This window comes from Proteus sp. CA142267, from assembly GCF_003336825.1.
GTDB lineage: Bacteria > Pseudomonadota > Gammaproteobacteria > Enterobacterales > Enterobacteriaceae > Proteus > Proteus terrae.
The window spans coordinates 57,672-173,014 of the sequence record NZ_QPMG01000006.1 but is presented as its reverse complement, the minus strand read 5'-3'; the positions used below and the strand labels follow the sequence as shown (position 1 = coordinate 173,014).

Genomic DNA, 115,343 nt, shown 5'->3' with positions numbered 1-115,343 from the left:
ATGGCGTAGCCTGTACCCGGTGTTAAATCAAGATGCTGTAAAATAGCTAACTCAAGTAAAGCAGGAAGGTTTCGAACTAATTGGGTTGTGATGATAATGACGAGGATCGCCACTAAAATAGAGCCCATCGTGATAGGTTGTACCGTGTTAACGCCGTTCACCGAAGAGGTAACATCCCAAAGTCGAATATTATCGACGAAAGAGAACGCCGTGTTTAACTCAGACCACAATAAGATCATCGAAACTAATGCAATCATCGTTAGAATAGAGCGAACTAAGCCAATAGATTGCGCACTGATAGCATCAAGGTCTATTTCTTGTGCTTCAATTTCAAGTCCTGCTGTACTTTCACCACTGCTCCCAACAATCGTATTTTCATCTTCACCTTTTGCACGCTGAGCTAGAATTTCTGCACGTTTTTGTTTAGCACGTTCAAAGGCTAATTTCCGGCGCTGAATAAGCATCCATCGCTGAATAATGTGATAAATAATCAGTAGAGCAAACCAAATGGCGACAGACATTTCTAAACGACCAAGTAATACGATCGATGTAGAAAGATAACCTAACACCGCGGCTAAGCCTGCAATAACCGGAGCAAGCAGCAAGAACCACCATAAAATGGTGTTGATCAGGTTATCGCCAGATCCATGTTTATCAAGATAAAGCGGAACGTGGGCTTTTTTAAGGCTAGACGTAATAAAGCTTAGAGCGATACAGAGTAATAAGAAGCAGAAGCGACCAACTGTCGGTGCAAATTCTCTATCGCTATAATATTCAAAGGTAATTAATGACATCATTAGTGGAACGATGACAAAGATAGAAAGCTGGTAAAAGCGCATCGCTTTTTTAACACGGCTCTCTTTCCATTTAAATTGAGCAATAAATAGACCGTTATGACGTGCAAAGGTTGCACTGATCATAAATAACCACAGCACCGGTGCCGCGGCTGTTACCCCATATCCAATCGCTCCTGCCATTGGATAACGCCATTCAACACTTTGTAAGCCATAACCTACAGCAGACCATAACAGAGGTAATGGTAACGCAATTAAAATAGACCAAAAGACAGTGCGTATCGTCAGCGAAAAGTGATCTTGTGTGACTTTACCAATACGGTTACTGACTCTTTCAAGAAATGCGTTGTAATGTTTTCGAGTACGCAGGCTAAAGCCCACAATCGATAAAGTGACAAATAAAAATAGGAACGTATCCTGATTTTTAAGCATGCTGACCGCTGCATGACCTAATTGTGAAAAGGTATCTAGCGAAAGCAGTCGAGTGATATCTTTGACTAATAAAACCGGATAATTAAATTTGATAGGGCTGATATCAGCAACCCAGAACATATAACGGTTTGTTGCATCTTTTGTTTCTTTTAAAGCATCCGCTAATTGTGTTGTTGCAACTTTTAGTTTTGTTAATTCAAGAATTTGAGAATCATAACCGGATAGCAACGAATTCAATAATTCATGACGTGCTTGGATAAGAGAATCAAAAATATATTGTTGAGCTTCAGGCAATTTAGAGCCATCGGCAGTTTCTGGTGGCTGGATCTTATTTAGGTTTTCCAGCATATCCTCATAACCTAAACGCTCAACACGTAACTGAATGATATCTCTATCAAGCTCTTGTGAACGAGGCATTTCCGGTAAGCGAGAAAGCTGTGTTCTTAATGCTTCGCCTAATGCAGTAGAACCACTTAGCCACTGAGCTTGTTCTCGTATAGTGGTAAGGGTTTGACGAACTTGTTGTGTCTGCTGTGTAGTAATGCGCTGTTTTTCTGATAGCTCGCTCATTTCTTGAGTTTGTTTATTCAGGATCTGAGAGAGTTCACGGTTAGTTTGGATTTGCTTTGTCAGAAACTCAGGAAGTTCGCCACCTTTCTCCGCTAACATTTCTGTTTTTTCTAATGCGAGATCAGCCACTTCTTGGCGCTTTATATTTAATAAGCTACGCAATTGTTGTAGTTGTACATCAAGACGCTGATAGCGTTTTTTAAACAATTCTAAGCGAAGGCGAGCGATTTCTTGGCGGTTATTAGCGGAAAGCTGTGCCATTTCAAGCTCATTAACCATCGCTTTACGTGCGGTGACTTCTGCTTGTGTGAGCTTATTTTGTGCTTCTGTTAACGGTGTTGTTGATGCACTGATAGAGGCAAGTCTTGCTGTTGCATCACTGAGTAAACGGCGTGCTTCAGAAAGCTGTTGGGGTAATAAATTTAAAGACTCGCTAATTTCACGGCTTTTATCTTGCTCTTGTTGTTGGAGCCTTGCTTGTTCCATTAATTGGCTGCTGATTTGAATAATTTTCTGTTCTAAATCAGGGATGCTAATTTTTTCAGGAATAGTAGGAACAGCGTGGCTTTCTTCAAGAAGCTTGGTTCTTAACTCTTGCGTAATTTGAGGGTAATCATCAATGGTTTTTTGATAGCTATCTGCGTTTGTTTGCGCTTTTTCACCATCATTAATCCAGTTGATAGTACCTTGTAGCGCCTGAACTGCCTCAATATCTTGAGGATTTGTGCTTCCTTCAAGTTGTTTAATGTCTTGACGTAATTTCTCCACATCCGCTGATATTGCGGATGTGCTTAACGAAAGCGTCAAAAAGAGCGAGAAGAAAAGACTGATTATCAGGCGCACAAAGTTACTCCGAATTACGTGTTATTCACTGATGGCATTATTGTCATTACCAGCGACATTGATGATGGAACCCAGTTGTTCCCCCATTAATGTAACGGAGCCATTCATAAGATCTTTATTCAATTGAACCGTATTTTCTGGGAAAAGGTTAATGACTGTTGAGCCTAACTTAAATCGGCCCATTTCTTCACCTTTTTTCAAGAATATTGCTCCTGCTTTATCCGCTTGAGGATATGTCCAACGTTTGATTATACCTTCACGAGGTGGTGTTACCATGCCACACCAAACCGTTTCAATGCTACCGACAATTGTTGCACCAACCAGAATTTGTATCATTGGGCCAAATTGAGTTTCAAAGAGGCAGATAATACGTTCATTACGTGCAAATAGATTAGGAACATTGGCTGCCGTTAATGGATTAACAGAGAAGAGATCGCCCGGAACATAAATCATCTCTTTTAATAAACCATCGCAAGGCATATGAACACGGTGGTAATCACGAGGAGAAAGATATGTCGTAATAAACTGGCCATTACGAAACTTATCTGCCAACATAAAATTACCAGCAAGTAATGCTTCAAGGGTGTAGTGATGCCCTTTGGCTTGCAAGATTTGATCATCTTGAATTAGACCAAGTTGGCTTACTGCACCATCAGCTGGTAATGCTAGTTTGTCATCACCTTCAACGATAGGGCGAACACCGTCTTTTAAAGCACGAATAAAAAAGTCATTGAATGTAGAATAAGCTTGGAATTGGCTGTCTTTCGCTTCATTCATATCGACTTTATAAGCTTTCGCAAAAGTCTTGATAACAAACTGGGTGATGGCCCCCGCTTTTTTATTTGCGAACCAACCTGCTAACTGTGTTAGCCATAATTTAGGCAATAAATACTGTAGTTTAATTTTTAGCTTGTCCAAAATGGCAACCTCTGGGATTAAACGATAAAAAATAGACAAAAGGGGTCTATTGTACCCACCCTTAATAGGGTTGTCAGTGAATCAATTATTAAGAGTCTAAATTAATGTTCTTACGAACTTTCACCTGACTCATACTTTCTAAAATTCGATGGTAATTTTCAAATCGCGTTTCTGCGATTTCGTTGTTTCTTACCGCTTCACTAATTAAGCAACCTGGATCATCTAAGTGCTTACAATCACGGAATTTACAACCACCAAGGTATGGCCTGAATTCAACAAAACCTTTTGTTACTTGCTCTGGTGTTAAGTGCCATAAACCAAACTCACGTACCCCTGGAGAGTCAATCACATCTCCGCCTTGTGGGAAATGGTAAAGCCGTGATGCGGTTGTGGTATGTTGGCCTAAACCTGAGTTGTCAGAGACTTGATTAACAACAATGCTTTCTTCCATTGGGGGTAACAATGTGTTAAGTAAGCTTGATTTACCGACACCGGATTGCCCAGCAAAAATAGAGATACGGCCGATTAGCTCTTGAGTTAGCGCTTCTAACCCTTCTTTGGTATAGCTAGAGACTTCAAGGACACGATAACCAATATCTTTATAAGTCTGCATCCATTCGCTAACTGTCTTACGGCTTTTTTCATCTAACATATCGATTTTATTGAGCACAATTAGAGGCTCAACATTTAAGGTTTCACATGCTACAAGGTAACGATCGATAATATTTAAAGAAAGTTCAGGCAAAATGGCCGAAACGATAATAATTTGATCAATATTAGCGGCAATAGGCTTAATACCATCATAATAGTCAGGACGAGTAAGCACAGAAGTTCGTTCGTGCACAGCTTCTACAATACCATTTACGCGGACATTTTCTTGTGTTTGTAGCGCAGGACGCCAAACAACTTTATCACCTGTGACCAGTGATGAAATTGTGCGTCGAATATTGCATCGCGTAATTGTGCCGTCAGCAGCTTCGATATCTGCATGTTGACCAAAACGGCTGATCACTAAACCTTCGGTCGCTTCGCCTAATTGCGTATCGTCTAATTCAACGTGGTTTTTTTTCTCTTTGCTCTGCAAACGCTTTTTATGATTTTCTTGTACTCGGCGTTGCTGGCCTTTAGATAATTTACGTTTTGTCACCGATCCTCACTTGTATTATTCGGTTAGATGTTCTTCTGTCGTGCTTATTGAGTAAACGCGCTATGATAAACGCTAAAATATCATGTCTCACACTTAGAAACAGCTAGGATATATTATGTCAAAAAGCGAGAATAATCTGATCTGGATAGATCTGGAAATGACCGGTCTTGATCCTGAATGTGACCGTATCATCGAAATTGCCACTATTGTGACAGATCCTCAACTTAATATTTTAGCCGAAGGCCCCGTAATTGCAGTACATCAATCAGATGAACAATTAAGTTTAATGGATGAATGGAATACACGGACCCACACAGGTAGCGGCTTAGTTGAGCGGGTAAAAGCCAGTTCGTATGATGATAATTCAGCACAAAAAGCGACAATTGAATTCCTAGAAAAATGGGTACCAAAAGGAGTATCACCTATCTGTGGTAATAGTGTGGGGCAAGATAGACGTTTTCTATACCGTTATATGCCAGAGCTAGAGCAATATTTTCACTACCGTTATCTTGATGTGAGCACATTAAAAGAATTAGCTCGTCGTTGGAAACCTGAAATTTTAGAAGGTTTTGAGAAAAAGAATACACATCAGGCATTGGATGATATTCGTGAATCTATTGCAGAACTTGCTTATTATCGTAAAACCTTTATTAAAGAATAAAAAGCGTGCATTGATGATTGATATTGCATCATTGTGATGATTTTATCGACATGTAATCAAAAAAACGTATTTTTTTGTTGATAAGGGCTTGCGGTTAAGCATTTTTCTCGTATAATGCGCTTCCCGTACCGATGAAGAATTTTGTTTGTACGGGTGTAAGAAAGACGCGGGAATAGCTCAGTTGGTAGAGCACAACCTTGCCAAGGTTGGGGTCGCGAGTTCGAGTCTCGTTTCCCGCTCCAATCTTTCTTAGACAATTATTAGTAGTATTATGCGACGCGGGAATAGCTCAGTTGGTAGAGCACAACCTTGCCAAGGTTGGGGTCGCGAGTTCGAGTCTCGTTTCCCGCTCCAAATCTTTCACTTATAATTGTCAAAACTTACCAAATGCGGGAATAGCTCAGTTGGTAGAGCACAACCTTGCCAAGGTTGGGGTCGCGAGTTCGAGTCTCGTTTCCCGCTCCAAGTTTTTTTTCTTCTGTTTCATCAAATCTCATTTTTTAATCCCCATAAAGAAAATTTTAAATTTTTTCTCTCGCTTTTTTAAATATCGACTACACTGTTTTAGGGTGCAGATTAAGGGATTTCACTTAATACGCGCAAAGAGAGTGTGTAGGATTTTTGCTCAAAAAAGAAAATGTCATTACTGCATGTAAGATCAAGCTATTTTTTTGTGATCTATCTTTGATCTTTGCTTGCATTTCTATTTTGACAGCACTAGAATGTGCGCCTTTCCTCATTTAGGGGGAAACGAGAGGTAAGATCATTTTTTAGGATTTAGGCCTTTATTCTGTTAAACATGCATTGAATAGTATTTTAGAAAAAGAAAAGGGTTTTTCAGGCTTTTCTTTAAAAAAACGTGATATATATTCTACTATTCTTTAAATCTTCCCAAATCGATTTATCCACAGTGAGATGCTAATAACCATCGCATCTAAGCACTATTTATTTTTTTACTACACAGAGTTATCCACAAGCACGTATCATTAAGTGATAAGGATATTATTCTCTTCAATAAATTGATTGGATTTTATATCTAATTGATAACTAACTTTATTTTAATTTTTTAAATTTTGAGTCTTAGTTCGCTTGAATTTTTTGTTCATGTTGATAGGCAAGGGATTTTTATTTTATTCACAGAGGAAATTAATGGTTACTCGTAATGCGTTTATTCTGTTAAAAATTAAGCGTCACGAGGTAAGCCTTTAGTTATCGCCCTTACTAAGCGTTTTTGTTGTGAAGTCTGTATTTTTACTTCTTTCTCATTTCTCTTCGCTGTCTGTTGTGCAATCGCCCAGTTTAAATGTTCATCTAAAACATCACTCAATCCAAAGCGTTCTTGTAAGGCAAGTATAATTTTATCTTGATAAGGCGCATTTCCTAACGCCACGCTAATATTTCTAAGCCAACGTAAATAGCCAATACGACGGATCGGTGAACCCTCTGTAATACGCAGAAATTTATCTTCATTCCATTGAAAAAGATCGAGTAACTCTGGGGTATGAAGTGCTCTTCTCGGAGAGAAATCTTCTTCGTCAGTCAGTGATGAAAAACGATTCCAAGGGCAGATAAGCTGACAATCATCACAGCCATAAATGCGATTACCCATCAGAGGACGAAATTCTTCAGGAATAGCACCATCGAGTTCGATAGTGAGATAAGAAATACAGCGACGAGCATCAATAGTGTAAGGTTCAACAATGGCACCTGTCGGGCAGGTTGTTATACAGGCGACACATTTACCGCATTGCTCTTCAACAGGGCTATCAGTAGGTAAGGGTAAATCAATCAGTAGTTCACCAAGGAAAAACCAAGAGCCAGCTTGATTGTTAATAACAAGTGAGTGTTTACCAACCCAACCAAGTCCAGCCTTAACGGCTAATGGTCTCTCCATAATAGGTGCTGAATCAACGAAAGGACGAAAGTTGACTACCCCTTGATATTCGAATTGCTGACAATATTGTGAAATTTTTTCGCCGAGTTTTTTAAGACGTTGTCTTAATACTTTGTGATAATCCCGACCAAGTGCATAACGGCTGATATAACCTTGTTCTGGATTATTTAAGGTTCGTGCAAAAGCTGCATCCGTAGGAAGATAATTCATTCTCACACTGATAACACGTAATGTACCCGGAACCAGTTCATGAGGTCTGGCTCGTGTCATTCCATACTTTTCCATCCACGTCATTTCACCGTGATATTGCTTATCTAACCACGCTTGCAAGCGAGGCTCTTCAAGTGATAAGTCAGTATCACATATCCCTGTTTGTTGAAAACCTAGCTCAGAACCCCATAATTTAATGTTTTGAGCGAGAAGATTAAGATCGAGTGATGACATGAATAAACCGAATCAATAGGTAAGAGGTGAGTCCTAAGAGCGCGCAGTGTATCATAGTGAGGCAGTAGGAAAAATCCTCGCAATAAATAGATTTATGGTATGGTTATTTGATAGTGATTTCGATAACTATTTGCCTTAAGAAAACATATAAAGCTTAGTATTTGATGTTCTCCAACGATCTCTCTTTATTAAGCCGTTATAACTTAACAATAGATTATATTAAATATGAAAGAATGGGTTGTTACATTAGAAGATGAAGCGGCGACAGTTGAACTCGGGCGTGCTGTTGCAATGGCGACTAATCATAGCGGATTGATCATTTATTTATATGGCGATCTTGGTGCTGGAAAAACAACCTTTAGCCGAGGCTTTTTGCAAGCGCTTGGTCATCAAGGGCATGTTAAAAGCCCAACATATACATTAGTTGAGCCCTATATGCTTTCGCCAAATCCTGTATATCATTTTGATCTTTATCGTTTAGCTTCTGCTGAAGAATTGGAGTTTATGGGAATACGCGACTATTTTGAGCAAGACGCGTTATGCCTTATTGAGTGGCCATCTCAAGGCGAAGGCTTTTTACCTAACGCTGATTTAGAACTTCATTTAAGTTACGAAGATGAAGGTCGAAAAGCGCGTTTTGTTGCCCTTTCACAAAGAGGGAATACTGTTTTATCCCGTATTCAGTCTGCATAAAGGAATATTGATTATGTCGAGTCTCATCACCATTGTGAGTCAAAGTCAGCGCTATGTTGTTGCCTTTCTGTTGGTTGTTTTGTCTTTATTTTTTGTGCAAATAGCACAAGCCGCTACTGTGACAGAAGTAAAAGCAGAAAACGGTATTTCAGCAACAACTCTCACATTCTCTTTTCGTGATGGGAAGCCTAGTTATCGATATTATTCATTAAAAAGTCCTGACCGTTTGGTGATGGATTTTAAACAGAACACAAAAATTACAGGATTACCTGCAACATTAGGCAATGGGCAGTTAGTTCATAAAATTCGCACAACGCAATCAAAAGATAGCCAATACCAAAGTATAGTACTGGAGCTTGCTCAGCCTGTTGTCGTAACTGAGAGTTTAATGAATGTAAGTGGTGGCTATAAGTTAGTGCTTACTATCAAAGCTATAAATAGTCGACAAAATAGCAATGCTCAATCGACAGTAAGTGTTGTTACGTTATCATCGACAGCAACCACAACTACATCAACTGCAAATACAAATAGGGAAATGGCGCCTTTAATGACCAAGCCGACAGCAGAAGTCACACCTGTTGTTCCTATTGTAAAGCCACGTAATACACCATCAAAACCACAAGCGGGCTCTCGCCAAATTATTATTGCGATAGACGCGGGTCATGGTGGGCAAGATCCGGGAGCAATTGGTCAGAAAGGTAATCGTGAAAAAGATGTAACGCTAAGTGTGGCAAGGAAGTTGGAAGCGCGCTTACGTAATGATCCTATGTTTAAACCTGTTCTAACACGTAGTGGCGATTATTTTATCTCAGTTGCTGGGCGCTCTGAAGTTGCCCGTAAGCAAAGCGCGAATATGTTAGTGTCTATTCATGCAGACTCAGCGCCAAATCGCAGCGCAAGAGGCGCTTCTGTGTGGGTGCTTTCTAATCGTCGTGCAAACAGTGAATTAGGTAAGTGGCTTGAACAAAGCGAGAAACAGTCTGAATTACTCGGTGGTGCCGGTGATGCATTGGATGGTGCTGATCCTTATTTAAGTCAAACAGTACTTGATTTGCAGTTTGGTAATTCGCAGCGAGTAGGTTATGACGTTGCTGTTGCTGTATTATCTGAACTAAGAAAAGTGGGTTCACTACATAAGAAAACACCAGAACATGCGAGCTTAGGTGTGTTACGTTCGCCTGATATCCCTTCAATTTTAGTTGAAACAGGCTTTATCAGCCACGCGTCAGAAGAGCAATTACTGATTTCTGATGCTTATCAAGAGAAACTCGCGGCATCTATTCATGCGGGTTTAAGAAATTATTTTCTGGCTCATCCTTTACAAAACGCGCCTAATTGATTGAGTAAAATGGAATAAAGGTAATGGCGATAAATTTATTACCTCCTCAGCTTGCAAACCAAATTGCTGCAGGGGAAGTTGTTGAAAGACCAGCCTCTGTCGTTAAAGAGTTGCTGGAAAATAGTTTAGACGCAGGCGCGACCTCAATTGATATTGATATCGATAAAGGTGGTGCCAAGCTTATTCGTATTCGTGATAATGGGTGTGGTATCAATCGTGATGATTTGAAGTTAGCACTTGCTCGCCATGCAACCAGCAAAATATCAAGTCTTGACGATCTCGAAGCCATAATGAGTATGGGTTTTCGTGGTGAAGCATTAGCGAGTATTAGCTCAGTTTCCCGTTTAACACTGACATCGCGTACTCAAGATCAAGAAGAAGCATGGCAAGCTTACGCTGAAGGCAGAGATATGGCGGTGACTGTTAAACCTGCCGCTCATCCTGTCGGAAGTACAGTTGAAGTGCTTGATCTCTTTTATAATACGCCAGCAAGACGTAAATTCTTACGTACTGAAAAAACAGAGTTTGCACATATTGATGAAGTGGTACGTCGCATTGCATTATCGCGTTTTGATATCTCTATAAATCTTACCCATAACGGTAAGCGTGTTCGGCAATACCGTGCAGTGAAAGATGAAAGTCAGCAAAATCGCCGTTTGAGTGCGATTTGTGGTAATAATTTTGTCAACCAATCAATGCATTTATCGTGGGAACATGGTGATTTAGCAATAAAAGGTTGGGTAGAACACCCTTTATCACCGGTGCAAAGTAGTGAAATTCAGTATTGCTATGTGAATGGACGAATGATGCGTGATAGGTTGATTAATCATGCTATTCGCCAAGCTTACGAAGGATATTTGCAAGGAGAGCAGCAACCTTCTTACATCTTGTACTTAAGTGTTGATCCTCACCAAGTCGATGTAAACGTGCATCCTGCGAAACATGAAGTTCGTTTTCATGAATCTCGTTTGGTTCATGATTTTATTTATCAAGGTGTGTTGAGTGTTTTACGGCAAGCAACTCAAGAGCCTTTATCACTGACTTCAGATGACGAAGAAGAACACGAAATAGCGTTAAATTTTCCTGAAAACCGTCAAGTTGCAGGTGAAAACGTATTTTCTCAGCCTTATCAAGCACCAGTGGCTCAAACTCCACCAAATATATCATCGCACCATTCCAGTGAACGAGAGCACAACAATCGTCCTCATCAAAAGCAAGCCTCTCAATCTGGAGGGCATCGTCAGTTTGGTGATAGCTACCAACGGACACAAGGTGCGCTTTATCAAAAAATGATGCAAGAAAGTGTATCCACATCAAAAGATAAAGAAAAAATACCACTATTTCCTGACCGTGCCCCATTGAATTTAGGTGAAATCGTTCATACAACTAATAATATTGAAGAAAATGTTATTTCGGTGATGCCTCGTTCCGTCAATGCGAAAGATGGACAAACTGATTATACTTTTGGGCGAGTGTTGGCAATTTATCAGAACAAATATGCGTTAATAGAATCTTCACAAGGTCTTGGGCTGTTATCATTGGAAGAAGCTGATTTTCTGTTAAAATGTGCGCAATTACTGCCTAAAGATGAAACATTGAAACCACAACCTTTGTTAGTGCCTTTAAAATTGGCATTGAGCAAAGAAGAAATTAGTGTATTCAATCAGTTTCAATCGCTAATTAGTCATTTCGGGATCGTTATCGAAATTTCTCACGGTAAAGCAACAATACATGCAGTGTCGTTACCTTTGCGACAGCAAAATTTACCTGTGTTGCTGACCGCATTATTAGCCTATTTGTCAGCAGAACAATCTTGTACCGAGCAACAACTTGGACAATGGTTTGCAAAACAATTAGGGGCAGAGCAGGCTCAATGGTCGCAAGCTCAAGCAGTAGGATTATTGGCTGATATTGAAAGACTCTGCCCTCAATATGTCAGACAGCCAGCAAAAAACTTATTACAATTAATTGATTTACAACCAGTGGTAGTGGCATTAAATAATGAGCGATGTGAACACGCAAATAAAACCTAAAGCAATTTTCCTAATGGGACCTACAGCGTCAGGTAAAACAGCATTAGCAATTGCACTGAGACAGAAACTGCCTGTAGATATTATTAGCGTGGATTCAGCTCTTATCTATCGTGGTATGGATATCGGTACAGCGAAGCCGGATGCGAATGAGCAATCGCTTGCTCCACATCGATTAATTGATATTCTAGATCCCGCATTTCCCTATTCCGCTGCGGATTTTCGACGTGATGCATTAAATGCAATGGAAGAAATTACTGCGGCTGGGCGAATTCCACTATTAGTGGGTGGGACTATGCTATATTTTAAAGCGTTACTTGAAGGTCTATCGCCTTTACCCAGTGCCAATTCGGATGTTCGTGCTGAAATAGAAAAAAAAGCAGCAGAGCAAGGGTGGGAGGCAATACATAAAGAGTTAGCATTGGTTGATCCCGTAGCAGCACAACGGATCCATCCTAATGATCCTCAACGACTTTCTCGTGCGCTAGAAGTTTACCTGATTTCAGGTAAGACAATGACAGAATTGACAAAAATATCAGGCGAGTCTTTGCCCTATGATGTTTATCAGTTTGCGATTGCTCCGAAAGATAGAAATGTTCTTCACCAACGCATTGAAGCCCGTTTTAAACAGATGTTAACGTGTGGATTTGAAGATGAAGTAAAATCATTATATGAACGGGGCGATCTGCATGAAGATCTACCTTCTGTACGTTGTGTCGGTTATCGCCAGATGTGGTCATATTTATCAGGCGAAATAGATTATGATGAGATGGTTTATCGAGGGATCTGCGCTACCCGGCAATTAGCGAAGCGACAAATCACCTGGTTAAGAGGTTGGAATGACATTCACTGGCTTGATAGTGAAGATCCAAAACAATCTCTTGACACTGTTTTGCAGGTAGTTAGTGCATAGATGGTAGGTTTGTGTAAAATTGATAGTTGCCAAAGCGCAATTTTTGAGTAGTTCATTTTTCGAACCAATTGGGTTCTAATATAAAACAACAAAATAAGGAAAACATAGAATGGCTAAGGGGCAATCTTTGCAAGATCCTTTCCTGAACGCATTACGTCGTGAAAGGGTTCCCGTTTCTATCTATTTGGTAAACGGCATTAAATTGCAGGGTCAGATCGAATCTTTTGACCAATTTGTTATTTTGCTGAAAAACACAGTAAGTCAGATGGTATACAAACATGCTATCTCTACCGTGGTACCTTCGCGTCCTGTTTCTCATCATAGCAACACAGGCACGAACCAAACTGGTACTGGCTACAATGGTGGCGCTGCTCAGCAGGATGATGTTGCAGAATAATAATCCAATATTATTCTTGATATAAGAAAAACATAGGTAGGGAGACTTTACCTATGTTTTTTCCTGTTTTTATAAAGTCCAAGAGGTTTCGCCTTTGTTTGATCGTTATGAAGGTGGCGAATTAGCCGTTTTAGTGCACGTCTTCTTTTCTCAAGAAAAGAACGTTGATGATTTGCAAGAATTTGAATCTTTGGTGACATCTGCGGGTGTTAAACCCGTTCAGATTATTACAGGAAATCGCAAAGCGCCTCATCCTAAATATTATGTGGGTGAAGGTAAGGCAGAAGAAATTGCCGAAGCTGTAAAAGCAAGTGGTGCAGATGTCGTTTTATTCAACCATGCACTAACACCTGCACAAGAACGAAATCTGGAAAGACTTTGTGAATGCCGTGTGGTTGATCGCACGGGAGTTATCCTTGATATTTTTGCTCAAAGAGCAAGAACCCATGAAGGAAAGCTACAGGTAGAACTCGCCCAGTTACGTCACTTATCAACTCGTTTAGTCAGAGGGTGGACTCACCTTGAAAGACAAAAAGGGGGGATTGGGTTACGAGGACCAGGTGAAACTCAGCTAGAAACAGACCGCCGCTTACTCCGAGGTAAAATTAGTCAAATTCTAATGCGATTGGGTAGGGTTGAGCGTCAGCGCGAACAAGGACGGCAAGCGCGGAGTAAAGCTGATATTCCAACATTATCCCTTGTTGGTTACACAAATGCAGGGAAATCGAGTTTGTTTAATCATATTACCTGTTCTGATGTGTATGCAGCAGATCAGCTCTTTGCAACACTAGATCCGACATTAAGACGTATTCAGGTCGATGATGTGGGAACCGTTGTATTAGCCGATACGGTTGGATTTATTCGACATTTACCTCATGATCTTGTTGCTGCTTTTAAAGCCACTTTGCAAGAAACACGAGAAGCTACCTTACTTCTTCATGTGATTGATGCAGCAGATAGCCGTTTTGAGGAAAATATTCATGCAGTTGAAAGTGTATTAGAAGAGATTGATGCTCAAGAAATACCAACACTGCATGTTATGAACAAAATTGATCTTCTTGAAGACTTCACTCCAAGAATTGATCGAAATGAAGAAAACTTACCCATTAGGGTTTGGGTTTCTGCACAAACAGGCGAAGGTATTCCTCTGTTGTATCAGGCGTTGACAGAACGTCTTTCAGGTGAGATCGCACACTTTGAATTACGTTTACCGCCAGAAAATACAGGGCGCTTACGTAGTCGTTTTTATCAATTACAGTCAATAGAACGTGAATGGATTGAAAAAGACGGTAAAGTTGGGCTAATCATACGTATGCCTATGGTAGACTGGCGCCGCCTTTGCAAGCAGGAACCAAATTTATTGGATTACGTGGTCTGATATTCGGCCATAATAATGAACATTAACTGAGAGCTGGCGACGAAATCGGCTCTTAAGCCTGATAAATCTAATCATAATAATGGAGCTAGAACATGGCGTGGAATCAGCCCGGTAACAACGGACAAGACCGCGACCCGTGGGGTAACCGAAACAGCGGCAATAATAATGGCGATGGCAACGGTAACTCCAACGGCAATCAAGGAGGTCGGAATCGTGGAGCATCAGATCTCGATGATATGTTCCGTAAACTGAGTGAAAAGCTTGGTGGTTTCGGCGGTAAAAAAGGTGGGAACTCCTCTTCTGGGCAAAATGGCGGTCCTCGTAGCAATGCTGGAAATCTTTTGATTTCTCTTGCATTAGGTGCGGTTGTCGTGGTTTGGGCTGCAAGTGGTTTTTATACCATCAAAGAGGCAGAACAAGGCGTTGTGACTCGTTTTGGTAAATTTTATCAAATCGTTGAACCTGGTCTGAACTGGAAACCGACTTTCATTGATGAAGTTCAGCCTGTTAACGTAAAAACTATCCGTGATTTAACCACGGGTGGCATGATGTTAACGTCAGATGAAAACATGGTTCAAGTTGAGATAAACGTGCAGTATGTTGTCTCTGATCCAGAAACATTCCTATTTAACCTGACAACACCAATTAACAGCTTAGGTCAGGCAACTGACAGCGCAGTACGTGGCGTTATTGGTCGTTCAGAAATGGAAAAAATTCTGACTTCTAACCGTTCAGAAATTCGTGACCAAACACGTCAAGAATTAGAAGAGACTATCCGCCCTTATAACATGGGTATCTCGATTGTGGACGTCAACTTCCAAGTGGCTCGCCCACCAGAAGCGGTAAAAGCGGCATTCGATGACGTAATTGCTGCTCGTGAAGAAGAACAAAAAACAATTCGTCAAGCTGAAGCTTATAAAAACGAAGTGTTACCGTTAGCAAAAGGTAACGCGCAACGTATGATTGAAGAAGCAACCGCTTATAAAACCAGTGTGGTGATGAAAGCAGAAGGTGAGGTAGCTAGCTTTGCTAAAATCTTACCTGAATATCGTGCTGCTCCTGAAATTACTCGCGAGCGTCTTTACATTGAAACGATGGAAAAAGTGTTATCAAAAACACGTAAAGTCATCGCTAATGATAAAGGCAATAGCATGTTAGTGCTGCCTTTAGAGCAAATGTTACGTCAGCAATCTCAATCTGCACCATCAAATACATTTGAGGCACCTGCTCGTATCAACACACCCGCTCCAACTGTAAATCCAGCACCGGCACAAAAACCAGCAACAACGACTTATGGTAATGGTGGATATGGTAGTAATAATGGCGGTTATGGTCAGCCTTATGGCAATAATCAAGGAGGACAATAATCATGCGTAAAGTTATCGCTGTTGTTGCAGTTATTATTTTAGCGTTGTTGTACTCCTCTGTATTTGTCGTTCAACAATATGAGCGTGGTATCATTTTACGCTTTGCGAAAGTTGTGCGTGATGCTGAAAATAAACCTGTTGTTTATGAACCAGGTCTTCATTTTAAAATTCCATTCATTGAGAATGTGAAAAAACTGGATGCGCGTATTCAAACTATGAATATCCAGCAAGACCGTTTCTTATCAGGTGAGAACAAAGACTTATTAGTCGATTCTTATCTAAAATGGCGTATCAGTGATTTCAGTACTTACTATCTGGCAACAGGTGGTGGTAATACAACGCAAGCTGAAACTTTACTGCGTCGTAAATTCAGTGACCGTTTACGTTCTGAGATTGGTCGTATGAGTGTAAACCAAATTATTACGGATTCTCGTGGTCGTTTAACCATTGATGTTCGTAATGCACTGAATGAAGGTACTCCTTCTCGTGATTCAAGCGCTGCTGATGATGCAATTGCGATTGCAGCTAAAAAAGTGGCTGAAGAAACTAAAGGCCAAGCTCCAGCTATCAATATGAACAGTATGGCGGCTTTAGGTATTGAAGTGATTGACGTTCGAATCAAACAAATCAACTTACCTATGGAAGTTTCTGAAGCGATTTACCAGCGTATGCGTGCAGAGCGTGAGGCCGTTGCTCGTCGTCACCGTTCACAAGGTCAAGAGCAAGCGGTGAAAATTCGTGCAGCTGCTGATAAGACTGTAACAGAGACACTGGCTGAGTCTGAGCGTGAATCATTACGTCTTCGCGGTGAAGGTGATGCACAAGCAACTAAACTATTTGCTGATGCATTCAACCAAGATCCAGACTTCTATGCCTTCATTCGTAGCTTACGTGCTTATGAGAAGAGCTTTAACCAAGACGGCAATGACGTCATGGTGTTAAGCCCTGATAGCGACTTCTTACGCTATATGAAAGCACCAACAAAAGCGCGAGCGATTGAAGAGTAATTTCTAAACGCGTTAAACCGTTTGAGTAAATAATAAAATCCTCCACCCTTAAAAAGTGGGGGATTTTTTTGATATCAATAAGATAAAGATAGCAATCAAGCTAAGAAATAAATAATTGTGCATAAAAAGATGAAAATTTACGCTTAATGGTTTCCAAAATGGTTTTAGCTGGGATAGTATAAAGTGAAAATTGCATTTCAAGATAAACCTTCGGCAATTCCGAAGCGTCTTCTTCGCCGTTTTCACTTTTATGTCACTCTGCTTCCTGTTTTTGCGATCAAAACTATTGATAAAAGTCACAACATGTTTATGATGCGGATTTTTCGGGCAAAAATATTGACAATGGCAAGATAATCTATTGCTTAAAAGCGGGGATGACATAATTAGATAAAATCTACTGTAACTCTTGAATTGAGATGGTAGAATCCTTTTTTAAGCAACCGAGTGTATTTTGAAATGAGTAATAACGTTGTCGTATTGGGCACCCAGTGGGGTGACGAAGGCAAAGGCAAGATAGTCGATTTGCTGACAGAACGCGCTAAATATGTTGTTCGCTACCAAGGTGGCCATAACGCGGGTCACACTCTAGTCATCGACGGTGAAAAAACCGTTCTTCATTTAATCCCATCAGGCATTCTCCGTGAAAATGTTGTTAGCATCATAGCAAACGGTGTCGTTTTATCACCGGAAGCACTGATGAAGGAAATGACCCAACTTGAAGATCGTGGTATTCCTGTTCGTTCTCGTTTACTTCTGTCTGAAGCTTGCCCATTAATCCTTCCTTATCACATCGCATTAGACAATGCGCGTGAGAAAGCTCGTGGCGAAAAAGCTATCGGTACAACAGGCCGTGGTATCGGTCCTGCTTACGAAGATAAAGTTGCTCGTCGCGGTTTACGTGTTGGCGATCTGTTTGATAAAAAAGCGTTTGCACAAAAACTCAAAGAAATCATCGAATACCATAACTTCCAACTGGTGAACTACTACAAAGTTGAACCTGTTGATTACCAAAAAACCTTAGACGATATCATGGCAATCGCTGATATTCTGACTGGTATGGTTGTTGATGTTTCTGACTTACTGTACAAAGCAACACAAAACGGTGAGTTAGTGATGTTTGAAGGTGCACAAGGTACTTTATTAGACATCGACCACGGTACTTATCCGTATGTAACCTCTTCAAACACAACCGCTGGTGGTGTGGCAACAGGTTCAGGTTTAGGCCCTCGCTATGTTGGTTACGTGTTAGGGATCATCAAAGCTTATTCTACTCGCGTAGGTGCAGGTCCATTCCCAACTGAATTGTTTGATGAAGTGGGTGACTTCTTACGTGAGAAAGGCCAAGAATTTGGTGCAACTACAGGCCGTAGTCGTCGTACTGGCTGGTTAGATATCATCGCTATTCGTCGCGCTGTTCAAATCAACTCACTGTCTGGTTTCTGCATGACTAAACTGGATGTGTTAGATGGTCTGAAAGAAGTGAAACTGTGTGTAGGCTATCGCTTACCAAACGGTGAAGTGATTGATACAACACCTTTAGCTGCTGATGATTGGGAAGGTATCGAGCCTATCTATGAATCAATGCCAGGCTGGAACGAAACGACGTTTGGTGTGAAAGATCACGCTCAACTGCCACAAGCAGCGCTGAACTACATCAAGCGCGTAGAAGAGTTAACAGGTGTTCCTGTTGATATCGTTTCTACAGGCCCAGACCGTTCAGAAACCATCATTCTCCGTCATCCATTTGATGCATAATCTGCATTAAATTGGTTTGATGTGAAAATCGTCCCTGAAAATGACAGGGGCGATTTTTTCGTATCTGTTTGTTGGTTAAATTGAGATAAAAATACGTGTTACACATACAAGATAAGACAGCTTTACACTCGGTTTTGCTTCTGTTTTATCGGTAACGCGTAAAAAACAATAAGACAATGTTATTGTTGTAGAGTCAGAAATAGAAAAGCGATCTGTTGAAAATCGACAGTATCGCTTTTTCTTTGCCTGCGATGTCGCTATTATTTTGCTAATAGTCAAGTGAGATATGGAAATAACCCACTTTTGAGCATATCTTTGCTAAATGTCCAAAAATTAAACATAATATTGCTTAATAAAATGATATTCTCATTAATAATTACTTATCCCTTAACGACTTTAATAGGGAAAACCACTTTTCAGAGGTCATTGTGCAATTAACCAGTTTTACAGATTATGGATTGCGGGCATTGATATATATGGCTTCATTGCCAGAAGGCAAGATGACAAGTATCACTGAAGTGACACAAGTCTATGGCGTCTCACGTAACCATATGGTGAAAATTATTAATCAACTTAGCCATTTAGGTTTTGTTGAGGCTATTCGCGGTAAAAATGGAGGGATCCGTTTAGGCAAGCCTGCAACAGATATCATTGTGGGTGAGGTTGTTCGTGCTTTAGAGCCACTTTCATTAGTAAACTGTAGTGCTGAGTTTTGCCACATTACCCCAGCTTGTCGACTAAAACTGGTGTTGAATCAGGCAATCGAGCAGTTTTTGAAAGAGTTAGACCGTCACACACTCGCAGAGCTAGTTGAGAATAATAGCTCCTTATATAAATTGTTATTAGAAGATGTTTGAGTCTACTATTTCATCAAATCTGATAGCTTGGAGGTCATAATGTCAAAAGATCCTTTTCAGGATAGAGAAGCAGAAAAATACGCCTCTCCAATTGCTAGTCGCGAATATATTTTAGAAGAAATGAAAAAACGCACGGCACCAATGAGCCGTGACGATTTAGCACAGGCGTTAAAAATTTCAGGTGAAGAAGACTTAGAAGCGTTACGTCGCCGTTTAAGGGCGATGGAGCGTGATGGTCAATTAGTTTTTACCCGTCGCCAGTGCTATGCATTACCTGAACGTCTTGATTTATGGAAAGGTAAGGTAATCGGTCACCGCGATGGTTATGGTTTTTTACGTGCAGAAGGTCAAAAAGATGACCTTTATCTTTCACAAGATGAAATGAAAAAAACCATGCATGGCGATGTTATCCTTGCCCAACCTTTAGGTATGGATAGAAAAGGTCGCCGTGAAGGTCGTGTTGTTCGTGTTATTGAACCAAGAAATAACCAAATTGTAGGTCGTTATTTTATTGAGTCAGGTATGGGATTTGTTGTACCTGATGATAGTCGTTTAAGCTTTGATATTCTTATCCCTAAAGAGGATATCATGGGCGCGCGTATGGGAAATGTGGTGGTGGTTGAGATCACGACAAGACCAACTCGACGCACGCAAGCAGTAGGTCGTATTGTTGAGATCTTAGGTGAAACCATGGGAACAGGTATTGCGGTAGAAATCGCATTACGTACTCATGAGATCCCGTATACATGGCCTGCAAAAGTGACAAAAGAAGTTGCTGATTTAAAAGAGGAAGTGCCTGAATCAGCTAAAGAAGGGCGAGTTGATTTACGTGGCTTACCTTTAATTACTATTGACGGTGAAGATGCGCGAGACTTTGATGACGCCGTTTATTGTCAACGTAAAAAAGGTGGTGGTTGGCGTTTATGGGTTGCGATTGCAGATGTTAGTTATTATGTGCGTCCACAAACCGCGTTAGATACAGAAGCACGTAGCCGAGGAAATTCTGTTTATTTCCCTTCTCAAGTAGTGCCAATGTTACCAGAAGTTCTGTCTAATGGCTTGTGCTCATTAAACCCACAAGTTGACCGTTTATGTATGGTCTGTGAGATGACCGTTTCTGAGCAAGGGCGTCTTTCCTCTTACAAATTCTATGAAGCGGTGATGAGTTCTCATGCTCGAATGACCTACACCAAAGTGTGGAAAATCATTCAAGGTGATGAAGAACTGCGTGAGCACTATAAGCCCATCGTTAAAGATATTGAGCATCTGTATGAGCTATACCAAGTATTAGATAAAGCGCGCGAACAGCGCGGTGCAATTGGTTTTGAATCAGAAGAAGCGAAATTTATCTTTAATGCCGAGCGTCGCATTGAGCGTATCGAGCCCGTTGTTCGTAATGATGCACACAAATTGATTGAAGAGTGCATGATCCTTGCTAATATCGCAGCCGCTCGTTTTGTTGAGAAAAACGAAGAACCTGCACTTTACCGTATTCATGATAAACCAAAAGAAGATAGCGTCTTGAATCTACGCTCTGTCTTTAATGAATTAGGTTTAACGCTGCCTGGCGGATTAACACCAGAGCCAGCAGATTATGCACGTGTCATGAAAGAGGTTGAAGACAGACCTGATCGTGAAATGTTACAAACCATGATTTTGCGCTCAATGAAACAGGCAATTTATGATCCTGAAAATCGTGGGCACTTTGGTTTAGCATTAAAATCTTATGCGCACTTTACCTCGCCAATTCGTCGTTACCCTGATTTAGCCTTGCACCGAGCAATTAAATATCAAATTGCCAAACAAGAGGGTCATGGCTCACAACGTTGGACCCCAACGGGTGGCTACCATAGTGATATGGACACCATGTTGCAATTAGGCGAGCACTGTTCTTTAACTGAGCGCCGTGCTGATGAAGCAACACGAGATGTTGCTGATTGGCTAAAATGTGACTTTATGCTGGATCAAATTGGTCAACAATTTACCGGTATTATCACCAGCGTAACGGGCTTTGGTTTCTTTGTTCGTTTAAATGATCTGTTTATTGATGGTCTGGTGCATGTTTCTACATTAAATAATGATTATTATCAGTATGATAATGTAGGGCAACGCTTAATTGGTGAGTCTTCAGGACAAGTCTATCGCCTTGGTGACGAAGTAGAAGTGAAAGTTGAAGCAGTGAGTATGGATGAACGTACTATCGACTTCTCTTTAATTTCAACAACACGCACCGCGCGTAATCCGGGTAAAACAGCCCGTGTTCGTGGTTTAAAAGGTGAAAAAGACAAGAAAAACGCAAGTTCTAGTAAGTCTCGCCGTCGTGATGCAAGCAAAGATAAAAACTTTGAGCCAGATAGTGCCTTTAAAAAAGATAAATCATCAGGTCGAGGTAGTGCGAGCAAAGACAAAGCTGTAAAAGACCAAGTTGCGAAAGATAAAGCAAGTAGCAAACGTAAGAAAGCATCATCACAAACCAAAAAGATAGAGGCAAAACTTAAAGCTAAACGCGCAGCCAAACGCGATAACGCATAACGTTTTATTCTTCTTATTTTTTTAAAAGGCGGAGACTCCGCCTTTTATCTGTTTTGTGCCTTTTATTTTTTAATGAGTAAGCACCGCTATGAGCGAAGAAATTATTTATGGTATTCACGCAGTAACCGCATTACTTGAGCGTGATCCTGCACGTTTTAAAGAAGTTTATGTATTAAAAGGGCGTGAAGATCGCCGTTTAACACCGGTTATTCATGAATTAGAAGCACAAGGCATTCTGGTTCAAGTCGCTAATCGTCAATGGTTAGATAGCCAAACTGAAGGTGCTGTTCACCAAGGTATTATTGCTAAAGTAAAACCAGGTCGTCAGTATCAAGAACAAGATTTACCAGACTTATTAGCTAAAGTCGGTACACCTTTCTTATTAGTACTCGATGGCGTGACTGATCCTCATAATTTAGGGGCTTGTTTACGTAGCGCAGATGCAGCCGGTGTGCATGCTGTTATCGTTCCGAAAGATCGCTCTGCACAATTAAATGCAACAGCCAAAAAAGTGGCTTGTGGTGCAGCAGAGAGTGTTCCTTTAATTAAAGTGACTAATCTTGCTCGTACACTACGTTTCCTGCAAGAAGAGAACATTTGGATTGTTGGCACAGCAGGCGAAGCAGACCACACTTTATATCAAAGCAAACTCACAGGCCCAATGGCATTAGTGATGGGCGCTGAAGGTGAAGGCATGCGTCGCTTAACGCGAGAGCATTGTGATGAGCTGATTAGTATCCCGATGGCGGGTACCGTCTCATCACTTAATGTTTCTGTAGCAACTGGCGTTTGCTTATTTGAAGCGATGCGCCAGCGTATTATTGTGAAATAATCGCTTAGTTTATTTTATTATCTATACTCCCTTGAGTTTTATTGGCCGCGGGGGTATAGTTACGCGTCAATTTTTTCAGTCACAACTTAAACAAGTTCCTTGCCTCCATGGGTGGTGACTGACCCTGACAGGAGGCTGATAAATCCGTAAGGAGCAATATCAAATGCGTCATTACGAAATCGTTTTTATGGTTCATCCTGACCAGAGCGAACAAGTTCCGGGCATGATCGAGCGTTATAAAACCGCTATCACTAATGCAAATGGTCAGATCCACCGTCTAGAAGACTGGGGTCGTCGTCAATTAGCTTATCCAATCAACAAACTGCACAAAGCACACTACGTTCTGATGAACGTTGAAGCTCCGCAAGAAGTGATTGATGAACTGGAAACTACTTTCCGTTTCAACGATGCCGTTCTCCGCAACATGATTATGCGTACTAAACACGCAGTAACTGAAGCTTCTCCAATGGTTAAAGCAAAAGACGAACGCCGTCGTGATATCGCTGATGACCTAGATGATGAAGATGAAGTTGATGATGTAGCAGAGGATTCTGAAGAGTAATTAGTGCTGTGACGGCTAATAATCATTTGGTGCTAACTGGCACGGTGTGCAAAGCATTAATTCGAAAAGTTAGCCCCGCTGGTATCCCGCACTGTCAATTTGTTATTGAACATCGTTCAATACAAGAAGAGGCGGGATTAAAAAGACAATCATGGTGCCGAATGCCCATTATTGCTAGCGGGAAAGCGTTACAAGCAGTTACTCACAGTATAACGGTCGGCAACCAAATCACCGTTTCTGGATTCATTAGTAGCCACCAGGCGCGAAATGGGTTGTTTAAATTGGTGCTTCATGCCGAGCAGATTGAATTGATAGATTCTGGAGACTAGCCATATGGCACGTTATTTCCGTCGTCGTAAGTTCTGCCGTTTCACAGCAGAAGGCGTACAAGAGATCGATTATAAAGATATCGCTACGCTGAAAAACTATATCACTGAAAGTGGTAAAATTGTACCAAGTCGTATCACCGGTACTCGTGCAAAATACCAGCGTCAGCTGGCTCGTGCTATCAAGCGCGCACGCTACCTGTCTTTATTACCTTATACTGATCGTCATCAGTAATAGGTATATAGTCCATTAATGACTTGTAGAGGATAAGGTAATGCAAATTATTCTGCTTGATAAAGTAGCGAATCTGGGTAGCCTGGGTGATCAGGTTAACGTAAAATCGGGCTATGCTCGTAACTATTTAATCCCACAGGGTAAAGCTGTTTCTGCGACTAAGAAAAACATCGAGTTTTTCGAAGCGCGTCGTGCTGAGTTAGAAGCTAAATTAGCTGAAACTTTAGCAGCAGCTGAAGCTCGTGCAGCGAAGATCAATGCACTGGGTTCTGTCACTATCAGCTCTAAAGCGGGTGACGAAGGTAAACTGTTTGGTTCAATCGGTACTCGTGACATCGCTGATGCAGTAACTGCTGCTGGCGTTGAAATGTGTAAGAGCGAAGTTCGCCTGCCAAATGGTGTTCTGCGTACTACTGGTGACCACGAAGTTCACTTCCAAGTTCACAGTGACGTATTCGCTGAACTGAATGTTATCATCGTTGCTGAATAATCTCTGATTAAACAGTTAATGTTGATAAAGAAAAACGCCAGCTAAGCTGGCGTTTTTTTTGGGATAAATTAAATCTCTTCTTACTATGGTGTACGGTAATAACTTCCATCACTCAAACGAGTGTAAGTGATAACAGTACCGGCGCTATTTGTCACTTCTAGCATACTGACATCACCTTGTGGGTTACGCTGTAAACGAATAGCTTGCCCTGTGCGTAATTGGCTTAATGATTTCTGTTGATCTTCTGATTTCGCCATAGAGAATGCATCATTGACAGGAAGTTGATTGTCTCTAAACAGTTGGGCTAAGGTTTGCCCCTCTTTAATGGTATAAGTTTGCCATGTTTGCGCTGGTGTTGTTTGAGCAACATTTCCCTCTGGATCATTTGCCGTTGGATCCTCTATTGATGGAGAAGTTGCGGGATCGGCATTTAAGCTATCTTGCGCTTGAGGGATCGAGGTTTGATAAATTGGATCACTTGTTGATACTGATGGTGAAATAGGCACAGGAAGATCATGCGTCGATGATGACGGTTGAGGTGGTTCACCATTATTTTCACTTGTTGGCCAAAAAAATATGACCAATAAAACAATAGCAATAACCAGTATTGCCCGACGATGTAAGCCAGGGAATTTGCCCATATTCACCTCATTATTGATCTGTGAATCAGTATTATGAATTGCTGTAACATCTTTTTTATTCCTTGTAGCCATACTAGCACGAACCATGATCCTAACCTGCTCCCTGAATTCTTTTCAGAATTATCTATTCGCTCTAACCGTTAATGTTCTTTATTTCCTTGATGGTTAACTAAAAATAGTTTCATGCGTTGATACACATTTTTATCAGTTTCTATGGTTAAAGCCTGCGCTAATTCACCATAAAGATCATGAGGCAATAATGTGTCAGACCATGTTGAAAGAACATTCAGCGCCATATTTCTATCACGCAATGTCGGACTACGTAATTGCCTTTTGATAAGTGACCAGCCGATACCGGGAAAACCACCAAGATCTTGCATAATATATTCAACGGCATGATGGGACTGATATTCAGAGTGAGTAGTTATTAATGGATCATCTGTGCTATCTAATGCTGTTAATTCAATTTGTTGTTCTGCAAGTTTAACTACTCTTTCTATTTTGTGAGAGGCATCCGTTTGCATTAATTGGTGCCACCAATCTGCATTGGGATTATCTTTTTGTAGTGAGAAGAGCAACTCCCAGATATCAAGGCGAAGAGATTTAGCAACAAGACTTGCTTGGTAATTTTTTGAGCGAGAAGGGTTTTGTAATGCTTCAATAATAAGTGTCGACCATTCTGGTTTTTGAATAATATTTTGCGAAGCAGAAATAATTTGTTGTTGGCAATGATCGTTCCAGCCGAGAGACTCAAGCAATAACCAATCTTCACCATTATTTTGCACAAAGTCAGTAATTTCACAGACACAATAAAGGAGCCTTAATTCTTTTGGAGGCAAAGTATCAACTTGTGAAATAAAAGCGTTGCATGCTTGGGCGCCCTCTACATAATCATAAATATCTTTTGCGGGACCGCCATTAAGCAGTGCACGTAAAAGATCGCTACAACCAAGCAATAGCTCATTATCTAAAGGGTACGTATTCAGCATTTCTAATAGTGTCCCTTTTGTAACACAGTCATAGGCGACATACTCTGTCATTACATTATTTTTATACCCTTCAGTCAGTAGCCAATAGCGATTATTAACAGACAGTGTTGAAGGCAAATGCTCGATAAACTGGATGCGTCCCCAGCCTTTAGTTCGTTGACCTAGGTGGTGTAAAAAAGGCTCAAACTCTTCACAAGAAAGGCGCTGTTTTAGCGAACGAATAGCATAAAGGGTAAATTCAGGATGCAGGGCAAACAATAAGAGTAAACGCTGAGAGGCACTATCATTAAACGATCCTAATAGCCCTAAAGCTATTTTGATAGGATTCTTATCAGGACTTAACTTTAAGATCCACAAGATCAATTGAAAATAGGTCTCATGATTAATCAGTGCGTCATCTTGTTCTATTTTATCTATCAAATGCGAAAGATAGGTAATAGGAGCGAACTTATCTTGGCAGGCGAGTGAATAAAAAGAAGCGACATGCTCTTTATCAGGTAAAAGAACGACATGCTTTATTGCATGATAGAGGGATAGCGCAAATTCTTCACATGCCTTTTGAGAAGGCTGTTGTTCAATTGCTCGACCTATTCGTTGGTGCAAAATAATACCTTCACGAGCGCCTGCCGACCAACTAAAAGGTATTGAATCATCATCAGGTTTTGTTTTTAAGTGAGCGTCTGATAATAGATTTAATTCATCAGGTAAAGGTGTATCACCTATTTCATAAGGTGCTAACAGCGAAAGAATTGAAGGAACAGAAGAAGGACAAACGTTAGGAAAGTCTATTGTGAGGTCGATAGACAGAGGTGACTTACTGAAAAGCTTATCGCGCCAATTAGTCATAATAAATCCTATTTGTTTTGCCGTCTTAGTATAACTTTAGCGGAAAATAGGGAAGCTGGATAAAAAAAGCCAGAAAATCCACTTATATCACCTAAAAGAAACTTATCCCAAACACACTTCCCCTCTTGAGATAGAAAAACAAATCAAAAAAAACTGGTCAATAAAATTAAAAAGCGTTACATTAACGCAATCTTTAATTGTTATATTATAACATTACAAATAAAGTGGGGTTTATTATGAAACTAGGTATTCATCCTCAATATAGAACAGTGATTTTCCATGACACCAGTGCAGATGCTTATTTTAAAGTGGGTTCAACCATCCAAACGGAAAAAACGATAGAGTATGAAGGGCAAACATACCCTTATGTGACATTAGATGTCTCCTCTCAATCACACCCATTTTATACCGGTAAGCAAAAGACACATTCTCAAGAAGGTAATGTGGCACGCTTTAATAAACGTTTTGGTCAATTTATTAAGTAAGGAAGAGACAATGCAGGTATTAAGTTCATTGAAAAGTGCAAAACAACGCCATCCAGATTGTAAAGTCGTGCGTCGTCGTGGTCGCCTTTACGTGATTTGTAAGTCAAACCCACGTTTTAAAGCTGTTCAGGGGTAAGATTATGCAAAAGCCAGTTCTTTCTTGTGTTTTTATTATGGGACTATTGGGTAGTGCAATGTCTGTTTTAGCACATGGCCACCATCATGAAAAAGTACAAACACAAGCTCAACGAGATGCCGCTAATGGGATTTTTGAGGACAAGGATGTTCTTGATCGCCAACTCAGTGATTGGGATGGTGTATGGCAATCTGTAGAGCCTTATCTTCTTAGTGGTGAGTTAGATGAGGTTTTACAAAAGAAAGCGGAAACAAAAAAAGATAAAACGGTTGAAGAGTACCGAACTTACTATACACAAGGCTATAAAACTGATGTGGATATGATTGGTATTGAAAACAATATCATCGAGTTCCATCGTGGAGAGAAAGTCGATAGCTGTGAATATCATTATGATGGTTATCGTATTCTACATTATGAGTCTGGTAAAAAAGGGGTACGCTATCTTTTCCGCTGCGATGATGTCAAAAGCCAAGCACCTAAGTTTATTCAATTTAGCGACCACATTATTGCACCAGAGAAAGCAGGGCACTTCCATTTATATATGGGCAATACATCGCAAGATGAGTTACTTAAAGAATTAACTAATTGGCCAACATATTATCCTTATTCAATGAAAGCAGATGATATTGTTCACGAAATGCTTTATCACTGATTTAAGTAAAATAAATAGAAAATAAAATAATAAAAATCTTTAGCAAAGGAATGCTAAGGATTTTTCATGAAGATTTAGCTTAAAAAATAAAGGAATATTAGTTAAATATCTCCTTTGATATAACATATTAAATATTTCCTTTCCCTTTTAATAAAAAACCAGAAAAAAGCAGTAGCATCCATGCTGACTTACTTTTAATGGGTTGGATTAAAGATTATTTATAATCCTTGGCAGAGATATTTCATCTCCATATAGTCTTCAATGCCGTGTTCAGAACCTTCACGACCTAAACCTGATTGTTTAATACCACCAAATGGCGCAACTTCATTGGAAATTAAACCGGTGTTAATCCCCACCATGCCGTATTCTAAATTTTCAGCAACACGCCAAATACGTTGTGGATTTTCACTATAAAAATATGCGGCTAAACCATAAATGGTGTTATTCGCTAAATGCACCACTTCATCTTCATTTTCAAAAATAACTAAAGGTGCAACAGGGCCAAATATTTCTTCTTCAAGGATGTGGCTATCAGCGGGAACATTGCCAACAACAGTAGGCTGGAAAAAGTTTTCACCTGCTTTATCACTTTCTCCACCACAAAGCAGTGTTGCACCGCGTTTTAGTGTATCAGCAAGCAATAATTGTGATTTTTCAACCGCTTTACAGTTAATAAGAGGCCCAATAGTGACACCTTCTTCAAAACCATTTCCCACTTTGAGCTTTTTAACGGCAGCAACAAAGCGTTCGCTAAATTGTTGATAAATATCTTTATGAATATAAAACCGGTTAGCGCAAACACAGGTTTGTCCTGCATTACGGAATTTAGCTCCGATTGCACCTTCAACTGCTTTATCAATATCGGCATCGTTAAACACGATAAATGGTGCATTGCCACCTAATTCCAAAGAGACTTTTTTTACGCTATCTGAACACTGGCGCATTAATAAACGTCCTACACCCGTAGAGCCGGTAAAACTTAATTTGCGAACGCGATTATCAGAGGTAAAGACTTCGCCAATTTTAATAGCATCACCAGTTACAATATTAATAACACCAGCGGGAATACCGGCTTGAGCTGCTAATTCTGCTAAAGCCAATGCGGTATAAGGTGTTTCATTGGCGGGTTTAATCACCATAGTACAACCTGCCGCTAATGCAGGAGCGGCTTTACGGGTGATCATAGCAGCAGGGAAGTTCCAAGGCGTAATAGCAGCGCAAACACCGATACCTTGTTTGATCACCATCAAACGTTTATCAGCAGAAGGTGAGGGAATAATTTCACCGTTGGTTCTCTTACCTTGTTCTGCAAACCACTCAATAAAAGAGGCTGCATAAGCAATTTCACCTTCAGCTTCAGCAACAGGTTTTCCTTGCTCAAATGTCATTAATTCAGCAAGTTTTCTTTTATTTTCAGTGATTAATCTAAACCAATTTTGCAATAATGCTCCGCGCTGATGTGCTGTAAGTGCACGCCATTTTGGTAAGGCTTTTTGTGCAGCATCAACTGCCATTATGGCTTCTTGTGTTGCCATATTGGGTACAGTGCCAAGTAAAATACCTGTGGCAGGATCGACAACATCAACAGTTTCGTTATTTTTAGCATTACACCAAAGACCATCAATATAGCCTTGTTCGCGGAAATAGGGATTTGTCGTTATCTTCACTTCATAACCTCTCTGAACACATATATATTGATATTTATAAGGCTAGGCAGTTTTGTGCCTGTTTATAATTATATGCCTGTGTTGCGATGTTGTGAAAATAAGTATGACAAATGCCAATAAAAAAGTGCCAAAAGACGATAAATAAGGTCAATTGCTTATGTTTTTAATGAATAATTCCCATTACTCAAGACTGAAGGTTTACGCTGTACCTTACCACTGTTATTCTTGGATCTAACTTTCATAAAAAACAGGTATTTTTCATGTCAAAACCATCATTTGATTCTATTGAATCACAGGCAAGTTACGGTATTGGTCTGCAAGTCGGTCAACAACTGACTGAATCAGGTCTTCAAGGATTAGAGCCCGCAGCACTGTTAGCTGGCTTGACCGATGCATTAGAAGGTAATGCTCCTTCTGTACCTGTTGAAACATTACACAATGCTTTACGTACTATGCACGAGCGTGCTGAAGCTGTTCGTCAAGAACGTCAAGCAGAGCTGGCCGATGCTGGCAAAATCTTCTTAGAAGAAAATGTGAAAAATGAAGGCGTTCAAGTTACAGAATCTGGCTTACAGTACAAAGTACTGACTGCGGGTGAAGGTGCAATTCCAGCGCGTACTGATCATGTTCGTGTTCACTACACTGGTCGTTTAATTGATGGCACTGTGTTTGATAGCTCAGTTCAGCGTGGTCAACCTGCTGAATTCCCAGTAAATGGCGTTATCGCAGGCTGGATTGAAGCATTAACATTAATGCCAGTAGGTTCAAAATGGGAATTATATATTCCTTACCAATTAGCTTATGGCGAACGTGGAGCAGGTGCGGCTATTCCTCCATTCGCAACATTAGTATTTGAAGTAGAATTATTAGAAATTTTATAATTTCTTATTCTGCGGTAAATCAGAGTAAAAAATAGCCGGTTTTGCCGGCTATTTTCGTCTCTGTACTAAAATAAAGAGACAGTAGGGTAATTAATTTTTATAAGAGAAGTTATCTGCTTATAGAAATAAGAGAGGTGCATTATGTTAGAACAAGTCAGCAAATTAGCTCGCCAAGCAGGTACGGCGATAATGCAAATCTATCAGCAATCAGAGCCTATCCAAGTACAGGAAAAAAGTGATAATTCACCTGTTACAGAGGCTGATTTGGCTGCTCACCAAGTTATCAAACAAGGACTTGCTTCTATTGCCCCAGATATACCTCAATTATCTGAAGAAGATCCCCCTGAATGGGACGTTCGTCGTCATTGGGATCGTTATTGGTTGATTGATCCTCTAGATGGAACTAAAGAATTTATCAGTAAGAATGGTGAGTTTACGGTAAATATCGCCTTAATTGAAAAGGGGATACCTGTTTTAGGGGTTGTCTATGCTCCTGTTCAAAATGTGTTATATGCAGCGGCAAATAAACAGGCATGGAAAGAAGTGTGTGGACAACGATTGCCTATTCATGCCAGTCGTGCGGAGCCGCCCATGATTGTGATTAGTCGTTCTCATCAAGATGATGAATTAAAAGAATACCTCTCACAACTTGGTGCACATCAAACCGTTGCTGTTGGTTCATCTTTGAAGTTTTGTTTAGTCGCTGAAGGTAAAGCACAGCTTTATCCTCGCTTTGGGCCTACACATACATGGGATACCGCGGCAGGTCATGCTATTGCGATTGCGGCGGGCGCACATGTCACGGATTGGAAAGGAGTCACGCTAGATTATTCCCCAAAAGAGTCGCTGATAAATCCAGGATTTAGAGTTTCTATCTTTTAGTGTCACTTTACAAAATCGGAGCCCTTTGTTTTATAAGGGCTCTGACACAGGAATTATTCTTTTATTAAATCGTTGATAAGATTGATTGCAGTCGTGATTTCTGCACCACTTAATACACCTTCTTTGACGAAACGAACTTTGCCTTGTTTATCTAAAACAACAATGACTGAACTCTCTTTTTCTAATCCCCAGCCTTTTAATGCTACACCATCAGCATCAACAATAAATTGTGACCAAGGAAATTCTTTTTTACTGTCTTCAACACTGCCACGAACGAATGGGCCTGTACCAAACACTGCATCATCAGTATTAATAATTGTTGTAGTTTGATAACTGCTATGTGGGAATTTAGCCAGTTTTACGGCTTCAATAAACGGCGCATTCATCTCCTTAGCTTTGCTACGTCCTGCTATATGCTGAACAGTACGTACTTTTCCACTGAGCAGACCACTATTCCAATTTTGGTAGCTAAACTTATCTTTGGTTGTGTCATAAAGTAGCTCACCTTTGTCATTGATTGTGACAGCTGGAAGAACTGTATTTTCAGTGATGTTATGTGCAAATGCCCATGTGGATGTGCTGAGTAAAAGAGCAGCTAAGGTTATTTTGTGCATAGCCATGATCCTATTATTGAAATCGACGTTAGATTCTATTTAAGCATAGAAGCTAATGAAGAATAATACCTCATCATTGATACATTTATTTAACATTGAGTGGGTAAAATAACGCACAGGCTATCTTTATTTATATTCTTTACTGTCAATAAATGTAAAAACAGATAAGAAAATCAAATAAGTTGAACCTAGTACTTATAATTAGGTCTTTAAATTTGATATACAAAGATAAGTCTTTATGACTTATTAAACTCAACAACGAGCATGGGAGACTAACTGAAAGATGAAAATCTTCAATCGCTATAACCCTGAAAAAATTGCTCTCTACGTTAAGACATTATTTCGTGGACGGTTTTACATCAAAGGAATGGGTGCATTTGAATTCGATTACGGTAAAATTTTATTACCTAAAATAAGAGATAAGCTACATTTTAATGTCATGAGTGAAGTGAACCAGCAGGTCGTTTTACTGAAAGCAGAAATGGGCTAACTTTTATCTGATAGATAACTGAGTCTTTCTCGTGAATATCTTCGATAAGACTCAGTTATTAATTTCAACTTGTTACTTGTTAACTTACCGTTTTATTCTCATCTGTCTTGATATCGACTTCTGTTGTTGTCTGTATAACAGGAACATGTTCTTGTAAAATCGGCTTAACAGGTGGAATATCATCAACTTTTGTTACAAGCAATTGATCTATTTTGTAATTATCAATATCGACAACTTCAAATTTGTATCCTGAAAACTTCACATAATCAGTGCGTTTTGGAATTTTACGTAAGCGATACATCATAAAACCTGCGATGGTTTCGTAGTTACTTGAATCTGGGAAATCGTCGATATCAAGTACACGCATTACATCATCAATTGGTGTACCACCTTCAACTAACCATGAGTGCTCATCACGACTCACAATTTGCTCTTCTTGCCCCGGTCCAATTAAATCGCCCATCAAAGTTGTCATCACATCATTTAGTGTAATAACACCCATCACCATAGCGTATTCATTAAGGATGATGGCAAAGTCTTCACCGGATGTTTTAAAGCTTTCCAACATATCTGAAAGCGTTAATGTATCAGGAATAATCAGAGCTTTACGGATATGAACACCTTCATTGAGATTTAAGCTTTGCCCGTTAATAACGCGATTAAGTAGCTCTTTAGAATCAACATAACCAATAATATGGTCGATATCACCTTCACAAACGAGAAACTTAGAGTGAGGTTGAGTGGCAATTTTTTCTTTGATATCGCTTTCAGTTTCTTCACGATCAAAATAGACCACATCTTCTCGAGGAGTCATTGCTGATGGTACGGTACGTGACTCTAATTCAAAAACATTCTCTATTAGCTCATGCTCTTGTTTACGTAAAACGCCAGCAACAGCACCGGCTTCTACGATGGCAAAAATATCATCAGAAGTAATATCTTCATTTCTTACCATTGGGATTTTAAATAATTTGAAGATGAGATCTGCCATACCATTAAATAACCAAACCAGAGGGCGGAAAAAGGCAAGGCAGAAACGCATTGGGTTCACAATTCTTAATGCGATAGCTTCAGGTTTTATCATACCAATACGTTTTGGCGTTAAGTCAGCCAATAAAATAAACATGGATGTGACAATAATAAAGGAACAAATAGATCCAAGCTGTTGCGCTAATGGCTCTTCAAAAAATTGGAGGTAAAAGCTTTTTAACGAAGGAGAGAATGCAGATTCACCGACAATACCTGCTAGGATAGCGACGGCATTTAATCCAATTTGCACAACGGTAAAAAACATGCCTGGCATTTCTTGCATTTTTAATACACGTGCGGCGTTAATATTGCCCTCATCAACAAGTTGTTTGAGTTTAATTCGACGAGAAGCAGCAAGAGAGATTTCAGACAGCGAAAAAAAGGCGCTGATAGCACAAAGCAAAAGCACAATGAGTAAACTATTAAGCATATAAGGCTCACACTACCCCAAGTATTTTATCCAAAGGGCAATACTAGAGTGTTAAAAATAGAAGATAAATCAATATATTGTGATGAATTTATTCACAAAGATAGATAAGAGGGCGTAATTATATCATCGCCCTGCTATTTTCTGCTAGTTTTACTTTTCAGGGGGATAGCAGATGCCTATTCCACCTAATCCACAGTAACCTTGTGGGTTTTTATGTAAATATTGCTGGTGGTAATCTTCAGCAAAATAGAAAGGACCCGTAGGTTGAATTTCAGTCGTGATTGCTTCAGTAGCACCTTGTGTATTCATCGCTTGTTGATAACGTTTTTTTGAATCAATAGCTTGAGCATATTGCTCTGTATTAACAGTGTAAATGGCAGAACGATATTGGCTGCCAATATCGTTACCTTGGCGCATACCTTGTGATGGATTGTGATTTTCCCAAAAAAGAGCCAAAAGTTGTGAATAGCTAATCACTGAGGGATCAAAAACAACTCTCACCACTTCACTATGGCCTGTTAAACCTTGGCAAACTTGTTGGTAGGTTGGATTTTCTGTTACACCACCGCTATAACCCGCACTTGTTGAATAAACGCCCTGTTGTTGCCAAAACAGACGTTCAACTCCCCAAAAACAGCCCATTGCAAAATAAGCAATGTCCATATTGGTTGGAATATCATTAATAGAATGCCCATTTACAGCATGATTAGCAGATATTTCTAATGGTGTTGAAGTGCCCCTTAAGGCATTCTCTGGTTGGTAAGCTTTATGTTGCAAGGTAGACTCCAATTTTTATATTCGTAAACGCTTTACTATGGTAAAGGCTTAATATTGTTATAAACTAAATCTACAATAAAGCTTAAAACAGTTTGTCGTCAATTCATCACATGGATTAAATAATATTGAGGAGAAAACGTGCCGAGATACTCCGTTATCTACGTTCTCTGTCTGTCTTTTATCGCGCCTGTTGCTTATGGGGCAAATTTGCGTTTAAAAGTAGAAGGTTTAGAAGGGCAGCTCGAAAAAAATGCGCGAGTCCAGCTATCAAACATTACAACAGAAGAAGTTGCACCTGACGGGCGTTTTCGTGCGCGTGTTGAAAAGGCAATTCAAGAAGGACTTCGCCCTTTAGGTTATTATCAGCCCAAAGTGACATTTTCTTATGAAGAAAATACACCGCCTGTACGATCTGTATTAACCGCTAAAGTTGAACCGGGTATTCCGATTTTACTTAAAGGCGTTGATGTAGTTCTTGAAGGTGGCGCTAAAACAGATAGTCAATATGCAAAAGTCATTAAAGAAAATACGCCTCCTCTCGATAGTGTTTTAAACCATGCAGATTACGAGAAACTCAAAGGTTCATTAACAGGGCTTGCAATTCGCCGTGGTTATTTTGATGCAGAAATGCAAAAAAGCCAGTTGGGTGTCTCTTTAGATAATCATGCTTCATATTGGGATTTTGTTTTCGATAGTGGAGAACGCTATCGTTTTGGAAAAGTGAGTTACACGGGCTCCCAAATCCGTGAAGACTATCTACAAAATATTGTTCCTTTTAAAGAGGGGCAATATTACGCCTCAGAAGATCTGGCTGAATTTAATCGCCGTTTAGCAGCAACAGGGTGGTTTAACTCTGCGGTTGTGACGCCCGATATTGCTAAAGCTCGCGCTGATGACACTCACCTGTTACCGATGAGTGCAGTTGTAACACCTCGCTCTCGCAACTATGTTGAGCTTGGTGGGGGTTATGCTACTGATGTGGGCCCTCGTCTTAATATGCAGTGGGATAAGCCTTGGATGAACTCACGAGGACACAGCTTAACCTCTAATATCAGTGTTTCTCAGCCTGAACAGTCTATTGGTGCCAACTATAAAATTCCTCTGAAGGTCAATCCATTAGAGCAATACTATGGAGTTCAGGGTGGTTTTAAACGTACCGATCTGAATGACACCCGCTCTGATACCACAACGCTAAATGTGTCTCGTAACTGGGATATGTCAACAGGTTGGCAATACAGCGTGAATACACGTTGGAGCCTCAGCCACTTTACCCAAGGTGAAGTTACGAATACCACTATGTTGCTTTATCCGGGGGTTACAGCAAGTCGAGTTCGCCAACGAGGCGGTATGATGCCTTCTTGGGGGGATAGCCAACGTTATACATTAGACTACTCCAATAAAATATGGGGCTCTGATGTTGAGTTTGCCGCATTTCAAGCGCAACACGTTTGGATACGTACACCATGGGATGGACACCGTTTTGTGGTAAGAGGTAACTTTGGTTGGATTGAAACCAACGCGTTTGAGCAAGTACCGCCTGAATTACGTTTCTTTGCTGGTGGTGATAGAAGTGTTCGAGGCTTTAAATACCAAAGTATTTCACCAGAAGATAGTAAAGGTAATTTAACGGGGGCATCAAGAATGCTTGTGGGATCGTTAGAATATCAATATAACATCACGGGTAACTGGTGGAGTGCTGTCTTTATTGATAGTGGTGAAGCAGTTAATGATTTTACGCGCAGTGATTTTAAAACAGGTGCGGGTGCAGGTGTTCGTTGGGCATCACCAGTTGGTCCAATTAAATTTGATTTAGCTTTACCTGTGAGTGACGTTGATAAACGTAGACTCCAGTTTTATATCGGGTTAGGAGCAGAGTTATGATAAAAAAGTGGTTGAAATGGATTGCGCTAACACTCCTTATCATTATTTTGCTTACATTCGGTGCTGTCGCTTGGGTTTTGGGAACACAATCGGGTTTGCATTTCGCTATTAATAGCGCAGCTCGTTGGGTTCCTGGCTTAGTTATCAAAGATGTTAGTGGTGGCTGGCAAGATCTGCGTTTAACGGGTGTTGGATATCAAATGCCTGGAGTTGACGTGAACGTGGGTGAATTATCATTAGGATTACGTTTAGCGTGCCTGACGGATAAACAAGTTTGTGTCGATACATTAGGCACACGAGATGTTGTTGTTAATGTTGATACTCGCGCTTTCCCTCCTTCTGAAGAAACACCTCCATCAGAGCCTCTAACAGAGCTTAATGCGCCATTACCTATCTATTTAAATTCACTTTCATTAGAAAATACACATGTGAAGATTGACGATATGGCAATCTCGCTAGGCGAATTTAAAACGGGTGCGCAGTGGGAAGGTCGCCAAGTTACATTAAATCCAACACTTATTAATGATTTGCTGGTGGCATTACCAAAGACACCAGAAGAAGGGAGTGTTGAAGCAACGGCTCAAAATGTAAAAGAAATCGCAACTACAAAATCTCAAACTGAGCCCACAACACAAGAAGAAAAAGAACAGGCATTAGCTGAGACAATTAAAGCGATTTTCGCTAAACCATTATTAGCCGAATTACCTGAAATTATTATTCCTGTTGATATTAATATTGAAGGAATTGAAGGTAAGCAATTACAGGTTAGTGGTGATGCACCTGTTACGATTAACCAATTATTGTTTGAAGCAAAGACTCAAGGTAAGCAGGTTAATCTCACTAAATTAAATATTGATGCACCAGAAGGTGAAGTAAGTTTAAATGGGGGAATTACCCTAGATAAACAATGGCCTGTTAATTTAGATGTGAATGCGACTATCCGTGATGTTGCAGGGCTTGAAGATTTTAAAGATCAAAAAGCGACGCTTTCTTTACAAGGCGCATTACTTGAAGAGCTTAAATTAGCACTTTCTTTAACAGGAACAGTTACAGCAACTTTGGATGCTCAAGCTGAACTGGCAAAACCACACCTTCCATTAAAACTGACACTTGAAAGCCAAAAAGTTCGTTGGCCATTAACAGGCGATATACAGTATCAACTTAACGATACTCGATTACGCTTAAATGGTCAGACAGATAACTATGATCTCTCATTACGTTCTGATATTGAAGGTCAGGAGATCCCTCCAGCCAAATTAATGCTGGATGCAAAAGGAAATGAAGAGAAAATAGAGCTGACGCGTTTACGTTTAGCCGCTTTGCAAGGTCATGCTGATATCACAGGTGTTGCTGATTGGAGTAAGGCAATTAGCTGGAATGCATTGCTCACTATTTCAGGAATTAATACGGCAAAACAGTACCCTGATATGCCGGCGAAATTAGATGGACGTATTGCCACAACAGGTAGTCTATATGGCGGTAGTTGGCAATTACGTGTGCCCGAAATTACCTTAGATGGCAATATCAAAAACAATCTTATCAAAGCGAGAGGTAATGCTTATGGTAATGATTCTGGCCAATGGAATATTCCTCAGTTAAAACTGATCCTGGGTAAAAATAACCTCGATATTGAAGGGCATTTAGGTGATAAATGGGCATTAGATGCCAATATCAACGCTCCGGGATTAAATGGTTTAGTACCTGGGTTAGCGGGTGTTATTAAAGGTAAAGTTAATGTTCGAGGTGATATTAATACACCTAAGATTATTGCTGATATCAACGCTCACGGCATTAAATGGCAAGATCAAATCGGTGTCGAATCCATCACTATCAAAGGTGATGTTCAAGCGGATAAAGAAATTGGTGGCAAACTCGCTATTACTGCTCGTCAGTTAAAGCAAGCTGATTTAGTTATTCGCAATTTAACATTGGATGCTGCTGGTACAGAAAAACAGCATAAACTGACGCTAAAAATGGATGGTGAGCCTGTTTCTGGTGGACTGACATTAGCGGGTTCATTCGATAAAGAGAAACAGCAATGGAAAGGAACGCTAAATAATACGGCATTTGATACCCCAGTGGGTGAATGGCGTTTAAATAAAGCCATGGCGTTGAATTTGTTGGTAGAAAAGCAAGAAGTCACCATTGGCTCTCACTGTTGGGTAAACCCAAATGCACAAGTTTGTGTTCCTAAAGCGATAACGGTGGGTGAAAGCGGATCTGCGGCAATTACATTGGCGCGTTTTGATCTTGCTATGATCAAACCTTTCTTACCACCAGAGACTTCTGTTCGAGGCGTATTTACTGGCGATGCCACAGCAACATGGAACTCAAAAGGTGGATTACCGAAAGCATCGGTAAATCTAAAAGGGCAAGGTGTTGCAGTAAAACAGAATATTGAAGGCACTATTTTACCGATTGATTTTGATGCTATCTCCTTAAATGCAGGCGTTAACAACGGCAAAGCAACATTACAATGGCTGATTAGTATTGCGGGAAATGGTGATATTAAAGGGAATGTGCATGTTGCAGATCTCGAGAAAAAGCGCCAGCTATCAGGTACGGTGGATATTGATAATCTGACATTAGATTTAATCAAACCGTTCTTAGGTAAAGGTGAAATAGCTGAGGGTCGTGTTGGTGCGCAATTACGTTTAGGCGGAAATGCACAATCGCCACTGCTATTTGGTCAATTTGGTATCAATCAATTAAAAGTGGTTGGGCACTGGATCCCGTTTGATATTACAAAAGGGAATGTTGATGTTCAATTTAATGGTGCGACGTCTGATTTAAGCGGTCGAATCGAAACTCCAGAAGGTTACTTAAATCTTACTGGTAACGCCGATTGGCGTAAATTAGATGCATGGCATGCAGTAATAGCAGCAAATGGCAATAAGCTACGTGTTGCATTGCCTCCGATGGTACGTATTGATGTTAATCCTGATTTAGTGTTTGAGGCTCGCCCTAATTTACTAAAACTAGATGGACGCATTGATATTCCTTGGGCACGCATTGTTGTTCAAGACTTACCTGAGTCAGCAGTATCCGCTTCTTCTGACGAAGTGATGCTGGATAAAAACTTGCAGCCGATTGCACAAAAAGAGACATCGATTCCAATTCAAAGTAATTTAGCCATTAATATTGGCGATGATGTGACACTGGACGCATTTGGGCTTAAAGCTAGATTGACGGGAGCGCTCAAAGTCAATCAGAATAAACAAGGACTAGGTTTAAACGGTCAGATAGATATTCCAAAAGGCGAATTCAAAGCTTATGGGCAAGACCTGCAAGTTCGTAAGGGACAAATCTTGTTCTCAGGGCCAGTTGATCAACCTTACTTAAATATTGAAGCTATTCGTAATCCTGAAAATACGGCAAATAATGTGATTGCTGGTGTTAGGGTGACAGGGCTTGCAGATAAACCTAAAGTTGAAATTTTCTCTGAGCCCGCTTTTACACAGCAAGAAGCGTTATCCTACTTGCTAAGAGGTGAAGGGTTAGATAAAAGTGGTGATGCGGATTCATCACAAATGACGGCAATGCTGATAGGATTAGGCGTTGGTCAAAGTGGTCAGCTTGTAGGACGTATTGGTGAAACCTTTGGTGTTTCTGATTTAGCGCTTGATACACAAGGTGTGGGGGATAACTCACAAGTTGTGGTCAGCGGTAAGATCACAAACGATCTACAAGTGAAGTATGGAGTGGGTATATTTGATTCGCTAGCGACGTTAACCTTACGTTATCGCTTGATGCCCAGGTTGTATTTACAAGCAGTGTCTGGTATGAATCAGGCAATAGATCTGCTTTATCAATTTGAGTTTTAAATTATATGCGAATTATTGTTTATGGTAGTTTACGGCAAAACCAAGGTAACCATCACTGGATGACCTATGCACAGCTTTTAGGTGAGCATAAGTTAGTGGGATATAAACTCTATGATTTAGGGTTTTATCCTGCAGTTATCGAAGGTGAAGGCGAAATAGAATGCGAAGTCTATCGAATAACGCCTTCTATCTTGACAGAGCTTGATGAATTGAAAAAGAACGATCAGGATTACAAGCGCCAACTGATTTCAACGCCTTATGGCAGTGCTTGGATCTACCTTTATCAAAAGCCTGTTGATGGTTTACGTGAAATAAAATGTGGTGACTGGCTAAAACGTCACGAAGAAGAGTAATCAGTAGCATCCTACTTTTGCTCCATGTCATATAAAAACGGCTCGATAGAAATATTGAGCCGTTTTTATATGAGAAATAACTAAATGCTTATTTTTCACAAATATAAGAGAGGCGCGCTTCTTTATATAAATTAAGTCGCATTCGTCTCGCTTTATCTATTTCATTTTCAGCCAATAATGGCCTAATTTTTTTCTGATAAACTTGAATACTCGTTTCACCTGTATGGTGTTGATATCCCACTTCATGGCTACGCCATTTTTTATTAATAATTACTTCTTGAATATAAAAAGGATCTGAATTGTTTCGGATTTCATTGTCTAATTTGAGCCGTAATTCTTTTTTTATTTGTTGATAATCAGGATGGTGACTGAGGTTTTGGGTTTCACCTCGATCATTAACCATATCGTAGAGTTCTTCTTCTTCATCTTCTTTATAAATAATATATTTAAAGTTTTCTGTTCTTAACATTCTAGCTGGTTGAACATCGACATTTCGGTCAGTATTCCAGTGGCAAATGACACTATTTCTCCATTCTTTCACTGTCTTTCCGGTTAATAACGGGTACAGAGAGCGACCATAAATATTTTTAGGGTAATCAATTCCGATATACTCACAGAGAGTAGGTAATAAATCACAAAGGGATGTTAATTCATGTTTTAAAGCGCCAGATTGAATACCCGGCCCTGAAAATGCAAAAGGCACATTTGTCGATTCTTCATAAAACCAATTCATTTTAGCAACTAATCGGTGTGCTCCCATTGCATCACCATGGTCAGAGAAGAAGACAACAAGTGTATCTTCCCAATACCCACTCTTTTTTAATGCATTGATAACTTGTCCTATATAGCTATCTACCAATTCAGTAAAATAGTAATAGGCTTTGAGATATTGCTGGAAATTTTTCTCACTCCATTTCCCTGATTGCATAACTCTGTTATGTGTACAGCAAGCGTATTGAATAGCTTTAGGTCTATTTTTAAGATCATCAGCAGTGTCAAAGTTATCAAGTAAAGGTGGCAATTGTCCGATATTTTCGATGTCACCATGCTCACCCGCAAAATTTCCTGTCCATCCATTTATATTGTGTGGATTATTAAATTCAACGGCTAATAAAAATGGCTTTTTTTCCTCTCTTTTGGGGAGTGAATTGATATATTTCAGGCTTTCTTCTAAACAATACACATCTTCTTTCGTATCATAATCAACAGGAAAGGCAGGGTGAGCATTAAATTCTTTTTCTATTTGAGGCGCACAATCAAATCCTTCTAATGAGCCATAATCATGCCGTTTTCCAAAATGTTTACACTCATATCCCACTTGTGAAAACAACGTTCCTAATGTGGACATTGTTTCTGGTATGTTTGGGCTGTCATTGGAAATAATGCCTGTCTGGTGTGGTAATTTTCCAGTCCAAAAACAAGCCCTTGAAGGTGCACATAAGGGGTAAGCACAATACGCATTATGGAAACTTGTTCCTGTATTTAAAATCGAGTCGATAACGGGAGTTTTTACCTCTTTGTTGCCATAAGCAGAGATACCTCGCTTTGCTAATTGGTCTGCGGTAATAATTAAAATATTCTTAGGGTTTTTAGGTGTATTTAATGGGGTTATATACTCTTTTGTTGATGAGGATAATGCAGATAGTGGTGAAACCAGTGATAATCCTGTCGCACCCACGGCAGCACCCTTTAACAAATCTCGACGTGTTATAGACATTTTAACCTCTCTTATTCATTAGATATGGCAGTAACATAGATTAAAAAATCTTCAATTTCTTTTGAATTGATCACACGAAATCAATCGAATGTGCGCTCGAAAGTATACGAAAGTTAATATTTGTGATTTAAAGAGGATAATTTATCTATGATGAACAAAAGAGAACATAAGAAGTGAGAACAAGTAGGGAAGAAAGTGGATTTTAATTTATTAAATTTAAAGGCACACTTTTTAACTGAAAATAGGGGGTTAAAAGATGAAGAAATAAAAGGCAAATAAACCTAATACTAGGGTGTTATTTGCCTTGTAATATCTTGATTTACTCAAGGATTATTTTTTAGCGCGTTCGAAAGAAGACAGAATTTCAGCTTTAGCGGCTTCTACGCCTTCCCAACCGTCAACTTTAACCCATTTGCCAGCTTCTAAATCTTTGTAGTGTTCAAAGAAATGTTTGATCTGTGCTTTTAACAGTTCTGGCAGATCGTTCACATCTTTAATGTGATCGTATTCTTTGCTCAGTTTAGTGTGTGGCACTGCAACCAGTTTCGCATCTTCACCTGATTCGTCAGTCATTTTCAGTACGCCAACAGGACGGCAACGGATAACTGAACCTGGTTGTAATGGATATGGAGTTGGAACCAGAACGTCTACTGGGTCACCATCTAAAGATAACGTGTTGTTGATGTAACCGTAGTTGCATGGGTAGAACATTGCAGTTGACATAAAACGGTCAACAAACAGTGCGCCACTTTCTTTATCAACTTCGTATTTGATAGGATCAGCATTTGCTGGGATTTCAATAACAACATAGATATCTTCTGGTAGTTCTTTACCAGCAGGAACATGATTCAGGCTCATAAAAAATTTCCTATAAAAAAATTAATTTTACGTGGCCTGTAGTATAGCGAAAAGTTTTTAACAATACCCGTTTTTTGCCGAACATGTTGCGTTCTGACGTAAAAATAAGCAGTAAATAAAAGGAAGCGCTATTTTCAAAGATGAAAAAACCGGACGAATAAGAAGTCCGGTTTATCTATGTTAGTGCCAAACGAATGGATTATTCTTCGTCTGGATATTGCGCCATAAAGCTTTCAGCTTGTTCAACCATCGATTTAGTGCCTACGAAGAAAGGCATACGTTGGTGAAGTTCTTTTGGTTCGATATCTAGAATACGCTCTTTACCATTACTTGCTTTACCGCCAGCTTGTTCGGCTAAGAACGCCATTGGATTGCATTCATAGAGTAAACGTAATTTACCAGTAGGGTGGCTTGCAGTACTTGGATAAATATAAATCCCCCCCTTCAGTAAGTTGCGGTGAAAATCAGCAACTAAAGAACCAATATAACGTGTGGTATAAGGGCGATTTGTTGCTGCGTCTTGTTCTTGGCAATACTTAATGTATTTTTTTACGCCTAATGGGAATTTGATGTAGTTACCTTCATTGATTGAGTACATATTTCCTGTTGGCGGGAAATGTACGCTTTCATGAGATAAACAGAATACACCTAAAGATGGATCGTAAGTAAAGGCATGAACACCACAACCTGTTGTATAAACCAACATGGTTGATGAGCCATAAACGACATAGCCTGCAGCTACTTGACGATGACCTGGTTGTAAGAAGTCATCTAAAGTGACAGATTGACCAATTGGCGTAATACGGTGGTAAATAGAGAAAATTGTTCCGACGGAAACGTTTACATCAATATTCGACGAACCGTCTAAAGGATCCATTAGTACAACATACTTAGCATTTTCAGCGCGATCACCTTCAAAGATAACAATATCATCTTCTTCTTCTGATCCGATACCCGCAACTTCACCACGCGCTTTTAATGCAGCTTTTAGTTTCTCATTCGCGTAAAGATCCAGTTTCATCTGGGCTTCACCTTGAACATTAGAAACACCGTTAGTACCAAGAATATCGACTAACCCTGCTTTGTTAATATCACGGTGGATAATTTTAGCCCCAAGCTTAATTGCTGAAAGTAATGCAGTAAGTTCACCAGTTGCATGGGGAAAATCTTGTTGTTTCTCGACGATAAATTCGCCTAATGTTTTCATGACGCAGGTCCTGAATGTGAGTGGGTAAAGTAAAAAAGGAGGAAAAATCTCCTTGGTGGTGGCAAGTTTAGCCAAAGAATCGGATGATTCAAAGGTTAATCCGTTTCTTATCTGCTTTTTGATCGTTAGAATAGTGACCAACTTCATGCTATTGGACAGAAATTCATGCACATTCATATTCTTGGTATTTGTGGCACCTTTATGGGAAGTCTTGCCATTCTCGCTAGAGCAAAGGGACATAAAGTCACAGGCTCAGACGCTAATGTCTATCCACCCATGAGTACTTTATTAGAAAATCAGGGAATTGAACTGATTGAGGGATATGACCCAAAACAATTAGAACCTGCCCCTGACATGGTGATTATTGGTAATGCGATGACACGAGGAAATCCTTGTGTTGAAGCTGTACTTGAAAAAGGTTTGCCTTATACCTCAGGCCCTCAGTGGCTACATGATTATATTTTACCTGAACGTTGGGTGTTAGCTGTTGCAGGAACTCATGGTAAGACAACAACAGCGGGTATGCTGGCTTGGGTTTTAGAAGACTGTGGTTATAAACCGGGATTTTTAATCGGCGGTGTACCGGGTAATTTCCAAGTATCTGCACAGTTAGGCGAAAGCCCCTTCTTTGTGATTGAAGCAGATGAATATGACAGTGCTTTCTTTGATAAGCGCTCTAAATTTGTTCATTATTCTCCACGCACATTGATTTTAAATAATCTTGAATTTGATCACGCTGATATTTTTGATGATTTAGCGGCAATTCAAAAACAATTCCATCATTTAGTTCGTATCGTCCCAGGTACCGGAAAAATCATCATGCCTGATAACGATATGAATTTAAAACAGACCATTGGAATGGGATGTTGGAGTGAACAAGAATTCACTGGTGAAACTGGAGATTGGCAAGCTAAAAAACTCAGTAATGACAGTAGCCATTTTGAGGTGTTCCACAAAGGTGAGCGAGTCGGAGAGGTGTGTTGGGGACTTTCTGGTGAACACAACATGCAAAATGGCTTAATGGCGATTGTTGCAGCGCACCACGTTGGTGTTTTACCTGCGGATGCTTGTGAAGCATTAGATAAGTTTATTAATGCGCGTCGTCGCTTAGAGTTACGTGGTGAAGTTAATCAAGTCCGTGTTTATGATGACTTTGCTCATCATCCCACAGCGATTTTGGCAACGCTTGAAGCGTTACGCAGTAAAGTCGGTGGAACGGCTCGTATTATTGCAGTCCTAGAGCCTCGTTCAAATACCATGAAAATGGGGATTAGCAAGGATGATATCGCACCTGCATTAGGTCGCGCTGATGAAGTTTTTTTATTCCAGCCACCTAATATTCAATGGCTAGTAAGTGATATTGCAGAGCATTGTGTGCAACCGGCACGCTGGAGTACAGATCTGGATACATTAGTCGATATGATTGCGAAAGAAGCTCAAGCGGGCGATCATATTTTGATTATGAGCAATGGTGGTTTTGGGGGTATTCATGAGAAACTGCTCGCAAAATTAGCACAGCCTAAAGATTCTGATAGTCAGTATTAAAAATAAATAAGCCACTGAAATTCAGTGGCTTATTTTTTGAAGTTGCAGAAAGGCTAATTATAATTCTTGATCAAAAAGATTCAGAATAGCGTCTCGTAATTCTTCTGTAGAAAATCCTGGTGCTGGTGTTGAAAAAATAGTGTCATCACCCGCAATACTGCCAAGGATACCTTCTGCTTTGCCTAATGAGTCTAATAAACGTGCAATAAGTTGTGCCGCACCTGGACTCGTTCTTATCACCACAACAGAATGGTTATGATCGATATCGAGTACCAGATTTTTTAATGGGCTGCTTGCTGTTGGTACGCCAAGCTCAGTAGGAAGGCAATAGACCATTTCCATTTTGGCGTTACGGGTTCTTACTGCACCAAATTTTGTTAGCATACGAGAGATTTTGGACTGATTAATATTATCAAATCCAGCCTCTTGTAATGCAGTCACAATCTCGCCTTGTGAACTGAATTTTTCTTCTTTCAGCAGGGCTTTAAACGCTTTAACCAAGTCTTCTTGCTTAGAAGGAACGCGCATAGTTCACCTTTAGTGAGTTATCAATAACCTGTGTATTATGCAGAGAAGTGAATTTTTATGCAACATAAGACGAAGAAAGGCGAGTGATAGCCACCTCAAAATTGTAAAGTAGAATGTACTGCAAAAAAAATTTATTTACAGCGCGTGAATGTGATAATTTAAAGAAAGTAAAATATTTGTTAAATAAATGATAAGCTTAAATGATTATCACAAGGATGATGGTGTACTTAACACTTTGCTATATTTATTGAAATTATTTATCAAAAGGGTGTCCACTATCTCATTAACAGATAAGCAATTTGTTTAGAATAACCAAAGTATTATTTTTCACTGAAAATGCCTTATTATGCAATATTGCTGTTAAATAATTGTTTTTTTAAAGGTGAATTGCGTAATAGTGAGTATCTCGAAGGCGTTCCACTATCTCGTAAACTAAGGAGTATCAGAATGAAAGTAGCAGTTCTCGGTGCAGCAGGTGGTATTGGTCAGGCACTGGCACTTCTTCTTAAAAATCAGCTTCCAGCTGGTAGTGAACTCTCTTTATATGATATCGCTCCCGTCACACCGGGTGTCGCAGCTGACTTAAGCCATATCCCGACTCAAGTTATTGTAAAAGGTTTTGCGGGTGAAGATCCTTCTCCTGCGCTAAAAGGCGCTGATGTTGTTCTGATTTCTGCGGGCGTTGCTCGTAAACCAGGCATGGATCGTTCAGATCTTTTCAATGTTAACGCAGGTATCGTGCGTAATTTAATTGAAAAGGTTGCACAAAATTGCCCGAAAGCACTTATCGGTATCATTACTAACCCAGTGAATACAACCGTCGCTATCGCAGCAGAAGTGCTTAAGAAAGCAGGCGTTTACGATAAAAAACGTCTTTTCGGTATTACCACACTCGACATTATTCGCGCCAATACCTTTGTTGCAGAGCTAAAAGGTAAAGATCCACAAAAAACCAACGTTCCAGTGATTGGTGGACACTCTGGTGTGACTATTCTTCCTCTATTATCTCAAGTTGACGGCGTTTCATTTACTGATGACGAAGTTGCAGCACTGACTAAACGCATTCAAAACGCAGGTACTGAGGTTGTTGAAGCAAAAGCAGGTGGTGGATCAGCAACATTATCTATGGGCCAAGCTGCCGCTCGTTTTGGTCTTTCATTAATTCGCGCTCTAAATGGCGAGAAAAATGTTATTGAATGCACCTATACAGAAGGCGACGGAGAATATGCCCGTTTCTTTGCCCAACCTATTCTTTTAGGTAAAAACGGTGTAGAGGAATATTTATCTATTGGTAAATTAAGTGATTTTGAAAAGCAATCTCTTAATGGCATGTTAGATGTATTGAAAAAAGATATAATTCTTGGTGAAGAATTTATTAATAAATAAAGAAATACTTTTTTTGCTATAAAAATAATGCAAATTTAAATAAAAACCGCTGATACTATATCAGCGGTTTTTTTTATTAATTATAATATCTGTAATTATTAGTTAATTATTAGTTTTGGTACGAATCTTTCGTTCAAGTAATTCTCCTGTTTCAGGATGAAAATAACGGCTAGGCCAAATTTCACTAGGAGCTACACCAAGATAATCAGCAATGATTTTCTCTCCTTTAGGCCAAGGGCGTGACAGCGCATTAGCCAGTGTTGAAGAGCTTAACCCTGCTTGGCGAGAGATGGCAGCAAGTGTTGTTCCTCGTTTTCTAAGTGCGGCAATAATATCGGCAGGATGCCAATCAGATTTCCTTGAAATCATTTTTAATCCTTTTTCTATAAAATTGATTGCTGTGTTAGTGGTATAAATAACAGTTTATTAGAAATGTCCTAAAGCATTTAAACTGATTATTTAGAAAATAAAATAACATTATTTTTCTAAAAAGATTTCTGATTTTTTTCTTAATAATTTCTTTTTTGAAGTTGATAACAATTTTAGAGAAACATAATGAAAAAAGAGTGGTATACGGCAAAGGAATTGACGGGTATAGGTGGATTACCTAAATCACCACAAGGTGTAAATTCGAAAGCGAGACGAGAGTCTTGGCAAAAACAAAATGTAAAAAATAAGCAAGGTAGTGGTGTTGAATATCATTATTCTTGTTTACCAGAAAAAACTTTAATTGCTCTAGAACTTTATGAGCCATTAGCACATTACAAACTAAATAAAAAAGAGGAGCCACTCGTTATCTGGGTGAAAGCATTCCAACAACTAAATGATGGTGAACAAAAAACATTAACAGAGCTGATATTGCGGGATGGTATTAGAAGTTTTTTAGAAAAAGTCGTCAATGATTAAGCGATTTTAAAGAATCTATTATTGCGTTATCCGCAACAGATATCTATCTGACTAACCTCTTAGTTGAATGTGAGATGAGATCATGAAAAAAGAATGGTATACAGCGAAAGAATTAGTGGGGCTTGCGGGGTTACCTAACTCACCGCAGGGAGTTAACTTGATGGCGCGTCGTGAAGGATGGGAAAACCGTCGTAAACGTGGCGTGCAGGGAAAAGCTGTCGAGTATTCCGTAAAAAGTCTACCTGATGAGGTGATTAGTGTGCTTGCTGCACATGAACCTCCGGCTGAGTATTTATCAAAACGTCAGGATGCCTTTTTGATTTGGGTTGAAGCTTATTATCAACTGACAAAATCGGAACGAGAAAAGATTGTGAAATTCGTACTACGTGAAGGGCTGGCAAAGCTCATTAGCTATATTGATGCGGATAATCAGGATGCTATCGAACGAGAAAACGAAGAAGTGCTCAATAAATTAAAAAGCCCACCAGAATCGACGTAATCGCTCTAGCGGGCTTCTTTACATAACTACGAGGGTTTATACATCAAAGTTATGATTGACGTTGTACAGCGACGTGAGCAAGCCCAATAAGCGCATCTTTATATGGTGAGTCAGGTATAATTGATAAAGCTTCAATCGCTTTGTCTGCTTCTTCTTCTGCTTTTTGACGGGTATATTCCAAAGAGCCACACTGTTTCATAGTATTTAAAACAGTATCCAATAAATGGCGGCCATTACCTTGTTCAATGGCTTGGCGAATTAATTGGGATTCTTCTTCATTGCCATTATGCATAGCATGAAGTAATGGCAACGTTGGTTTACCTTCATCAAGGTCATCACCAGTGTTTTTACCCAGCTGGTTGTTATCTGCATCATAATCAAGCAAATCGTCAATGAGCTGGAAAGCAGTCCCAAGATAACGACCATAATCTTGGAATGCTTTTTCTTGCTCAGGTGTCGCACCAGAAAGAATGGCTGATGCATGAGAAGCCGCTTCAAACAGACGAGCTGTTTTGCTGTAAATAACTTGCATATAGTCATCTTCAGAAATGTCAGGATCGTTACAATTCATTAATTGTAAAACTTCACCTTCAGCGATCACATTGGTGGCGCTAGACATTAATTTTAATACACGCATTGAATCAAGATCCGTCATCATCTGGAAGGATCGTGTATAAATAAAGTCGCCAACAAGGACGCTGGCTGCATTTCCGAAGACAGCATTTGCCGTTTGTTTTCCTCTGCGCATATCAGATTCATCAACAACATCATCATGTAACAACGTTGCAGTATGAATAAACTCGATAAGCGCTGCGACCGAGATATGTTTGTCACCTTGATAGTCCAATGCTCGTCCAGTGAGCACTGCGATCATTGGTCGGATCCTTTTACCACCACCACTAATGATGTAGTAACCAAGTTGGTTTATCAAAGAAACATCTGAATTAAGCTGGTAAAGGATTGCCTCATTTACCGCAGCCATATCAGCGGATGTTAGTTTTATAATAGATTCTAAATTCATGTTTTTTCGACTTTGGCTCGCCAATGAGCGCGTTATTATTAATAAAAAATGATCATGCCATAGATTTTACTCTCTTATAATTTAGATTGTACTTTAAAAATGGCTGAAATAAATATCGTGTAAAAAACTCTTTTTTTTAACGCTAGTTTGCGATCTGTACTTGTCATCGGCACTAAATTTGCGTAGAATTCGCGCCCTATGTGAATATTTTAATTGTGCACTCAAATTATACATATTGGGAGTGTGCGGAAAGCGGAGTTTATATGTACGCGGTTTTCCAAAGTGGTGGTAAACAACACCGAGTCAGCGAAGGTCAAACTATTCGTTTAGAGAAGCTGGAAGTAGCTACTGGCGAAACAATCGAGTTTGATACTGTAATGATGGTCGCTAATGGCGATGACATTCAAATTGGCGCTCCAATCCTTGCGGGCGTTAAAGTTAAAGCGGAAGTGGTTGCTCACGGTCGCGGCGATAAAGTTAAGATTGTTAAGTTCCGTCGTCGTAAACACAGCCGTAAACAACAGGGCCACCGTCAGTGGTTTACTGATGTTAAAATCACTGGTATCGCTTAAGGTTTAGGAGAGTAGTTCAATGGCACATAAAAAGGCTGGCGGCTCGACTCGTAACGGTCGTGATTCCGAAGCAAAACGTCTGGGTGTTAAACGTTTCGGTGGTGAAGCTGTATTAGCAGGTAGCATCATCGTTCGTCAACGTGGTACTAAGTTCCATGCAGGTACTAACGTTGGTTGTGGTCGTGACCACACCCTGTTTGCATTAGCTGACGGAAAAATTAAGTTCGAAGTTAAAGGTCCAAACAACCGTAAATTTATCAGCATCGAAGCTGAATAATTACTGGTCCTTTAAGCACCGAGTCAAAAGCCCTGCAAATATGTTGCGGGGCTTTTTATATTTAAAAAAGGCCATCTCTGGGTAATTTCGGCCATCCAGCACGTTAATGGCTACTATACGGAGTAAAATCATGAAATTTGTTGATGAGGCCAAGATCCTAATCGTCGCGGGCGATGGTGGTAACGGCTGTGTAAGCTTTCGTCGCGAAAAATATATCCCTAACGGGGGACCAGACGGTGGTGATGGTGGTGATGGTGGTGATGTCTACATGATTGCAGACGAAAACCTTAACACCTTAATTGATTACCGTTTTACAAAGTCTTATCGCGCAGAACGTGGTGAAAATGGTCACAGTCGTGACTGTACTGGTAAGCGTGGTCAAGATATTACTATCAGTGTTCCTGTCGGAACACGTGTCCGTGATTTAGCAACAAATGAAGTCATTGCTGACTTAACTGCTCACGGCCAAAAGCAAATGGTTGCTAAAGGTGGCTTCCACGGTTTAGGCAATACTCGCTTTAAATCATCGGTTAACCGTGCTCCACGTCAACGTACAATGGGAACGCCGGGTGAATCTCGCGAAGTCCTATTAGAGCTAATGCTATTAGCTGATGTGGGTATGCTTGGTATGCCGAATGCGGGTAAATCCACATTTATTCGTGCAGTATCAGCAGCAAAACCTAAAGTTGCTGATTATCCATTTACAACGTTAGTACCAAGCTTAGGCGTGGTGCGCATGGATAATCACCAAAGCTTTGTGGTTGCAGATATTCCCGGATTAATCGAAGGCGCTGCTGATGGTGCAGGTCTTGGGATCCAATTCTTAAAACACTTAGAACGCTGTCGTGTGTTATTACACTTGATCGATATTGATCCTATTGATGGATCGGATCCTGTGGAAAATGCAAAAATTATTATCTCTGAATTAGAGAAATACAGCGAAAAATTAGCACAAAAACCACGTTGGTTGGTGTTCAATAAAGTTGATCTTCTCGATGCTGAAGAAGCAAAAGAGAAGGCAAAAGCAATTGTTGAAGCGCTGGGTTGGGATGAAAACTATTACATGATAGCGGCCATCAACCAAGAAGGTGTGAAAAAACTTTGCTGGAATATCATGGAATTCCTGAATGTTACTCCGCGTGAGCAAGATATTGTTGCAACAAAAGCAGAGCCAGGAAAAGTTGACTTTATGTGGGATGATTACCACAAAGAACAGCTTGAAAACCCTGATTTCGAAGAAGATGACGACGATGATTGGGATGAAGACGACGACGAAGGTATTGAGTTTATCTACCAACGCTAATCATCATTCTAATTGTGATTAAAATAAAAAACGCCTGATTAATCAGGCGTTTTTCATATCTATTGCTTATATTATTAGGTGTAAATCTAGCGGTTGTTATACATATCTTTATACAGATTTGTTTCAAAACGCACTAAATAAGCGCGTCCAGCATTACGATTCTGTGTAGGAGGTGAATACGCCGAAACGTATTGTACAAACGCCACTTTTTGTCCGTTTGCCGTGGTCATAAAGCCCGCAAGATTGTAAACCCCTTTTAATGAACCCGTTTTGGCAGAAACTTTGCCATCAACACCCGCTTCATGAAAACCGCCTCGATACTGTAATGTACCGTCATGTCCTGCAAGGGGAAGCATGGCAATAAAATTTAATTCACTTTCATGTTGTCCAATGTATTGAAGGATTTGCATCATGGTTGCAGGTGAAATGAGGTTATGACGAGAAAGGCCAGAGCCATCAACCATAACGGTATTTCCTAAATCAATGCCGGCTTTTTGTTTTAAAATAGCACGGGTTGCTTCTGCGCCAGAGCGCCAAGTGCCGGCAACACCATAATACTCACGACCAATAGTTCTAAATACGGTGTCTGCAATCATATTGTCAGACTCTTTTAGCATGGTAGTCAGTAAGTTATGTAACGGTTTTGATTGTGTCTGTGCCAATACAGTAACCGGTACTTTTAGTTGAGATCGACGTTTGACATATCCATCAAGTTCAATATTGGCGCGCTGTAACTCTTCTTTTAAAATTGTACCAGCCCAATGAGCACCATCTTGAATAGAGAACATTAAAGGGACTGCATCATCACGTTTAGGAATACAACCTGTGATTACATAGGTATTTAAATCACGAACAGTGACATCTAATTCACAAAAACGAGTACGAGTTGATCCTTTCTCATAAGTTTCAACTTCACTTAAAACGGTTACAGGATAGAAAGAGGCTTTACGTATTGTGGCAATATCACCTTCTTTGTTGCCACTTTGCAGTAAGACAGAAAAGCAGTTCTTATCAACAATAGCGGCACTAGGAGGGGCACTAAAGCATTGAGTTAGATCATTCCAAACCCAACCGGGTGCTTTGTCATGGCTTGAAAAAGCAGAAGTATCAATAAGCAAATCGCCATGCACTTTTGTAACACCTGATTGTTTTAATACGGCAACCATTGCTCTTAATTGTTGGCGAGTTAATGTAGGGTCGCCTGTAAAACGAAAGATCAAATCACCAATAAGTTGATTGTCTTTTATCTTACCTTCTGTTTCCATTGTTGTTGTGAATTGATAGTTTCCACCTAATTGAAGTAATGCCGCAAGTGCAGTCACCACTTTTTGAGTACTTGCTGGAAGTGCTAATTGATCGGCATGATAATTAAGATTAGGAGAAGCAGCGCCAACGGGTTGAGTAATTAAACCTACTTGAGTTCCTTCGGGAAGAAGGGATGTGTAGTTTTCAACAGGTATCGCTTGGGTTGAAAAACTGATGATACTTAATGTGTAGAGTATCCGTCGAAATGTTGATAGTAAGCGCATAATTTCTCTATCCGTGACTATAGCGTGTAACGTTACAGTATTGATTGCCAGAGGCTAATACTAAAGGGCAATGAGGGCAAAAGTAAACGGTAACAAGCAGGATTAGCTCATTATCGGAAAAAGTCTGTTTATCTCTTTATAAAGAGAGATAAGGCGTGAAGCAATGCGTCTGTTGTGTTAGATTTAGTTTTAAGTCTGGGAGGTTTAGTTTTCGTCCCAACAGCATGAGTTGGGAATATAATAGCGTCCCCTCATTCACCGAATATATGTAGAGACAGGCCCAATTTAAGGTTGCCTGTGTCTTTTTTTGTCTTGAGAAGAGTAAATAGATCCTTTTCTCTGTGTTGTTAGTATAAAAAATCAGGATGATACCTATTTTTTATTAGGAATAGTATTGAGGTATTAACACATGAATCAGATCCCTATGACAGTTCTAGGTGCAGAAAAATTACGCGAAGAGCTGGAATATTTAAAAGGTGTTCGTCGTCCCGAGATTATTGCCGCTATCGCTGAAGCTCGTGAACACGGAGACTTAAAAGAAAACGCGGAATATCATGCTGCAAGAGAGCAACAAGGTTTCTGTGAAGGTCGTATACAAGAAATTGAAGCAAAATTATCAAATGCTCAAGTTATTGATATTACAAAGATGAATAACAATGGTCGAATTATTTTTGGTTCAACAGTGACGCTGTTAAATGTTGAAACCGAAGAAGAGCAAACTTACCGCATTGTTGGTGATGATGAAGCGAACATTAAAGAAAACTTAATTTCTGTTAACTCACCGATTGCGCGTGGGTTGATTGGTAAAGAGTTAGATGATGTCGTTGTTATCACTACACCGGGTGGACAAGTCGAGTACGAAGTTTTAAACGTAGAATACATTTAATTTATAATTTTACGTTTCTATAGAAAACTAGACTGCTATCCTGTGGTAATATAAAAAAGGCCTTAAAAGGCCTTTTTTGCCATAGAGTTAGTTATGGCATTTTTATATAAAGATACAAGTTTTATTTCGGTAAAATAATCTTACGTGCTTCTGAAGGACGATAAAGAACAAGAATTTTTCCGATAACTTGTACATTCTGTGCACCGCTTTCGCGTACAATCGCTGCCACGATCAAGTTTTTAACATCTCGATCTTCGCCTGCGATTTTGACTTTGATAAGCTCATGGTGTGCCAGAGCGAGTTCAATTTCTGCAAGAACGCCTTCAGTCAGCCCGTTGTTACCAATCATAACGACTGGATTCAGGTGATGAGCGAGCCCTTTCAGGTGTTGAATTTGTTTTTTGTTAAGAGTCATCATTAATTTTTGCTTTGTTGGGATTGAAAACGATCTATTCTAACGCCATCTCTCACTTATCACCATAAAATGTCGTTAATACGGGGTTAAATGAGTGAAAGAGTAAAAATATTGATAGCTAAGTGTATGATAGTTGGAAAACGCAATGGCCAATAAGAAACGTTCGGCAAGCTCTAGCCGCTGGTTACAAGAACATTTTAGTGATAAATATGTTCAGCAAGCACAGAAAAAAGGGTTTCGCTCTCGTGCTTGGTTTAAACTGGAAGAAATTCAGCAAAGTGACAATATCTTTAAACCAGGTATGACCGTTGTCGATTTAGGAGCAGCCCCTGGAGGGTGGTCTCAATATGTTGTACAGCAGTTAGGAAACAAAGGTCGAATCATCGCATGTGACCTTTTACCTATGGACCCTATAGTTGGAGTCGATTTCCTTCAAGGCGATTTTCGTGATGAACTTGTGTTGAAGGCATTGCTTGATAGAGTAGGTGAAAACAAAGTCCAGGTTGTCATGTCTGACATGGCTCCAAACATGAGCGGTACGCCCGCGGTCGATATCCCTCGATCCATGTATTTAGTAGAGTTAGCGCTTGATATGTGTCGTGATGTACTGGCTCCCGGGGGAAGTTTTATTGTCAAAGTGTTTCAGGGAGAAGGCTTTGATGAATACCTGGGGCAAATACGCTCCCTGTTTACGAAAGTGAAAGTTCGTAAACCAGACGCTTCGCGGTCTCGTTCTCGTGAGGTATATATTGTAGCCACAGGGCGTAAACTTTAGTACCCTAAAGCTATTTGTTAACACAGTTGTAATATGAGGTTAATCCCTTGAGTGACATGGCGAAAAACCTGATCCTCTGGCTAGTTATTGCAGTCGTTTTGATGTCATTATTCCAGAGCTTCGGACCCAGCGATTCGAATAGTCGTAAGGTGGATTACTCTACCTTTATCAATGAGTTAACTAATAACCAATTACGCGAGGTCAGCATAAGTGGTTATGATATTAATGTAACTAAAACAGATAACTCAAAGTACAGCACGTATATGCCTATGCGTGATGACAACCTGCTGACCACTTTAATGAACCGTAATGTAAAAGTAACGGGCGAGCCACTTGAAGGCCAAAGTCTTCTGACTCAAATTTTTGTGTCTTGGTTCCCAATGCTATTACTGATTGGTCTTTGGATTTTCTTTATGCGCCAAATGCAAGGTGGTGGCGGTAAAGGTGCGATGTCTTTCGGTAAAAGCAAGGCGCGCATGTTGACAGAAGACCAAATCAAAACAACCTTTGCTGATGTCGCGGGTTGTGATGAAGCGAAAGAAGAAGTAAGCGAATTAGTTGAGTATTTACGTGATCCGGGCCGCTTCCAGAAATTAGGGGGTAAAATTCCTAAAGGTATTCTGATGGTAGGGCCACCAGGTACAGGTAAAACATTATTAGCAAAAGCTATCGCGGGTGAAGCTAAAGTCCCATTCTTTACCATTTCAGGTTCTGATTTCGTTGAAATGTTTGTGGGTGTGGGCGCTTCTCGTGTTCGTGATATGTTTGAACAAGCTAAAAAAGCGGCACCTTGTATCATCTTTATCGATGAAATCGATGCGGTCGGTCGTCAACGTGGTGCAGGTTTAGGCGGTGGTCATGATGAACGTGAACAAACACTGAACCAAATGCTAGTTGAGATGGATGGTTTCGAAGGTAATGAAGGTATTATCGTTATCGCGGCAACTAACCGCCCAGACGTATTAGACCCAGCATTACTTCGCCCAGGTCGTTTTGACCGTCAAGTCGTTGTTGGTTTACCTGATGTACGTGGACGTGAGCAAATCCTTAAAGTCCATATGCGTCGTGTACCTTTATCACCAGACGTTGATCCAGCAATTTTAGCACGTGGTACGCCAGGTTTCTCTGGTGCTGACTTAGCTAACTTAGTTAACGAAGCGGCTTTATTCGCTGCACGTGGTAATAAACGTGTTGTCTCAATGGTCGAATTTGAGAAAGCGAAAGATAAGATAATGATGGGCGCAGAGCGCCGTTCAATGGTGATGACTGAAGAACAAAAAGCATCAACTGCTTATCATGAAGCTGGTCACGCAATTATTGGTCGTTTAGTACCTGAACATGATCCTGTGCATAAAGTAACGATTATTCCTCGTGGACGTGCATTAGGTGTGACTTTCTTCTTACCTGAGGGCGACCAAATTAGTGCGAGCCGTCAGAAATTAGAGAGCCAGATTTCCACACTTTACGGTGGTCGTTTAGCTGAAGAAATTATCTATGGTGTAGAGCATGTTTCTACAGGTGCTTCTAATGACATCAAAGTTGCAACCAATATTGCACGTAACATGGTGACACAGTGGGGCTTCTCTGAAAAATTAGGGCCATTACTGTACGCAGAAGAAGAAGGTGAAGTGTTCTTAGGTCGTTCTGTCGCTAAAGCGCAGCATATGTCTGATGAAACAGCGCGTACAATTGACGAAGAAATTAAAGCTATCGTTGATCGTAACTATGTTCGTGCTCGTCAGATCTTAATGGACAACCTTGATATTCTGCACTCAATGAAAGATGCACTGATGACTTATGAAACTATCGATGCGCCTCAAATTGATGATTTAATGAATCGTCGTGATGTTCGTCCACCTGCGGGTTGGGAAGGCAATAATGGCAATAGTGGTACAACGACTACTGCCCAGCCAGCACAAACGCATGTAGCGAGTGAGCAAAAAGATAAGCCTGAGTCAGAAAGTGATACACCTTCTGATAAAAATACTCACTAATCCTTATCGGGTTATGCATATTGAGTAAGCTATAAATATAAACCCCAGGCTTCTGGGGTTTTTTTATGAAGGTATCAATGAAATGAAATTAATGGCTAGGGGAACAGAACTTAATTTATCAACACCTCAAGTTATGGGGATTTTGAATGTCACTCCAGACTCTTTCTCAGATGGTGGCACTCATAATTCACTTAATGATGCAGTTAACCACGCAGCAAAATTAATCGCTGAAGGGGCTTCTATCATCGATATTGGTGGTGAATCTACTAGACCCGGCGCAAGTGATGTTTCTATTGACGAAGAGTTACAGCGTGTTGTTCCTGTTGTTGAGGCTATTCGTCAACGTTTTGATGTTTGGATCTCTGTTGATACATCCAAAGCTCAAGTGATTACTGAATCAGCAAATGCAGGTGCTTCAATTATCAATGATATTCGCTCTTTACAAGAGCCGGGAGCACTTGAAGCAGCGGCTAAAACAGGTTTGCCAGTGTGTATTATGCATATGCAGGGTGATCCTAAAACCATGCAACAATCACCACATTATGTGAATGTGGTGATTGATGTTGATCGTTTTTTACAAGAAAATATTCAACGTTGTGTTGATGCTGGGATCGAAAAAAATCAAATTATTCTTGATCCAGGATTCGGCTTTGGTAAAAATTTAGCGCATAATTACCAATTATTAGCACACTTAAGTGAACTTCATCACTTTGGTCTACCCATACTTGCTGGAATGTCACGCAAATCAATGGTTGGACAACTATTGAATGTACCACCACAAGAGCGTATTGCTGGTAGTGTGGCATGCGCTGTCATTGCAGCGATGCAAGGCGCACAAATTATTCGTGTACACGATGTTAAAGAGACTGTTGATGCGATGAAAGTCGTACAAGCGACTCTTTCTGCAAAGGAAAATAATGAATGAGCGAACGTAAATACTTTGGAACAGATGGTATCCGTGGAAAAGTAGGTGATAGTCCAATTACACCTGATTTTGTATTAAAACTAGGTTGGGCTGCGGGCAAAGTATTAGCACGTCATGGCTCTCGTAAAATCATTATTGGTAAAGATACACGTATTTCAGGCTATATGCTGGAATCTGCATTAGAGGCGGGTTTAGCTGCTGCAGGTTTATCTGCTTCATTTACAGGACCAATGCCAACACCTGCTGTTGCTTATTTAACGCGTACATTCCGTGCTGAAGCAGGGATCGTGATTTCAGCTTCTCATAACCCTTATTACGATAACGGGATCAAATTCTTTTCTATTGATGGCACAAAATTACCCGATGAAGTAGAAGAAGCTATTGAAGCTGAAATGGAAAAACCAATTACTTGTGTTGAATCAGCAGAGCTTGGTCGTGCAAATCGTATCGTGGATGCTGCGGGTCGTTACATTGAATTCTGTAAAGGGACTTTCCCAAATGAAAACAATCTTAACGGTCTAAAAGTGGTTGTCGATTGCGCTCATGGCGCAACATATCATATTGCACCAAACGTATTTCGTGAATTAGGTGCTGAAGTGATCACTATTGGTTGTGAGCCTACGGGTATCAATATCAACGAAGAGTGTGGCGCAACAGATGTCCGTATGTTGCAAAAACGCGTATTAGAAGAAGGTGCTGATGTTGGTTTAGCTTTTGATGGTGACGGCGATCGTATCATCATGGTTGACCATCAAGGCCTAAAAGTTGATGGTGACCAAATTCTCTATATTATTGCGAGAGAAGCGTTACGCCAAGGTCAATTACGCGGTGGTGCAGTAGGTACTCTAATGAGCAATATGGGATTAGAGATAGCACTTAAACAACTGGGTATTCCTTTTGTAAGAGCAAAAGTGGGTGACCGCTATGTGCTTGAAAAGTTACAAGAGAAAGGCTGGCGTTTAGGTGCTGAAAACTCAGGTCATATTATTTTATTAGATAAAACGACTACAGGTGATGGTATTGTTGCAGGCTTACAAGTTTTAAGTGCAATGGTACGTAATCACATGAGTCTGCATGATTTATGTAGTGGTATGAAACTATTACCACAAATTTTAGTGAATGTTCGTTTTACGGGTAACCACGATCCACTACAAACACCTGAAGTTCAGAAAGTTGCTAAAGCGGTTGAAGAAGAACTGGCTGGTAAAGGCCGTGTATTACTGCGTAAATCAGGAACAGAACCTTTAATTCGCGTCATGGTTGAAGGTGAAAATGAAGAGCAAGTCACTGCGATGGCAAATCGTATTGCTGACGCTGTGAAGCACGTTGGTTAATTGATGCTTTTTTCTTCAATCAATCACTTTGTAGAAAAATAACCTTGCTTGTCAGTTCAGCTTTGGTTAGTATTCACACCCGCTTAGTAAGGTCTTGAACTAAAGCGGGTGAAGCAATCGAAGGTTATCGTTAAGACGATAAGTTCCATAGAAAAGGTAACGCAAATGTATACGGCACTCATTGTTATTCTTATCATTGTAGCAACAGGGCTAGTTGGTCTGATCCTGTTACAGCAGGGTAAAGGTGCTGATATGGGCGCTTCTTTTGGTGCAGGTGCTTCCGGTACAGTATTTGGTTCAAGCGGTTCAGCTAACTTTATGACCCGTATGACCGCTGTTTTAGCGACAGCTTTTATTGTACTTGCCCTTATTTTAGGTAATCTAAGTGCCAATAAAACTGTGCGTGAAGACAGCAAATGGATGTCTATCGAGCAGACTACAGAAGAAGCTAAAAAAGCTGAGCAATTAGCAGCGCCTGTAGCGCCAGCAAATACAGATATTCCGCAGTAAACTAAGTAAAGATTTAAATGAGATTGTTAATTTTTACGCAGTAACAGTCTCATTAAGTGCCGAGGTGGTGAAATTGGTATACACGCTACCTTGAGGTGGTAGTGCCTATAAAACGGGCGTACGGGTTCAAGTCCCGTTCTCGGCACCATTATTCCAGATAGCTTGCGTTTTGCTTGTTATCAGCGTAAAATTTGCCACGTTTTTCGAACGCGGGGTGGAGCAGCTTGGTAGCTCGTCGGGCTCATAACCCGAAGGTCGTCGGTTCAAATCCGGCCCCCGCAACCACTTCTAACAATACAGCACTTTTCTCATTAATCATCTTGTTGAACCGATTATGATCCTGAGTGGAATGTGCCGTAAGAAGAGGTTATTCTCGAATGGCAAGTTACAGGGTCCAGTTGCATAAAGCCCCGAATTTCGGGGTTTTTTGTTATCAGAGAATAGAATACTGGGCTATATGCCCTTTTTTTATGCCTTGGGGGTGGGTTTGTCCACATTAGAGCAAAAATTAACAGCGATGGTTTCAGCACCAGTAGAAGCATTAGGCTTTGAATTTGTCGGTCTTGAGTTTATTCGTGGCCGAGAATCAACATTGCGCATCTATATTGATAGTGAAGACGGTATCACTGTTGATGATTGTGCTGATGTTAGCCACCAGGTCAGTGCTGTGCTGGATGTTGAAGATCCAATTCAAACAGTTTATAACCTTGAGATTTCATCTCCTGGTTTAGAACGACCTTTATTCACTGCAACGCATTATGAGCAATTTATCGGCGAAGAAGCCGCTATCGTATTACGAATTGCAATGCAAAACCGCCGTAAATGGCAGGGCATTATTAAGTCTGTCGCTGGCGAAATGATCACGGTTACTGTGGATGGTAAAGACGAAGTGTTCGCACTGAGCAACATCCAGAAAGCTAACCTGGTACCCCACTTTTAAGTTTTGAAGAGGCATCTAGGATGAACAAAGAGATTCTGGCTGTTGTGGAAGCGGTCTCTAACGAAAAATCTCTTCCTCGTGAAAAGATTTTTGAAGCACTGGAAACCGCACTAGCGACAGCAACTAAGAAAAAATACGAGCAAGAAATTGACGTTCGTGTATGTATCGACCGTAAAACCGGTGATTTTGATACATTCCGTCGTTGGGTTGCCGTTGATGAAGTGACTCAACCAACTCGTGAAATTACGCTTGAAGCTGCTCAATATGAAGATCCTAGTATCGAACTAGGTGGTTATATTGAAGATCAGATTGAATCTGTTACTTTCGACCGTATTACAACACAAACCGCTAAACAAGTTATCGTACAAAAAGTACGTGAAGCTGAAAGAGCAATGGTTGTTGATCAATTCCGCGAACAATTAGGCGAAATTATCACGGGTGTTGTGAAGAAAGTGAACCGTGAAAATATCACTTTAGATTTAGGCAATAACGCTGAAGCGGTTATTTTACGCGAAGATATGTTACCGCGTGAAAACTTCCGCCCAGGTGACCGTTTACGCGGTGTTTTATACGACGTACGTACAGAAACTCGTGGTGCACAACTTTTCGTGACACGCTCTCGCCCTGAAATGCTGGTTGAACTTTTCCGTATTGAAGTACCAGAAATTGGTGAAGAAATCATTGAAATTAAAGCTGCAGCGCGTGATCCAGGTTCTCGTGCCAAAATCGCAGTAAAAACTAACGACAAGCGTATTGACCCAGTGGGTGCTTGTGTTGGTATGCGTGGTGCACGTGTACAAGCCGTTTCCAGCGAATTGGGCGGCGAGCGAATTGATATTGTTCTGTGGGATGATAATCCTGCACAATTCGTTATTAATGCAATGGCTCCGGCAGATGTTGCTTCTATTGTTGTCGATGAAGACAAATGCACAATGGATGTTGCAGTTGAAAGCAGTAACCTAGCGCAGGCAATCGGCCGTAATGGTCAGAACGTTCGTCTGGCAGCACAGTTACTGAAAAAACATCGTGGTGATGACAAGTGGGAATTAAACGTCATGACTGCTGATGAACTGAATGCAAAACATCAGGCAGAAGCAAACGCAGCCATTGAAATATTTACTAAGCATCTCGACATTGATGAAGACTTCGCAACTGTTTTAGTTGAAGAAGGTTTCTCTACCCTTGAAGAGTTAGTTTATGTGCCAATCAGTGAACTGCTGGCTATTGACGGACTAGATGAAGATACCGTTGAAGCTCTACGTGAAAGAGCAAAAGCTGCGTTAACAACGATTGAATTGGCTCAAAAAGAAAGCCTAGGCGATAACCAACCAGCCGAGGACTTATTAGCTCTCGAAGGATTGGAGCGCTCTTTAGCATTTGATCTAGCTGCCCGTGGTATCTGCACACTGGAAGATCTTGCCGAACAGGGTATCGACGACCTAACTGATATTGAAGGCTTAAATAGTGAGCGCGCAGGCGAACTCATTATGGCCGCACGTAATATCTGCTGGTTTGGGAATGATGCGTAACAACTGAGCAGGAAGGAACAGAATGACAGATGAAACAGTAAAATCACTGGCAGAAGAGATTCAGACACCGGTTGAACGTTTGGTACAGCAGTTTGCTGATGCCGGTATTAAGAAGACCGTCTCTGATTCTGTCTCCCAAAAAGAGAAAGAAACCTTACTGGCTTGGTTGAATCGTGATAAAGACGTATCAACCAACCAACCAGAAAAATTAACGTTACAACGCAAAGTGCGTAGTACGTTAAGTGTTCCTGGTACAGGTGGCAAAAGTAAATCAGTAGCCATCGAAGTCCGCAAAAAACGCACTTATGTGAACCGTGACGCCGTTGAAAAAGCGCAAGCGGATGAGCAAGCTCAGCGTGAAGCGGAAGAAAAGGCGCATCGCGAAGCCGAAGAAAAAGCCCAGCGCGAAGCACAAGAGAAAGCACAGCGCGAAGCTGAAGAAAAAGCAAAACGTGAAGCTGAAAAGGCGAAGAAAGACGCCGAAGAAAAAGCGAAACGTGAAGCTGAAGAAGCAAAACGTGAAGCAGCGGAATTAGCTAAGCGCGAAGCAGCGGAAAAAGATAAAGTGAAACAAAACGATAAACCAAAAGCTGATAAAGCAGCAGATCAGGAAAAAGCACGTCGCAATGCTGAACAGGCTGAACTGAAGCGTAAAACGGAAGAAGCACAGCGCCGTAAAGCGGAAGATGAAGCAAAAGTTGCAGCAGAAAAAGCACGTCGTTTAGCTGAAGAAAATGCTGAAAAATGGACTGCTGAACCTAAAGCGCCAGAAACTGAAGGCTCAGACTATCATGTAACCACATCACGTTATGCTCGTGATGCAGAAGATGAAAGTGATGCTGAAGTTGAAGGTGGCCGCGGTCGTGGTCGCAACGCTAAGGCTCCTCGTCCTAAGAAAAACAACCGCCATTCTGAAAAAGCAGATCGTGAAGAAGCACGTGCTGCTGGTCGTACTAACAAGAAAGGTAAGCGTAAAGGTAGCTCATTACAGCAAGGCTTCAATAAGCCAGCTGCTGTTGTAAACCGTGATGTCATTATCGGTGAGACTATTTCTGTTGCTGAACTTGCTAACAAAATGGCAGTAAAAGGATCTGAAGTTATCAAAACCATGATGAAAATGGGTGCTATGGCAACCATTAATCAGGTTTTAGACCAAGAAACTGCACAGCTTGTTGCTGAAGAAATGGGTCACAAAGTTATCTTACGTCGTGAAAACGAGTTAGAAGAACAAGTCATGAGCGATCGTGATACTGGCGAAGAAAGCGCAGTATCTCGTGCACCAGTTGTAACTATCATGGGCCACGTTGACCACGGTAAAACATCATTGCTGGACTACATTCGTTCAACGAAAGTAGCATCAGGCGAAGCGGGTGGTATCACCCAGCATATCGGTGCTTACCACGTTAAAACTGACAAAGGTGAAATCACTTTCCTTGATACCCCAGGTCACGCCGCGTTTACTTCAATGCGTGCTCGTGGTGCTCAGGTAACGGATATCGTTGTTCTGGTTGTTGCAGCAGATGATGGTGTAATGCCACAAACTATCGAAGCAATCCAACACGCAAAAGCAGCAAACGTACCTGTTGTTGTTGCTGTGAACAAAATCGATAAACACGAAGCTGATCCAGATCGCGTTAAAACTGAACTGTCTCAATATGGCATCCTGCCAGAAGAGTGGGGCGGTGAAACTCAGTTTATGCATGTATCTGCAAAACAAGGTTTAGGTATTGATGAACTGCTGGATGCTATTCTTTTACAAGCTGAAGTTCTTGAACTGAAAGCAGTTAAAGAAGGTATGGCAAGCGGTGTTGTTATCGAATCTTACCTTGATAAAGGTCGTGGTCCAGTTGCAACTATTCTTGTCCGTGAAGGTACACTGAATAAAGGTGATATCGTTCTGTGTGGTTTCGAATACGGTCGTATTCGTGCAATGCGTAACGAATTAGGCCAAGACGTTCAATCTGCTGGCCCATCAATGCCTGTTGAGATTTTAGGTCTGTCTAACGTTCCTTCTGCAGGTGATGAAGCAACAGTTGTTCGTGATGAGAAGAAAGCGCGTGAAGTTGCATTATACCGTCAAGGTAAATTCCGCGATGTTAAACTGGCTCGTCAGCAGAAGTCTAAACTGGAAAACATGTTTGCTAACATGGAAGAAGGTAAAACTTCTGAACTGAACATCGTTCTGAAAACAGACGTTCAAGGTACTTGTGAAGCGATTACTGATGCATTAGTTAAACTGTCTACTAATGAAGTTAAACTGAAAATCATCGGCTCAGGTGTAGGTGGTATCACCGAAACTGACGCAACATTAGCCGCGGCTTCTAACGCAATCATTCTTGGTTTCAACGTTCGTGCTGATGCATCTGCTCGCCGTATCATTGAACAAGAAAGCGTTGATTTACGTTACTACTCTGTTATCTATAGCCTGATTGATGAAATCAAACTGGCAATGAGCGGTATGTTGGCACCTGAATATAAACAAGAAATCATGGGTCTTGCAGAAGTCCGTGATGTGTTTAAATCACCTAAATTCGGCGCAATTGCGGGCTGTATGGTGGTTGAAGGTAACATCAAACGTAATAACCCAATTCGTGTTCTGCGTGATAACGTGGTTATTTATGAAGGCGAACTTGAGTCTCTGCGTCGCTTTAAAGATGACGTCAACGAAGTGCGTAACGGCATGGAATGTGGTATCGGTGTGAAAAACTACAACGATGTCCGTGTTGGCGACATGATTGAAGTCTTCCAAGTTATCGAAATCAAACGTTCTATTGATTAATTTAGTCCGTCTTGTTTTAAAAGGGAGCTCAAGGGCTCCCTTCTTATTCCTTTCTTTGCTGTATTCCCCTTTTATTTCCTCTCCATTTTTCAACATAACCGAAATAGATTGCCTTTCAGTAATTTATGAAAGTGAAATAACAGGGTAAAATAGCACCAAAGAAACATTTTATTTCTAAAGAAAGAAATCAGAGAAAGCGGTTGTTAAATACCACTTCATGTATACTCTTTAGATATCATTGATTTTAGATTTGAATTAACAATGACAATCAGGGCGATACCCTATTGTCAGGGAGAGATAAAATGGCAAGAGATTTTAGCCGCAGTCAGCGTGTTTCTCAGGAAATGCAAAAAGAAATCGCCATCATTTTACAACGCGAAGTCAAAGATCCACGTATTGGAATGGCAACGGTATCTGGCGTTGAGATTTCTCGTGATTTGGCTTATGCCAAAGTATTTGTCACCTTTTTAAACTTATCTGGTGGTGAAAAAAGCGAAGAAGAGATGGTTGCAGAGGGTTTAACTGCACTTAATGAAGCTGCTGGTTTTATTCGTTCTTTATTAGGTAAAGCGATGCGTTTACGTATTGTGCCTGAACTGACATTTGCTTATGACAACTCATTAGTTGAAGGTATGCGTATGTCTAACTTAGTTTCTAATGTCGTTAAAAGCGATGAAGAGCGTCGTCATAAAGAGGACAAATAATGGGGCGTCGTCGTAAGGGGCGTGAGATTAACGGCGTATTGCTACTCGATAAACCCCAGGATATTTCCTCTAACGATGCACTCCAAAAAGTCCGCCGTATGTTTAATGCCAGCAAGGCAGGGCATACAGGGGCATTGGATCCTTTAGCAACAGGTATGCTCCCTATTTGTTTAGGTGAAGCAACGAAATTTTCACAGTTTCTATTGGATTCAGATAAGCGTTATCGCGTTATTGCACGTTTAGGGCAACGAACAGATACCTCTGATGCACATGGCGAGGTTATTCAAGAGCGCCCAGTACAATTTACACAGCAAGCTTTATATGATGCCTTGGATAGCTTTCGCGGTGAAACATTGCAAGTCCCTTCAATGTACTCCGCTTTAAAACATCAAGGTAAGCCGCTTTACGAATATGCCCGACAAGGTATTGAAGTAGAGCGTGAAGCAAGACCCATCACCGTTTATGAACTCCAGTTCATTCGCTGGGAAGGTGATGAGTTAGAGCTGGAAATTCATTGTTCTAAAGGCACTTATATTCGAACAATTATTGATGATCTTGGTGAGAAATTACAATGTGGTGCTCACGTTATTTTCTTACGTCGATTAGAAGTCGCAGATTATCCTAAAGAGCGAATGGTAACGTTAGAGCAATTAAGAGCAATGATAGAGGATGCACAAACTGCGCAAGAAGATCCTTTCTTGGCACTTGATGCACTGTTATTGCCTATGGATACCGCTGTTGCACATTTTCCGGTTGTGAATTTAACCACGATTATTGCGGGTTATCTCAAGCTGGGGCAGCCTGTTCGGGTTAATCATGGCATCAATGAAGGCGAATGGGTGAGAGTAACTGAAGGCGATGAAAAAAAATTCATCGGCCTTGCTATCATTAAAGATGGCCTAGTTGCTCCGAAAAGAGTTGTTGTAGACTATAGCGCACAAGATAACACTTAATAGCAATCTTGCGCTAAAAGTGTTTGAAGCGTAGAATAATGCGGCTATCTGTTTAGGTGGCTGAGTTGGATAGCTGAATTAGAGATTGGCTATCTGAAAATTTTACTTAATTTGGAGTTTATTATGTCTCTAAGTACTGAAGCGAAAGCACAAATCGTTGCTGAATTTGGTCGTGGCGCTAACGATACTGGCTCAAGCGAAGTTCAGATTGCACTGCTGACTGCAGAAATCAACCACCTGCAAGGTCACTTTTCAGAGCACAAAAAAGATCACCACAGCCGTCGTGGTCTGCTACGTAAAGTTTCCAGCCGTCGTAATCTGCTGGACTACCTGAAGCGTAAAGATGTTGCTCGTTACTCTGCACTGATTGAACGCTTAGGTCTGCGTCGCTAATCAAGCGAGTTTCATTGGAAAGGGGCCTGTTGGCCCCTTTTCTACTAGAAAGTGCTATTTTTAATATTAGTCGTTATGTTTTAATGTGGTGATTGTTATTTAGTCTCTCTAGTTACGACAATTCGCGCGGCTAATGAAAGTATTTATCACTAAATGGTTAATATTTTCATTAGTCGCGAGGGGACGTAGCGGAGAAAAGATCATTCATCGTCGCTAAACATCTGGCGACAATAAGATAAAGGATATTATTTTGCTGAATCCTACAGTTCGTAAATTTCAATACGGTCAACATACTGTTTCATTAGAAACCGGCATGATGGCTCGTCAAGCAACAGCTGCTGTTATGGTTGACATGGACGGCACCGCTGTTTTTGTTACTGTTGTTGCAAAGAAAAAAGTTAAAGCTGGACAAGATTTCTTCCCATTAACTGTTAACTACCAAGAGCGTTCATACGCTGCTGGTCGTATTCCAGGTAGCTTCTTCCGTCGTGAAGGTCGTCCTGGTGAAGGCGAAACGTTAATTGCACGTTTAATTGACCGCCCTTTACGCCCATTATTCCCAGAAGGTTTCTTAAACGAAATTCAAATCGTTGCTACCGTTGTTTCTGTTAACCCACAAGTTAACCCAGATATCGTTGCAATGATTGGTGCTTCTGCGGTATTAGCGCTGTCAGGTGTTCCATTCAATGGTCCTATCGGTGGTGCTCGTGTTGGTTTTATCGATGGACAATATGTTCTAAACCCAACAGTTGATGAGCTGAAAGTTAGTAAATTAGACTTAGTGGTTGCAGGTACTGCAGGCGCGGTATTGATGGTAGAATCAGAAGCTGATTTATTATCAGAAGAAGAAATGCTAGGTGCAGTCGTATTTGGTCATGATCAACAACAAGTTGTGATCGAAAATATCAATGCATTAGTGGCAGAAGTTGGTAAAGAGAAATGGGATTGGGCGCCAGAAGCTATCAACCAAACTTTACATGACCGTATTGCACAATTAGCACAAGCTCGTATTGGTGATGCTTACCGTATCACTGAAAAACAAGAGCGTTATGAACAAATCGAAGCTATCCGTGATGAAGTTATCGCGACATTAGTTGCTGAAGATGAAACTTTAGATGAAGCTGAAATCAGCGAAATCTTCTCAGGTCTTGAGAAAAACATCGTCCGTGCTCGCGTATTAGCTGGCGAACCACGTATCGATGGCCGTGAAAAAGACATGGTACGTGCATTAGATATTCGCACTGGCTTATTACCACGTACTCATGGTTCAGCTCTGTTTACTCGTGGTGAAACTCAGGCTCTGGTTACTGCAACATTAGGTACTGCACGTGATGCTCAAACTATTGATGACATCATGGGTGAGCACACTGATACTTTCTTACTGCACTATAACTTCCCTCCATACTCTGTTGGTGAAACAGGTATGATGGGTTCACCAAAACGTCGCGAAATCGGTCATGGCCGTTTAGCAAAACGTGGTGTGTTAGCAGTAATGCCAACAATTGAAGAATTCCCATATACCGTTCGCGTGGTTTCTGAAATCACTGAATCAAATGGTTCATCTTCAATGGCGTCTGTTTGTGGTGCTTCTTTAGCACTGATGGATGCAGGTGTACCAATTAAAGAATCTGTTGCAGGTATTGCAATGGGTCTAGTGAAAGAAGGCGACAACTTTGTTGTTCTTTCCGATATTCTGGGTGATGAAGACCATTTAGGCGATATGGACTTTAAAGTTGCGGGTAGCCGTAACGGTGTCAGCGCATTACAGATGGATATCAAAATCGAAGGTATCACTCGCGAAATTATGCAAGTTGCATTAAACCAAGCGAAAAGCGCACGTCTACACATTTTAGGCGTAATGGAAGATGCAATTAGCCAACCTCGAGCCGATATTTCTGAATTTGCACCACGTATTCACACTATCAAAATTAATCCAGACAAGATCAAAGACGTTATCGGTAAAGGTGGCTCTGTTATCCGTGCATTAACGGAAGAAACTGGCACAACTATCGAAATCGAAGATGATGGTACAGTGAAGATTGCTGCAACAAGTGGCGACCAAGCAAAACAAGCTATCGCTCGTATCGAAGAAATCACTGCTGAAGTTGAAGTGGGTCGTATCTACAACGGTAAAGTAACTCGTATCGTAGATTTCGGTGCATTCGTTGCTATCGGTGGCGGCAAAGAAGGTCTGGTTCATATTTCTCAAATCGCAGACAAACGCGTTGAGAAAGTGAGTGACTACTTGGAGATGGGTCAAGAAGTTCCAGTTAAAGTACTGGAAATTGACCGTCAAGGCCGTATTCGCTTAAGCATGAAAGAAGCTCAAGCTAATCAGCAGGAAGCAACAGAAACTTCTTCTGAAGATTCTGCGAATTAATGATATTCTACTACCGATATCTAGACATAGGTATCGGTAGAGACTTATTATGATTGACAAGTAGGACGTCTAGAACGCTTTTTGTTGAAAGGTCTGACTTTGGGAGTGAGAAATGAAAACATTTCTGCGCAGTTGTTCTATTGCTGTTTTCATCTTTATTTCCGGATGCAGCACTAGTCCAGAATGGCGTCAGAATGCGATTTTTGCCACACCATTGCAGCCTTCTTTACAACAAGAAGTGATATTGGCTCGTATAGAACAAATCCTAGCGAGCCGCTCATTAACCGAAGATGAATACGCACAGCTTTTATATGAGCGTGGTGTGCTGTATGATAGCCTCGGTTTACGAGCTTTAGCGCGTAATGATTTTTCAATGGCGCTATCAATACGACCAGATATGCTAGAAATTTTTAATTTTCTAGGTATCTATTTTACGCAGGCAGCGAATTACGATGCTGCTTATGAAGCGTTTGATTCTGTTTTAGAGCTTGATCCAACTTACAATAATGCGCGTTTTAATCGTGGTATCGCTTCGTACTACGGTGGCCGATTGAAATTGGCGCAGGATGATCTGCAGGCGTTTTATCAGGTCGATCCAAATGATCCCATTCGTTCGCTTTGGTTATATCTTGTAGAAAAAGAGATAAACACTGATTTGGCTAAACAGCAGCTAAAACAGCGATACCAGCAGGCGGATAAAACGGGGCAATGGGGATGGAATATAGTTGAGTTTTATTTAGGCGACATTAATGAGAAAACATTAATGTTGAAATTAAATGAAGCTTCAACCGATAACACTTCGCTCGCTGAGCATCTTAGTGAAACTAACTTCTATTTAGGTAAGTATTACCTAAGTCTGGGGGACATGGATAGCGCAGAAGCGTTATTCAAGCTGACGGTTGCCAACAACGCACATAACTTTGTTGAGCACCGCTACGCATTGTTGGAATTAGCACTGTTAGGCCAACAAGAAGACCTAGCGGAATCGGACCAGCAATAGCTGACGAACATTTCTCTGATCAGTTTGAAAGCCATCATCTACATAGGATGAGGGCTTGTTTGTTCGTTTAATAATATAATTTGAGCCAGTTCACATTTTAGATGATAAAGACCGACAAACCATGCGGTATGTTATGTCAACTGGCTGCCATAATGAATGAGGCACAGTGACATGACTACTGAAACCGATATGACTTTTGCTGATCTAGGTTTATCAGCACCTATTTTGACTGCACTGAATGACTTAGGCTACGAGAAGCCTTCTCCAATTCAGCAACAATGTATTCCTTTCCTTTTAAACGGCAATGATGTTTTAGGTATGGCACAGACAGGTAGTGGTAAAACTGCCGCATTTAGCCTGCCACTATTGCACAATCTTGATGAATCATTAAAAGCACCACAAATTTTAGTTTTAGCACCGACTCGTGAACTTGCGGTTCAGGTTGCTGAAGCAATTGAAGATTTCTCTAAGCATTTACCAAAAGTAAATGTTGTTGCACTGTATGGTGGTCAGCGTTACGACGTTCAATTACGTGCGTTACGCCAAGGACCACAAGTTGTTGTGGGTACACCTGGTCGTTTATTAGACCATTTAAACCGTGGCACATTAGATTTATCTAAACTGAAAGGTTTAGTATTAGATGAAGCTGATGAAATGTTACGTATGGGCTTTATTGAAGATGTTGAAAACATTTTAAGTAAGATCCCAGCAGAACACCAAACAGCACTGTTCTCTGCAACAATGCCAGAAGCTATTCGTCGTATTACTCGTCGTTTCATGAATGATCCGAAAGAAGTACGCATTCAAAGTAGCGTAACAACACGTCCAGACATTAGCCAAAGCTATTGGATGACATTCGGCGCACGTAAAAATGAAGCGTTAATTCGTTTCTTAGAAGCTGAAGATTTTGATGCAGCGATTATTTTCGTTCGTACTAAAAACGCAACATTAGAAGTTGCTGAAGCTTTAGAGCGTAATGGTTATAACAGCGCAGCGTTAAATGGTGATATGAACCAATCACTGCGTGAGCAAACATTAGAGCGTCTGAAAAATGGTCGTTTAGACATTTTAATCGCGACTGACGTTGCTGCTCGTGGTCTTGACGTTGACCGTATCAGCCTTGTTGTGAACTATGATATCCCAATGGATTCAGAATCTTATGTTCACCGTATTGGTCGTACAGGTCGTGCGGGTCGTGCTGGCCGTGCAATTTTATTCGTTGATAACCGTGAGCGTCGTTTACTGCGCAATATCGAACGTACAATGAAGATGACTATTCCTGAAGTAGAACTGCCAAATGCAGAACTTATCAGCCAACGTCGTCAGGAAAAATTTGCACAGCAAATTGCGCAACAATTAGAAACTAGCAATCTTGATCAGTACCGTGCTCTGTTACCTAAATTAGCTCCACAAGGTGAAGAAGCACTGGATATGGAAACACTGGCTGCGGTATTACTGAAAATGGCTCAAGGTGAGCGTGCGCTTATCCTGCCACCAGATCCAGTTCGTCGTCCTCGTCGTGAATTTAACGATCGTGACGATCGTCGTCGCGGTGATAACGATCGCGAGCGTTCTCCTCGTCGTGAACGTCGTGATGCTGGCGAAATGGATTTATACCGTATCGAAGTGGGTCGTGATGATGGTGTTGAAGTTCGTCATATCGTTGGTGCGATTGCAAACGAAGGTGATATCAGCAGCCGTTACATTGGTAATATCAAACTGTATGGTTCTCACTCAACCATCGAATTACCAAAAGGTATGCCAACTGACTTATTAAGTCATTTCACACGTACGCGTATTATGAACAAACCACTGAATATGCAATTAGTGGGTGATGCTCAATCTCAACCTTTCCGTGAGCGTCGCAATAACAGCCGTCGTGATGGTCAGCCACAAGGTGGTCGTCGTTTTAGCAATGGTGATCAACCACAACGTCGTGGTAATAATGACCGCGGTGGTGAGCGTAGTAACGATCGTGGTGGCGAACGCGGTAACTTCCGTAGTCGTAACAACGAAGGTACTCCTCGTCGTCGTAGCAGCTCTCATAACCAATAAGAGCTTGCATTCACTCAATGTTAAATTGAGTTGATGATAAAAAATTGAAACCAGTCAACGAAAGTTGACTGGTTTTTTTATGCTTATTTTAATGATATGAAATTTATCACGACTTATTTTCATCAATAATAGGAAAGCTTATGCAAGCCAATATTTATAAATATCTAAATACTCATTTATTTTATTATTAACTTAAGCCAATCGCCTCTTTTAACGGTTTAAGGTAGCGGCGGCTAACAGGAATTTGGCTGTTATTATGTAATATCAGTTCAGCTTGTCCATTATCACCAAAAATAATCTCATTAACATAATCCATATTCACTAAATATTGACGATGGCAACGTACTAATTGTGTTCGTGTTTCTAAAGTCCGCAATGTCAATTCTGTAAAGCCTTCTTGGCCTTGATTATTTGTTACATAGACACCACTAAGCCTTGATGTTGCAAATACAGCCTCATCAATTGGCATTAACCAAATGCGGCTATGCCCTGTACATGGAATGCATTTTAAACGCTCTTCAGGTGGTGTTAAGAGATCGATATTTTGCTTATTACCTTGGCGTAGGCGATTTAATGTTTTTGTTAAACGCTCTTGCTCTAATGGCTTAAGTAAATAATCAAAAGCGTGCTCTTCAAAAGCTTGAATCGCATACTCTTCAAACGCGGTTAAAAAGACGATATAAGGGCGATGTTCAGGATCAAGCATAGTGACCATTTCAAGGCCAGTAATGCGAGGCATTTGAATATCAAGAAATACAACATCAGGCTTTTTGCGATGTATTTCTCCTATTGCTTCAATTGCATTACTACATTCACCAACAATATGAATATCCTTTTCAACTTCAAGTAAACAACGTAAATTTTCACGAGCCAGTGGCTCATCATCAACGATTAATATATTCATTGTTATGTAACGTTATCCATGCTTTTTTCTAGAGGTAAGCAAATTTTCACCTTTGTATATTCATCGGCTTGGCATTCAACTAAAACACCATAAAGCTCGCCATAGCGTAATTTTAATCGCTTATCTACTAGTCTCATGCCTAAACCTAATTGATGCGATGGGCATTGAGGACGGTAAAGCCCGGCATTATCACAAATTTCGATAATGATTAAATGATGCTCTTGATGTGCTCTAATTGTAATCTTTCCTGTGTCTAATAACTGTGACGTTCCATGTTTAATTGCATTCTCGACCATCGGTTGAAGAGAAAAAGCCGGTAAGCGTGCATTCGCTAAGCTTTCAGGAATTTGAACATCAATTTGCAAACGTTCCTGAAAACGCGCTTTCTCGATTTGCAGATAGGCGTTTACATGTTCGATTTCGTCACTTAATGTCACAACTGCTTCTGGTCTTTTTAAATTTTTACGAAAGAAAGCAGAGAGAAATTGCACGAGTTGCTTTGCTTGCTCGCTATCACGGCGAATAACTGCTTGTAATGTATTTAGTGCATTAAAAAGAAAGTGAGGGTTAACCTGAGCATGTAAGAGTTTAATCTCTGATTCTAAAAGCGATTGCTTATTTCGCTCATATTGCCCAGCTAGAATTTGTGCAGATAATAGACTTGCGATGCCTTCACCTAAGGTACGATTAATAGAACTAAATAGGCGATTTTTAGCCTCATAAAGTTTTATTGTTCCAATGACTTGATTATTTTCACCTCTTAACGGAATAACTAAGGTTGAACCTAGTTTGCAATGAGGGGAAAGCGTACAACGATAGGGCGTTTCATTACCATCAGCATAAACAACTTCATTATTATTAATGGCTTGTTTTGATTGATCTGATGAAATAGGTGTACCCGGTAAATGATGATCAGCGCCGATGCCAATAAAGGCGAGTAGCTTTTCTCTATCTGTAATGGCAACCGCACTGACTCTTAATTCCTGATAAATCACTTTTGCTACACGGGTACTATTATCTTGGTTAAATCCTTTACGTAAAATACCTTCAGTACAGACAGCGATTTTTAATGCTTGTGCTGAGAATGCACTGGTATATTTTTCAAATATAGCGCGTCTATCTTGTAATATTCGAATAAACATCGCAGCGCCAACGGTATTTGCTACTATCATAGGAGCGGCAATATCTTTAACTAAAGCAAGTGCTTCATTAAACGGACGTGCCAATAATAAGATGATGCTCATCTGTATTATTTCAGCAAAGAAGGTAACCGCAGCTGCTGTCCATGGGTTAAATATCCGATGCATCTGCCCATGTTTTACGTAATAACGGTGAACTAATCCGCCAATTAATCCCTCGACAATGGTTGATACCATACAGCTAAAAGCAGTCATACCACCGAGTGAATAGCGGTGTAAGCCTCCGGTAAAACCAACAAGAAAGCCAACGTAAGGGCCTCCTAATAATCCGCCTAATACGGATCCAATAGCTCGCGTATTGGCAATAGAATCATTAATATGTAGCCCAAAATAGGTACCCATAATGCAGAAAATGGAGAATATGACATAGCACATCAACTTATGGGGAAGTTTTATTGTGACCTGTAAAAGTGGCGTAAATAGCGGTGTTTTGCTTAAAAACCAAGCAATAATTAAATAAACGCACATTTGCTGTAATAACAGCAAAATAAGATCAAATTCATACATAAGTATTGAGTACCGTTCTCTTTTCTATCTGAACAATATAAAAAGTTCAGATAAAACGGGGATATTAATTAGGCGATAAAGTTTGATATAAGAATAACTTAATCGCACTATCAAAGAAAATATTCCTTTGCGTCAGTGATCTAGCGCACAAAATTCTTAAAGAAATTCTGAGTTATTGTGTAATATAACTCTGTCAGTGAGTGTTCTACTTCACTATTAAGGTCTAATCGTTATATGAAAAAAAGAGCCATTTATCTTATTTTATTAATGCTAATACTAATTGCATTAGCCGTACTTTTCCGCGCGCATAATCAATATTTATTATTGCAAGGAGAAGTCGATGCTCCAGAAGTGATTGTTGCCTCTAAAGCCAAAGGCCGAGTTATTGAACGCCATATAGAGCGAGGTGATGATGTCAAAAAAGGGCAATTAATGATCACATTAGAAAGTCCTGAACTCAATGCGCAAGTTGCTGCACTTGAGGCTGCCAAAGCACAAGCTCAAGCTCAATTAGATTTGTCATTACATGGTACAAGAGAAGAGAGCATTCGGAATCTAGAAGCTGTTTTATCTCAAGCTAAAGTCGAAGCTGCAAATGCGGCAAAAGATTATCAGCGTATCAGTGCGGTAGCTAATCAAGGTTATGTATCAGCAACAGAGTTGGATAATGCGCGCCGTAGCCGTGATGTTGCATCACAACGTGTCAGAGGCGCTCAAGCAGAATTGGATGAAGCCAAAAATGGCGATCGCATTGAATTACGTCATAAATATACCGCAGCAGTGCAACAGGCAGAACAACAACTTATTGAGTTGAAGATCCAACAAAACGATCTACAAGTTAAAGCTCCTGTAGATGGAGAAGTGGGACCTATTCCTGCGGAGATAGGTGAACTCTTTAATGCCAATAGTCCACTCGCTACCCTTATTCGTATTCCTGATGTTTATTTTGTTTATAACCTTCGTGAAGACATCTTAGCGGATATTCGCAAAGGTGATCGCATTACTATCACGGTTCCTGCATTAGGTAATAAAGAGGTAGAAGCTGAAATTCGCTATATCGCTCCAATGGGTGACTACGCAACAAAAAGAGCGACAAGAGCAACGGGTGATTTCGATTTAAAAACGTTTGAGATCCGACTGTATCCTGTGACGCCAATTGAAGGGCTTCGCCCAGGTATGAGTGCATTATGGCGTTGGGATAAATAAGGACAAACAATGAGAGTAAAGGCAGCTTGGCGTGGCTTTAGTAGCGCATTTTCACGAGAAACTCATATGGCAGTTCGTAGCCCCGTTTTTCATTGGCTAAGCTGGCTATTCCCATTGATGTTGTTCACGTTAATTAGTGCTAACTTTTCTGAAGGTACATTGCTGAATTTGCCAGTTTCGGTGATCAATAACGATAATAGCCCGTTATCAAGAACACTGATCAGAGACTTAAATGCGGGCTCTCATGCACAATTAAATACGCTCGATGGCAATCCTCGCACAGCAATGGAACGGCTTGGTAGCGCAAAAGATTATGCGATACTCACTATTCCTCGACACTTTGAAAGCAAGGTATTAGCAGGAAAGCAACCTACTACACGTATGTATTACAACGGGTTGTACTATGCAGCAGGGAGTTATGCAATACAGGATTTTAGTGGATTAATTGCAGAGCTTAATGCGCAATACCGTACTGTTTTAGCTCAAGAAATGAATAAACCTGTTCCTCCATTGGCAAAAGTGACGCTCTCTTATGACAGTTTGTTTAATGCCAGTGGCAGCTATATTTATTATCAGCAATTTGCAGCTACTATTCATATGCTCCAACTATTTGTCGTGACTTGTACGATTTATTCGTTATCACGTGGTAATATGCTATTGAATATTAAGCCTTTCACATTTGCCCTTATTGGTAAACTCACCCCTTACACCTTGTTTTTCTTAACCTTGTTAATTGTTGAATTGGCAGCATTAGTACATTTTTCAGGGGCGAAGGTGAATGGTAATCCGCTATATATGGCGTTGGTGGGGTTCTTCTATATTATTGCAGCTCAAAGTGTAGGGTTGTTGCTCTTTGCGTTTACCAATAGTGCGATAACGGCATACAGTATGATAGGTATGTTGGTAAGTATTGCATTGGCATTCTCGGGTATGGCTGTACCTGAACTTTCGATGATCTTACCTGCTCAGATTATTTCTAATTTAGAGCCATTAACTCACGCCTTAAATGCCATGTTTGATATCTTCTTAAGAGAAGTATCACTCCAAGGTATTTTATATGTTTGTTCGCTTTTGCTGATTTATCCTTTTGCTATCGCCTTCTTAGTTCGCAAGCGTATTTTTAAACGATTGGAATTACAGGTAGGTGTTGCATGATGCAGATGTATTTCCAAACTTTTAAGCGCGTTCTACTGGGTATGTTAGAAAAACCGATGTGGATGCTACTTATCGTTTCCCTATGTATTATGAGTTTGGTGTATGCCAAACCAGTTCTATGGGATTTACCTGTGGCAGTGATTAATCAAGATCATAGCCCTGCAAGCTATTCACTTATTCGGGCATTAAACTCGACACCTAAATTAAGTATTAATAACTATGATAATTTAGATGAAGCTCGTCACGATATGATTATGCGTGAACTCTTTGCCATCATTATCATTCCAACCGATTTTGAGAAGAAATTATTGAATGGTAAAGATGTCACTGTTCCGGTCTTTGGTGATGCTACAAACCGCCTTGCCAGCGGACAAATTCAGCAAGAATTGATGTTGGCTTATCAACAGTTATTGGATTCTTATAATGGGCGCATTTTACAGAATGCGGGTTTTAGTGTTGAACAATCTAAGATTTTACTAAAGCCTATTCAGGGTGAAACCATAGCGATGTATAACCCAGGAGTAAGTTTTGCTGCAATTATTTTCCCGGGCTTATTAGTCATGTTATTACAACACTCGCTCTTAATTGCTTGTGTCCGTGTCAGTATTGCTGTGAGAAGTACGCCAAAAGGAAAGCCACCATTAGCGGTTTATTTAGGGGCGTTATCTGCACTTATTCCTATTTGGTTATTTTTATCTGCTGTATTCTTTGCATTATGGCCTTGGGTATTAGGCTATCGCCAAGAAGCTCCCCTTTACCAAGTATGGATGCTCACTTTCCCATTCCTATTGGCTGTATTAGGTCTTGGCAAGTTAATTACAGAGTGCTTACGCAGTGTTGAGATGATTTATCTGACATTGGCATTTGTTACAACACCGGTATTCTATATTTCTGGTACGATTTGGCCATTACAAGCGATGCCTGACTGGGTATTTGCAATCTCATCCGCACTACCTTCTACATGGGCAGTAAATGCCATGGCTGGTATAAATCAAATGGGATTATCATTCCAAAGCATATTGGGTGATATTGTGATGATGCTGGTTTTAGGCGTGATTTACACTGTGTTAGGCGTGCTGGTGGGTATGTTACGTAATGGTGAGTTAAGGCATATTACGCACCAATTTAAACATTGGTTACATCATCGCGGTGAGTCAAAATAAAAAGCCCGTACGAGCTTTTTATTTAATCATATTATGAAGTGCTAAAATATTTTTATTCCACTAACTCCAACCCTGCTAACTTGCGCCAATAGCCATTACAGTCATGGTGATGAGTTGTTGTCAGTGGCTGTTGACCTTGCTCATTTTGGCGAAATTGTTGCAAGGTATCAAAAATAGCATCAGATTCAGGAGATAAGCGGATAATATCCACTAAACCTGCCATTGATGTTTGATCATTACCCAAGTTATAACAATAGCCACTTTGTGTTTGAATACCATTAAGAACAAATACTTGCTGATTTTCTTGTGAGCGTACTTCACGGCCTTGAGGGTATTTTTGGCAACAGGTTTCACAATCATCTTTAGAGCGATTTTCAGAACGAGCGGTAAAACAGCGCGCTGAATAAGCCAAAGGAAGATGCCCATAAGCCAGGACTTCAACCTCGAACTTATCTCTAATACCTAATGTTTCACATTGAGTTAGAAGGTTGCTTAACCATTCGCGAGAAAGCTCAACAGGCATACACCAACGCATCATTCCTTGTTTATGTAACAAGCGTAGTGCATAAGCGTTGTAGCAGTTAAGCCCGTGACCTGCCACAAAAGGAAGATGACGCTCGTAAAGCATATTGATCACACCAAAATCATGTGCTTCAACTAAAAATTCACCGTTATCAACTAACTTAGCAATTTCTTTTAATTCAGAAGGTGCTTGTAATAACGCTAAGGTAGAAAGAACCACTTGCTTACCGCATTTAGCAACTTCTTTGGCGAGATTAATCCAATCTTGAGGTTTGGTTTCACGGCGTTTACTACAAACTGTTTCACCTAGATAAATAATATCAGCATCACTATGTTTTGCTTTTTCATAGAACGCTTCAAGTGCTTCTTTTTGCCAATAATAAAGTACAGAGCCTAATGCATATTTCATTTTCTTATCCTTATTATTGCCATTTACGGTGATAAGCACCCAATGTCGTTTGTGTCCCTTCTGAAATTTTTCCTAATGCGTTCATCCAACGAGGGTTAGTACTAAAGCCTTGAGGATCTTTTTTGCATTGATCGATAGCTGCACGCCAAACCCTTGCAACTTCAGTAACATAAGCAGGACTACGTTGACGACCTTCAATTTTGACGGATGCGATGTTCATCGCCATTAACTCTGGTAATAGTGAAAGAGTATTGAGGCTCGTAGGCTCTTCTAATGCGTGATAACAGTGATCATCAACAAAATAGCGTCCTTTGCACAATGTTGGATAACCTGCATTCTCATTAGGTGAATAGCGGTCGATAAGTACGTCATTAAGGCGAGATTCCATTCCTTGCGGTGTCTGTTGCCAACGTACAAAACGAGCAGGGGAGCAAGCACCCACGGTATTAGGGGATTCACCAGTTAAATAAGAAGAGAGATAGCATCGACCTTCAGCCATAATACATAAGCTACCAAAGGCAAAAACTTCTAAAGGTACTGGACTAGTTTGTGCTAATTGTTTTACTTGATGAATAGATAGAACTCGAGGAAGAACAATACGATCCACATCAAAGTTACGTTGATAAAATTCAATCGCTTGTGTATTGGTTGCAGAAGCTTGCACTGAAACATGGCGCTCAATATGAGGATAACGCTCTGCGGCGTACTCTAACATGGCGATATCCGCCAAAATAAGAGCATCAGCACCTAAAGATGCTGCCATATCAACCGCTTTTTGCCAGCGTTCAAATCCATCAGGGTGAGCAAAGGTGTTTATTGCAATATGCAATTTTCGCTGGTGGCGGTGAACATAATTAACCGCTTCTTGTAACTTCTTTTCTGTGAAATTCAAACCCGCAAAATGTCTTGCATTAGTATCATCTTTTAAACCGATATAAACGGCATCCGCGCCATTATCTATGGCCGCTTTTAAGGCAGGTAAATTACCCGCTGGGCACAGTAATTCCATCTTCACTTCCCTTTAGAAATTAAGAATGATCAGAAATTGTAATGAGCAAGATAAAAAAAGGTTTTGATTTAGGGCAGAGAACTCTGTTTTTTGCTTAAGTAAAATCAAAGAACTCAAAATGTGAACAACGGATTAACCGAATATTGATATAGGATCGCAGAATATCTGTCTATATCTGGCACAATAGCCCGTAATTTTATTTATAGGAGTCCGAACGTGTTTAACAAAATTCGTACCCATTTGGTTAAAGAAGGGCCTCGTTTTTTACGTTACCCTTTACAAGTTACCCCATTTGCTTTGCAACGCGACATATTAGAACAGTTTTTAAGTTGGCAGTTTCGTGAGTCGTTAGCTGAAGGTGATTTACACTTTTTAGAAGATAAATGGCTAAAAGTTGAGATAAGAGACTTACATTTACAGTGGTTTATCAGTGTTCGTGATGATAAATTAGTGGTCAGTCGCTTAGAAAAAGAAGATGTCAGCTTTAGCGGAAATGCTAATGATCTTATTTTAATTGCTGCTCGCAAAGAAGATCCTGACACCTTATTTTTCCAACGTCGTCTACAAATTGAAGGTGATACAGAACTCGGGTTATATGTTAAGAACCTGATGGATGCAATTGAATTAGACTCAATGCCATCTGTGTTGCGTTTTGGTTTATTACAACTGGCTGAGTTTGTAAAAAGTGGGCTTCAAGAAGAAAAAGAAGACACTCTGCACAGCCATGAACTGAGCTCAACTTCATGCTAATACGTGTTGAAATTCCCGTTGATATTCCTGCAATTGATAACCTTTTACGCCAAGCGTTTCCGACAGGTAGTGAAGCTGATTTAGTCGGGCATTTACGTGAAGAAGGGTTGTTAACATTAGGCATGGTGGCAATTAGTGATGAAGGCCAATTGATTGGCTATATCGGTTTTACACCTGTTGATATTGATGGAAAAGATTGCCAGTGGGTAGGGCTTGCACCACTTGCTGTTGCTCCTGATTTCCAAAACCAAGGTATTGGACGTCAACTGATTAATGAAGGGCTAGATAGCCTAAATGAATTTGGTTACGGTGCCGTTGTGGTGTTGGGGGAGCCTGAATATTATCAAAAATCCGGTTTTATCCCAGCTAAGTCACAGGGTTTACATTGCAAATGGCCTGATACAGAAGAGGCTTTTCAGCTTTATGCGTTAGAAAATGGCAATGTTGATGATATTCATGGTTTAGTCAACTATTCACCATTGTTCGATCAATTTAGCTAAATTTATTTATCCTGTATTAAATACAGTGCAATGTCTGAAGGCTGGTCAATGATCAGCTTTTCTTTTTGCGTCTTTTTCAACTGCTTTAATTGGTATTCAAGTTGAGAAGCTCGTTGTCTATTCCCTACCTGACAATAAAATTCCAGTAATAAAGGGCCTTTACCTTTCAGTGCTTTAGCACCCGTTCCATTCTGATGTTGTTGAAAACGTCTCTCAACATTTGTCGTGATCCCTGTATAAAGAGAACCGAGACGATTTCTAACAATATAGAGTGACCACATTGTCTCCGTCATCATTTTTTCCTTTTCGTGCTACTTTCTCTTTTGATAAATAATATTTCTTAATTTTTTAAGTGAGTAATTTATCGTTTTACCAAAATGAAATCTATTAGATATATCAATATGTTGTGAAATATTTGTGACAGTAAATCCTATCATTTAAAAAATGACATTCAATTTTTTTGAAAATGAAAAGCAATTATTGCTAATTTTAAATTTAAACTAAAGCGCATAATATGATCCACATCACAGAGAGACACTCCGCGATACCTAGCAAAATTAGAATTTATTTGGAGTTTATTATGAAAAAATCTACATTAATCGCTGCTACATTAGCTTTAAGTGCTATTTCATTCGGTTCAATCGCATCTGATAGCGTATCAAAAAGTCCTTCGGTGAATGGTGAGTATATCACAATCACAGGTAGCGATACTTTAGATGGTTTAACAACTAAGATTGCCCAAATTGCAAAAGATGAAGGTGCAAAAGGCTTTAAAGTTGTTGGCGCTACAGGTGATGATTACCTCACTGTAAATGCTGAAATTTATCGTTAATTTTAACTATTCCCGATAAATAACCTGTAATAAGAGACACGCGGTAAGACGCTCGTTTTGGTGATATAATTATCAACTAAACAGCGTCTCTTTTTGTATCTATACAGGTATATTATGTTTTCTCTAGATTCGATCAAAATAATTAAACAATATATACGTGATAACCATGTGTTTACCTTATGTACAACAAGTTCATTGGGTGATGTTTGGTGTGCTAATTGTTTTTATTGGTTTGATGAAAGTCAGATGAGGCTTATTTTTCTTTCTGAAAAGAAAACACGCCATGCTAAAATGATGCAGGAAAATTTATTAGTTGCTGGGAGTATCAGCACACAAGAAATTGCCGTATCAGATTTACAGGGTATTCAATTCACGGGGTCTGTTTTTTTACTGACTGGTAAGGACGACATCAACGCAAGAAAACATTATTGTTTACGTTTTCCTGTCGCATTAGCCGCCATCCATGTGCCTTTATGGGAGCTAAAATTGCAAGAAATTAAGATGGTGAATAATCAATTAGGTTTTGGTACTAAGCTCTATTGGCAACGTGATTAAACTTATTTTTTCTTAACTTTCCACTATTCCCAAAAATAATGATTTTTTTGTTCCCATCCTTTTAAAGACATACAAGAGGTGTAGAAGGTTTTTCTGTCTTCTTGGTTAATGTCTTCAACATAGCTTTCAGTCATTGGTACACGTTCAGTGTAGGTTTTTTTATCACCGCAGTGGTCTTTATCATCTTTACGACACGTTTTTTGTACATCACGATAAACAGTACGTTGTAGCACTTCTTTGCGAATAGGATAGCGAGTATTCGCATCAAGTTCACAAAGCATTTTTGCTTCTTGTAATGTGTAATCTGATGCACCTTTAGGTTCCCAAGTACTGCTACAACCAGAAAGTAAGATTATTGAAAATAAAGGGAAAAGTGCGAATTTCATATCAAATATCATCATAAAAAGAATAGTTAAGAGCGTTAATAATAAAACAAAACTAATCACTTTGACCATCTTTTTTGAAAATGATTCGCATTTGATAACGCAGGTGATTAAATAAGAATGATGAAAGAAAAAAGCCCATTATAAAAATGGGCTTTTAGGTATTATTCAAATGATGAAAGATTTTTTTCTATCTCAGCATCTATTTCAGTATGTTGGAGATGTTTAGCGCCGAGTTTCTTTTTTAATTCAGTGCCTAGCTTCACGAGTTGTTCTCGATTCGCTTTAGACTGCTTTTTACCCCATTTTTTTAAATGGTAGTTCAGTTCATGATCTTCAGAAAAGCTTACATATTTATTATCACTTAAAGGCATACATCCTCCAGTTAATTCAATGTGTATTACTTCAATTTATGGATCACCTGATTACTACTACCACGCCACAGTAATGCGGGATCATAAAGTTCTTGTACGAACTTCCCATCAATCAGTACGTTAATAAAGTTAACGACTTCTTGTTGCTCTGGGGTTAAGTCAGCCAGTAAGTAGCCAGTCCAAACCCAAATATCTTTCTCAGGGCATTCCGTTTTAACGCGTTTTACCAATTTTAATATAGCAGAAAGATTTTGAGGGTGTAGCGGATCGCCACCTGAAAGTGATAATCCTTGTCGTTTAATACGGTCGTCTTGGAGATCAGCAATGATCTGATCTTCCACTTCTTGTGTAAACGGCTTGCCTGAAGTTAATGACCAGGTTGATTTGTTATAACAGCCTCGGCATTGGTGTATGCACCCTGAAACAAACAGGGTGCAACGTGTACCAGGGCCATTTACCACATCAACAGGGTAATATTGATGGTAATTCACACTCTTAACCTAACTGACCATTTGCCAGATGTTTAACTCGACGTTTAACTTCTTCCTGTTTACCCGCATTAAATGGACGTGAATCTGGGCTACCTAAATATCCACATACACGGCGAATAACGGAAACTCTCGCTGGGTTGTGATTACCACAACGTGGGCAAGTAAAGCCTTTGCTAGTGCAAGAGAATTCACCGGTATAACCACAGTCATAACATTCATCAATCGGAGTGTTTGTTCCATAATAAGGAACACGGGTATAGCTGTAATCCCACACATCTTCTAACGCTTTAAGGTTATGCTGTAAGTTTGGATATTCGCCATAACAAATGAAACCGCCATTTGCTAATGGAGGATAAGGCGCTTCAAAATCCAGTTTGTCGTATGGATTTACTTTTTTCTCAACATCTAAGTGGAAGCTATTGGTGTAATAACCTTTATCCGTTACACCCGGTAAAATACCGAATTCAGCTGCATCTAAGCGACAGAAGCGATCACACAAGTTTTCACTTGGTGTGCTGTAAAGGCTAAAGCCATAACCTGTTTCTGCTTTCCATTGATCTGTTGCTTCGCGCAGACGATTAATAATTGCGACGGCTTTCTTTCTTAAGGTTTCATCATCAAAAACGTGTGTTTGAGTACCAAACAGTGCGTTAATGGTTTCATGAACACCGATATAACCTAATGAGATTGATGCTCTGCCATTTTTAAAGATTTCAGCCACATTATCATCTGCTTTTAAGCGAACACCACAAGCACCTTCCATATAAAGGATTGGGGCAACACGCGCCTTGACGTTTTCTAAACGAGCAATACGAGTCATCAGTGCTTTTTTCGCTAACTCGAGGCGGTCATCAAGTAGCGACCAGAATGTCGCTTCATCACCTTGAGCTTCAATAGCAATACGCGGCAAGTTCAGGCTGATAACACCGAGGTTATTACGACCTTCATGGATCATCTCACCATTTTCTTCGTAAACACCTAAGAAGCTACGACAACCCATTGGCGTTTTAAATGAACCTGTTACTTTAACGACTTGATCATAATTTAAGATATCGGGATACATGCGTTTACTTGCACATTCAAGTGCAAGTTGTTTGATATCGTAGTTAGGATCACCAAATTTATGGTTTAAACCATCTTTAATGGCAAAAACGAGTTTAGGGAAAACAGCCGTTTTACGGTTTTTTCCTAAACCAGCCATACGATTTTCAAGAATAGATCGTTGAATTAAACGCGCTTCTTTTGACGTACCAAGGCCAAAGCCAAAAGTGACAAATGGTGTTTGTCCATTAGCTGTATGCAGTGTATTAACTTCATACTCTAAAGATTGGAATGCGTCATAACACTCTTTTTCAGTACGCGCATTAGCATAAGCTTCTTTATCAGCAATCTGCCATTCTTGCGCTACTTTATAGTGTTTGTCATAACTTGATTTTACAAACGGCGCTAATACTTCATCGATACGATTTATTGTTGTACCACCATAAATATGGCTTGCTACTTGTGCGATAATTTGTGCAGTTACTGCTGTTGCTGTTGAAATAGATTTAGGGGGTTCTATTTCCGCATTTCCCATTTTAAAACCGTTGTTTAACATGCCTTTAAGGTCAATTAGCATACAGTTAAACATAGGGAAAAACGGTGAATAATCGAGATCATGATAATGAATTTCACCACGCTCATGGGCGAGTACCACATCTCTTGGCAGGATATGTAATTTTGCGTAATGTTTAGCCACAATACCCGCAAGTAAATCACGCTGGGTAGGGATAACCTTACTGTCTTTATTCGCATTTTCATGAAGAATAGAGACATCACTTTGTTCGATAAGACCCCGGATTTCCTGAGTTAGTCTTCCACGTTGCTCACGAGCAACATCTCGGTCATGACGGTATTCAATATAGGCTCTGGCGACATCTTTATGTTCACCAGCCATCAGCTGATTTTCTACGGCGTCTTGGATCTCACGGATATCGACATTCGAACGTCCTGCGAGAGATTGTGAAACAGATTCAGCGACGGATACGCAATAATCATCATCAGTGATCTCACAAGCTACGGCCGCTCTTTTGATAGCATCGCTGATGCGGGTTTGGTCAAAAGAGACTTTACATCCGTCTCGTTTTATCACTATGGTTTTCACAATCTTGCTCCTTAACTATTTATCCACAGGCTCAAATCCCATAAAAACAGGTGATGGCACAGCATTCAGGCTTATTGTGGATAAGATGTGTATAATTACTATATGTTGTAGGTCGATATGTATTAAAGCACAATATATAGTAATTGGAAGGGAAATAATCTTCATTAAAACTGATCTATATCAAGGTATTTTTGCTACGTCAGGCATCAAGAGGGATTGGCTGAATTGTAAATATGTGCCAAAAACAGAAGTGATAAATTATTTATCAAAAAGTGAGAACATAAAAAAAGCAAAGTGCTCATAAAGAGACCTTTGCTTTTTTATGGCTTGCTGTTGAGACGAAATTAACGGATAGCGATAACTTCGATTTCTACTTTCGCATCTTTTGGTAAACGTGCAACTTCAACACAAGAGCGAGCAGGGAATGCAGCGTTATGCTCTTTGAAGAATGCTTCATAAGCAGCATTGATCGTACCGAAATCATTTAAATCTTTTACGAAAACAGTTGTTTTGATGATATTAGCAACGGTTAAACCTGCTTTTTCAATGATTGCTTTTACGTTTTCTAAAGATTGACGAGCTTGTTCTGCTGCATTATCAGAAACAAATTCACCGGTTGCAGGATCAACAGGTAATTGACCTGAAGTGATCACTAAATTACCTAAATCAACGCCTTGTACATAAGGACCAATCGCAGCTGGGGCTTTATCGGTATTAATTTCGTAAGACATTTAGAACTCCTGTTTTTATAAGATTAACGCTAACATTTGATTAATGTGGCGCTATTATAGCCAGCGCTTTAGGTTAGCAATATGACAGATGTCAGGCTTTATCATAAAGTCTGCAATTATAAAAAGGAAATAAATGAAGAGCAGTAGTGCGGTTTGACGCTATTTTTAGCCCATAAAAGTGGTGAAGTTATAGTAAATTTTTTCATAAAAAAGAAAGGATATGCTATTTTCATTTTTAATATAAATAGCCTTGAAGCTTTTAATAGGTAATTATTCTATTTTTCTTAAAAAGTTTATACTTTTTGGGAAAAGTGTATCTATAGATGTCTATAAATAATTACGATAAAGAAAAAGAAGATGTTACTTTGATAGGTAACTGTTTTAGATTACATCTATTAATACCTGAAGTAAAAGCAGCTTTAGAAACTTTATTATATTACCCGAGTATAATTTAACGGCCTTTTAAAACTATCTGCCCTTGCGAGCAGATAGCTAAAAGAATTAACGAATAACCGCGTGGCGTTCGAACTCTTTTTCACAGTACTTGCAGGTTAATACAACATCTGAGGCCAGTTTTTTGACACGGAAACTACTTTGCACTGGCTCGTTATGGCTAATACAGTTGCTATTAGGACAAGGCACCACATCTTCAAGCAATTCTGGCAAACTTAATGCCATCTTATTAACGACTTGATAATCATCGATGATATTTACAGTTGCTTGAGGCGCATACATCGCTAAACGGTTTGCTTGCTCAGAGGTTAAAAAGACATTTTCGATTTTAATTAAGTCTTTTTTACCTAAATTTTCTGAAGGTAAATTAAAACCTACTGTTATTCTTTCATCAGTCTCTGTTAGGCGAAACAGTGAAAGAATTTTAAAGCCCACCTGCGCTGGAATATGATCAATAACAGTCCCACGTTTGATAGCTTCAACTTTTAGTTTGTGATCATGTGTCATGGTGTGCTCCTTATTAAAGAACTAAGTTTTTATTCAGAACTAAGGCAAGTAATGCCTGACGTGCGTAGATACCGTTGCCTGCTTGTTGGAAATAATAAGCGTAAGGTGTTTTGTCTACATCTGTCGTGATTTCATCGATACGTGGCAGTGGATGTAGGATCTTAAGGTTATCTTTAACATTCACAAGATCTGCACTGGTTAAGATAAATTGTGCTTTAACATTCGCGTATTCAGATGGGTCTAAACGCTCTTTTTGTACGCGAGTCATATATAGAATATCTAGCTCTGGCATCACTTCATCTACTGTTTCATGCTGGCTGTATTCAACACCATTTTCTTCTAGTAAGTGAAGAATATGCTCTGGCATGGCGAGCACTTTAGGGGCGATAAAATAGAGATGATTGCCTTTAAATTTCGCCAATGCTTGTGCCAGTGAATGCACTGTTCTGCCATATTTTAAGTCACCGACCATCGCGATATTGAGATTATCCAAACGGCCTTGCGTTTCTTGGATGGTAAACAAGTCCAGTAGAGTCTGAGTTGGATGCTGATTTGCTCCATCACCTGCATTGAGTACTGGAATATCGCCAGCAAACTCAGAGGCTAAACGTGCAGCACCTTCTTGAGGATGGCGAATAACAATGGCATCAGCATAAGTACGAAGAACCGAAATGGTATCTGCTAATGTTTCACCTTTTTTACCCAGTGAAGTGTTGCTTCCATCAGAAAAACCGACAACTGATGCACCTAGGCGGTGAATAGCTGTCTCAAATGATAAGCGAGTACGTGTTGATGCTTCAAAAAAACAGCTCGCAATCACCTTGTCTTTCAACAATTCGTTATTAGGTTGCTGCTTGAGTTTATTAGCAACGTGAAGAACAGACTCCAAATCTTCCCTGTCCAGATCATTGATGGAGATAATATGCTTTTGGTAGAGCGGATTAGTCATTAGAGTTCTCCTTTGGCGATGAATTGTGCGGTAGATGGTTTTTTATAGACCAAAAAAAACCCCTCAATAAGAGGGGTTTTAAAAAATTGGGCTATTGGAAAAAAGAGAATGCGCTTGCGACCAGTTAAGGTGCTTGTTTTTGTTACGAATTGGAATAGGCGCTGTTTCATCTTTCCTCCTGACAAATTGTGGCGCATTATACGCATCTTAGAGTTTCACGCAAGCGTTTGCTTTTATTTTTTACAAAAAAAAATTTTTTAAATTAAAAATCAATAAGCTTGAGATAAAACGAAGAAAACACCTATTTTTTCATAAATAAAAAATAGGTGTTTTGCATGATTATGTATTTTAGAAAGGATTTGCAAGGGTAGCGACCATCACCGCTTTTATGGTGTGAAGACGATTTTCTGCTTCATCAAACACAATGCTGTGTTTTGATTCAAAAACCTCATCAGTAACTTCAAAACCGCCATATAGGTTAAATTCTTCAGCTAATGCTTTACCCATTGTTGTTTCTTCGTCATGAAAAGCGGGTAAACAGTGAAGGAATTTGACGTCTGGATTTTCGGTTAATTTTATAACATCCATATTGACCTGGTAAGGCTTAAGTAAAGCAATACGCTCTTTCCAAACCTCTTTTGGTTCGCCCATAGAAACCCACACATCAGTGTAAAGAAAATCAGCATTTTTAACGCCTTCAGCTACATTTTCAGTTAGCGTGATATTTCCGCCATTTTTCTTGGCAATCTCTTGGCATTGAGCAACTAAACTTGCTTCAGGCCAACATGCTTTAGGTGCAACTAAACGTAAATCTATACCTGTTAATGCAGCCGCTTCCAGCATGGTATTACCCATGTTGTTACGAGCATCACCAAGGTAAGCAAATACCGTTTCTGATAACGGTTTAGTTTGATGTTCTGCGATAGTCAGTAAATCAGCTAATAATTGTGTTGGGTGAAATTCATTGGTTAAACCATTCCAAACAGGTACACCTGAATATTGTGCAAGTGCATCTACCGTTTTTTGTCCGTAGCCCCGATACTGAATACCATCATACATACGGCCTAATACACGTGCGGTATCTTTTATCGATTCTTTATGTCCAATTTGGCTTCCGCCCCCTAAATAAGTCACTCTTGCGCCTTGATCAAATGCAGCGACTTCAAACGCGCAACGGGTACGTGTTGAGTCTTTTTCAAAAATCAGTGCGATATTTTTTCCAGTAAGATATTGAGTTTCTTGACCTGATTTTTTGGCTTTTTTCAATTGAGCTGACAATGTAAGCAGCTGTTGAATTTCAGCAGGTGAAAAATCAAGTAAACGTAAGAATGATTTCTGATAAAAAGGGTTCATGGGTGATATCCTATTATTGAATTTATATTCAATTTATATTAATAAATATTCATCATCAACCCCTAAAGGAAAACTTTTAATTTAAACAGTGTGCGATAAGGGCATCATATTAAGTATGGAGTGTTGATCCTGCCTGTGGGAGAATGAGCAAGATACCTTTTCAGACTATTGCGGAGCATGATTATGGCGGACAGCAAAGAATTAGCAGAACAACGTGAAGAAACACGTCTTATTATTGAAGAATTACTGGAAGATGGCAGTGATCCAGATGCACTGTATGCCATTGAGCACCATATTTCTTGTGAAAATTTTGAAACACTAGAAAAAGCAGCCGTTGAAGTTTTTAAATTAGGTTACGAAGTGACTGAGCCTGAGGAAATTGAAGTCGAATCAGGTGAGATTTTAGTTTGCTTTGATGCAGTAAGTGAAAGTGGTTTGAATGCCGAACTTATTGATGCTCAAGTTGAGCAACTAATGAATTTAGCTGAAAAAATGGGTGTCTATTACGATGGTTGGGGTACTTATTTTGAAGATCCTGATGCAGAGTATGATGATGAAGACGGTGAAGACGAAGACGACGAAGAAGAGTCTGATAAGTCATCACGTTTACATTAATTCTTGCTAAATGTTGTCCTTTTGTACCTGATTTATCAGTGCAAAATAATAGCACCAGCCACAAAATTATTTCTTTGTGACTGGTGTTATTGGTTTTAAGGGGAGAGCCTTTAATCCATTACACCAAATTTACCATTGTCATAATCATCAAAAGCTTGTTGTAATTCTTCTTGAGTGTTCATTACAAAAGGCCCTTGTCCTGCAATAGGCTCGTTAATTGGCTCACCTGTTAGAATTAAAACAATGGTGTCACCCATTGATTCTAATGTCAGTGTATCACCATGATTATCTAGCATTACCATATCGTGTTGACGTGCAATTTCACTGTCATTGATATGTACAGCACCTTTTACTACAAACAGCATTGCATTATGACCTTCAGGAATACTGTAATGTGAAATACCCGTGCGATTTAAACGTAGATCCCACACATTCAGTGGTGAATAGGTCATTGCGATACCTTGTGTATTGGCATAATTACCAGCGATCACTCGGACATAGCCTTGATCATTAGGTAATTCAACATGAGGGATATCCTCTGCTTTCAGCGCTTGATAACGAGGCTGTGTCATTTTGTACGCTGTCGGCAGATTCACCCAAAGTTGCACCATTTCCAATACACCACCTTCTTTGGTCATTTTTTCAGAGTGATACTCTTTATGCAAAATGCCAGAAGCAGCAGTCATCCATTGCACATCACCTGCGGTAATTGTTCCAGCATGACCTTTAGAGTCATGGTGAGAAACCTCACCTTGATAGGCGATTGTTACGGTTTCAAATCCACGATGAGGATGCGCTCCTACACCACGGGCATTGGTAACAGGTTTAAACAGTGTTGGTTCGGCATAATCCATCAGCAGAAACGGGCTATGTTTCTCACCATTTTCCTGATAGGAAAATAAGGTGCTGACTGGAAAGCCATTACCTACCCAGTGTGAATTTGGCACCGAATAAATATGATTAATCTGTCTGATAGTCATGATTGTTCTCCGAGTTAAGGAAAGAAACTACAATAACCAAGACACAGAAGGAGGTAATACAGATTATTGTGATTTCTTAATGAAGCTGATCATAAAGTGTTCGCGTGATGAACAAAATAGGGGAAATTTGTTGATAGTGTTCAAAAAAAATGAATGACTTTGGATGGTGAAAAAGAAAGAAAAAGAATGTAATAAAGAGAGTAGGAATAATAAAAAGGCTATATTTAAATAATTGATGAAATAGTTTTTAGTGTAATTGGTTTTTATTTTATTATATTTTTAAAACTGAAAACAAAAAACTACACCCTTTCTTAGCAACAATAAGTCAGAATGTAGTTTATTAATATATTTATTTCTTAAATCTTATTTGCTTGTGTCGCCACAACCGCCAATGATTTTAGAAATAGAAACTGCTGGGTGCAGTAAGTAGTCGTAGTTACAGTCTTTTTCTTTATTGTATACGCTACCAGTACAACCAGTCATTACGGTAATTACAGAAGCAATAAGTGCAATTTTAACAAAGTTTTTCATGAAAAAATTCCTTTTAAATTTTAGAGTTATAAAAGCCAATACATGACTTTATCTGCATAAAGATATTAAATTAGCTATAAATAGCAATATAAAAAAATCTCTTTTTTTAAATATAAAATAAGATAAATAATATTTTATTTAAGAAGAGAAATATAATTAGATAGAGTGAAATGAAAAACGATTTAAACTTGTAAATTTTAATAAAATTTAAGATAAGAATTTCATTAATAATATTTTGATAATAATTAATTAAGAAATTAATTGTGAAAATAAGCATAGAAATATACTGTATTTATATCATTTTGATAAATATGATTTGTGTTAATAGATGCTATTTTTTGCTAATAAAAACCCGCATAAGAAATGCGGGTAAAGTAGAGCTTATTTTATTTATTGTATTACGTAGGGAACAGCAAGAACGTTTAAAGTGGCTTCACCATACGGATTTCACAATCACTATGTCCAGTGTTGCCTAATGCTTCATCAATAAATTCGAATCCTAGTTTTTCGTATAAACCGACAGCCGCTTTTAAGATATCAGTGGTTTCTAAATAGCAACGGACAAATCCTTGTTCTTTACCAAACTCAAGAGATTGCAGAACGATTTTTTTCGCAATACCTTTGCCACGTAATTTGGATGAAAGGTACATTTTTTGTAGTTCACAAGTATTACCATCGCCACCAGCAAGTGGTGCGACACCACCCCCACCAACAACTTCTCCATCCATTTCAACAACCCAGTAAGCACTGCGTGGTTGATGATAAACTTCATAGAGGGTATCTAAAATTGGATCGGCAACTGCAAAGCCTTTATCGGCAGTTAAACCATGCTCTGCTGAGACTTCACGAATAACGTGTGCAATACCTGCGTTGTCTTTTTCTTCAATGGCTCGGATAACAATATTTGAGGTTATAGCTTGGGTTGCAGTCATAGTTGCACTCATCGTTTCACTTATTAGTAGAATATTTTTTGATTACGTATTGAGAGAGCACCGGAAAGGAACTTCTTCATTGAAAGTAGCTCGGATGGCCACAAAAACTATCTTAATTGATTAAGCGTGTTTGTAAACCGTTAACCCTTTCTCTTTGCTTAACTTTTTCCTTTATTTCTAGCGTTATATTTTAGCGAGTGATTAAATTTAAGTGAAAATAGAGGATGAAAAGGCGGATTAACGAGAATAGAACCGTGAATAGCAAGAAATGAAGTGAAAAATGGTTTTATTTTTTGGTTGAAAGAGGCTAAGTAAAAACCCGCGATAAACGCGGGTTTTCATTATCAATCTCAGTGTCTTTAAAGCGATAGTGCTTATAAAGAGGCGATAGAGATTTTCTGTGCGATTAGCTTCTCTTTTGCACTTAAGCATGTCGCTAAGCGTTCACGCTCTTTAGCAACAACCGCTTCTGGCGCACGGCTAACAAAGCCATCATTAGATAATTTGCTGTCTAAAGTTGTGATATCTTTTTCTACTTTTTCAAGCTCTTTATCTAAACGTGCAAGCTCCGCATCTTTATCGATAAAGCCCGCCATTGGGATCAGCAATTCTGCACCGTTAACCAGTTTATTAACTGATAATGGCGCTTCTTCGCCTTCTGCTAATGGACGAATATCAGCTAAGCGACCCATTGCTTTTAAGAAACCAATATTGTCACTAACGCGACGTTTCGCATTGTCATCGGCACCACGTAAGATAACTTCAAGTGGTTTACCCGGAGCAATATTCATTTCAGCACGGATATTACGAACTGCAACGATAACTTCTTTGATCCACTCCAGATCGTTCAGTGCTTGTTCATCCACTAGTGAAGCATCGAACTCAGGGAAAGCCTGTAGCATGATGGTTTCACCTTCAATGCCTTTAACTTCCTTCACACGTTGCCAGATTGTCTCTGTGATAAATGGAATAATTGGATGAGCAAGACGCAGTAAGCCTTCTAACACTTCAATCAGTGTATGACGTGCTGCACGTTTTTGTGCATCATTACCTTTGTGTACCGCAGGTTTTGATAGCTCAAGATACCAGTCACAGAATTGGTTCCAAGTGAACTCATATAAAATACCGGCAGCAATATCGAAACGATAGTTATCTAATGCTTCGCGATAGGCTTTAACGGTATTATTAAATTCAGCTAAGATCCAGCGGTCAGCCAGTGAGAATGTCATCTCACCACCTTGGTAGCCACAATCTTGATCTTCAGTGTTCATCAGAACAAAGCGGCTTGCATTCCACAGCTTGTTACAGAAGTTACGGTAGCCTGATAGACGTTTCATATCCCAGTTAATATCGCGACCTGTTGAAGCTAATGCCGCTAAAGTAAAGCGCAGAGCATCTGTACCGTGTGCTTCAATACCTTCTGGGAACTCTTTGCTAGTACGTTTAGCAATTTTTTCAGCCATTTGTGGCTGCATCATATTACCAGTACGTTTTTCTAACAGGTTCTCTAATGAAATACCGTCAATCATATCCAAAGGATCAAGTACGTTACCTTTGGATTTTGACATCTTCTGCCCTTCTTCATCACGAATAAGGCCTGTCATGTAAACCGTATTAAATGGAACTTGCGGTTTACCGTCTTCATCTTTGATAAAGTGCATGGTCATCATGATCATGCGGGCGATCCAGAAGAAAATGATATCGAACCCACTAACTAATACATTCGTTGGATGGAATGTTTTTAGTGCTTCTGTGTTTTCAGGCCAGCCTAATGTTGAGAATGTCCATAGTGCAGATGAGAACCACGTATCCAGTACGTCATCATCTTGGCGTAATGCGACATCAGCAGCGATATTGTTTTCACGACGAACTTCTTCTTCGTCACGACCAACATAAACGTTGCCTTGGTTGTCATACCAAGCAGGGATACGGTGACCCCACCACAGTTGACGAGAAATACACCAATCTTGGATATCATTCATCCATGAGAAGTACATGTTTTCGTACTGTTTTGGTACAAATTGGATATCACCATTTTTAACTGCTTCAACGGCAGGTTTCGCTAAAGGTGCTGCGCGAACATACCATTGGTCTGTTAATAAAGGTTCGATAACCACGCCACCACGGTCACCGTAAGGTACGGTCAAATCGTGAGGTTTGATCTCTTCTAATAAACCTAGACGTTCAAATTCAGCGACCATTGCTTTACGTGCAGCAAAGCGTTCCATACCTTGGTAGGCTTCTGGAATTTCAGTGCTGTAAACGTCAGACTCAACACCGTTGGTGTCTAATACTTCTGCGCTAACACGGATATTGCCATCAAAATCCATGATATTAATCATTGGTAATTGATGACGACGTCCAACTTCATAGTCATTAAAGTCGTGAGCAGGGGTGATTTTTACGCAACCAGTCCCTTTTTCCATATCAGCGTGTTCGTCCGCTAAAATAGGGATACGACGGTTAACGATTGGTAGAATAATTTCTTTACCAATTAAATCTTTATAGCGAGGATCTTCAGGGTTAACAGCAACACCAGTATCACCTAACATGGTTTCAGGACGTGTTGTTGCAACAACCAGGTAATCTTTACCTTCTGCTGTTTTTGCCCCATCCGCTAAAGGATAACGCAAATGCCACATAGATCCTTTAACTTCACGGTTTTCAACTTCAAGATCAGAAATCGCTGTGTGTAATTTAGGATCCCAGTTTACAAGGCGTTTACCACGGTAGATGAGATTTTCTTTATGTAAGCGAACAAAAGCTTCTTTAACCGCTTTAGATAACCCTTCATCCATTGTGAAACGTTCTCGTTCCCAATCAACAGAGTTACCTAAACGACGCATTTGGTTAGAAATGTTACCGCCTGATTCCGCTTTCCATTCCCAAATTTTGTCAATAAATGCATCACGACCATAGTCATGACGGTTTTTACCTTCTTCAGCAGCAATTTTACGCTCAACGACCATTTGAGTCGCGATGCCCGCATGGTCAGTACCTGATTGCCATAATGTGTTTTTACCTTGCATGCGCTGGTAACGGATCATGGTATCCATAATGGTCTGCTGGAAAGCATGACCCATATGTAGGCTACCTGTAACGTTTGGCGGTGGGATCACGATACAGAAGCTTTCTTTCGTTGTATCGCCATTGGCTTTAAAGTAGCCGTTTTTTTCCCAATGCTGATACAGAGGTTGTTCAATCTCTGCTGGATTATATGTTGTGTCGAGCGATGGCTCTTTCGGTGCGGATTTATTTTCCATATTCTTTACGTATTCAATAGGTTGGCGGCGTAGCCATTGTCAAAGTAAAGCCGACGCTACGATAAATTTTATATCGTTCACGCGCCAACTGTTTCAATTGTTCATCAATAGGTACAAAGTCTATCACTTCATGGAAAGCTGTGGCAAAGTCTACGAATTGCGATTGCAAATTAATCAAAAGATCACGAGGCGCATTACCACGTTTTCCAGGCCAACATAATTCAACAGGAGAGCCATAACGAGGGCCTTCACCTGCAAGATTATGAGGAACAAACTGATGAGGTTCTCTTGCCCATAATGCCTCATCAAGCAATTCAGCTTGAGCCTGAGACTCACAAACCAACAAAATACGTTTGCCTAATCGCCAATGTTCAGCGGTAAGTTGACAGGCAAGCCACTCATGAGCCTGTAAATCTTCGTGTATTGATGGGTGTTCCATTAAATAAAACGTGGCGTTTTTCATGATATCCCGATAACAGAAGGGTATTGCGTTGCAATACCCTTCTTGGAGTCTGCTCTATTTACCATAATAATAGGGTAATACCTTAACCCTGATAATTATGCGGTATTAATCGTCGCTATTCAAACCCGCGCGATTAAGTAAGAACTGAGACAATAAAGAAACAGGACGGCCTGTTGCGCCTTTTGCTTTGCCAGAACGCCATGCGGTACCTGCAATATCCAAGTGAGCCCAGTTATATTTAGTTGCAAAACGCGCTAAGAAACAACCGGCAGTAATTGCGCCACCTAAACGGCCACCTGTATTTGCTAAGTCAGCAAAATTAGATTCGATTTGTTCATAGAACTCATCGCCTAATGGTAAACGCCAAGCACGATCACCTGCTTGCTCTGATGCATTCATTAACTCATGTGCTAACGGATTATGATTAGACATTAATCCGCTGTAGTGATGGCCTAAAGCCACCATACAAGCACCTGTTAATGTGGCGATATCGACAACTAATTCAGGCTCGAAGCGCTCAACATAAGTTAACGTATCACACAGCACTAAACGACCTTCAGCATCAGTATTTAATACTTCAACAGTTTGGCCTGACATGGTTGTTAAAATATCACCAGGGCGATAGGCTTTTCCACCCGGCATGTTTTCACAGCCTGCAAGTACGCCAATAACGTTGATTGGCAACTGGAGTTCAGCCACAACACGCATCACACCGTAAACCGTTGCTGCACCACACATGTCGTATTTCATCTCATCCATGCCATCAGCAGGTTTGATAGAAATACCACCAGAGTCGAATGTCAGTCCTTTACCTACTAATACGATTGGGCGAGCTTCAGGATCTTTATTGCCTTTATATTCGATAATCGACATTAAAGATTCATTTTGAGAGCCTTGTCCTACCGCAAGGTAAGCATTCATATTGAGCTCTTTCATCTGTTCTTCGCCAATAACACGCGTAGAAACATTTGAAGATGAGTCTGCTAATTGACGAGCTTGAGACGCTAAATAAGCGGCATTACAAATATTAGGTGGCATGTTTGCTAAATCTTTACATGCTTTAATACCTGATGCGATAGCTAAACCGTGTGCAATTGCGCGTTCACCACTTGGTAGTTCACGACGAGTAGGTACATTAAAGACCATTTTACGCAATGGACGACGTAATTCAGTCTTATTGCTTTTCAATTGATCAAAGGTATAGAGGCAGTCTTTTGCAGTCTCAACCGCTTGACGCACTTTCCAGTAATTATTACGACCTTTAACATGCAACTCAGTCAGAAAGCATACAGCTTCCATCGAGCCAGTTTCATTGAGAGTGTTAATGGTTTTTTGAATGATCTGTTTATACTGGCGTTCATCCAATTCACGCTCTTTACCGCAACCAATCAGTAAAACGCGCTCAGAGAGAACATTTGGTACATGATGTAACAGCAATGATTGTCCGACTTTGCCTTCCAGTTCACCTCTGCGTAACAGGGCGCTGATATAGCCATCACTGATTTTATCAAGTTGCTCCGCGATCGGAGATAAACGACGAGGCTCAAACACCCCCACGATAATACAAGCGCTGCGTTGTTTCTCTGGGCTGCCGCTTTTTACATTAAACTCCATGCGTTCTCCTGAATATTAAAGACAAAAACGGAAAGTATCGTTTAGAATAGTGATCCGCATTAATCTACCCCATAGAAAGTTTACTTTTTATGTTAAGCTAAATGCATTAATTGAACACAACTAATTTAGCTAACTTATAAGCTTGTTCTTATTGGGAACCTGTTTATAGCATGTTTTGATATCATTTGGGCTGCAAGAATGTCTAACTGAGATGCACAAATGATAGATATACAACGAAGTTAGCGATTTTCCTGCAAAAAGACAAGTTTTCACAGGCATAACTAGCGTGATTATAATTCGATATTTAGCTCGGGAAACCCTTAAAAGTCAGATAGCCATCTTATTTATTCTGATGCTTATCTTCTTTAGCCAGAAACTGGTTGAAATTTTAGGGGCTGCTGTAGAAGGTAATATACCTACAAACCTTGTGGTTTCTCTGCTGTGGCTGGGCATTCCTGAGATGGCACAGCTTATTCTTCCATTGAGCCTTTTTCTTGGGCTTCTGATGACTTACAGCAAACTTTATGTTGAAAGTGAGATAACCGTCATGAATGCGTGCGGAATTGGTAAGAAAGCATTAGTGCAAGCTGCACTATTGCTCTCATTACTGACCAGCGCATTAGCTGCAGGAAATGTCATTTGGCTTATTCCTTGGTCTTCGGTGCATCAAGAGCAAGTCCTTGAGGATGCTAAAGCTAACCCAAGTTTAGCTGCACTGATGGAAGGGCAATTTAAGATGTCCAGTGACCGCAATATGGTGCTCTATCTTGGTAGCGTGAAAGGGAATCAATTCCAAGATGTGTTCCTTGCACAGTTACGTCCAACGCAAGATCAGCGTCCTTCTGTCGTGGTAGCAGATAAAGGCTATACCAAAGAATTACCTAACGGGAATCAGATAGTCGTACTCAGTGAGGGAACTCGCTATGAAGGTACGGCTGTATTACGTGATTTTCGTATTACTGATTTTAATGACTACCAAGCTGTTATTGGGCACCGTGAATCTACTATTAGCAGTAACCGCGTAGAACAAAAAACGATGACTGAGCTTTGGCATTCTAATGAAACAGAGTCTATCGCTGAATTCCATTGGCGCTTAACCTTGATTTTCTCTGTTGTCATTATGGCTGTGATGGTCGTACCTTTAAGTGAGGTAAATCCACGCCAAGGCCGTGTATTAAGTATGCTACCTGCCATGCTACTTTATTTGGTGTTCTTCTTATTACAAAGTTCATTGCACTCTAATGGTGAAAAAGGAAAACTGGATCCGCTAATTGCAATGTGGAGTGTTAATGGCGTTTATCTTGCTTTGGCTATCTTATTGAATGTTTGGGATACCTTGCCTATGCGTAAATTCCGTGCTCGCTTTAAGAAAGGAGTTGCCTGATGTTTGGTGTATTAGATAGATATATCGGGCGTACTATTTTACAGTCAATTTTGATGACACTATTTTTGCTGGTTTCACTCTCTGGCATTATCAAATTTGTCGATCAACTCCGTAAAGTAGGGCAAGGGGATTTCACCACACTGGATGCGGGTATTTATGCCATTTTAAATATCCTTAAAGATGTGCAGATTTTCTTCCCTATGGCCGCCTTATTGGGGGCGTTATTAGGGTTAGGTGCATTAGCAACACGTAGTGAACTGGTGGTGATGCAAGCGTCAGGATTCACCCGTTTGCAAATTGCAGGCTCTGTGATGAAAACCGCTATTCCGTTAGTACTGTTAACGGTACTTATTGGTGAATGGGGTGCACCACAAGGTGAACAATATGCACGTAACTATCGTGCTGAAAAAATCATGGGTAACTCTTTAGTTTCTACTAACCGTGGTATGTGGGCTAAAGATGGCAATCAATTTATTCATATCAATCGAATAAAGAGCCAAAATGAGATGCAAGGCATCACGCTCTATGATTTTAATAATGATAGAAAACTAGAAACGGTACGTTATGCATCAAGTGCAACTTACGATGTGAATAAAAAAACGTGGATGTTGAAGCAAGTCGAACAGTCAGACTTAACGGATACACAAAAAATCACAGGTAAAAAACAGGTATCACTTGAATGGCCAACACGATTAACGCCAGAAAAGTTAAGCGTTGTGGCATTAGATCCGGATGCATTATCGATCAGTGGGCTCTATCAGTACGTTAAATATCTAAAACAGAGTGGGCAAGAATCAGCAAACTATGAGCTGAATTTCTGGAAAAAAATATTTGCTCCAGTTTCTGTTGCAGTAATGATGTTGATGGCATTGTCATTTATTTTTGGCCCATTACGTACAGTACCAATGGGATTAAGAGTCTTAACGGGTATCTCTTTTGGCTTCTTATTCTATATCGTCAATGAGGTTTCAGGACGATTAAGTTTGGTTTATGGCATACCTGCAGTGATTGCAGCATTAGTACCGGGAATACTCTTCTTAACATTAAGTTTATGGTTATTGATGAAGCGTAATCGCTAAGTAATATCAGCCAAGAAAAACAAAAAGCGCCTTACAAGGCGCTTTTTATCGTTACTAGATATGCGATCACTGATAAAAATCTTTTGCTAGAGCACGAACAAGAGCATTAGTCCCCTGAGTGACTTCACTAAATTTAGTGCCGTTAGGTTTACGGGTGATCACCACAAATACACCGATATTTAATTCAGGAATGGTTGCCATATAAGTATTAAAGCCACCGCCGCCGCCAGTTTTTTGGTAAATCGCTGGAACACCATTGGCTGGAGCCATATAAACCCAGCCTAAACCTACACCATCAGCACGACCTGCAACGTCCATACCTTCTATTGAAGAGAGTCGATTACGAGGAAAGTAGACAGATTGCTCTTTACTTGCCGTTGCTTTTCGCATGGTATTATGAGAAGTCAAAAAGCCTTGCATCCAACGTTGCATATCGGCTGGTGTTGAGTACACACCGCCACTTCCGGCTGCTGCAATGGTGTCAGAGCATGGGCTTGGTTTATATCCTACTAATAATCGTTGGCATTGTTCTGGAGTCGGCGTCAACGTGGTGCTAGTCATACCCGCAGGTCGAGTGACATATTGTTGTAAAAGTTGAGGATAACTTTTACCAGATGCTTTCACTAAGGCATCCGCTAATAGATCGTAAGCGAGATTTGAATAAGCGGCTTGATCCCCAGCAGTTGATGTCAGCGTTGCTTTTTTCAACCAGTTCCAGCGGTCGCCATGTGTTGGCCATATAAAAACAGGTCTTCCCCATTTCCCTCCAGGTTGTTCTCGTGGAAAGCCACTAGTATGGCTTGCTAAATGATAAAGACGGATAGGGGATTGAGCGCTAACTAATGGGATATTTACGCCGTAGTAGCTGTATTTTTGTAGTGGATCGGTGACTAATAATTTTCCATCATCTTGTAATTTTAACATCACTTCACTGGTCATCAGCTTTGTGACAGAAGCGATGCGGATCAGTGAGTTCATTGATGGGGCATTACGGCTTTCAGGTGTTGTCGTCCCAAAAGAACGGTTCAAGGTTTGAGAGTTATTGATCATGACAATAACCATGCCTTGAGGATTACTCTTTTGATAAATCTGTGAAGCGTATTTATTAAACAACGCACTTGCATTACTTACATTAGGGCTTAATGCCGTAGGCCATTGAGTCAGTTCAGGCACATTGTTCTGTTGATTTAACATAGACGGTTGTGTTGCTGGTGGTAATGACGAACGTTGGCTACACGCATTCAATGTCAGTAAAGCGACGGTGATCATCAGATACTTTAGAAAATGTTTTTTCATTTTTACTTTCAACAGAAGTCAGTGAGGTGAAAGGAATGCGATCAACATAAGATTATTTATGTTTTAATTTGGAGCCTTTCTTATCGCGCTATTTTTTCTTTATCATTTTTAATACGGCACCTAAGATAATACCAACAAATATGCCCGTTATAATCCAGCCAACAATGCCCATAACACCGCCTTCTAATCAGTTTTAAACCAAATTTTGATTATATTATCAGAAATAAGAATGTCTATCAGTGCAAGAGCCAGTTATCAAAAAGTTGGCATTAAATGTGTCAAATTGTCTCTAAGAAAAAGATAGTGAAGAAAAATTGCATCATAAAAAGATATTCCCCTCATATTTCTCTTCTAAAAATGAGGTAAATATTACCGTTAAGTTACAATTTCCTTCGGTTTAACTTAGTTTTTAACTCTATTATTAGCTTTTCTTTATTATTAAGTTAGGATATGTATATCAAGAAAATGTTAACGAATGGTGTTATAGTCTTACATTTGTTGTTTTTGTGGTTTATTGTACTAATATTTATTTATTTTTTGTTTATTATTGAATGTTTATAAAGGTAATATAAGAATATGTCATATTTTGTAATAATTTACTGATTGTGGAATTGTGAAATTAAATTTATTATAGCTTCATCAAGTCGAGAGACTGAGAATATAAGAGTTACAGAGCAAAGATAACACAGCAATAATAGAGTGAAAATAAGAAGGCATATTATAAAATAGCCTCTTCAATAATAAATAATTTATATATTAGTAGTAATATCTCAACACCATTATATTAAATAGTAGCATCTTTGTTATAGCAGTAAATAAGTACATTTATATTAGATAGCAGTACCTTCGTTAAAGTAGTAAATAAATACCTTTATATTCGATAGAAGTACCTTGTTAAAGTAGTAAATCCTTATATCAATAATATGTAGTATAGATAAATAAGTATATTAATAAAATATAACTACCTTCTTCCTCACACCAGGGAAGAAAAGGGCAGTGACGCTACAAAAATAATTTATAGTCATTAAAAATAAAATAAAGCCCTCGTTTAGCAGTACTATCGGATCAAAACACTAACCCAAGTTTTGATCCTTTTTTTATTTATCGTTATATATTTTAAAATATATTGTTTGGTTAAATTAGTTTTAATGAATTTATATAATGATGGTGTGATCTTAAAAAGAAGAAGTAATAATAAATAAAAAATAAGCAATAAAAATAGAAATAAGATAATAAATAAATTTAGATACAAGATAATTGATTTATCCATACAACACGATTAAAGCATTAACGATAGATACCTTGATGTGACCTATAAATCGTGTTTTATGATAGCAATAAACCCCAAATGCACTTTTTTTCGCCAATCAAACTGAAAACTAACAATAATTGTTGCGAGGGTTGTTCACGCAAGTATAATGGGCAGGTTTTCCAGACACACTTCAGTGCCGGAGTGGCGAAATTGGTAGACGCAGTTGATTCAAAATCAACCGCCTTCGGGTGTGCCGGTTCGAGTCCGGCCTTCGGCACCAAAAATCAGACGCTAAGAGCGTCTTTTTTTATGCCTAAAATTTAGGGGTTGTGGGGTGTTTTCCTTCCACTTAGTCTTCCTCGCTATACTAAAATCAATTCACATCAAGTATCTGCTGTTGCATGTTGTTGGTATAAGCGTTTTGGTATCTCTCGATTCGATAATAGTTTGTACCAACGGCTCAAAATATTGGCGTTTGCAGTATCGCTTTGGCGGTAAGCAAAAAATGTTAGCTCTGGGTATCTATCCTGAAATCTCATTCGCAGAAGCCAGAGAGAAAAGAGATACAGCCAGAAAGTTAATTGCTAATGGATTTGATCCAAGCGAAAAACGCAAAGAAGTGAAAGAGGGTTGCCGAAACAGATCTGAGTCGATAATGGCCCTGAACTCATTTCATTTAACTTATTGAATTATTGTGAAAATAACCAAATTTCACCGTGTCGTATTCAATCGGGAAAACCGCAACAAAATGGGGTTGTTGAGCGTTTTAATGGTTTGCTTCGTCGTGAATTTTTAATGTGGTATTTATTTTGATCGTAAAGCCAAGTTCGAGAATTAGCGTGGTTTGGGCTACAAGGTTATAACCAAAATTGAACTCACGAAAGTTTAAATCAGCCCCCATCGGAGGCCTATGGTAAATAGTTAGAAAACTCTATGTTAGTGTGTCTCAACTAAGCCCACATTAATAATATAATCTCTACTAAATTCTTTTGAGGCAACAATCATACTTGGATATGTAGCGCCACCAATAGTGACTTTTATTTTTCTAGCATTTGTCGGTGTTCCATATATTTCCACGCAATTATAATCATAAGTTGTAGTGTCAGTATTACCTGCGGTAGAAGATCTCGGGCATTCACAATTACGAAGGAATAGGCCTGAATTATTGGGGGAGATAAAACCAATTTTTCTGTACACACCACCAATAACAGGTCCTCCTAATATAGTAATCTTTTGAAAATAAGGTACTCCAACCATGGCGTCATTTAATATTTCATTATCAGGAAGATAAGTTATTTTATTGCCTGATAAACTACATGCAGTTAAAAAAAATAGAGATAAAATAAATGTAATTCTTAAGATAATTATATTCATTTTAGTGGCTTAAAAACCATACCTCCAAAAAAACGTTTAATAAAAAAGTTAATATCTTTATTCTTTTTTATTAATTCGCCAACTGTACCCCATGAGAATAATTGTAAATTAATATCACCATTTGGGGCTTGTGTTACAGCTCCATTCCAAATAATCCAATGTGTTGGAACAGTTAAAGCTTCTGGTGATGCACTGTTTTCTAGTAAACTATCACAAATAAGAGTGACAACTTTATAACCTTTTTCGCTTGTATACTTGTTTAGATCATTAATACCTTTTATTCCAGCTTGAGTAATTCCTACATTACTAAATACTTTTTCGTAACCTGCTTTTTCAAACCATTTTGCTAATACCCACCATGTGGTTGCGCCAGAAACTGGCGAGTCTATAGTATCAAAGCTAAGTATTGTGCTTTCTGTGTCTCTAAGGCTTGCTAATGTTACCCAATCAAGTCCTGAAATAACTGAGCCATAAGCATCATTGAAATGTCCATTAGGATTACGGCAACCTTTTCTTGGTACTATTTCTAACCCACCAATTTTTGTTCGTCCATATTGCCATAGCTCTTTTGCAGCTTGTTCATAGATATCAGGTCTATCTCTTAGCAGACAATAAAAAAATGTAGCAGGCCCACACAAGCTTGTTCCTCCTTGATTGGGATAATCAAAATGATCCATTCGCTGAAGTAATTCAAACTAAAATAGGCTCTTTTCAAACGGATCTTTAGCACTTCCTATGGGGTATTCTTTTGCAATAAATTGTCTTTCAGGCACAGTAAGTTGTAATTTAATAGTGTTATCACCTTCATTAGCTAGCTTTGTTTGCCCACTTGATTCGAAATAACAAGCATTTTCTCTTTTTTTCTCTGAACAAGCTTTACCTAATGTTAAATCTTCTAAGGTGTATAACCGTCTAAAAGGTTTTTTAAGTGCTTGTTGAGTTAGAAGCCTATTTTTTCTATACAGCATTATCTCAACAATATAAGTGGTAATAAGTGGATCGTCAGTATCCACAGTTTGATGTTTTAATGTCTCATAATTGGATTGTAGAGATTGTTTTGAAACTAGGGGAAGTAAATAAATTTTCCTTTTATTTTCATCCATTCGGTAAATAGATAAATCATAAAGTAAATTATTGGCAGGAACATTTGATTCTATTTTTGTATATACAGAATAAACAGACATATTTAATCCTTTAATATGTGTATAAAGACATTATTGGCAGATTTTGTTTGATGCCATGAAGTATAACCTTTAGAGTCAGTGATACCTGTAATAGACTGATTATCATCAAGATAGAGTTGATAATCACAATTTGCTAATGGAAGATTATTATCATCAGTACAGAGATATCGGATATGATGGGGACTATCTGTTGTTGTGCTAGCTTCATTGGTCAGACTATTTTCTGTACGAGTGCTAGATTTTCCTGATGATTCGGTTACATAACAATCTTGAATAGAATTAATGAGTCTTGCTTTGCAAGGGCAGGAGCTAAAGCTGTCTAAGGTTCCTGCGATACGGCGGTTATTTCCCAAAACATAACTAATACCACCCAGTATTTGGTAAGTTCCAGAGTGTTTACCACAGGTAACAAGATCGCCTTCGCGTGCTGCGGAAGAGCCATAAAACTTAAAAGTATCATCACCTGTTATTATTTGACCACCACAGGTTGTTTTATCACCTATTCGTAAAAAATATCCAGTAGCCATATAAATTCCCTTTTTGACTTAAGTGAAATTCCATTATTGGCTAGATAAAGGTAATTAACAAGTTATTTTTAACTATTTGTTTGATTATTAACCTTTTTATATAGGCTGATATTTTCGAATAACATTAATGGGAGGTGAAAAATGATTAGCAGGAAACGGTATAATTGAATATTTTTTGGAAAATACTCTAATCTTATTCATAGTGTTCTTATTAAAAAGTCCCCATATCAAATAGCTAATTTTTAATATGGGGAGAGTAAATAATCATCACTATTTAATTTTTAACTTGGCTTGCTTATCGTGTATTTTATTAATCAAACTCCAACACAAAGTTTGCGGAAGCACTGAGCTTGCCGGGTTTTACTTCATCGCCATAGCGATAATATTCAGCTTTTAATGGAACGTTATTAATACCACTGGCTAAATCAGCAAGCTTTACAAACTGATTATTAATTAATACGGTATCGCCACTGGAAGGGGATGAAACCACAAAACCAACACCTTTGGCATTATTACTATTACCTTCATTATCGGGTTTGATAATTGTTTTTTGCCCCTCATAACTTGTGGTGTTGTGTGCCATTAATTTTATTTTAGCGGAGGCATCACCAGTGCAATTGATTCTGAGATGATCTTCAGCATATTGATTATCGCGTGGAAAGCCGATATCAGAAAATGCAGTAATAGGCATTTTAGGTAAGTTCATCTCAAGATCTGTATTTTCAGCACTACAAGATGTTGGCGCACTAATAATATTTACGGATAAACGATAACTAAAACCAACGGCTGTTGTTCCACCACCAGAATTAAAGCGATTAATTAATATTGAGCCAATATATTGAGTCGTAAAACGCTGTGATTTAGGATTATCTTTAGTCGCGTAAACAATGACTGTTGCGTCTCTGGTATTAAGTTTGGGCGCATTGACTGGGATTTCTTGCCCTGGCTGACTTCTAAAAGCAAGGCCAGACTGGTTTTCGATTAGAACATAAGCATAATCGTCTAAGCCTACCGTAGGACCATTGCGTACAACATAATATGCAGGTCTACCATCAATATCTCCATAATATGTTGGCATTACACCACTTGCTTCGCTATATGTTGCATAAGCATAGAATTCCGCACCATCTGGGCAATCTGCGACTGCAACATCAGAGCCATCACGCTTAAATGTAAAACGTGCTACTTCTTGGTTCTTTTTAATCATCCCTTTTAGTTCAATGGTGCCACCTCTAGCATCCATCGTGCCATGTTTTATCCCCCCGTTATTGACACAATCAGGTGCAGCATGGCTGTAAAAAGAGAGAGAAGATAAACTAAGAGTAAAAATTAGAAATAATAATTTGTTTATCTTCTTTTTTAAGTTAGTCATTTTATTTCCTTATTTACACTCAGTATCTAAAATATATAAGCCATTAACGGGAGTTTTATTATCAATATCATAGGTTGCATGACAGCTTTTTTGCTCGCCATTAATTGTCCATGAAACTTGAATATTGCCTTGCGGTTTATTGGCAACAAAATAGAGTTGATGGAAGCTTGCAACTAATTGCATATCGTCGTTATCAATTTCGGCTTTAGCCCCCATTGGGATAGTACTCTTATCCGGTGTCTGTAATGTCAGTAGGAATTTAAATCCTTTTTTAGCATCAAAATCCGCCAACACTAATGCCCCTTTGGTCGGAATAATATTACTAATAATATTGTTAGAGATTTCAGTGTTACTTGGGATTGAATTAGTATTAACGCTAATGCTATTTTTTTGGTAAGGAGACATACCAGAAACAACGGCTAATCCACTATTATTGGTTTTAATGGATTGACCATTGATCACTTCAACACCTGAAGTATCTTTGGTTAAAATTAATGCATTCGTTTGTTGTAATGACGGAGCAAACACCGCGCCATATTGTGTTGCAACTAACGCACCACTAATACCATAGTTGATATTTTGCTTATCTTGCGTATATGAATAACCAGCATTAACAACAGCGCTTTGGGCTTTATAAGAGCCATTTAAACCACCACTATAATTAACACCTTTATTGCCATATCCTTGATAAACATCCCAATTTGCTTGGTTTTTATCACCATAGGTTCCGCTTAAACGTGCGGTTTGTAATACTTGGTTATCATTATTGGTCGATATACCATAATTTGCCCAAATGTAGTTATCATGCAATGAAAAAGGAATGCTGATATTCATACTTAAATCATGGCTACTTTTATTATTGTCGTTATAACGACTGCCATCGTAATAAGTGTAATAAACGCTATAGTTAATTTTATTAATCGCGCTGTTAAAGCCGGCATTATAAGAATGAACAGTTTTACCACTCACATATTTATAAATGACAGAATTTAAATTAATTGAAGCATTATTAGAAAATAAAGGCTGATTAATGGATAGTGTATACTCATTTTTCAATCCATCGCGTGGATTGTATTTTGTATCCTTGTGCTCCATCGCTTGCGTAAAGTTAAGAAAGTTGGCATCAAAATGGCGATAACCGACTAGCGAAAGTGTTGTATCTGTTACTGATATATTTTTAGAATAATTTACTCTAAATGCATTACCATGTAATGGATCATTGCCATTGTTAGTGGAAGACTTGGCGTATAGCAAATCGGTAGTGATCGCGCCATAGCTCCCTAAATTTACCCCTGTACCAACACCAACAGATTGATATTTTTCACCGAGCAGTACACCACCATAAAGAGTGACGTAATCAGTTAAACCATAGAAAGCTTCGGTTTGAACAACATAAGCACCATCGCCGCTGTTATTACCGTCATATTTACCAGTTGAAAAGCTATATTTTATTTCACCTTTTCTTTCAAGATTGGCAATAGAAGAAAAAGGCACAATAAAATTCTTTTCAGAGCCATCGGCTTCAGTCACGCTGACATATAAATCACCGCCACTGTTCATTGGATAATAATCGGTGATATTAAAAGGCCCAGCAGGTACGCTACGCTTATAAATCACTTGGCCGTTTTGGGTGATAGTGACAACAGATTCTGTATTAGCAATGCCAGAAACACTAGGCGCATAGGTTCTGTTTTGTGTTGGTGTCATTAATCTATCAGTAACGAGTTTAATACCTCTAAATTTTACTGAATCAAATAGCTGTGAAGAAGAATAGAGATCACCAATCATTAACTCACTATTAATGCTGGTAATTGCTCTAGAAAGAACATTACTTAATGTATTCCATTTTTTATCGCCATTTTCATTCTTTGTCCATGTTGAATAATTATTAAAACGCCAAGGACCTAAATTAACTTGGGTTTGAATATTGCCATAATAACTATTTTTCGTATTACCATGACTACGGCTATTAAATGAAGATAATGCATAATTCACTAATAATGCAGGAATACCTGAATCCCAATTTTTTATTTCATTCTCTTTTAATCTATCTTCGTTAACATATAATTGTGGCAGTGTTAAAATATACTGTTTTCTATTTAAATCTAAATAACCACTTGCATTGTTGATATCGTTGAGATTAATAAAACCATTATTTTTGTTTTTATTAATCACATCATGAGGGAGATCAATACCCGCGCTATACCATTCTTCAGCTGAAAGACGAGGGGCTAATATTTTATTATTGCCCTCATCTACCATTAGAATAAAATCAAATTCACGGGTTGATATACGATTATTATTTACAAAAAGTGTTACTGTATAGAGTCCTGGAGCGATACTATTCTCTCTAAATACATTGAGATCTTCATTAGTGACTTGTTGAGTACTTCCTTCAATATTTAATAGATTAGCAGGATAATAATCGTTTGCTGATATATTAAAAGAAGCAAATAAAGCACCCACAAAAAATAAATGAAGTGACGACTTATTAAAATAATTATCCATTGTCTTTTTCATATTTAATAATATCTCTTATTATAATGAGAATTCCATTGGCAGGCTTTTTCCAAAATCATCGATATAAAATAGTTTTATTTTTTCTTTACCAGAAAGTGTTTTATTTACATTAATAGCTGTTTCTGATTTTGGTGATAGAAAACTAGGTATTTTTTCAATTTCTTTTCCATCAACAATAAGTTTTCCAATATTGACAAAATAAGGTGAATTATTTGATACGACAAGGCTATTATTTTTCACATTCCATTTTAACTCTTTGATTTCTTTTTCAGTATTAACATCTTTAAGAGATTGAGGTCTATAAATTAGTTTGATCCTATTGGTTAGAGAATAGCGAAGAACATTCTCTAAATTTTCATTACTTGGTGCGACAAATTTAACATTGATCCAATACATAGATTCAACATCATTAGGCAAAATAGTATTTTTAGTCACTTGTAATGTATTTTTTTGCTGTGCCATTAACTTAATTAATGGTGGAGTAATAACAAAATCTTGAGTGAGTTTACCATTAAGATCTTCGACCCAAGACTGTAATAAATAATTAGTATTTTTATCGTCATTAAAGGCGACAAAACCTTCATTGTTATTTGTTTCATTATAAACAACACGTGTTGTTTCTAATCCAAATCCAGCAAAACAAGATGTGATTGAACTAAATATTAAGCCTAATCCTAAGAGTGTGTTTTTTAATATCATTGCTAAATACCTCTTGAATAGAAGCAGGTTAATATAATAATTAACCTGCTTCTATTTATTATTGATAAGTCAGGGTATAATTTAATGTTGCATCAGCACGTCCTGCTTCTACGTCATCATCAGTGCTGACATATTTGGCAATAAAAGAAAGTGTTTTAGATTTAAGATCGCCAGTATCTTTAATATCATATTCTTCAGTAAAATTGATACGGTAAGGATTAACTAGATCATAATCATCATAAATATGTATGCCGACATTTTTTGCGGTATTAGGATCATTAGGATTATCTAATGCTAAAATTCTATCAGAACTATCATCAGTTTTACCTGATAATTTTAATTTAACTTTACCTTGTGGTGGGCAATTAATTAAAGAGATATCTAATTTACCATTACCCGCTGATCCACCTACTTCGCTACCTGCGTCATTAAATTCACTGGTTGCGTAACGTCCCATATTAACGTTACCATCAGAACCTGTGCCATTAATATCAATAGTACACGTTGATGAATAAATTAAACCAGTAAAAGAAATCTGACCCGTTTGCTCTTCAGCAGAAACTGTAGCACTTGCCGTTATTGCAGAAATAACGAAAACCATTGGAAGTAATTTTTTTGTTAAAATAGGCATGTTAACCCCTAGTGATTGATATAAATAGTATTTAATAAAGCATATTAATTGCTATTTATTCTAAGATTAGTTTATTATTACTGCTCATAGATCAACTAAAGGCACCAGGAGATATCAGCAATTTAAACAGATAAATCTAATAAAAAATATAATCTTAAATAAAATAGCTTTTACTATTAATCATAAAAATCGTAATCAACTTTCATTGTTTTAATTTTTATAATTAACATTAAATCTGGATATAGAAATTGGCTTCAATTTTTGTATAAGCGGATTCTATGTGGTTTATTTAGTTCTGTCTCATGCACAGTGTTACAAAATTCTCTTATGTAATAGATGAAAATCATTAACAAGATAATAAAATATAATTTTTTTTATGTTATTTTTCATTGGATTATGTTTTTGAGAGGGAATGAGGATCAGAGGGGATAGTTTAAATTTACTTTATGGAAAATATATTTAGTTACAAATAGCATTAATATTAAATTATCAGGATGACAATTCTTTATAAAAAGTAGTCATTAAAAGAAGAGTTCCTAATAATAATGTAAACAGTATTAGTGGGAATAATTATTATTATAACTTTCTTTGTCTGTTTTTTTATTTAATTTTCATATTGGGTGTTTTAAATATGAAAACACCCATATTAAATGCAATTTTATTGAGCTTTCATTTTTCTATATAAAGTCGCAATGCTTATTCCTAAAATTTCAGCAGCTTTTTTCTTTCCTTCTAATGTTATTCCTGTTTTATCTAACACGCTCATAATGGTTTGATATTCTGATGTCAGGTTTTGAGTTTTGAGAAGCTCTTGTGTGTTTAATGGTTGAGTTTTATTTTTATTGTCTGTTTTAGCTTCTGTATAGATACCACTGGCTTTTTCTAAAGGATCAGAATGAGGGGTTTCTAGCAAATAAGGAGGAAGGTGACTGAGGTTTAAATCAACGGTATCGCCTTGCATAACATACATATACTCAATCACATTGCGTAGCTCTCTAATATTGCCGGGCCAATCATAGGAATATAGGTAGTTAATAATAGAGTTGGGGATCTTCGTTGCAGGTCGCTGATAGGTTAATGCTAAATCGTCGGCAAAAAATTGCGCAAGCTCTGCAATGTCTTCCCGATGATCACGTAATGCGGGAGTGTGGATCGGAACCACATTCAGACGATAAAACAGATCTTCACGAAACTGTCCTTTATTTACCATTTCACGCAGATCTTTATTGGTGGCGGCAATGATCCTCACATCAATATTGATCATATTATTAGAGCCAACACGAGTAATACTTTTTTCTTGGAGTACACGTAAAAGCTTGGCTTGTAGATGCAAAGGCATATCCCCAATTTCATCTAGGAATAGGCTTCCACCATGCGCTAATTCAAATTTACCAATACGCCCTTTAGGATCAGCGCCACTAAATGCACCACGTACATAACCAAAAAGCTCACTTTCCAGTAGTTGTTCTGGGATAGCTGCACAATTAATGGTAATAAAAGGCTGTTTTGTGCGTAGGCTTTGTTGGTGAATAGAGTAAGCAACCACTTCTTTACCTGAACCGCTTTCTCCAGTGATAAGTACGCTGGCGTGGCTAACGGCGACTTTACTTAACATACTT

106 protein-coding genes, 6 tRNA genes and 2 pseudogenes (2 of these 114 cut by a window edge) are annotated in these 115,343 nt (G+C 39.4%); 66 read left to right on the top strand and 48 right to left on the bottom strand.

Annotation, left to right across the window (positions count from 1 at the left end; all coding sequences use genetic code 11):
- The 3 genes from mscM to rsgA all read right to left on the bottom strand — a co-directional run.
- Nucleotides 1-2,639, bottom strand: the 5' portion of a protein-coding gene (gene mscM, locus C0T34_RS11920) for a miniconductance mechanosensitive channel MscM (RefSeq protein ID WP_098941381.1). It extends 697 nt beyond the left edge of the window; the window shows 2,639 of its 3,336 coding nt (coding positions 1-2,639); its start codon is at nt 2,637-2,639; its stop codon lies beyond the left edge, outside the window.
- 21 nt (nt 2,640-2,660) lie between these two features.
- A complete protein-coding gene (gene asd / locus C0T34_RS11915) occupies nt 2,661-3,557 on the bottom strand; it encodes an archaetidylserine decarboxylase (RefSeq protein WP_098944022.1) in 897 nt (298 codons plus the stop codon).
- An 88-nt stretch (nt 3,558-3,645) separates the two neighbouring features.
- Nucleotides 3,646-4,704 (bottom strand): small ribosomal subunit biogenesis GTPase RsgA, encoded by a 1,059-nt coding sequence (gene rsgA, locus C0T34_RS11910; protein ID WP_098941380.1) that lies wholly within the window; start codon nt 4,702-4,704, stop codon nt 3,646-3,648.
- Nucleotides 4,705-4,819: 115 nt separating this feature from the next.
- Here rsgA and orn point away from each other — a divergent pair, with 115 nt between their 5' ends.
- The 4 genes from orn to C0T34_RS11890 all read left to right on the top strand — a co-directional run bounded on the left by orn (nt 4,820) and on the right by C0T34_RS11890 (nt 5,830).
- On the top strand, nt 4,820-5,365 hold the full coding sequence (gene orn / locus C0T34_RS11905; protein ID WP_006535770.1) for an oligoribonuclease: 546 nt from the start codon (nt 4,820-4,822) through the stop codon (nt 5,363-5,365).
- A gap of 166 nt (nt 5,366-5,531) precedes the next feature.
- Nucleotides 5,532-5,607: transfer RNA gene (locus C0T34_RS11900), tRNA-Gly, on the top strand.
- A 36-nt stretch (nt 5,608-5,643) separates the two neighbouring features.
- Nucleotides 5,644-5,719 (top strand) — tRNA-Gly (locus tag C0T34_RS11895).
- Nucleotides 5,720-5,754: 35 nt separating this feature from the next.
- A tRNA-Gly gene (locus C0T34_RS11890) sits at nt 5,755-5,830 on the top strand.
- A 718-nt stretch (nt 5,831-6,548) separates the two neighbouring features.
- Here the strand turns inward: C0T34_RS11890 and queG are convergent.
- Nucleotides 6,549-7,703: a tRNA epoxyqueuosine(34) reductase QueG gene (gene queG / locus C0T34_RS11885; RefSeq protein WP_109850210.1), complete on the bottom strand. Its 1,155-nt coding sequence runs from the start codon at nt 7,701-7,703 to the stop codon at nt 6,549-6,551.
- A gap of 225 nt (nt 7,704-7,928) precedes the next feature.
- Between queG and tsaE the strand changes: the two genes are divergently transcribed.
- From tsaE to rplI, 16 genes are all read left to right on the top strand, one after another.
- Nucleotides 7,929-8,396, top strand: coding sequence for a tRNA (adenosine(37)-N6)-threonylcarbamoyltransferase complex ATPase subunit type 1 TsaE (tsaE, locus tag C0T34_RS11880; protein ID WP_075672785.1), 468 nt, complete (start codon nt 7,929-7,931; stop codon nt 8,394-8,396).
- Between the two features lie 13 nt (nt 8,397-8,409).
- Nucleotides 8,410-9,735, top strand: a complete 1,326-nt coding sequence (locus C0T34_RS11875) for an N-acetylmuramoyl-L-alanine amidase (RefSeq protein ID WP_109850209.1) — start codon at nt 8,410-8,412, stop codon at nt 9,733-9,735.
- Between the two features lie 23 nt (nt 9,736-9,758).
- Nucleotides 9,759-11,768: a DNA mismatch repair endonuclease MutL gene (mutL, locus tag C0T34_RS11870; RefSeq protein WP_109850208.1), complete on the top strand. Its 2,010-nt coding sequence runs from the start codon at nt 9,759-9,761 to the stop codon at nt 11,766-11,768.
- Nucleotides 11,737-12,678: a tRNA (adenosine(37)-N6)-dimethylallyltransferase MiaA gene (miaA, locus tag C0T34_RS11865; RefSeq protein WP_069369879.1), complete on the top strand. Its 942-nt coding sequence runs from the start codon at nt 11,737-11,739 to the stop codon at nt 12,676-12,678. Before mutL ends, miaA begins: the two co-directional genes overlap by 32 nt.
- A gap of 109 nt (nt 12,679-12,787) precedes the next feature.
- Nucleotides 12,788-13,075 (top strand): RNA chaperone Hfq, encoded by a 288-nt coding sequence (gene hfq, locus C0T34_RS11860; RefSeq protein ID WP_075672788.1) that lies wholly within the window; start codon nt 12,788-12,790, stop codon nt 13,073-13,075.
- A 94-nt stretch (nt 13,076-13,169) separates the two neighbouring features.
- Nucleotides 13,170-14,453, top strand: a complete 1,284-nt coding sequence (hflX, locus tag C0T34_RS11855) for a ribosome rescue GTPase HflX (RefSeq protein WP_098941375.1) — start codon at nt 13,170-13,172, stop codon at nt 14,451-14,453.
- 92 nt (nt 14,454-14,545) lie between these two features.
- On the top strand, nt 14,546-15,820 hold the full coding sequence (gene hflK, locus C0T34_RS11850) for an FtsH protease activity modulator HflK (RefSeq protein ID WP_109401981.1): 1,275 nt from the start codon (nt 14,546-14,548) through the stop codon (nt 15,818-15,820).
- Nucleotides 15,821-15,822: 2 nt separating this feature from the next.
- Entirely contained in the window at nt 15,823-16,827 is a 1,005-nt protein-coding gene (gene hflC / locus C0T34_RS11845) for a protease modulator HflC (RefSeq protein WP_075672791.1), read from the top strand.
- A 456-nt stretch (nt 16,828-17,283) separates the two neighbouring features.
- Nucleotides 17,284-18,582, top strand: coding sequence for an adenylosuccinate synthase (locus tag C0T34_RS11840; protein ID WP_072069601.1), 1,299 nt, complete (start codon nt 17,284-17,286; stop codon nt 18,580-18,582).
- Nucleotides 18,583-19,010: 428 nt separating this feature from the next.
- Nucleotides 19,011-19,439: a nitric oxide-sensing transcriptional repressor NsrR gene (gene nsrR / locus C0T34_RS11835; RefSeq protein WP_036914714.1), complete on the top strand. Its 429-nt coding sequence runs from the start codon at nt 19,011-19,013 to the stop codon at nt 19,437-19,439.
- Nucleotides 19,440-19,478: 39 nt separating this feature from the next.
- On the top strand, nt 19,479-21,971 hold the full coding sequence (gene rnr / locus C0T34_RS11830; protein WP_109850207.1) for a ribonuclease R: 2,493 nt from the start codon (nt 19,479-19,481) through the stop codon (nt 21,969-21,971).
- 100 nt (nt 21,972-22,071) lie between these two features.
- On the top strand, nt 22,072-22,803 hold the full coding sequence (gene rlmB, locus C0T34_RS11825) for a 23S rRNA (guanosine(2251)-2'-O)-methyltransferase RlmB (protein ID WP_162556828.1): 732 nt from the start codon (nt 22,072-22,074) through the stop codon (nt 22,801-22,803).
- Between the two features lie 163 nt (nt 22,804-22,966).
- Nucleotides 22,967-23,365, top strand: a complete 399-nt coding sequence (gene rpsF / locus C0T34_RS11820; RefSeq protein WP_023583607.1) for a 30S ribosomal protein S6 — start codon at nt 22,967-22,969, stop codon at nt 23,363-23,365.
- Nucleotides 23,366-23,373: 8 nt separating this feature from the next.
- Nucleotides 23,374-23,694, top strand: coding sequence for a primosomal replication protein N (priB, locus tag C0T34_RS11815; RefSeq protein WP_098941371.1), 321 nt, complete (start codon nt 23,374-23,376; stop codon nt 23,692-23,694).
- 4 nt (nt 23,695-23,698) lie between these two features.
- Entirely contained in the window at nt 23,699-23,926 is a 228-nt protein-coding gene (gene rpsR / locus C0T34_RS11810) for a 30S ribosomal protein S18 (protein ID WP_000135199.1), read from the top strand.
- A 40-nt stretch (nt 23,927-23,966) separates the two neighbouring features.
- Nucleotides 23,967-24,416, top strand: coding sequence for a 50S ribosomal protein L9 (gene rplI, locus C0T34_RS11805; RefSeq protein ID WP_023583606.1), 450 nt, complete (start codon nt 23,967-23,969; stop codon nt 24,414-24,416).
- An 83-nt stretch (nt 24,417-24,499) separates the two neighbouring features.
- Here rplI and C0T34_RS11800 read toward each other — a convergent pair whose 3' ends face one another.
- Together C0T34_RS11800 and C0T34_RS11795 are read right to left on the bottom strand one after the other, a co-directional pair.
- Complete coding sequence (locus C0T34_RS11800; protein ID WP_239450330.1) at nt 24,500-25,129, bottom strand: LysM-like peptidoglycan-binding domain-containing protein; 630 nt, start codon at nt 25,127-25,129, stop codon at nt 24,500-24,502.
- Between the two features lie 68 nt (nt 25,130-25,197).
- Entirely contained in the window at nt 25,198-26,892 is a 1,695-nt protein-coding gene (locus C0T34_RS11795; protein ID WP_109850205.1) for a hypothetical protein, read from the bottom strand.
- A gap of 236 nt (nt 26,893-27,128) precedes the next feature.
- On the opposite strand from C0T34_RS11795, the gene C0T34_RS11790 reads away from it, so the two are divergent.
- The 3 genes from C0T34_RS11790 to zinT are packed head-to-tail and all read left to right on the top strand — an operon-like array spanning nt 27,129 to nt 28,165.
- Nucleotides 27,129-27,377: a type B 50S ribosomal protein L31 gene (locus tag C0T34_RS11790; RefSeq protein ID WP_023583603.1), complete on the top strand. Its 249-nt coding sequence runs from the start codon at nt 27,129-27,131 to the stop codon at nt 27,375-27,377.
- Nucleotides 27,378-27,387: 10 nt separating this feature from the next.
- The gene (gene ykgO, locus C0T34_RS11785; protein ID WP_006535739.1) at nt 27,388-27,513 is read left to right on the top strand and encodes a type B 50S ribosomal protein L36; all 126 of its coding nucleotides are present in this window, start codon (nt 27,388-27,390) and stop codon (nt 27,511-27,513) included.
- A 4-nt stretch (nt 27,514-27,517) separates the two neighbouring features.
- Nucleotides 27,518-28,165, top strand: a complete 648-nt coding sequence (gene zinT, locus C0T34_RS11780; RefSeq protein WP_098941368.1) for a metal-binding protein ZinT — start codon at nt 27,518-27,520, stop codon at nt 28,163-28,165.
- A gap of 218 nt (nt 28,166-28,383) precedes the next feature.
- Here the strand turns inward: zinT and C0T34_RS11775 are convergent, their stop codons facing one another.
- Entirely contained in the window at nt 28,384-29,832 is a 1,449-nt protein-coding gene (locus tag C0T34_RS11775) for an NAD-dependent succinate-semialdehyde dehydrogenase (protein ID WP_109850204.1), read from the bottom strand.
- Nucleotides 29,833-30,092: 260 nt separating this feature from the next.
- On the opposite strand from C0T34_RS11775, the gene C0T34_RS11770 reads away from it, so the two are divergent.
- Nucleotides 30,093-30,713 carry a peptidylprolyl isomerase gene (locus C0T34_RS11770; protein ID WP_036939421.1) on the top strand — a complete coding sequence of 207 codons (621 nt, stop codon included), beginning with the start codon at nt 30,093-30,095 and terminating at the stop codon, nt 30,711-30,713.
- Nucleotides 30,714-30,854: 141 nt separating this feature from the next.
- A complete protein-coding gene (gene cysQ, locus C0T34_RS11765; protein ID WP_098941366.1) occupies nt 30,855-31,595 on the top strand; it encodes a 3'(2'),5'-bisphosphate nucleotidase CysQ in 741 nt (246 codons plus the stop codon).
- Nucleotides 31,596-31,648: 53 nt separating this feature from the next.
- On the opposite strand, the gene C0T34_RS11760 is transcribed toward cysQ, so the two are convergent.
- On the bottom strand, nt 31,649-32,209 hold the full coding sequence (locus C0T34_RS11760; RefSeq protein ID WP_075672802.1) for a YtfJ family protein: 561 nt from the start codon (nt 32,207-32,209) through the stop codon (nt 31,649-31,651).
- Nucleotides 32,210-32,492: 283 nt separating this feature from the next.
- Between C0T34_RS11760 and C0T34_RS11755 the strand changes: the two genes are divergently transcribed.
- The gene (locus C0T34_RS11755) at nt 32,493-32,699 is read left to right on the top strand and encodes a DUF1107 domain-containing protein (protein ID WP_006535730.1); all 207 of its coding nucleotides are present in this window, start codon (nt 32,493-32,495) and stop codon (nt 32,697-32,699) included.
- A 79-nt stretch (nt 32,700-32,778) separates the two neighbouring features.
- Here the strand turns inward: C0T34_RS11755 and C0T34_RS11750 are convergent, their stop codons facing one another.
- Nucleotides 32,779-34,158, bottom strand: coding sequence for a hemolysin family protein (locus tag C0T34_RS11750; RefSeq protein ID WP_075672803.1), 1,380 nt, complete (start codon nt 34,156-34,158; stop codon nt 32,779-32,781).
- Nucleotides 34,159-34,308: 150 nt separating this feature from the next.
- Nucleotides 34,309-34,935, bottom strand: a complete 627-nt coding sequence (msrA, locus tag C0T34_RS11745) for a peptide-methionine (S)-S-oxide reductase MsrA (protein ID WP_192940904.1) — start codon at nt 34,933-34,935, stop codon at nt 34,309-34,311.
- A 138-nt stretch (nt 34,936-35,073) separates the two neighbouring features.
- Between msrA and C0T34_RS11740 the strand changes: the two genes are divergently transcribed.
- From C0T34_RS11740 to C0T34_RS11730, 3 genes are read left to right on the top strand one after another with little or no spacing between them, the layout of a single operon-like run.
- The gene (locus C0T34_RS11740) at nt 35,074-36,816 is read left to right on the top strand and encodes an autotransporter assembly complex family protein (RefSeq protein ID WP_098941364.1); all 1,743 of its coding nucleotides are present in this window, start codon (nt 35,074-35,076) and stop codon (nt 36,814-36,816) included.
- Nucleotides 36,813-40,640 carry a translocation/assembly module TamB domain-containing protein gene (locus tag C0T34_RS11735; protein WP_275425777.1) on the top strand — a complete coding sequence of 1,276 codons (3,828 nt, stop codon included), beginning with the start codon at nt 36,813-36,815 and terminating at the stop codon, nt 40,638-40,640. Before C0T34_RS11740 ends, C0T34_RS11735 begins: the two co-directional genes overlap by 4 nt.
- Nucleotides 40,641-40,645: 5 nt before the next feature.
- Nucleotides 40,646-40,993: a gamma-glutamylcyclotransferase gene (locus C0T34_RS11730; protein WP_023583593.1), complete on the top strand. Its 348-nt coding sequence runs from the start codon at nt 40,646-40,648 to the stop codon at nt 40,991-40,993.
- 88 nt (nt 40,994-41,081) lie between these two features.
- Here C0T34_RS11730 and C0T34_RS11725 read toward each other — a convergent pair whose 3' ends face one another.
- The 3 genes from C0T34_RS11725 to fbp form a co-directional block, all read right to left on the bottom strand.
- Entirely contained in the window at nt 41,082-42,710 is a 1,629-nt protein-coding gene (locus tag C0T34_RS11725) for a sulfatase-like hydrolase/transferase (RefSeq protein WP_099660274.1), read from the bottom strand.
- 330 nt (nt 42,711-43,040) lie between these two features.
- Nucleotides 43,041-43,568, bottom strand: coding sequence for an inorganic diphosphatase (gene ppa / locus C0T34_RS11720; RefSeq protein ID WP_098941362.1), 528 nt, complete (start codon nt 43,566-43,568; stop codon nt 43,041-43,043).
- Between the two features lie 199 nt (nt 43,569-43,767).
- Nucleotides 43,768-44,775, bottom strand: a complete 1,008-nt coding sequence (gene fbp, locus C0T34_RS11715) for a class 1 fructose-bisphosphatase (RefSeq protein WP_023583589.1) — start codon at nt 44,773-44,775, stop codon at nt 43,768-43,770.
- 165 nt (nt 44,776-44,940) lie between these two features.
- Here fbp and mpl point away from each other — a divergent pair, with 165 nt between their 5' ends.
- Nucleotides 44,941-46,320, top strand: coding sequence for a UDP-N-acetylmuramate:L-alanyl-gamma-D-glutamyl-meso-diaminopimelate ligase (mpl, locus tag C0T34_RS11710; protein WP_075672809.1), 1,380 nt, complete (start codon nt 44,941-44,943; stop codon nt 46,318-46,320).
- A 57-nt stretch (nt 46,321-46,377) separates the two neighbouring features.
- On the opposite strand, the gene argR is transcribed toward mpl, so the two are convergent.
- Nucleotides 46,378-46,848, bottom strand: a complete 471-nt coding sequence (argR, locus tag C0T34_RS11705) for a transcriptional regulator ArgR (RefSeq protein WP_006535714.1) — start codon at nt 46,846-46,848, stop codon at nt 46,378-46,380.
- 447 nt (nt 46,849-47,295) lie between these two features.
- On the opposite strand from argR, the gene mdh reads away from it, so the two are divergent.
- Nucleotides 47,296-48,234, top strand: coding sequence for a malate dehydrogenase (gene mdh, locus C0T34_RS11700; RefSeq protein ID WP_075672810.1), 939 nt, complete (start codon nt 47,296-47,298; stop codon nt 48,232-48,234).
- 102 nt (nt 48,235-48,336) lie between these two features.
- On the opposite strand, the gene C0T34_RS11695 is transcribed toward mdh, so the two are convergent.
- Nucleotides 48,337-48,603 carry a helix-turn-helix transcriptional regulator gene (locus tag C0T34_RS11695; protein ID WP_075672811.1) on the bottom strand — a complete coding sequence of 89 codons (267 nt, stop codon included), beginning with the start codon at nt 48,601-48,603 and terminating at the stop codon, nt 48,337-48,339.
- Between the two features lie 186 nt (nt 48,604-48,789).
- Here C0T34_RS11695 and C0T34_RS11690 point away from each other — a divergent pair, with 186 nt between their 5' ends.
- Nucleotides 48,790-49,140, top strand: a complete 351-nt coding sequence (locus C0T34_RS11690) for a DNA-binding protein (RefSeq protein WP_098941361.1) — start codon at nt 48,790-48,792, stop codon at nt 49,138-49,140.
- An 82-nt stretch (nt 49,141-49,222) separates the two neighbouring features.
- Nucleotides 49,223-49,639, top strand: coding sequence for a DNA-binding protein (locus C0T34_RS11685; protein WP_023583583.1), 417 nt, complete (start codon nt 49,223-49,225; stop codon nt 49,637-49,639).
- 49 nt (nt 49,640-49,688) lie between these two features.
- On the opposite strand, the gene ispB is transcribed toward C0T34_RS11685, so the two are convergent.
- Nucleotides 49,689-50,660, bottom strand: coding sequence for an octaprenyl diphosphate synthase (gene ispB / locus C0T34_RS11680; protein WP_075672813.1), 972 nt, complete (start codon nt 50,658-50,660; stop codon nt 49,689-49,691).
- Between the two features lie 263 nt (nt 50,661-50,923).
- Between ispB and rplU the strand changes: the two genes are divergently transcribed.
- The 3 genes from rplU (at nt 50,924) to cgtA (ending at nt 52,812) form a co-directional block, all read left to right on the top strand.
- A complete protein-coding gene (gene rplU / locus C0T34_RS11675) occupies nt 50,924-51,232 on the top strand; it encodes a 50S ribosomal protein L21 (RefSeq protein ID WP_006535707.1) in 309 nt (102 codons plus the stop codon).
- A 19-nt stretch (nt 51,233-51,251) separates the two neighbouring features.
- Nucleotides 51,252-51,509, top strand: coding sequence for a 50S ribosomal protein L27 (gene rpmA, locus C0T34_RS11670; protein ID WP_006535706.1), 258 nt, complete (start codon nt 51,252-51,254; stop codon nt 51,507-51,509).
- Between the two features lie 130 nt (nt 51,510-51,639).
- Nucleotides 51,640-52,812 (top strand): Obg family GTPase CgtA, encoded by a 1,173-nt coding sequence (cgtA, locus tag C0T34_RS11665; protein WP_098941360.1) that lies wholly within the window; start codon nt 51,640-51,642, stop codon nt 52,810-52,812.
- Nucleotides 52,813-52,898: 86 nt separating this feature from the next.
- Here cgtA and dacB read toward each other — a convergent pair whose 3' ends face one another.
- On the bottom strand, nt 52,899-54,341 hold the full coding sequence (gene dacB, locus C0T34_RS11660) for a serine-type D-Ala-D-Ala carboxypeptidase (RefSeq protein WP_098941359.1): 1,443 nt from the start codon (nt 54,339-54,341) through the stop codon (nt 52,899-52,901).
- Nucleotides 54,342-54,750: 409 nt separating this feature from the next.
- On the opposite strand from dacB, the gene greA reads away from it, so the two are divergent.
- The gene (gene greA, locus C0T34_RS11655) at nt 54,751-55,227 is read left to right on the top strand and encodes a transcription elongation factor GreA (protein WP_088493984.1); all 477 of its coding nucleotides are present in this window, start codon (nt 54,751-54,753) and stop codon (nt 55,225-55,227) included.
- Nucleotides 55,228-55,348: 121 nt separating this feature from the next.
- Here the strand turns inward: greA and yhbY are convergent, their stop codons facing one another.
- Complete coding sequence (yhbY, locus tag C0T34_RS11650; protein ID WP_036914752.1) at nt 55,349-55,642, bottom strand: ribosome assembly RNA-binding protein YhbY; 294 nt, start codon at nt 55,640-55,642, stop codon at nt 55,349-55,351.
- 145 nt (nt 55,643-55,787) lie between these two features.
- Between yhbY and rlmE the strand changes: the two genes are divergently transcribed.
- The 16 genes from rlmE to C0T34_RS11570 all read left to right on the top strand — a co-directional run bounded on the left by rlmE (nt 55,788) and on the right by C0T34_RS11570 (nt 73,913).
- Nucleotides 55,788-56,417, top strand: a complete 630-nt coding sequence (gene rlmE / locus C0T34_RS11645) for a 23S rRNA (uridine(2552)-2'-O)-methyltransferase RlmE (protein WP_098941358.1) — start codon at nt 55,788-55,790, stop codon at nt 56,415-56,417.
- 47 nt (nt 56,418-56,464) lie between these two features.
- Nucleotides 56,465-58,411 carry an ATP-dependent zinc metalloprotease FtsH gene (gene ftsH, locus C0T34_RS11640; RefSeq protein WP_098941357.1) on the top strand — a complete coding sequence of 649 codons (1,947 nt, stop codon included), beginning with the start codon at nt 56,465-56,467 and terminating at the stop codon, nt 58,409-58,411.
- Between the two features lie 82 nt (nt 58,412-58,493).
- Nucleotides 58,494-59,336 (top strand): dihydropteroate synthase, encoded by an 843-nt coding sequence (gene folP, locus C0T34_RS11635; RefSeq protein WP_109850203.1) that lies wholly within the window; start codon nt 58,494-58,496, stop codon nt 59,334-59,336.
- Nucleotides 59,333-60,670, top strand: coding sequence for a phosphoglucosamine mutase (glmM, locus tag C0T34_RS11630; protein ID WP_098941355.1), 1,338 nt, complete (start codon nt 59,333-59,335; stop codon nt 60,668-60,670). Before folP ends, glmM begins: the two co-directional genes overlap by 4 nt.
- Before the next feature lie 165 nt (nt 60,671-60,835).
- On the top strand, nt 60,836-61,180 hold the full coding sequence (gene secG / locus C0T34_RS11625; protein ID WP_036914692.1) for a preprotein translocase subunit SecG: 345 nt from the start codon (nt 60,836-60,838) through the stop codon (nt 61,178-61,180).
- Nucleotides 61,181-61,238: 58 nt separating this feature from the next.
- Nucleotides 61,239-61,328 (top strand) — tRNA-Leu (locus tag C0T34_RS11620).
- Nucleotides 61,329-61,388: 60 nt separating this feature from the next.
- Nucleotides 61,389-61,465: transfer RNA gene (locus tag C0T34_RS11615), tRNA-Met, on the top strand.
- 202 nt (nt 61,466-61,667) lie between these two features.
- Nucleotides 61,668-62,120, top strand: coding sequence for a ribosome maturation factor RimP (gene rimP, locus C0T34_RS11610; protein WP_036914691.1), 453 nt, complete (start codon nt 61,668-61,670; stop codon nt 62,118-62,120).
- Between the two features lie 20 nt (nt 62,121-62,140).
- On the top strand, nt 62,141-63,649 hold the full coding sequence (gene nusA / locus C0T34_RS11605; protein WP_006535691.1) for a transcription termination factor NusA: 1,509 nt from the start codon (nt 62,141-62,143) through the stop codon (nt 63,647-63,649).
- A 22-nt stretch (nt 63,650-63,671) separates the two neighbouring features.
- Entirely contained in the window at nt 63,672-66,428 is a 2,757-nt protein-coding gene (gene infB / locus C0T34_RS11600) for a translation initiation factor IF-2 (protein WP_098941354.1), read from the top strand.
- Between the two features lie 302 nt (nt 66,429-66,730).
- On the top strand, nt 66,731-67,132 hold the full coding sequence (gene rbfA, locus C0T34_RS11595) for a 30S ribosome-binding factor RbfA (RefSeq protein ID WP_006535687.1): 402 nt from the start codon (nt 66,731-66,733) through the stop codon (nt 67,130-67,132).
- The gene (gene truB / locus C0T34_RS11590) at nt 67,132-68,085 is read left to right on the top strand and encodes a tRNA pseudouridine(55) synthase TruB (protein ID WP_098941353.1); all 954 of its coding nucleotides are present in this window, start codon (nt 67,132-67,134) and stop codon (nt 68,083-68,085) included. The genes rbfA and truB overlap by 1 nt, the downstream gene beginning before the upstream one ends.
- A gap of 123 nt (nt 68,086-68,208) precedes the next feature.
- Nucleotides 68,209-68,478, top strand: coding sequence for a 30S ribosomal protein S15 (rpsO, locus tag C0T34_RS11585; RefSeq protein ID WP_098941352.1), 270 nt, complete (start codon nt 68,209-68,211; stop codon nt 68,476-68,478).
- A gap of 250 nt (nt 68,479-68,728) precedes the next feature.
- Nucleotides 68,729-70,858 carry a polyribonucleotide nucleotidyltransferase gene (gene pnp, locus C0T34_RS11580; RefSeq protein ID WP_098941351.1) on the top strand — a complete coding sequence of 710 codons (2,130 nt, stop codon included), beginning with the start codon at nt 68,729-68,731 and terminating at the stop codon, nt 70,856-70,858.
- Between the two features lie 112 nt (nt 70,859-70,970).
- On the top strand, nt 70,971-71,858 hold the full coding sequence (gene nlpI / locus C0T34_RS11575; protein ID WP_098941350.1) for a lipoprotein NlpI: 888 nt from the start codon (nt 70,971-70,973) through the stop codon (nt 71,856-71,858).
- 171 nt (nt 71,859-72,029) lie between these two features.
- On the top strand, nt 72,030-73,913 hold the full coding sequence (locus tag C0T34_RS11570) for a DEAD/DEAH family ATP-dependent RNA helicase (protein ID WP_098941349.1): 1,884 nt from the start codon (nt 72,030-72,032) through the stop codon (nt 73,911-73,913).
- A 187-nt stretch (nt 73,914-74,100) separates the two neighbouring features.
- Here C0T34_RS11570 and btsR read toward each other — a convergent pair whose 3' ends face one another.
- Complete coding sequence (gene btsR / locus C0T34_RS11565) at nt 74,101-74,817, bottom strand: two-component system response regulator BtsR (RefSeq protein ID WP_023583566.1); 717 nt, start codon at nt 74,815-74,817, stop codon at nt 74,101-74,103.
- Between the two features lie 2 nt (nt 74,818-74,819).
- Complete coding sequence (locus C0T34_RS11560; RefSeq protein WP_098941348.1) at nt 74,820-76,523, bottom strand: sensor histidine kinase; 1,704 nt, start codon at nt 76,521-76,523, stop codon at nt 74,820-74,822.
- 234 nt (nt 76,524-76,757) lie between these two features.
- On the opposite strand from C0T34_RS11560, the gene C0T34_RS11555 reads away from it, so the two are divergent.
- Genes C0T34_RS11555 through C0T34_RS11545 form a run of 3 tightly spaced genes read left to right on the top strand, consistent with a single transcriptional unit; the run spans nt 76,758 to nt 80,047 of the window.
- The gene (locus C0T34_RS11555; protein WP_098941347.1) at nt 76,758-77,729 is read left to right on the top strand and encodes an efflux RND transporter periplasmic adaptor subunit; all 972 of its coding nucleotides are present in this window, start codon (nt 76,758-76,760) and stop codon (nt 77,727-77,729) included.
- A gap of 9 nt (nt 77,730-77,738) precedes the next feature.
- Nucleotides 77,739-78,884 (top strand): ABC transporter permease, encoded by a 1,146-nt coding sequence (locus tag C0T34_RS11550; protein ID WP_098941346.1) that lies wholly within the window; start codon nt 77,739-77,741, stop codon nt 78,882-78,884.
- Complete coding sequence (locus tag C0T34_RS11545; RefSeq protein ID WP_098941345.1) at nt 78,884-80,047, top strand: ABC transporter permease; 1,164 nt, start codon at nt 78,884-78,886, stop codon at nt 80,045-80,047. The genes C0T34_RS11550 and C0T34_RS11545 overlap by 1 nt, the downstream gene beginning before the upstream one ends.
- A 52-nt stretch (nt 80,048-80,099) precedes the next feature.
- Here the strand turns inward: C0T34_RS11545 and C0T34_RS11540 are convergent, their stop codons facing one another.
- Together C0T34_RS11540 and C0T34_RS11535 are read right to left on the bottom strand one after the other, a co-directional pair.
- Nucleotides 80,100-80,978 carry a U32 family peptidase gene (locus tag C0T34_RS11540; protein ID WP_098941344.1) on the bottom strand — a complete coding sequence of 293 codons (879 nt, stop codon included), beginning with the start codon at nt 80,976-80,978 and terminating at the stop codon, nt 80,100-80,102.
- Nucleotides 80,979-80,991: 13 nt separating this feature from the next.
- Complete coding sequence (locus tag C0T34_RS11535) at nt 80,992-81,987, bottom strand: peptidase U32 family protein (RefSeq protein WP_109850202.1); 996 nt, start codon at nt 81,985-81,987, stop codon at nt 80,992-80,994.
- A 216-nt stretch (nt 81,988-82,203) separates the two neighbouring features.
- Between C0T34_RS11535 and C0T34_RS11530 the strand changes: the two genes are divergently transcribed.
- Together C0T34_RS11530 and C0T34_RS11525 are read left to right on the top strand one after the other, a co-directional pair.
- Nucleotides 82,204-82,737: an SCP2 domain-containing protein gene (locus C0T34_RS11530; protein WP_006535669.1), complete on the top strand. Its 534-nt coding sequence runs from the start codon at nt 82,204-82,206 to the stop codon at nt 82,735-82,737.
- Nucleotides 82,731-83,237, top strand: a complete 507-nt coding sequence (locus C0T34_RS11525; RefSeq protein ID WP_075673610.1) for an N-acetyltransferase — start codon at nt 82,731-82,733, stop codon at nt 83,235-83,237. Before C0T34_RS11530 ends, C0T34_RS11525 begins: the two co-directional genes overlap by 7 nt.
- Before the next feature lie 2 nt (nt 83,238-83,239).
- On the opposite strand, the gene C0T34_RS11520 is transcribed toward C0T34_RS11525, so the two are convergent.
- A complete protein-coding gene (locus C0T34_RS11520; protein WP_098941343.1) occupies nt 83,240-83,530 on the bottom strand; it encodes a GIY-YIG nuclease family protein in 291 nt (96 codons plus the stop codon).
- 287 nt (nt 83,531-83,817) lie between these two features.
- Between C0T34_RS11520 and C0T34_RS11515 the strand changes: the two genes are divergently transcribed.
- The gene (locus tag C0T34_RS11515) at nt 83,818-84,069 is read left to right on the top strand and encodes a YdgH/BhsA/McbA-like domain containing protein (protein WP_075673608.1); all 252 of its coding nucleotides are present in this window, start codon (nt 83,818-83,820) and stop codon (nt 84,067-84,069) included.
- Nucleotides 84,070-84,183: 114 nt separating this feature from the next.
- A complete protein-coding gene (locus C0T34_RS11510) occupies nt 84,184-84,624 on the top strand; it encodes a YhbP family protein (RefSeq protein WP_098941342.1) in 441 nt (146 codons plus the stop codon).
- Nucleotides 84,625-84,647: 23 nt separating this feature from the next.
- Here C0T34_RS11510 and C0T34_RS11505 read toward each other — a convergent pair whose 3' ends face one another.
- The 9 genes from C0T34_RS11505 to argF all read right to left on the bottom strand — a co-directional run bounded on the left by C0T34_RS11505 (nt 84,648) and on the right by argF (nt 92,008).
- Nucleotides 84,648-85,010 (bottom strand): hypothetical protein, encoded by a 363-nt coding sequence (locus C0T34_RS11505; protein ID WP_098944020.1) that lies wholly within the window; start codon nt 85,008-85,010, stop codon nt 84,648-84,650.
- Between the two features lie 161 nt (nt 85,011-85,171).
- Entirely contained in the window at nt 85,172-85,381 is a 210-nt protein-coding gene (locus tag C0T34_RS11500) for a hypothetical protein (RefSeq protein ID WP_023583554.1), read from the bottom strand.
- 26 nt (nt 85,382-85,407) lie between these two features.
- A complete protein-coding gene (gene nrdG / locus C0T34_RS11495) occupies nt 85,408-85,872 on the bottom strand; it encodes an anaerobic ribonucleoside-triphosphate reductase-activating protein (RefSeq protein WP_098941341.1) in 465 nt (154 codons plus the stop codon).
- A gap of 4 nt (nt 85,873-85,876) precedes the next feature.
- A complete protein-coding gene (gene nrdD / locus C0T34_RS11490; protein ID WP_098941340.1) occupies nt 85,877-88,015 on the bottom strand; it encodes an anaerobic ribonucleoside-triphosphate reductase in 2,139 nt (712 codons plus the stop codon).
- 344 nt (nt 88,016-88,359) lie between these two features.
- Nucleotides 88,360-88,746, bottom strand: a complete 387-nt coding sequence (locus C0T34_RS11480) for a RidA family protein (protein WP_006535650.1) — start codon at nt 88,744-88,746, stop codon at nt 88,360-88,362.
- Between the two features lie 501 nt (nt 88,747-89,247).
- Nucleotides 89,248-89,706, bottom strand: coding sequence for an aspartate carbamoyltransferase regulatory subunit (pyrI, locus tag C0T34_RS11475; protein WP_006535648.1), 459 nt, complete (start codon nt 89,704-89,706; stop codon nt 89,248-89,250).
- A gap of 13 nt (nt 89,707-89,719) precedes the next feature.
- Nucleotides 89,720-90,655 carry an aspartate carbamoyltransferase gene (gene pyrB, locus C0T34_RS11470; protein WP_088493958.1) on the bottom strand — a complete coding sequence of 312 codons (936 nt, stop codon included), beginning with the start codon at nt 90,653-90,655 and terminating at the stop codon, nt 89,720-89,722.
- Nucleotides 90,655-90,825 (bottom strand): hypothetical protein, encoded by a 171-nt coding sequence (locus C0T34_RS18140; RefSeq protein ID WP_162556826.1) that lies wholly within the window; start codon nt 90,823-90,825, stop codon nt 90,655-90,657. Before C0T34_RS18140 ends, pyrB begins: the two co-directional genes overlap by 1 nt.
- A 178-nt stretch (nt 90,826-91,003) precedes the next feature.
- On the bottom strand, nt 91,004-92,008 hold the full coding sequence (argF, locus tag C0T34_RS11465; RefSeq protein ID WP_098941336.1) for an ornithine carbamoyltransferase: 1,005 nt from the start codon (nt 92,006-92,008) through the stop codon (nt 91,004-91,006).
- A gap of 183 nt (nt 92,009-92,191) precedes the next feature.
- Between argF and rraB the strand changes: the two genes are divergently transcribed.
- Complete coding sequence (rraB, locus tag C0T34_RS11460) at nt 92,192-92,623, top strand: ribonuclease E inhibitor RraB (protein WP_098941335.1); 432 nt, start codon at nt 92,192-92,194, stop codon at nt 92,621-92,623.
- A gap of 110 nt (nt 92,624-92,733) precedes the next feature.
- Here the strand turns inward: rraB and C0T34_RS11455 are convergent, their stop codons facing one another.
- From C0T34_RS11455 to pepA, 6 genes are all read right to left on the bottom strand, one after another.
- The gene (locus tag C0T34_RS11455) at nt 92,734-93,603 is read right to left on the bottom strand and encodes a pirin family protein (RefSeq protein ID WP_109850200.1); all 870 of its coding nucleotides are present in this window, start codon (nt 93,601-93,603) and stop codon (nt 92,734-92,736) included.
- A gap of 363 nt (nt 93,604-93,966) precedes the next feature.
- A complete protein-coding gene (locus tag C0T34_RS11450; RefSeq protein WP_036914671.1) occupies nt 93,967-94,134 on the bottom strand; it encodes a YhfL family protein in 168 nt (55 codons plus the stop codon).
- Between the two features lie 422 nt (nt 94,135-94,556).
- A complete protein-coding gene (locus C0T34_RS11445; RefSeq protein WP_098944019.1) occupies nt 94,557-95,066 on the bottom strand; it encodes a GNAT family N-acetyltransferase in 510 nt (169 codons plus the stop codon).
- 374 nt (nt 95,067-95,440) lie between these two features.
- Nucleotides 95,441-98,329, bottom strand: coding sequence for a valine--tRNA ligase (locus C0T34_RS11440; protein WP_098941333.1), 2,889 nt, complete (start codon nt 98,327-98,329; stop codon nt 95,441-95,443).
- 13 nt (nt 98,330-98,342) lie between these two features.
- Entirely contained in the window at nt 98,343-98,792 is a 450-nt protein-coding gene (locus C0T34_RS11435; RefSeq protein WP_098941332.1) for a DNA polymerase III subunit chi, read from the bottom strand.
- A gap of 105 nt (nt 98,793-98,897) precedes the next feature.
- Nucleotides 98,898-100,406, bottom strand: a complete 1,509-nt coding sequence (gene pepA, locus C0T34_RS11430; protein WP_088493953.1) for a leucyl aminopeptidase — start codon at nt 100,404-100,406, stop codon at nt 98,898-98,900.
- Between the two features lie 286 nt (nt 100,407-100,692).
- Here pepA and lptF point away from each other — a divergent pair, with 286 nt between their 5' ends.
- Both lptF and lptG read left to right on the top strand, forming a co-directional pair.
- Nucleotides 100,693-101,790 (top strand): LPS export ABC transporter permease LptF, encoded by a 1,098-nt coding sequence (lptF, locus tag C0T34_RS11425; RefSeq protein ID WP_109850199.1) that lies wholly within the window; start codon nt 100,693-100,695, stop codon nt 101,788-101,790.
- A complete protein-coding gene (gene lptG, locus C0T34_RS11420) occupies nt 101,790-102,869 on the top strand; it encodes an LPS export ABC transporter permease LptG (protein ID WP_109850198.1) in 1,080 nt (359 codons plus the stop codon). Before lptF ends, lptG begins: the two co-directional genes overlap by 1 nt.
- 66 nt (nt 102,870-102,935) lie before the next feature.
- Here lptG and ampH read toward each other — a convergent pair whose 3' ends face one another.
- Entirely contained in the window at nt 102,936-104,165 is a 1,230-nt protein-coding gene (ampH, locus tag C0T34_RS11415; RefSeq protein WP_109850197.1) for a D-alanyl-D-alanine-carboxypeptidase/endopeptidase AmpH, read from the bottom strand.
- 1,447 nt (nt 104,166-105,612) lie between these two features.
- Here ampH and C0T34_RS11410 point away from each other — a divergent pair.
- The 3 genes and pseudogenes from C0T34_RS11410 to C0T34_RS18340 all read left to right on the top strand — a co-directional run.
- A tRNA-Leu gene (locus C0T34_RS11410) sits at nt 105,613-105,697 on the top strand.
- A gap of 174 nt (nt 105,698-105,871) precedes the next feature.
- Nucleotides 105,872-106,033: pseudogene (locus C0T34_RS11405) on the top strand (Arm DNA-binding domain-containing protein); the annotation flags it as partial.
- Nucleotides 106,033-106,338 (top strand): annotated as a pseudogene (locus C0T34_RS18340) (integrase core domain-containing protein); the annotation flags it as partial. The pseudogenes C0T34_RS11405 and C0T34_RS18340, both read left to right, overlap by 1 nt.
- A gap of 15 nt (nt 106,339-106,353) precedes the next feature.
- Here the strand turns inward: C0T34_RS18340 and C0T34_RS11395 are convergent.
- The 9 genes from C0T34_RS11395 to C0T34_RS11360 all read right to left on the bottom strand — a co-directional run.
- Nucleotides 106,354-106,791 carry a hypothetical protein gene (locus C0T34_RS11395; RefSeq protein ID WP_109850195.1) on the bottom strand — a complete coding sequence of 146 codons (438 nt, stop codon included), beginning with the start codon at nt 106,789-106,791 and terminating at the stop codon, nt 106,354-106,356.
- Nucleotides 106,788-107,468, bottom strand: a complete 681-nt coding sequence (locus C0T34_RS18335; protein WP_239450329.1) for a hypothetical protein — start codon at nt 107,466-107,468, stop codon at nt 106,788-106,790. Before C0T34_RS18335 ends, C0T34_RS11395 begins: the two co-directional genes overlap by 4 nt.
- 18 nt (nt 107,469-107,486) lie before the next feature.
- Nucleotides 107,487-107,975: a hypothetical protein gene (locus C0T34_RS18330; RefSeq protein ID WP_239450328.1), complete on the bottom strand. Its 489-nt coding sequence runs from the start codon at nt 107,973-107,975 to the stop codon at nt 107,487-107,489.
- A gap of 2 nt (nt 107,976-107,977) precedes the next feature.
- Nucleotides 107,978-108,502 (bottom strand): PAAR domain-containing protein, encoded by a 525-nt coding sequence (locus C0T34_RS11385; RefSeq protein WP_109850194.1) that lies wholly within the window; start codon nt 108,500-108,502, stop codon nt 107,978-107,980.
- A gap of 310 nt (nt 108,503-108,812) precedes the next feature.
- Complete coding sequence (locus tag C0T34_RS11380; RefSeq protein ID WP_098941322.1) at nt 108,813-109,874, bottom strand: fimbrial protein; 1,062 nt, start codon at nt 109,872-109,874, stop codon at nt 108,813-108,815.
- 9 nt (nt 109,875-109,883) lie between these two features.
- Nucleotides 109,884-112,394: a fimbria/pilus outer membrane usher protein gene (locus tag C0T34_RS11375; protein WP_239450327.1), complete on the bottom strand. Its 2,511-nt coding sequence runs from the start codon at nt 112,392-112,394 to the stop codon at nt 109,884-109,886.
- Nucleotides 112,395-112,412: 18 nt separating this feature from the next.
- Entirely contained in the window at nt 112,413-113,093 is a 681-nt protein-coding gene (locus C0T34_RS11370; RefSeq protein WP_109850193.1) for a molecular chaperone, read from the bottom strand.
- 58 nt (nt 113,094-113,151) lie between these two features.
- The gene (locus tag C0T34_RS11365; protein WP_109850192.1) at nt 113,152-113,724 is read right to left on the bottom strand and encodes a fimbrial protein; all 573 of its coding nucleotides are present in this window, start codon (nt 113,722-113,724) and stop codon (nt 113,152-113,154) included.
- Nucleotides 113,725-114,382: 658 nt separating this feature from the next.
- Nucleotides 114,383-115,343, bottom strand: partial view of a sigma 54-interacting transcriptional regulator gene (locus C0T34_RS11360; RefSeq protein WP_109850191.1) — the 3' portion only. It continues 836 nt past the right edge of the window; 961 of the gene's 1,797 nt are visible here — the last part of the coding sequence; its start codon lies off the right edge, out of view; the stop codon is at nt 114,383-114,385.

Bases quoted from the DNA above. Each gene is read 5' to 3' on its own strand.
- orn (WP_006535770.1), top strand. From the start codon at position 4,820: ATGTCAAAAAGCGAGAATAATCTGATCTGGATAGATCTGGAAATGACC.
- queG (WP_109850210.1), bottom strand. From the start codon at position 7,703: ATGTCATCACTCGATCTTAATCTTCTCGCTCAAAACATTAAATTATGG.
- tsaE (WP_075672785.1), top strand. From the start codon at position 7,929: ATGAAAGAATGGGTTGTTACATTAGAAGATGAAGCGGCGACAGTTGAA.
- C0T34_RS11875 (WP_109850209.1), top strand. From the start codon at position 8,410: ATGTCGAGTCTCATCACCATTGTGAGTCAAAGTCAGCGCTATGTTGTT.
- mutL (WP_109850208.1), top strand. From the start codon at position 9,759: ATGGCGATAAATTTATTACCTCCTCAGCTTGCAAACCAAATTGCTGCA.
- miaA (WP_069369879.1), top strand. From the start codon at position 11,737: ATGAGCGATGTGAACACGCAAATAAAACCTAAAGCAATTTTCCTAATG.
- hfq (WP_075672788.1), top strand. From the start codon at position 12,788: ATGGCTAAGGGGCAATCTTTGCAAGATCCTTTCCTGAACGCATTACGT.
- hflK (WP_109401981.1), top strand. From the start codon at position 14,546: ATGGCGTGGAATCAGCCCGGTAACAACGGACAAGACCGCGACCCGTGG.
- hflC (WP_075672791.1), top strand. From the start codon at position 15,823: ATGCGTAAAGTTATCGCTGTTGTTGCAGTTATTATTTTAGCGTTGTTG.
- C0T34_RS11840 (WP_072069601.1), top strand. From the start codon at position 17,284: ATGAGTAATAACGTTGTCGTATTGGGCACCCAGTGGGGTGACGAAGGC.
- rnr (WP_109850207.1), top strand. From the start codon at position 19,479: ATGTCAAAAGATCCTTTTCAGGATAGAGAAGCAGAAAAATACGCCTCT.
- rpsF (WP_023583607.1), top strand. From the start codon at position 22,967: ATGCGTCATTACGAAATCGTTTTTATGGTTCATCCTGACCAGAGCGAA.
- rpsR (WP_000135199.1), top strand. From the start codon at position 23,699: ATGGCACGTTATTTCCGTCGTCGTAAGTTCTGCCGTTTCACAGCAGAA.
- rplI (WP_023583606.1), top strand. From the start codon at position 23,967: ATGCAAATTATTCTGCTTGATAAAGTAGCGAATCTGGGTAGCCTGGGT.
- C0T34_RS11800 (WP_239450330.1), bottom strand. From the start codon at position 25,129: ATGGCTACAAGGAATAAAAAAGATGTTACAGCAATTCATAATACTGAT.
- C0T34_RS11795 (WP_109850205.1), bottom strand. From the start codon at position 26,892: ATGACTAATTGGCGCGATAAGCTTTTCAGTAAGTCACCTCTGTCTATC.
- C0T34_RS11790 (WP_023583603.1), top strand. From the start codon at position 27,129: ATGAAACTAGGTATTCATCCTCAATATAGAACAGTGATTTTCCATGAC.
- ykgO (WP_006535739.1), top strand. From the start codon at position 27,388: ATGCAGGTATTAAGTTCATTGAAAAGTGCAAAACAACGCCATCCAGAT.
- zinT (WP_098941368.1), top strand. From the start codon at position 27,518: ATGCAAAAGCCAGTTCTTTCTTGTGTTTTTATTATGGGACTATTGGGT.
- C0T34_RS11770 (WP_036939421.1), top strand. From the start codon at position 30,093: ATGTCAAAACCATCATTTGATTCTATTGAATCACAGGCAAGTTACGGT.
- cysQ (WP_098941366.1), top strand. From the start codon at position 30,855: ATGTTAGAACAAGTCAGCAAATTAGCTCGCCAAGCAGGTACGGCGATA.
- C0T34_RS11760 (WP_075672802.1), bottom strand. From the start codon at position 32,209: ATGCACAAAATAACCTTAGCTGCTCTTTTACTCAGCACATCCACATGG.
- C0T34_RS11755 (WP_006535730.1), top strand. From the start codon at position 32,493: ATGAAAATCTTCAATCGCTATAACCCTGAAAAAATTGCTCTCTACGTT.
- C0T34_RS11750 (WP_075672803.1), bottom strand. From the start codon at position 34,158: ATGCTTAATAGTTTACTCATTGTGCTTTTGCTTTGTGCTATCAGCGCC.
- C0T34_RS11735 (WP_275425777.1), top strand. From the start codon at position 36,813: ATGATAAAAAAGTGGTTGAAATGGATTGCGCTAACACTCCTTATCATT.
- C0T34_RS11730 (WP_023583593.1), top strand. From the start codon at position 40,646: ATGCGAATTATTGTTTATGGTAGTTTACGGCAAAACCAAGGTAACCAT.
- C0T34_RS11725 (WP_099660274.1), bottom strand. From the start codon at position 42,710: ATGTCTATAACACGTCGAGATTTGTTAAAGGGTGCTGCCGTGGGTGCG.
- ppa (WP_098941362.1), bottom strand. From the start codon at position 43,568: ATGAGCCTGAATCATGTTCCTGCTGGTAAAGAACTACCAGAAGATATC.
- fbp (WP_023583589.1), bottom strand. From the start codon at position 44,775: ATGAAAACATTAGGCGAATTTATCGTCGAGAAACAACAAGATTTTCCC.
- mpl (WP_075672809.1), top strand. From the start codon at position 44,941: ATGCACATTCATATTCTTGGTATTTGTGGCACCTTTATGGGAAGTCTT.
- argR (WP_006535714.1), bottom strand. From the start codon at position 46,848: ATGCGCGTTCCTTCTAAGCAAGAAGACTTGGTTAAAGCGTTTAAAGCC.
- mdh (WP_075672810.1), top strand. From the start codon at position 47,296: ATGAAAGTAGCAGTTCTCGGTGCAGCAGGTGGTATTGGTCAGGCACTG.
- C0T34_RS11695 (WP_075672811.1), bottom strand. From the start codon at position 48,603: ATGATTTCAAGGAAATCTGATTGGCATCCTGCCGATATTATTGCCGCA.
- C0T34_RS11690 (WP_098941361.1), top strand. From the start codon at position 48,790: ATGAAAAAAGAGTGGTATACGGCAAAGGAATTGACGGGTATAGGTGGA.
- C0T34_RS11685 (WP_023583583.1), top strand. From the start codon at position 49,223: ATGAAAAAAGAATGGTATACAGCGAAAGAATTAGTGGGGCTTGCGGGG.
- ispB (WP_075672813.1), bottom strand. From the start codon at position 50,660: ATGAATTTAGAATCTATTATAAAACTAACATCCGCTGATATGGCTGCG.
- rplU (WP_006535707.1), top strand. From the start codon at position 50,924: ATGTACGCGGTTTTCCAAAGTGGTGGTAAACAACACCGAGTCAGCGAA.
- rpmA (WP_006535706.1), top strand. From the start codon at position 51,252: ATGGCACATAAAAAGGCTGGCGGCTCGACTCGTAACGGTCGTGATTCC.
- cgtA (WP_098941360.1), top strand. From the start codon at position 51,640: ATGAAATTTGTTGATGAGGCCAAGATCCTAATCGTCGCGGGCGATGGT.
- dacB (WP_098941359.1), bottom strand. From the start codon at position 54,341: ATGCGCTTACTATCAACATTTCGACGGATACTCTACACATTAAGTATC.
- greA (WP_088493984.1), top strand. From the start codon at position 54,751: ATGAATCAGATCCCTATGACAGTTCTAGGTGCAGAAAAATTACGCGAA.
- yhbY (WP_036914752.1), bottom strand. From the start codon at position 55,642: ATGACTCTTAACAAAAAACAAATTCAACACCTGAAAGGGCTCGCTCAT.
- rlmE (WP_098941358.1), top strand. From the start codon at position 55,788: ATGGCCAATAAGAAACGTTCGGCAAGCTCTAGCCGCTGGTTACAAGAA.
- folP (WP_109850203.1), top strand. From the start codon at position 58,494: ATGAAATTAATGGCTAGGGGAACAGAACTTAATTTATCAACACCTCAA.
- glmM (WP_098941355.1), top strand. From the start codon at position 59,333: ATGAGCGAACGTAAATACTTTGGAACAGATGGTATCCGTGGAAAAGTA.
- secG (WP_036914692.1), top strand. From the start codon at position 60,836: ATGTATACGGCACTCATTGTTATTCTTATCATTGTAGCAACAGGGCTA.
- nusA (WP_006535691.1), top strand. From the start codon at position 62,141: ATGAACAAAGAGATTCTGGCTGTTGTGGAAGCGGTCTCTAACGAAAAA.
- infB (WP_098941354.1), top strand. From the start codon at position 63,672: ATGACAGATGAAACAGTAAAATCACTGGCAGAAGAGATTCAGACACCG.
- rbfA (WP_006535687.1), top strand. From the start codon at position 66,731: ATGGCAAGAGATTTTAGCCGCAGTCAGCGTGTTTCTCAGGAAATGCAA.
- truB (WP_098941353.1), top strand. From the start codon at position 67,132: ATGGGGCGTCGTCGTAAGGGGCGTGAGATTAACGGCGTATTGCTACTC.
- rpsO (WP_098941352.1), top strand. From the start codon at position 68,209: ATGTCTCTAAGTACTGAAGCGAAAGCACAAATCGTTGCTGAATTTGGT.
- nlpI (WP_098941350.1), top strand. From the start codon at position 70,971: ATGAAAACATTTCTGCGCAGTTGTTCTATTGCTGTTTTCATCTTTATT.
- C0T34_RS11570 (WP_098941349.1), top strand. From the start codon at position 72,030: ATGACTACTGAAACCGATATGACTTTTGCTGATCTAGGTTTATCAGCA.
- btsR (WP_023583566.1), bottom strand. From the start codon at position 74,817: ATGAATATATTAATCGTTGATGATGAGCCACTGGCTCGTGAAAATTTA.
- C0T34_RS11560 (WP_098941348.1), bottom strand. From the start codon at position 76,523: ATGTATGAATTTGATCTTATTTTGCTGTTATTACAGCAAATGTGCGTT.
- C0T34_RS11555 (WP_098941347.1), top strand. From the start codon at position 76,758: ATGAAAAAAAGAGCCATTTATCTTATTTTATTAATGCTAATACTAATT.
- C0T34_RS11550 (WP_098941346.1), top strand. From the start codon at position 77,739: ATGAGAGTAAAGGCAGCTTGGCGTGGCTTTAGTAGCGCATTTTCACGA.
- C0T34_RS11545 (WP_098941345.1), top strand. From the start codon at position 78,884: ATGCAGATGTATTTCCAAACTTTTAAGCGCGTTCTACTGGGTATGTTA.
- C0T34_RS11540 (WP_098941344.1), bottom strand. From the start codon at position 80,978: ATGAAATATGCATTAGGCTCTGTACTTTATTATTGGCAAAAAGAAGCA.
- C0T34_RS11535 (WP_109850202.1), bottom strand. From the start codon at position 81,987: ATGGAATTACTGTGCCCAGCGGGTAATTTACCTGCCTTAAAAGCGGCC.
- C0T34_RS11525 (WP_075673610.1), top strand. From the start codon at position 82,731: ATGCTAATACGTGTTGAAATTCCCGTTGATATTCCTGCAATTGATAAC.
- C0T34_RS11520 (WP_098941343.1), bottom strand. From the start codon at position 83,530: ATGACGGAGACAATGTGGTCACTCTATATTGTTAGAAATCGTCTCGGT.
- C0T34_RS11515 (WP_075673608.1), top strand. From the start codon at position 83,818: ATGAAAAAATCTACATTAATCGCTGCTACATTAGCTTTAAGTGCTATT.
- C0T34_RS11510 (WP_098941342.1), top strand. From the start codon at position 84,184: ATGTTTTCTCTAGATTCGATCAAAATAATTAAACAATATATACGTGAT.
- C0T34_RS11505 (WP_098944020.1), bottom strand. From the start codon at position 85,010: ATGAAATTCGCACTTTTCCCTTTATTTTCAATAATCTTACTTTCTGGT.
- C0T34_RS11500 (WP_023583554.1), bottom strand. From the start codon at position 85,381: ATGCCTTTAAGTGATAATAAATATGTAAGCTTTTCTGAAGATCATGAA.
- C0T34_RS11480 (WP_006535650.1), bottom strand. From the start codon at position 88,746: ATGTCTTACGAAATTAATACCGATAAAGCCCCAGCTGCGATTGGTCCT.
- pyrI (WP_006535648.1), bottom strand. From the start codon at position 89,706: ATGACACATGATCACAAACTAAAAGTTGAAGCTATCAAACGTGGGACT.
- pyrB (WP_088493958.1), bottom strand. From the start codon at position 90,655: ATGACTAATCCGCTCTACCAAAAGCATATTATCTCCATCAATGATCTG.
- C0T34_RS18140 (WP_162556826.1), bottom strand. From the start codon at position 90,825: ATGAAACAGCGCCTATTCCAATTCGTAACAAAAACAAGCACCTTAACT.
- argF (WP_098941336.1), bottom strand. From the start codon at position 92,008: ATGAACCCTTTTTATCAGAAATCATTCTTACGTTTACTTGATTTTTCA.
- rraB (WP_098941335.1), top strand. From the start codon at position 92,192: ATGGCGGACAGCAAAGAATTAGCAGAACAACGTGAAGAAACACGTCTT.
- C0T34_RS11455 (WP_109850200.1), bottom strand. From the start codon at position 93,603: ATGACTATCAGACAGATTAATCATATTTATTCGGTGCCAAATTCACAC.
- C0T34_RS11450 (WP_036914671.1), bottom strand. From the start codon at position 94,134: ATGAAAAACTTTGTTAAAATTGCACTTATTGCTTCTGTAATTACCGTA.
- C0T34_RS11445 (WP_098944019.1), bottom strand. From the start codon at position 95,066: ATGACTGCAACCCAAGCTATAACCTCAAATATTGTTATCCGAGCCATT.
- C0T34_RS11440 (WP_098941333.1), bottom strand. From the start codon at position 98,329: ATGGAAAATAAATCCGCACCGAAAGAGCCATCGCTCGACACAACATAT.
- C0T34_RS11435 (WP_098941332.1), bottom strand. From the start codon at position 98,792: ATGAAAAACGCCACGTTTTATTTAATGGAACACCCATCAATACACGAA.
- pepA (WP_088493953.1), bottom strand. From the start codon at position 100,406: ATGGAGTTTAATGTAAAAAGCGGCAGCCCAGAGAAACAACGCAGCGCT.
- lptG (WP_109850198.1), top strand. From the start codon at position 101,790: ATGTTTGGTGTATTAGATAGATATATCGGGCGTACTATTTTACAGTCA.
- ampH (WP_109850197.1), bottom strand. From the start codon at position 104,165: ATGAAAAAACATTTTCTAAAGTATCTGATGATCACCGTCGCTTTACTG.
- C0T34_RS11395 (WP_109850195.1), bottom strand. From the start codon at position 106,791: ATGAATATAATTATCTTAAGAATTACATTTATTTTATCTCTATTTTTT.
- C0T34_RS18335 (WP_239450329.1), bottom strand. From the start codon at position 107,468: ATGGATCATTTTGATTATCCCAATCAAGGAGGAACAAGCTTGTGTGGG.
- C0T34_RS18330 (WP_239450328.1), bottom strand. From the start codon at position 107,975: ATGTCTGTTTATTCTGTATATACAAAAATAGAATCAAATGTTCCTGCC.
- C0T34_RS11385 (WP_109850194.1), bottom strand. From the start codon at position 108,502: ATGGCTACTGGATATTTTTTACGAATAGGTGATAAAACAACCTGTGGT.
- C0T34_RS11380 (WP_098941322.1), bottom strand. From the start codon at position 109,874: ATGACTAACTTAAAAAAGAAGATAAACAAATTATTATTTCTAATTTTT.
- C0T34_RS11375 (WP_239450327.1), bottom strand. From the start codon at position 112,394: ATGAAAAAGACAATGGATAATTATTTTAATAAGTCGTCACTTCATTTA.
- C0T34_RS11370 (WP_109850193.1), bottom strand. From the start codon at position 113,093: ATGATATTAAAAAACACACTCTTAGGATTAGGCTTAATATTTAGTTCA.
- C0T34_RS11365 (WP_109850192.1), bottom strand. From the start codon at position 113,724: ATGCCTATTTTAACAAAAAAATTACTTCCAATGGTTTTCGTTATTTCT.